This is a genomic window from Lawsonibacter sp. LCP25S3_E2 (assembly GCF_052117285.1).
Classification (GTDB): Bacteria; Bacillota; Clostridia; order Oscillospirales; family Oscillospiraceae; genus Lawsonibacter.
Genome location: NZ_JBQKJL010000009.1, coordinates 1 through 115343 on the forward strand (window position 1 = coordinate 1; position 115343 = coordinate 115343).

Sequence of the window (115343 nt, forward strand, 5' to 3'; positions counted from 1 at the left end):
GGCTTTCGGCGGCATAGCCCTTAGTTCTTCGAGCGTAAGGCCGAGCTCCTTAAATCGTTTCATGATGAGCGTGACGGTACTGGAGCCAATACCGTACCGCTTCTGGGTAGTCACGGGAGGCGGTGGTGATGCCGTACTGCGCTTCGATCTCCTCCACTGCGTTGAGCAGAGGCTCATAGTCGGCATACCTGCTGCTTCCCCAAAAGTCCTCTTGGTTTGGCAGCCCATGGAGGATGCCTTCCCGATACATCTTGACCATGCCTGCGGCGCCATAGTGCAGATCCATGCGGTATTCATAGTACTCGCCGGAGGATTTTCGATATGGGCTGTCCAGGGAGACGGGAACACACTCATAGTAGTCGTAGCAGATTCCCTTTACACGGGGGAGCAGCCCGTGGGAAAACTCGTAAGGCTCACAAATGGCCGCGGGGTCAAAATCCAGCGCCTTTGTGGAGAAAAAGGTGAGAGATTTTGGATAGCGGTCCATCATTTCGGCGAAGACGGCCTGGATATCAGCGATGCTGTCAACCACAAATCCATAGGTGCGATCGCCGCGCTCTCCGGTCCAAATGCCGCTGGATGGAATGTAGTGGATGGCTGCGCCGCCCTCATAGGGCTCTACGATCACCTGACCGATGGTAACTTGCCCTTCCGGCTGCAGGCCCGATGGGCTGGCGTCATCCTTGTCCTGGTCCTGAGAAATGGGGGGCTGACCGGAATTTGATTGCAGATTCTGAAGCTGGCACAGGACCACCGCCGCCTGTGCCCGTGTCATGTTCTGCCATCCGGAAAACCTTCCGGCCGCGTCTACCCCGCTCATCACCCCCGCATGATAGACCTGCTTCACGCTGGACTGAAAGGCCTCGGGAATCATGTTATAATCTGGAATTTTGCTCGCTGTCCCCTGAGTGTCATCTGTGGCAAGCTGGAGGTCTTCCATCGTCTGGGCCAGGATAAACGCCATCTCATAGCGGTTGAGGGCATCAAACATTTTATAGTTTAGGTTAGCGTTCGGATTGGATAACAGGTGATGCCGGTTTGCCACCGTTTGATAGGGATGATACCAGGCTCCCCCGGCGGAGCCCGCCTGAATTTCAGTCGGGTAGAGCATTTGGGTGACCATGGTGATAAATTCGGCCCCGGTCACCGGCTGCTCAGGGTGGAATTTATGGTTTTCATCCCCGCTGACCCACCCGTTCTGGGCGGCAGTCTGAATATATTCCACAGCCCAATGGGAGGAAGGGACATCTTGGAAGGGGGTGTTGATGGCCGAGACGGGAACGCTGATTCCCAGACAGATGGAAGCGGCCAATGTCAGAGCCGTAATCATTCGTTTCATAGGATTCTACTCTCCTTTTACAAAAATAGTTTATGGATTCCTGTGCTTGGATTGCTTATGCTTAGGTGCATGCAGCCAACGGCTTTTGTTTCCGCTTATAAAAAGCTGTGCCAAGGCAGGCGGCTTGTATCCACGGTGTCATACTGATCCATCATCTGGGTCAGCAGTGCGACCTTTGCTTGGAGCCCCGAGGCGCCCCCCTGGATCATCTGGCCGACCGCGTCCGTCTGGTGCCAGAGGTAGGCCCAGGTCTCCGCCCAGTCCTCCGGCTGACCGCCCATTGCGTAGCCGGACACATAATCGTCAATCCCCTGTGTACAATTCTCCCAGGCCTGACAGGTCGTATTCCATCCCCGGCGGATCGCCATAGCACTCATCACCATATGGCCCGCTTCATGGCTGTAATACTGGCTGTCTCCCGCACCGGTGTAAAATATCTGGTCCACCTTCTGGGCATCGTTGGAGCTGTCATAGACAAATGCGCCATAACAAGCGATTCCTTCAAAGGTATACGGACACAGGATAATTTCGGTCCCATGTCCTTTTTTGCTGGTCACCACATCCTTCAAAAATCCTTCGGGATAACGATCATAGGCGGCCTTCATTTTTTTCAGCTCGGTGAGTACATACTGAAAGTAATCTCGATTTTTGGGGATGGCATCAAGGTCAGCGTAGGACAACAGTCCGGAATCTTTTTGCGTCCATTCGGGCAGATAGAAAATCTGGATCCCGATCTCCTTCTCCAGTGCTCTGCAATAGTCATAGGCCACATCCTCGGCATAGCGCTCCCGAAGCTGGCCGGTGAAGTCCGTCTGGGCAGCTGGGGTTTCCGACTGGTTTTTGTGCTCCTGAACCACCTGGTTCCAGTCGTACGTGACCCAATGTTCCGGGTGCAGGATGCTGCGCACCATGGTACAGGCCTCAGCACGGGTGCATTGCCCTTCGGGATTGAAGTCGCCCTGCTCATTGATCCCCGTCAAGACGCCGCTGCTGTACATCCAGAGGATCATGGGTTCCATGGGGTGGCCCGCCACGGCGCTGTCATAGTCCCCGATGAGCAGCGCTGCCTCCTCCATGGCATCCAGCGGCTGTTCCTGGCTGCTGCCATAGAACTTGACCAGAATTCCAGCCACTTCTGCGCGGGTCGCCGGCTGGTTCCATGTCTCCTGGTCCAGTCCAAAGATGTAAATGCCCCGCAGCGCCGCGTCCCGGATCACCTGGTTGCCCCAGAAGCCGGGATTGAGCGCATTGATCTCCTCCAGCGCGGCCTCCGGGTCGTAGTCCATCTCAATGGCCGCTTCAGGGAAGGCCTGCAGGGCAATGGCCGTCAGCTCCACCCGGCTGATAGGGCGGTTGGGCTGAAAACTGCCGTCGGGGAAACCGCCGATCATGTCCTGGCCTACCATCTCCGTCACCATGTCATAGTACCAGTCTCCGGGTTTGACGTCGGTAAAGGTTTGTCCCGCTGCCTGGACTGTGGGCATCAGGGTGACGGCAAGCACTGCTGCACAGATGGTGGATATAATCCGCTTGTTAAAATCGTTTCGTTTCATGGTGTAACCTCCTTAGCAAGACATAAGATAATCTGTTTATGATGTGGGTGGACTGGCTTCTTCCACGCTTCTGATGCTATAGAAACAGAAGCCCCCCATTTGGTTTTATCAATTTAAAAAAATTTTCAGCATCCGCTATGGGAAGAATTGACAAAACAGGACCGTGGCAGTACCCTGTATATAACCATTTTGCCGAAAGCGTGGATGTTGCAGCGCTGATGACAAAAGAAAGACGGTGTGAAGGAGAATGGAAAAGATCGATGTAGCCAGCTTGATCCCCCGCTGTCTGGAGGGAGACGGGCAGGCCCAGGAGGCCCTGGTGCTGGCGGTACAAAACCGGGTGTATTATCACTGCAAAAAGATGCTCAAGCATGAAGACAATGCCCTGGATGCCACCCAGGAGGTTTTGATTTCCATGCTGAGTAAGCTGGATACGCTGAAGGAACCGGCGGCCTTTTGGGGATGGCTGAGTGCCATGACCGCAAACCAGTGCCGGAATGCGCTGGTCCGTGGCTCACGGGAGGTGCAGTTCCCCCAGGACGAGGAGGGAAACAGCCTGATCGATTCCTATGAGACGCTGGATGATCAGGTCGTTCCGGACAAGGCCCTGGACAGTGAAGAGAGCCGCCGTATGATTGTGGAGCTGGTGGATGCCCTGCCTGAGGCCCAGCGCCAGTGCGTGTTGATGTATTACTACGATGAGATGGGCGTTAAGGAAATTGCCGCCGCTCTGGAGACTTCCGAGGGCACGGTAAAAAGCCGGCTCAACTATGCACGCAAGGCCATCAAAACGGGGGTGGACCGCTACGCCGCCCAGGGGATCAAGCTCTATGGGCTGGCTCCGCTGCCCTTCCTGGCATACATTCTCAAGCAGGATGCCCTGCTTGGCGGCCTGACGGCGGCGCAAAGCGGTGCCTGTGTTCAGGCTGCTTTGGCGGGGAGTTCCTCTGCACTTGCTGCCGCAGGGACAGCGGGGGCTGCGCAAAGCGCTGCTGCAGGGGCGGCGGGGGCCGTGGAGAGCACCGCCGCTGCGGGTGGGGCAGGCGCAGGGGCCTCCGCCTCTGCGGGAAATGTTCTGACCGCGGTGTTGGCGCACAAGGGGGTCGCCGCCGCCGTGGCCGGCGTGGTGCTGACCGGCGCCATTGGTGGTACCGTCCTGCTCAACCGCCCGGAACCAGCTCCCGTGGACCCGGTTCCCCCACCGGCAGTGGAGGTCGTGGAACCGGTGATCGAAGAGGAACCCGAAGTGGAGCCGGAGCCCCAACCCCAGCCGGAGCCCGAACCGGAACCGGAGCCCGAACCGGAACCGGAGCCCCAGCCGGAGCCCGAACCGGAACCGGAGCCCCAGCCGGAGCCCGAACCCGAACCGGAGCCGGAACCAGAACCGGAGCCCGAACCCACAGGTCCCTCTCAGCTCAAGCTGGCCTACGATTCCATCACCGGCGGTTATGGCACGGTGCGGGCTGGCCTCATTACCGTCTACGCCGGAAAGACACCCTTTGACAGCATTACCTATTCCTCCACCGATCCGTCAGTGGCCTATGTAGGGGAGGGGGAAGTGATCTATTTGCTGCGTCCGGGACAGGCGGAGATCATCATCACATTCCCCCAGGACGGAAACTATCAGGTTCATATTCCTGTAACCGTAGAGGATCACTTCCAATGGGACTATGCGTCTCCCAGCTCGCCCATGACCTTGACGGCGGGGCAGACCCGCTCGAACACCGTGTCTCCCTATGCGCTTTACAGTGGAACCACGCTGGATTCTGTGACCTGGACCAGCAGCGATCCCTCCGTTGCACAGGTGAAAGAGACCACCGAGATACCGTCTGCGCTTGTTGCTGCGGTTGCTCCCGGCACCGCCACCATCACCGGCACCGTCCACTTTACCATCACAGGCATCGGTTATGAGACCAGTGACACCCTCTCCTTTGAGGTCATCGTGGAGCCGGAATAAAACCCGGTATTCCGAGGGATGTTCTCTTTTGCCCCCCGCTTCGGCGGGGGGCGTTTTTGCGCGGATACAGCCTTGGCCGCCGGCAGGGGCACCTTCTTCATCGGGGAGGGCTGCCCGGAATGGGGGCGTTTGGAGGCGGCACAGAAAAGAGGTGTTCTGCCTTCAGCCGGTTCAGGAGAAACTGGATCTGAGACCGGCTGAGGGTGGTTTTGGCCGCGTCGCTCTCCAGACTGTCGTGGATCAGGCGATACCAGGTCCCGGAGGGCTTGCGTGGTGTGAAAGAATCCAGATGAACCGTTTCGTTTGTCCGGAACATAGCGATGCAGCTTATCCTGCGTTTATGTGCGGGATTGTTCTTGCAGTGCTTCCGCTCCAGTTCGAAGGACCGTGTGGAAGCGGCGATTCAGGAAAATGGGGAGGGTGATGGGGAATATGGGGAGGATCCATACGATCCAGGAAGAACTGTCCCCGTTGTAAATGCGCCCTAAGATCACAGCAATGACACTGAATACAGTCAGGCAAGCGATGCTGTACAGGCCCATGTGCTCTCCGGTATATTGAAAAATCGTCTTCTTCTGTACATGTGTGCCTTTGAGACGCACAGCGAGGAGTCCGAAGGAAGGAAAATACCACAAAAAGCAGATCAGCGCCCACATTTGCAGTACCTCAAATAGCATACTCCATGCAAAGGTGGCCAGATTTTCGGCCAGTATGAATCCCAAAATAAACGTTGAGACAGATAACACGACAGATGATATTTTCTGCATGGTTTCCAGTTTGGTCCGACCCGATAAGCTTTTGACGGCCTTTTCACCTACAAGATACCCAAACAAAAATGACAGCTTCATAACATGATCTCCCTTCTAAACTAAAAACGTTTGTACTTTGCCGCTGCTGTGGGGGAATAGGTCTGTGGCGGCGCAAATTGTGAAGTACAGTCAGGATGGAAAAGGACTCATTTTCCATCCACATAGAACAAGACAAGGAAAGGAGCCGTTTGGTTTTATAAAATATAAAAATTTTTTTGAAAGCATAGAAATGATGAAGCGAGACACACAGATCAAAAGAAAACAAGCCGCTGAAATCATATGATTTCAGCGGCTTTCCTGGTGTAAGAATGAAAGCTGTTAACCCGGTAGTGATTCGTTCTGCAAAGCAGAAAAGAGCAAAACGAAAGAAGTTACAAGTCAATCCTGACCCCACAGATGGAAATGGCAATCAGACTTTCTACATCCAGTGGCGTGTCCGGGCGGCGCACCAGGCGGATCCAGCCGTCCTCGGTGGGGTCGGTGCCGCCGCTGCACCCGCTGCCGGATGTACCGTCCATCATGGGAATGGCTGCTCCGTCTTTGGTATAGAGAGTGACTTCCTGGTATTCCGTACAGCTGTACCAGCCGTCCGGCGCGGTTTTGGGTACCCAATCGTGGTGGCCCTTGAGGGCGTCGCTCTCGATCTGCACATAGACGGTGAGAGGAGAGAGGACTACTTGAGTAATTGTAGCGTCCACATCCAGGGTGTGCACAGGCAGATTGGGTTCCAGGCGGATGATGTGGTCAGAATAGTTCATCGTAGTGCGGAAGGTCCAGTTTTCCTCACAGTCATAAGCCCGCTCCCACTGCTCCTCCGTTTCATTCCAAACGGTATTGTGGTAAAGCTTGCCCAGCGAAAGCTCCATGAGCTGCCCGTTTAATGGCTGATTACCGCTGTTGTAGTAAAGATTGGTGGTAAAAATGAAGCTGACCTGGTTGTCGGTGGGATCTTCGTCCTCCACCTGCATATAGCCTCCCGCGCCTGCCGCATCCAGTTCGGGAAAGCGGGGGGAGAACCAGTCCTCAAAAAGATAACCTCTCTCGTTGTCCAGCATAGTGCCTTCCGGCGCGGTGAGGGTCACGCCCACATAAACGGTATAATCGTCCGCCGCGCAGTCGGTGAGGGTCATGGTCCAGCCGTTTTTGGTGATAGACTCTCCCAGTTCCACGGCGCTTTGCTGATATCCAATGCTGTTGCCAAAGTAGCTGCGCACCACCGGAGACGCTACCACCGCCGCCCCTGCCGAGATCATCAAAACCGCTGCCACAGCGGCGGCGATCAGCGTGACCCGGTTCCACCGGCGGGGACTGCGGGAGGCCTGCGGGACCTGTTTGGCTTTCAGAGCATGGATCAAGGCCGCTTTGCTCTCCTTCGTCAGGCGGATTTGCTCCAGTTCGTTTCGGTATTGCTCATACTTCATAGCAAGTTCCCTCCAGTTGCTCCCGTAATTTGATTTTTGCCCTGGCCAGATGAGTGCTGACCAGCCCAGGACTGCGGCCCAGAAGCTGGGCAATTTCCTGTACCGCATAGCCTTCGTAGTACCGCAGGTAAATTACCTGGCGGTATTTGGCAGGCAGGCGGCGGATCTGCTCCAGCAGGGAGCCGTCTTCCGGTTCGGGGGCCTCAACGGCCAGATGAAGCCCCTCCTCCAGTGGAGCCCGGTGGCGAAACCAGGCGCTCTTTTTCCAATTTTTGCATTGATTGATGGCCAGCCGTACGACCCAGGCCCGTTCCTGCCCCTGGTCTTGAAATGTACGTTCATCCGTCAGCAGCTTCAGCAATACGTCCTGGCAGATGTCCATCGCGTCATCCATATTTCCCAGCCAACTGTACCCCAGGCGAAGGATCATATCGCTATATTGTTCCACCAGGTATTCCGCCCGTTGGTCTTCCATGGCGCTTCCCCCTTTCACCTATATAACAACACAGCGCGGGCAAATCTGTCAAAATGTCCGAGAAAAAATGAGCGGGGGATAAGGGCTGAGCTTATCCTGAAAAAGTGGGGAGAAGGCAACAAAAAACGCCTGCCGGGCTCTGCTGTGGGCAGAAAACACGGCAGGCATTCTTCAAAATGAAAAAACGAGGCAAAGGGCAGGGGTTCCCGTCACCCAATGGCTGGTCCCGCGCGCCCAGCCGGATTTTTGAAGTGGACAAAGCCGGGGGAACTCTAGTCAAAAAGGCCGCCCGTATTCCTTCCATTAAACATAAAATTCTTCCATTGTATCCAGGCACAGACATCCCAAACAGCCGCCAAATCCACAGCCGCAGTCGATGGCGATCTGGCTTCCCCAGCGGAGGATCGTGTCCGCTGGAGGCTCTCCCAGCTGGTGGCGCAGGGAGCGGGTGGGGGTGTGGCCGTAGACCAGATATTGGTCCAGGTCATACAGCTGGTTTCGTTCCGGGCGGCAGAAGAGAAAATCCTCCAGGTCATAGTCCTCCAGATCCTTCTCCGGGGAAAAATGGTCCAGTCCAGCGTGGACCAAGAGGAAGGAGCGGCCGCCCGCCTCCACCTGGGCGTAAAGCTCCATCTCCTTGATGTACTCCAAAATTTCCTCCCGCTCTTCCCGAGACAATGCGCACACGGCCAAAAAGGTAGGCGTTCCCCCGTTGTTCATCCACCCCTGAAGGGCCCCCAGCTGGGCTGCCCCCAGAGCGGCCAGACTCTCCTCGGTGATATCGTCCAGCAGCCACCCCAGACAGGCGGCGGCAACAAATTCGTGGTTGCCTAAAATGGGGAGCACATTGGGACGGACCATCATATCCCGCAGGATTTTGATTCCATCCGGCCCCCGGTCAATCACATCGCCCAGGATATACAGGGTGTCCCGGTCTCGAAGTGAAATTTTTTCCAGCAGAGAGCGGTATTTGGTGTAGTCCCCATGTAGGTCAGATGCACAGTAAATCATGTTGTACCCCTCAAAATTAGATGTGTTATCATTATAGCATAAAAAGATGAAATGTAAGATTCTATTTTATGGGCAATTTGCTTGTCGATTTGCTGGATAGGCCGCTATAATCATAATAATATCGGAAAAGCACAAATCAGCAGAATGCACACAGGCCGTTGGAGCCCGAGGATCCCAGCGGCTTTTTGGTTTCCCCCGGCAGGCCAAACCGGCGCGGAGAATGTTTGGGCAGGAGGACAAGGATCATGGCAAATCTGGAGGGTGTGCGGGAATACAACCGTATCCGCCGCTATTTGGAATACATTTACCTTTACGGCTTTTTCAGCCGGGAGGACTTTGCCCAGGCCAACATAGGCAGCGTCAAGGATTATGATTACGGTGTCAAACTGATCCGTTCCATCTTTCCGGAGGCGGAGGGAGCCGCCCTCTGGAAGGACGGACGAAAATACCTCCGGGTACAGCGGGAATATGCCCTTAGTGGAAAAAACCGGATGGCCGACTCCTATCTTCTGTATTCCATGGATGTGGAGAATGAACTTCCCACACTGCTGGGAATTTTCTCCTGCCTGGCAGAGGGAAAGAAGACCGTGGATGATACCTGCCGGGATACTGCCATTCACACACAGGTGACGAGCTCCCTCAACTACCATACCGTGCGGCGTTGGCTGCAGGATCTGGTGGAGTACGGTTACGGAGAGAAAAAAGGCCGCTACTATCAATTGCGGGATAATCCTCTGAAGGCGCTTTCGGAGGATGAGGTGTGGCAGCTTTATTGGTACACGCTGTTTGCCTCGGGAATCACGTACCCCAGGGTAGCAGGGTCGTTTTTGCTGCGCACTTTGGAGCGGGAGCTTCTCCGCCGCGGCCAGCAGCCTATGGAGGAGTCTCCGTTTTTGCTGCGCCACAGTGTAAACCGGAATGTTTTTGACGAGGATCTGCTGTGCCGCCTGATGGAGGCGATGGAACAGCACCGGCCGGTAAGGCTGCTGCGGGAAACGGATTCCCTTCTGGTGCAGCCGGCCGCCCTCCGGGTGGACAGCCGGCTGGGCCGGTGGTATCTGCTGGCCAAGGGAGCGGCCCCGCTGCTGATACGGGTGAGCACCATTCGGGATATCAAGCTGGAAAAACCCCTGTCTCCCGCAGAATGGGAGGCGGGTGTGGAAGCGTGCCGGACCGCCTTTGCCCACAGCGGGGTTTCCGGTTTTCTGTCCCCTGACGGACCGGCCACCATCCGGGCACACCTTCGCGTTGCGCAGTCTCCCGGCATGGGAGCCCAATTTCTGCGGGAACTTCGGGCAGGTGCGGTGCAATCCGGAGAAGATGGGGAGGAATACCAGGCTGACATGAATGATCCCATGGAGCTGATTCCCTTTCTGCGCTCCTATTCCCCCTGGCTTTCCCTGGAAGACGGAGGACACGGCCTGAAGGAAGCCATACAACGGGACTTGCGAAACATGCGGGAAAGCCTGATGGAGGACAAAATGCCGTGAAACTTTTTCATAAGTACCAAAGCCGCGCCGTTCAATTTGCCTTAACGGTGCTGGCCCAGATGGAACAGCAGGGCAGCCTTTCTAGGCCGGAGCTGGATGCCTTTGCCCGGAAGCTGGGGCTGGACTATGCTGATCAAGTCATCAAGCCCCTTGTACAGGCGGGAATTCTGGAACAGTCCGATGGAAATTGGCATCTGAGCCGGGAGGTTTGCCCCTTTGCCCTGGCACCCAGCCAGGCTGAGCTGGACTACCTGCAATACATGCTCACCCTGCCCCAGGCAGAGCTGTTTCTCCAGCCGGAGACCCGGCAGAAGCTGTCTCAGGCAGGCGGGAACTGCGCCGCCCTGACAGCCATCCAGCGCTATGCGCCCCAGGGGGAGCCGCTTCCCCAGTTTCCGGGGCGGGAGGGCATGCAGCGTCTGCTCCAAGCCATTCGGGAGGGGCGGCTGGTCCGCTACCACTACCGTACACGGGACCGGGAGACCTACCAGGAGAGTGTCATGTACCCCTGGAAGCTGGAATACAGCGCCTATGACCAGCGGTGGTGGATCATTCTCTATCACCCCCAGGAACAGCGTACCATCAAGGCACGGCTGGACAACCTGCGGGATGTGGAGCTGCTGGGTCCGGCCGGGATTTCTGAAGAGGAGATCCAGCGGGCCATGGAGCGCCTGTTGGAGCCGGAACCCGTGGTGCTTCAGGTACGAAAAACCAAAGGGGCCCTGGAGCGGTGCTTTCTGGTGTTTGAGAACCAGTTGTTTCTGGATACACAGCAGCTCTCACCAGATGCGTTCCGCCTTTCCTTTCAGTTTTACCGCTTCGACCGGGGCGAGATTTTGCGCCGGCTGCTCTATTTAGGCCCGGCCGTGGAGCTGCTTGCCCCCCAGTCTCTGCGTGCAGAGCTTCTGGAGTTGGTGGAACAGGCGCTGGCCAACTAGCATTTCTATTGTTTTTAAAAAAATGAGTGAGCCGGTTTTGGTATCATTGGTTTAGACCGAGAGAGATGGGAGGATCATTCCATGCAAGTGCAAGACATGGCAGTCCAGGACCAGAACATCTGCTGGGATTCCAAGATGAAAGCGGATGCCATGGGGTATACATGGGAGATTGCGCAGAAGGTCCGCAAATACTTGTCCCATGCCATTGAATATGCCAACAACAGCAAAAATGAGCCGCCGGAGCTGTTTTGGAAATACTTATTTTGTCCCCAGGTGAAATATGGCGCAGGCTCCATTATGAACCCGGCGGAAGGCGATCCGGACAAGTGTCCGCCAAACCCCTACCGGGCATTGGATGTCCAGGCCCTTTGTAAGTTTTTGTGCTACGGAGATAAGCGCCAGCTTCCGGCCGGGGTGAAAGATGACAGCCAAAATTATTATCAGACCTTCCGCATTATGGACCTTCAGGATAAGAAGGCCTACCAGAACGTCATCAGCAAAGCCATCACCATTCGCAATAAAAGGCATGGCCATGTGACAGATCAGCGGGAAGAGAATTTGACCCGGAAGGATCTGGACCACGTGATCAACATCTATCAGCAGGTCACAAAGCCCCTGGAGCGCTCTAAGCTTCCCTGGCGTCCGGAAAATCTGGAGGATGTGGCTGCCTACTGGAGAAACCTGGAACTGGAAGTCCAGCGGCGGTTTGGAGCTGCCCCCCTTTCGCTGGAAGAGGTCGGCCAGGAGCTTTTTGAAACGGAGCAACTGACGCCAAACGAGTGGGAGGAACTAAACCACATTGCCAAACTGTTAAACCTGGAGATACAAAACGGGAAAATCTATAAGCAGCCCAACCCGGCAGAGCTGCTGGGCACTATGCGTCTGCTCCGACAGGGGAAAAACAACAGTGAGATTACGCCCGAGACGGTACAGACCATCAAGGAACAGCTGCGGCAGGAGATGCAGGCCAAGGAAGCGATGATCCACCAAGTGGAGGAGCAGGAGGCAAAGCTGACCGCCCCGCTGTGGAGTTCTATCCCGGAATCCAGCGCCCGGATTCTGCGCCAGGCTGGAACTCTGCTCCACGGTTCGGAAAAGCTTTGGCAGCTGCTGCTGGACAGCTTCCAGCTTATTGTGGACGAATCCCTGTTTCTGGCCCCGGAGGGCCGGGACCTGCTGGTAAAGCTCCAGCCCGTTTTGGCCGCCCGGCATGCCACCCTTCCGGTGGATGCATCGGTGGTGGGAACTCTCTTTCGGCAGCTGCGCTCCTCGGTGCCCTACACCGCCCTGGAGCTGGCTGAAATGGAGCCGGATAGCCGGGAAGGGATGCAGCAGCTGCGCCAGGAGCTGCACCAAGAGGCCAAAACCGCCATTAAAGTCCTGCACCATCTCCGGACGCGCCATTGTCTGGAAGTGGTGGCCAGTCCCACCGACAGCCGGAATTCCTATGAGAACATTGCCTGGTTGGCCCGGCAATTCCCCAAAACACGCTTTTTGGTGCTGACACTGGACCGGCAGCTGGCAGAGGAACTTTCTCAAGTCAAGGGCCGCAACGCGGTGGCGGCCAAGCCCGGATTGGATGGGACTCTCTTCCTCTTCCGCGCCACCCGGTCCACCTACCAGGACATGCTCCATCCCCAGCCCGAAGCGCAGCCCGCCTCCGGCCCGGCCGGACAGCCGGAGGCTGCCGCTGCCCCTGGAGCAGGGGAAACCGTCCGTCCGGACACCGTCCTGCCCCTTCACAAGCTTCCCGTCCAGGGGGAAATGGTTGTGGCAGAGGCTGCGGATGGGATGACTCAAAATTTGCGCCTGGGGAAATTCCTCAACCGGGGAGGGGAGGGGTCCATTTACCTCACCAGCCAGGAGGACCAGGTGGCAAAGATCTATCTGCCCAAGCATCTGACCCAGCAGCGCCTGGATAAATTAAAGCATATGGTGGCTGCTGACCCCAAAATCAGCGGCCTGTGCTGGCCCAACGCCCTTTTGTATAACAGCCTGGGCGAATGGATCGGCTTCCTCATGCCAAAGGCGGAGGGGAAGGAGCTGGCCACCACAGTGTTTACCCCCGGCCGGGGCTGCTGCAACATCAAAGCCATGGGATGGGACCGCCGGCATTTGGTAACCGTGGCCGGCAACATCGCCGCACTCTTTGCCGAAATGCACAAGCAAGGGATTCTGATGGGCGACGTCAACCCCAGAAACTTTATGGTACAGCCCAACTGCATGGTATACTTTGTGGACTGTGACAGCTATCAGTTTGACGACTTTTCCTGCCCGGTGTTCTCTCCTCTGTTTCTCCCCCCGGAGATCCATGAGCGGATGCGCGCCACCCCAGGCGGAGGTTCTTCCAGCTTCATCCGCACACGGGAAAATGAGCTCTATTCCATTGCGGTGCTCCTCTTTGAGGTGATGTTCCTGGGGAAGGCCCCTTACGAGAGCCGGAACACCAACAATGACGATGTGATCCAGGCCATCATGGACGGCAATTTCCCCTATCCCTATAAGGGAAACGATGAGGAAGAGGCGGAGAATACACGTTCTGCCATGTTGGCCCCGGTGGGCCGCTGGCGGAACATCTGGAGCCACATGCCCTATTTTGTAAAGACTGGCTTCTATAATGCCTTCACCAAGAAAAACCGCCTGTCCGCCGCCGGCTGGGCCCAGACCATGTGGGACTACCGGGACCTGATTGAACAGGGCAAGACCAGCAACGAACTGCTGCCTACCACCTACAAGGTTCTGGTCAATCAGGACGGCTCCGAGGCGACCAAAATGGTAAACCTGACCTGTGAGCAGTGCGGAGCCACCTTCAACCAGGCGGAGGAGGTCATTCGCCGCCGCCAAAAATATGGGGAAAAGATGCTTTGCGATACCTGCCGCAATCAGCGACGCAACTTTGAACGGCGGGCCTGGACCGTCACATGCGACCACTGCCGGAGAGAATTCCAGAGCAATGTGGCCGCATGGATGGACCATGAGAGCACCGGCAAGCCCCTTTACTGTCCTGAGTGCATCAACGCGAGGGTGAAATGTTCCAGGTGCCATCAGGAATATGTGGAAAACCGTGAGAAGGTCAACCGGCTTTTGGAGAAGGGGCAGCCGCTGCTCTGCCCCAGCTGCTTCCAGAGGGTCTTTGTCCAGGTGACCTGCTCAGAATGTGGAACCATTTACCGGGACCGTGTGGATTCGGTGGAACATATGAGGCGGATGGGCCGCCCCCTTTTGTGTCCGAAATGCCGCAGCCTAAGGCGGCCCTGAGAAAACCGATCGGGACGGCGGCACTGGCCCTGGGTAGAAGGCCGTGCCGCTGCCGGAAGGCAAAGGAGGAATCAATGTCATGGCACAGAGAATTGAAAAAAGTCGTTATCCGGAAAAAACCCCTGAACTGTACCGGTTGGAAGAAGAGGAACTGGCCGACAACGGAAGCCGGCGGGCCCCCATCATCGTGTGTGTGGACTGTTCCTTCTCCATGCGCCAGGAGCACCGCCTGGAACGGGTGGTTGAGGGCCTGGAGAGCTTCTGCCGGGATATGAACCGGGACCCCCTTGCACGGGATTCGGTGGAGCTGTGCCTGATCAGCTTTGGCGGAAACCATGCCTGTGTGGAGTGTGATTTTTCCACCCCGGACCGCATTGTCCTGCCCCAGCTGATCGCAGACGGCGAAACTCCGCTGGCCGATGCGGTGAATCTGGCCCTGGAAAACCTGGAGCTGCGCAAGCAGCGCTATGAAGAAAACGGGATCTCCTTTTACCGGCCCTGGCTGATCATCATCGGGGACGGTGATGAGACCAGCTCCTCCAAACAACTGGAGGCGGCGGCGCAGAAATTGAAACAGGAGCATGAAAACAAACGCCTGAACATCCTGTGCATCATGGTGGGAAATGAAGAAAAGGTGCGCCGGGAGAGCGGATCCCTGCTCCGCCTGTCCCCGGACCGGACGGTGCAGTATCTGCGGGACCTGAAATTTCAGGAATTTTTTGGTTGGCTGAGCCGGAGCATTCAAAAGACCAGTCAATCCATGAGCGGGGAAGAGGTCTACTACGAGCCTACGGGAGACTGGGCGGAAATTTTAAGCCGGGGAGGCTGATACCCATGGAGTATAAAGTGAGCTGGGCGGCAGCCGCCGGACGGCACCACAGACAGGAAAACGTCCCCTGTCAGGACCATGTGACGGTCCTGCGGGGGGATGGGATCATCTGCTGCGCCCTGGCGGATGGAGCGGGCAGCCGGAACAACAGCCATTTGGGAGCGCGGTGTGTTACAAAGACGGTGGCGCACCAGATGACGCAGCACTTTGAGACCTTGTGGGAGCTGGACGATACAGCGCTTGCAGCAGAAGTGATTTCCGGCTGTGTGGAGGCACTGGGCCGGTTGGAGCCCCCCATCTATGAATTGGCCAGCACGCTGCTGTTCTGTGCCGCACACCGGGATGGCCGGTTTTTGGCCGGCCACCTGGGCGATGGTGTCATGGTGCTGGAACAGAGCCATACCCTGTCGGTGTTCAGCCCGCCGGAAAATGGGGAGTACCAAAACGAGACTTATTTTATCACCGGACCGGATGCGCAGCAGCACCTACGGCTGAGACGGGGCACCTGGATGGAGCCGGGCACCCTGCTGTTGATGAGTGACGGCACGGCGGACAGCCTGTACCGCTATGCGGACAGGACGCCCGCTCCGGCCTGCCAGACGCTGGCGGGCTGGCTCCGGGACGGTGAGGAATCCGTCATCAGCCAGGCGATCCAGGACAATCTGGAGGGGACCTTTGCCCGCCGGACCAGTGACGACATGAGCCTGGTCGTCCTCAATTGGCAGGACGACGGTGACGGGTGGGAACATACAGCAGCCGGCAGGGATGAGGCGGAGCCTCTCCGGCGGGAAGGAGGAGAAACCGATGGAAGAGAATCTGATGAGCCGCTTTGAAGAATGGATGGAATCTGATCAGAATGACCCGGAAGTACAGTATCAGATCGGCCTGTGCTATCAGCGGGGGGAAGGCGTGGAGCAAAACGGGACAGAGGCGGAGAAATGGCTGCGCCGGGCCGCGGGGCAGGGACACCCGGCTGCCATGGCGCTGTTTGCCGCCCCGGACGTGCAGACCGATTTGCAGGCCATCACCGAGGATAATCTTCCCGACTGGTGCCTGCGCGCGGAGGAAGGGGATCCCGAGGGGCAGTACCAGGTGGCATGTTATATCCTGGAGCATCCAGGCTGGGGCAGCCGTCCGGAGGCCATTCATTATTTGACGCTGGCGGCGAAATGGGCCGGAGATGGCAGGGCCTGTTTGAAACTGGCGCAGCTGCGCCTGGAGGAGGGAAATCATAACAAGGCCGTTCCCATGCTGCGCAATGCGGCAGACTGCGGAGAGTCCAAAGCCCTGGAGCTGCTGGCTGAGTGCTATGCCAGGGGTCTGGGGCTGGAGCAGGATCCTCAGGAAGCGGAACGCCTGCTGATACAGTGGGCGGAACAGGGAGATGGGGAGACCAAGCTGGCTCTGGCCAGGCGGTATAAGCTGGGGAAGGATGTTCCCAAAAACATGGGAAAAGCCCTTAGCTGGCTGAAGCGGGCCCAGCTGGCGGGAATGGAGGATGCCGACCGCAAGTTCTACGCCGAAGAACGGGTCCAGGAGCTGGTTTCGGGCCTGCTTGGCCACAACCAGGACGCTTTTTCTGCGGATTTGGTCCATGCGGAGCAGGGCGATGCAGAGGCGCAAAACCGAATCGGCGTCTATTACTACACCGGGAGAAATGTGGAGCAGGATTATGTCAAAGCGGTAGAATGGTTTCAGAAGGCGGCGGACCAGGGATCGGCCCATGCCCAAAAGAACCTGGGTAATTGCTATCGGAATGGTCTGGGGGTCGGCCAGGACGATGCGCTGGCGGCCGCCTGCTACCAAAAGGCTGCGGAACAAGGAATGATGGAGGCGCAGGCCCTCTTAGGTGATTGTTATTACGATGGCCAAGGTGTAAACCGGGACTATGCCCTGGCTGCATTTTGGTACCAGAAGGCAGCAGAACAGGGACACGCAGGGTCACAGGTCATGCTGGGCGGGCTGTATTACTACGGCTTGGGGGTAGAGACAGACGATGACAAGGCCTTTGCCCTGTTCCAAAAGGCGGCGGAACAGGGGGAGGTGAGGGCCCACTACAGTTTGGGCCTGTGTTATCAATCCGGCCGAGGTGTTATGCAGGATGATCTTCAGGCGGCGGTCCATTACCGGAAAGCGGCCGAGGGGAACAACCCGCCTGGACAATACAGCCTGGGATTGTGCTATGGAAACGGCTGGGGTGTGGAACATGACAATGAGCAGGCAGTGTTCTGGATCCGAAAGGCTGCCGAACAGGGCCTTACCAATGCCCAGTGTGTGTTGGGAAACTGTTACCGGGATGGCACCGGGGTGGAACAAGACCGGGAAAGCGCATTGTTCTGGTACCGGAAAGCGGCAAGCCAAGGCAATGAGCGTGCACGGGAGCATTTGGCTGAGTTAGGGGAACGGTAGGACGGCGGACCCGGCTGAGCGTTCAGGCGGAGCTTCCGGCCTGCAGAACCTGGCAGGACCAAAAGGCGGGAGGGCTTCTCCCGCCTTTTGATTTGGACCGGCAAAGATATGGTGCAGAACCCTTCCTTTCTACAGTAAATGAAAAAACAAAACCGAGCCAGACCTTATACTGTAGTTGTAACAAACGAAGCGAGTTTAGAAATAAGGAGGATTTCACCATGAAACATACGACAAGACGAGTTTTGCCCGGCACGATGGCCCTGCTGTTGATCTGCAGCCTGGCGGCGGCTCCCGCACAGGCTGCCGGCAAACTGGATGCGTTTGGCCGCAGCTACGAGCGGATACCGGGAGGCACCTACTATGCGGAAAAGACACAGGACCACGTATACACCAGCCGGATTTCCACCTATCCATGTGACAGCGCGGCGGACGGCAAGCATGACTTGAAGTTCTCAGATACCAAGCCCACCTGTACGCAAGAGGGGTTTCAGGGATATGTCTGCCAGCTGTGTATGGAGACGGAAATTATGGAGGCACCCCCTGCCTTTGGCCATGACTACCAGGGGGAGGTCACCCTTCCCTCTACCCAGGAGCAGGAGGGGGAAATGACCTTTACCTGCTTGCGCTGCCATGACACCTACACCGAAGCCATCCCCAAGCAGCCGCCCGCGGCGGAGGAAACCCCGGAGCCTGACAAAGAGGACCAGGCCCTCACCGGAAATGAGCCCTCGGGGGAGTGCATCGATTCCTTCGGCCGCAGCTATGCCCGTGTGGTGGGCGGAACCTACTACGCCGAACAGACCGCAAAAAATATCCTGACCGGCCGGATTCAATCCTATAACTGCCCGGAAAATCCCGGCGGGAAGCACCACCTGACGTACCACAAGGAAACTCCAACTTGTGAGGAAGGCGACTCCAACTACTATGTATGCACCCTGTGCGGAGAAAAGGAGATCCAACGGGATTTCCCCGCGCTGGGACATGAGTATACCGATCAGATTACCCGTCCTGCCACGCCCACCCAAGCCGGAGAGCGCACCTTCACCTGCACCCGCTGTGGGGATACTTATACACAGAGCATCCCTAAGCTGGATGCCGTCCAGGAGCACCCGGTGGAGCGGGACCCCAGCGCCCAGGCGGCAAAGACGGATAACCTGGGGGACAGTGCCTATTACGCCTACCATGCCAACACGGTGAAATCCTATTTGTATGCCCGTTCCGATGGCGGCTACACCCGAGTGGAGGCGCTGGACCACTCGGTGGCGGTGGAGGTATATGACCAGGACTTTCGTCTGATGACGGCGGACACCGTGCCCATGGAGCTGCCCTTGTTCGGCGGGTTCTATGCCGGCGTGAGCTACAACTTCCTGGTATTCGGCCAGTCCAATCCGTCCGAGCAGGACAGCACAGAGGTGATCCGGGTCGTCAAATACGACAAGGACTGGAACCGTTTGGATCAGGCCAGCCTGCGGGGCTGCAATACGAGTATCCCCTTTGACGCCGGGTCCCTGCGGTGCACGGAGTACAATGGCATGTTATACGTCCAGACCTGCCACGAGATGTATACCAGTTCCGATGGCCTCAACCACCAGGCCAACCTGACCTTCAGTCTGCGGCAGTCGGATATGACCGTGACCGATTCCCAATTCCAGGTATCCAACATCAGTGCCGGCTATGTGAGCCACTCCTTTAACCAGTTTATTCTGGTGGACCAGCAGGGCCGAATCGTGACCTTGAACCACGGGGATGCCATCCCGCGGGGTGCCATGCTGATCCGGTATGATTTGCCTGCCGGGAACGATACCTTCGTCAATTGGCGGGTAAAAAACGAAAAGGTCATGAGTTTCACCGCCAGCAGCACCAACTACAACTATACCGGGGCCAGCCTGGGCGGACTGGCAGATTCCGGTTCCAACTACCTGACGGTTATGAGTACGGTTCCTCAGACCGGCTATGTGGAGGACCACAGCGTGCGCAATGTGGTGGTGACCGTCACGGATCAAGAACGCTTCTCCGGTACACAGACTCATCCAATAACCGATTATGTCCAAGGCGGAAGCCAGTCAGCCGGTACGCCCTTTTTGGTCAAACTCTCAGACCGCCGTTTCCTGATCCTGTGGGATATTCTGGAGACGGACTCCTATGGGTTTGCCCGGCCCGGCAGCCAAATCGGCTATGCCTTTATTGATGGGGACGGCCAACAGATTGGATCGGTCCAAACCGCCGAAGGTTCCCTGTCGGACTGCCAGCCCATTCTGGCCGGTTCCCGTGTGGTGTGGTATACCACCCATAACTCTGCCCCGGTGTTCTTCGCCCTGGATGTGGATTCCGGCACCTTGTTCCAGTCCGGTTCTCTGTCCGGCATCGGGTCCGGTACCGAGTCTGGCACACAGTCTGGCACACAGTCCGGCACGCAGTCTGGCACACAGTCCGGCACGCAGTCTGGCACACAGTCCGGCACGCAGTCTGGCACACAGTCCGGCACGCAATCTGGCTCTCAGTCCGGTACGCAGTCCGGGTCCCAGACAAATTCCGGTTCCAGCCATTTTTGGGACGTAACGCCCGGCTTTTGGGGGGCGCCCTACATTGAAAAAGTATCCCAGGCCGGCCTGATGACGGGCACCGGAAGAAACACCTTTGATCCCGAGGGCCAGTTGACCTTGGCTCAGGTGATGGTTCTGGCCTATCAGATCCACAGTCAGGAGCACAACGGGACCCTGCCTCAGACGGGCGATGGTTTGTGGTATGCACCGTATTACCAGTACTGCTTAGACAACGGACTGCTGCCTGCAGGGAAGTACGAGCTGGACCAACTGGAGGATATCGCCACGCGTTTTCAGATGGTGGAGATCCTGGACCAGGCCGTTCCCGCCTCCCGCCTGGCGCCGGAGCGGGAGGTTCCGGACGGAGCCATCCCCGACCTGAAGGAAGGGGAGCGTTATGGCAGCGTGGTCTACCGGTGGTACCGGGCGGGCCTGGTGACAGGAGATACGACCGGTTCGTTCCACGGCGCATCTGGAATCACCCGTGCAGAGACTGCGGTGATCCTCTGCCAAATCAACGGCTTGATTTGAGTTCCGTGGCCGGAGCCTCCGGCGGAGAACAGCAGGTTTGGCCACAAGGCAGGCCACGGCCCTCCGGCCGGAGGGGCTTCTCTGGCGGCTGACAGTTTTGCCGTTCCACCCCCGTTCTTTGAGTTCCCGGTGGCGCTGTGCATTTTGACAGGAGACTTATACACTTTGCATGGAACAAAACGGATAAGCAGGTGGCCTGACCGTCAATCTGCTTGACGGCCGGCTACTGAACTGGCTATAATCAAAGCTGTAAAGGGGGACTGGACCTGTGTACGGCTGTATAGAGCCGGCAGGTCCCGGTGGATCGATGGACAAACACCGCCACAACAGGTATGGAATGTTTTGAGAACGCCGCTGCGGACGGCAAAGCACCTGTGTGACAGGAGATAGGAGACAGAAAAGATGGAAGAGAATCTGGTAGAGCGTTTTGAGGAGCTGCTGGAATCGGATCAGAACGACCCGGAAATTCAGTATCAAATTTTTCTGTGTTACCAACGGGGAGAGGGGGTCGAGCAAAACGGTGCCGAGGCGGAAAAATGGCTGCGCCGGGCGGCGGCTCAGGGCCATCCCGAGGCGGTCAGACTGCTGGACGATACCGGTTCTGCCGCCCATGGCCCCGTGGGGGAACTTACTCCGGATACATTGCCCGACTGGTGTTTGGCCGCGGAGGAGGGAGATCCTGAGGCACAGTATCAGGTGGGATGCTATTTCCTGAAGGACCCTGGTTCCAAAGAAGAAGGAATGCATTACCTGGAGATGTCGGCGGAGCAGGGAAAGGATGAGGCCTGCCTTACCTTGGCACAGCTCTTTTTGGAACAGGGCCAGAATGAACGTGCCGTTCAGCTGCTGCGCAACGCGGCGGACTGCGGATTGCCAAAGGCTTCCTTCCTTCTGGGCCGCTGTTACATAGAGGGTACCGGCGTAAAAAAGGACTTTGCCGCTGCGGAAAAGTATCTGGCCCAGGGAGCAGAAACCGGCGGTGGCGAGACCATGGTAGAAATTGCGGCCCGGTATTCCACAGGAATTGGGGTTCCCTACCTGCCGGTGAAAGGCCTGAGCTGGCTGAAGCGGGCCGAGAATGTGGGATTTCCCAATGCCCGCGCTCTTTATGACCAGCGCTGTGCCCAACTGAAGCAGGAGGCCGAGGAACAGCGAAAAGTGGAAGAGGCCCGCCGTGCAGAAGAAGAACGCCGTGCGGAAGAGGCCAGACGGGCAGAGGCTGCCCGGCGCGCGGAAGAAATCAGAAAGGCGGAGGAGGCCAAACGGGCTCAGATGCAAAGGGAGATGGCCCAGGTCACCGTTCAGGGACGAAACCTGTTTGCCCTTGGAGTGATTGCTTGCTTGTACTGGATGCTCAAGCAGATGGACACAAAGTTTTTGGGCCATCTGTTGAGCAAAGTCGTTGATTTGTTCACCCGTGTTCCGGGGGTTGGAATGCTGGTATCCATTGCTTCCCTCCTTTTGTTTTTCCTTTTTTTTGTTTCCATCACGCTGCTTTGTTTCGGAATGCAAAAAATGCAGCAAGCCCAGTGTGAATGGTGGTTTGGGTTCTCCCGGAGCAAAGCGTTTCAATTTGGATTGCTTTTCTTCTGCGGCGCGAATATCATGCAATATGTGAGCGATGATTCTGGCCTGCTGGTAGGTATCCTGGCCATGGCGGTACAGATTCTCATTCTGTTTGTGGTAAATCTATGGATCATGGGAAAATTGGGCGTTGATTGGGGAAAACTATTTTCTAACATAAAAAACCTGTAAGCCGACCCGGATAAAATTTGAAAGCAGCATGGACACCAAAGCAGGTGTCCATGCTGCTTTTCTATATCAAATCGGACGGGAAGCGTCCTTTCTACAGTTAATGAAAAACGATTGCCGCCCCCGGTGCTATACTGACAGCATAAACCAATCCAGCTTCCTGGAACGATTTGGAATATAAGGAGGAAATGAATATGAACGGAACTTTTCAGCGCTGGTATTACGGGGAAGACGGCACCAATCCCCTGTTTCGCTTACGTAAAATGCATAAAATTTGTTTTGCGGTGCTGCTGCTCTCGATTTTGTTTGCCTTTGTGGGCCCTCAATATGATACCCCTTCTCTTCAGGCGTATAGCCCGGCCCTGTACTTTACGTGGTTTTTCTGCATGGGTCTGTGTACAAAACTGCTGGGGCCGCACTGGGACATTGTGATCCACATGAACCGGGGGATCAATGCTCTGATCGTGTTCGCCGTTTCCCTGGTTCTTGCAATTTTCACCGCGTGGCTGGTTCTGCCCCTCTATTTATTGCTCTTTGCGGCAGATCTCCGCTACAAGTTCAAGGTGGGGAAAACCAATCCCCAATTGCTGGAGGAGCCAAAGCCAACGTATCAAGATTTGAGCAAGTGAGGGAAAGACGGGATGGTCCCCTGCCGCATTCCGCCCTACGGTCTTCGGTGGGGACGATGATCGATAAGTGTTGCCGCTGGTGTATGACAGCACTTGCCTTCCCATTGGCTAGGCGAAGCAAAAGAAAAGCGGCTATCTTGTCCGATAGCCGCTTTGTGATTGAAATGGTCCGGAGAACGTTAGAAGACAAAGTCCCCTGCTAACTCTTGAGCCAGCTGCAGCAGACGATTGCTCTTGACCAACGCTTCCATTGCTTCGATCCGCTCATACATCAAATCATCATTTTCCATAAAGGTAACCGTACGGCGTGCCTCATCGTACAGCTTCTGCGTAATGGGAGACATGGCGCGGGTCCGGAATTCCAGTGCCTGCAGAGCGGTCATCATCGTCAGGGAGATGAGATGTTCCAGTTTTCTGACTGCCGTGCGCAGCTTGCGGGCTGCGGTTTCGTCCCGGTAAAGCGGGCTCTCCTGGCCTGCGCTGACCGCGCCGTTAAAGGCGCCGGCCGGATTGGCAAGCAGCAGGATATCCCCCAGAAGACCCAGTGTAGAATATTGGACCAGCATAAATCCGTTATTGAGACCGGGGTTTTTGACCAGAAACGCAGGCAGTCCGCTGAGGGTAGGTGTCACCATACGCTCCATATGTACCTCAAACAGCTTGGCCAGGTTCATTACTCCCAGACACAGGCTGTCACAATATGCTTCGATCATGGTGGCATCCCAGTTGGAACCCATGAGTGCTGTGCCGTCGGGAAGAAATATGGGGTTATCAAATACGGCGTAGAATTCTTCCATCATTGCCTGGTAGGCCTGCTCCCCCATACGCTTTGCCACGCCTTGCACATGCGGAATGATTCGAATACTGCTGCTGTCCTGAATATGACTCTTTCGCGCGTCTGCTACAATTTCACTGTTTTTCAGCAGCTTGAGCAGATATTCCGCGGACGCGATCTGTTCTTTGTGCCCCTTCCCGGCCATGAGCCGAGGATCAAAATGTTTATCGGTGCTTTGAAGTGCTTCACAGACCAGGGCTGCGCACAAATCTCCATGGCGTACCGCCATCACATAGTCATATATGGCTAACATTGCCGTTCCCACAGAGCCGCTGGCGTTGGTCAGCGAAGCCAAGCCTTCCCGGAAACTGATCTGAATGGGAGCGATGTTGTGTTCTGCCAGAACTTCCGCGGCAGGGCGGGCCTCACCCTTGTCGATGATACGCCCTTCGCCAAAAAGTGTGATTGCCATATAGGGCTGGCAGGTCAGCTGCCCTACCGTACCTTCTGCGGGGACATAGGGGTAAATCCCCTCGTTGAGAAACAGCCGTGCTTGCTCCACGATCTCAAAGCGCGTGGCAGAATATCCCTTCCCAATATTTGTGATCAGCAGTAAAAGCATGGCGCGGACTTCTTCTTCCTCCAATAATCGCCCAACCGAACAGCCGTGGCTGCGGATAATGTTCTCCTGAAGACGAACCATGTCATGCTCGCTGATGCGGTACCGGACATTGTCTCCAAAACCGGTGTTGACACCGTAAATCCCGACGCCGTCAGAGATACGCTCCTCTAAAATCCTGCGACTGTTTCGCACACGCTGGCAGTACGCATCCGAAAAGCGGACCTTTGCATGGTAACGGGCAACTGCAACAAATTCTTCCAGTGAAATGCGGCAATCGTCCACCAGGACCTCACGGATTAACTGTGCATCCCCTTTGATCAGCATAGTATGAGTACCTCTTTTCCAGTGAAATAGTTGACAAATAGAGAGCGGTCAGCTCGCGGCCGTATCCTTGTGGCGGTTGGCCGTGGCCAGCGAGACGATCACCAGCACAATGGCCGAAACAACACCGCTGAACAGCTCGCCGGGGATGCCGCCCATATTGACAATTCCGGTGAGGGACAAAACCACAAACATCGCACCGAACAGCAGGCCTGCAATGGCGCCCTCTTTCGTTGTCTTTTTCCAGAATACACCAAATACAATGGGGGCGAACACGCCGCCGGTGTAAATGTAGTAAGAGTAGAAGCAGGCATCCAGAATGCTGGGGATCATCAAGGAGATTACCACTGCCGCAACACCAGCAACAACCGTAAAGATACGGGAGACCCACAGCAGTTTTTTGTCGTTGGGATCTGCATCCTTTGCAATATAGCACATCCAGAAGTCATTCATAAAATGAGAGGAGGCTGCGCTCAGCAGAGAATCTGCCGTGGAAAGAATCGCGGACAAAGCGGCGGCCATGATGATGCCAACGCCCCAGGAAGGCAGAGTAGCCATGGCCAAGGTGGCGAAAGCAGAAGCGGTGGTACCGTTGGCCGCCAGCTCCGGAAAGTCGATACGGGCCATCAAACCGAGGGTTACAGGCATCATGGAAATGACCATCACCAGAGCGCCGGAAGCCAGAGAAGCCTTAACGGCGGTCTTGTCGTCTTTACAAGCAAACAGCCGCTGGTAGATATCCTGGCCAATAATGACATACATAATGCCGGGCAGGATCATCCAGGCCAAGGTCGTTGCCTTGGAGCCGTTCATAAATACGTTGAACCCCTCGGGCAGGGTAGAGGCCATTTCCGCAAGCGAGGCATTGATTCCATCAAAACCGCCGTGGTTGCCTAAGGCGGTGAAGAAGATCCAAATCACGCCAATGATAACAAGAATAATTTGGAAACAGTCGGTCATGGTGACGGCCATCAGGCCGCCCATGGCGGTCAGGGCAATAATAACGGCCATGGCCAGCAAGGTGCAGAACATGGTGTTGGTAAAGCCCAGCGCGTTCATGATTCCTACCACAGCGGAAACCTGGCCGCCCAAAATACCGATCAGGGCGATCATAGACAGGAAGGAAGCCGCGGTGCGCAGGAATTTGCTGTTGAAGCGCCACTCCAAGTACTCAGTCACCGTCCCGTAATTGGAAAAATTGGCCATTTTGTGCACTAAAAGTGCCGCCAGGAATAATCCGATGCCCTGGGTCCCGCCGTAGACATACATCATGGGTCCTGACTCATAGGCGTACTGGGCGGTGCCGGTCAGCAGTCCGCCGCCAAACAAAGAGGCCGTGATCGTCAGTGTTGCGGCCACTACGCCCAGACTTCGACCTGCCAGGAGGAAGTCAGTTACATTTTGGTTCTTCTTGGTGCAATACACGCCGATTCCAAACAGAATGCACATGTAGATTGCCAGAACCAGGTAAATCGATGTCATAAACTTCTCCACCTTTCAAACACGTTTTCAATCTTTTGAGAGAGAACGGGCGGCTGTGCCATCCTCGCCTCCGCAATGGCATCGGCAGGAAGATGGTTTTGTTGACAAATTCTCTCTTCTTGCGCCTTAGTATAGAGAAGTTCCGTCAGTTCTGCGTCATCTAGTGTGATGAACCGCCAAATTGCCAGAAGCCGCGAAGGATTTCATCGTTTCCTTGTGCCAGGGCCTCCAGCATCTCCTGTTCAAAACGGCCGGCCTTCCCTGCCAGCAGTGTCTGACTATAGGACAGATACTCGGCGTAGGGGCGGTTGAGAAATTCGCTGACTGCCGGGTGGGACTCGGAAATTTGGTCGCAGCGCCGCCGTATGATCGCTTTGCACATCCACACGATCCCCTGTTCATAGGGGGATTGCAGCGCATCTGCAAATCGCTTTGCCTGCTGCAGAAGGCGGCATACTTCTGCATCCTTGCCCTCGGAAAACGCATAGAGCGCCGTGTAGGAGTAGGCGATGGTGCGATGTCCGCCCGGTTCCTGAATATAGGAGGAATGCTTCTCCGCCTGCTCCAGCAAAGTTCTGGCACATTGGTACTTTTTGGCGGCAAAGGCAGCATGAGCACAGTTGGTATAAAAAACCGATACCCACGAAAAGACACCAAACTGTTCCAGCTCCCGGATTGCACACTGATAGCATTCCATGGCCTGCTCGTAATGTCCCTCTTTGCGGTATGCCTCACCGATATAGTTGTAGGCGTAGGAGGACTGCAGCGTCAGATCCAATCCCCTGGAAAAAGCGCTGCGGAGAAGTTCAAGAGAATGCTTCAGCTCGATGCGGCTTTCCTCGTAGCTTCCTTCCATGAAAAGCAAGTACCCGTAATAGCGCCGGTTGATCGCGTAGCGGGTGGGATTTTTTCCTCTGGTCAGATCCAACGCGGAAGACAGATGTGCGCGGAAAATGGCGGTGTTATAGGTTTGAATTCCATAGTACATCATCTGCTCGTGTGCAAGCTCCTGCAGTACCGGGTCCACGGCCGGTTTGGCCAATATGGTTTGGAGGGCTTCCACCCCTGCTTCGTAAAACCCTTTGAAGACACAAAAGCAGGCCTTTGCGTACAAAATATCGTTCTCCATCTGGTCAAGCTCGGGATCCGATGAGACGGCCTTTAGCTCAGCAAGCTTTTTTTCCACCTTCTGAAAATGTTTCATTGCCTGCGTGTCTGTGTTGGGCATTGGATCATCTGCGGAATCCGAGCATGATACCAGCGCATAGTGATAATAGGTATATGCCCCCAGAAACTTGATCTGATACCGCAGGGCGTTGCGCTTATCGCCTCCCTGCTGGTAGTGATAGATGATCTGAGACGTTAAGCCGGGCACCTGCATGGAGGTGAAGTGGGTCAGCGCGGTGGCGATATTCAGATGGATGATTCTCCGGCTGAGCGGGTGAATTTGTGCGTAGACCAGATCCCGAAATTCGGGCTGTGCAAAGACCAACGATAACTGGCCGCCATCCTGAAGCTCCGCCAGAATAGACCGCCTGCAAAGCTCCTGGCAGATATAAAGCAGGTCCAGCGGCGCCTTGTTGCTGATGTGTTCCAAAACTTCATAGGGCGCGGCATCCGGAAACATGGCGACCAGGTTCAGCACCTGCTGTCCCTCTGCACTGAGACCAGAAAGACGGTAGGACACAATATCGTTCATGTTGCTGGGCATAATGGAGGGACAACCTTGCTCCAGCAAACTGTTGATCAGTTGAGTCAATAAAAATACATTTCCCTGCGTGTCCTGATAAATTCGCTCTTTCAGGTCGGATGAAAAGGTTCTGGCTTCTGATTGCTCCATAAACTGCATGGTTTCTTCCCGCGTGAAGGGCTGCAGGGTATATCTCTGCAGCAAATGGTCCTCCTGAGCTGAGTCAAGAAAGGCAGTCACATTTTTATCGGCAGGCTGGCGGCAGGTGGCTGCAACCAATACCCGCGATGGGGATATTTTGTGCAAGGTCTGGTCTAATAAATTGAGGCTGGCCCGATCCATCCACTGAATGTCTTCAAATACCAGCAACAACGGAGCGCAAGCGGAGCTTGCCGCTAAAATGGATACAATGCTGTCATATTCCAGGTCGACCCCGAAGGGGTATTTTATGTTTGTGCTGTCCACTGCAGAGGCTGGTGCCAGCACCGGAAAGAGGGTAGCAGCCAGCGGTAAGGTTTGTTCCGGTACGGAAATTTTCTTGCTGGCGATCAGGTTTGAAATGGAGAGCATAATGGCCTGCCAGGGATAAAGCGGGTCATCTTTCTTTGATTTATAGCAGGAAGCGGTGATGGTGACCCAAGGTTCTCTGACCGCGTGATTGAGCAAATGATTCAGCAGGTGTGTTTTCCCAACACCCGCCTCACCCTGCAGGACCATGGAAAAACTTTTTTTGGTGTTGAAACATTTTGAAAGGTGCTCAAATAGCGCTTGACGGCCGATCAGGAGTTCCTCCACCTGGTCATCTTTGGCGCAGGCGCAGTCGTTCCACTCGGACATAATGGTGCGATAGAGCGCGGATGTTTCTTTCAGCGGTGAAATTCCAAGGTAATCGGCCAGCGCTCCATGGAGCCGTCGGTAAACCAGTGCGGCTTTATTGAAGTTCCGCTGTGTGCGGTACAGGCTCATCAGAGCGGCTGCGGCGGATTCAGAGAGAGGCTCTTCCTTTAAATACAGGTTCCAGTATTGTTCTGCGGACTCCATCTGCTGTTCCGCCTGGGCGGTTTTTGCCATCTGTTCCAGCCGCTGTAAATATTGATCGCGCAGAAAACTGCGCATTTCTAGGACCCATTCTTCATAGGCGGCCCCGTCGTCCAATGTGAAGCCATCTAGAAAATCTCCGCCGTAGTGGTCAATTCCAGTTCCTGCTTGAAACAGTGCGACATCACAAATTAAATGGATCTCAGGGTTGAACTTTAAGTTGCTGCGGCCGTGGGGAACGATTAGTTTAAAGGTAAACTGCTTTCCCAGATAATAGAGAATGTCCCGAAGATGACGGTGAGCCAGCTCGGAATTTTCTTCCGGCCAAATCAAGGCGGCCAATTCTTCTCTGGCAGCATTTTGCTTTACAATGACATAGTAAAGAACTGCGGCTGCCCGCTTAAGGCGGATTGGTATTTCTTCTCCGTTGCATTCGATGCGCGGAGCTTGCAGCAAATATGCCCTTACCGTAAACGTAGCTTCCATAGGAAAGGCCCCCTTTTTGGATGGCATTTGTCCATATTATAGCAGTTACCGTTATTATATGACCGTTGCGTCACCTGTGCATCACTTTTCTGTCGATTGCTGACTCCGGACGATGGTAAAAATCGAAAAAAGACGAGCCGTGCCCTGCTGTTGACAAGACTTTGGCATTTAAGCACAAAAAATTAAAAGGATTTATGTATATTCTGCACTGCTTTTGGGCCCTGAGTCAAGCTCAGTTCAAACATCAAGAAACGACATAAGGCGCCTTTCCGTTACACAAGGATGATTGACATGGATCAAAGCTCTGGCTACAATAGCAAAAGAAAGAATGCGAGGGAGGGTGCCGTATGACCTCTGGTGAGAAAACGGTCTTATTGCTGAAGTTACTCGGTCAGGTTCCCTATGTTCACAGTGTTACTGAGCTGGGAGAAAAAATCGGCTGTACGAAAAGTGGGACGTGTAAACTTTTAGCTGCCCTGGTCAAATGTGGGTTGGCCGCTCAAACGGTAGACCGAAAATATACCTTGGGACCGGTAGTATATATTTTGGGAAAAACCTATGAGGATCATATCGGGTTGTCCAAAATGGTGAAACCATATCTGGCGCGCCTGCGGGACCTCACTGGGGAGAATGCCTCCTTCAGTATGCTGATTGACGGAAAAGCAAATTTGGTCTATCGGGAGGAGAGCCTCCAGGCCGTCCGGGTGGCGGGCAATGTGGGACAGGAGCGTCCCCTGTACGCCGGGGCCAACGGAAAGGTTTTGGGCGCATTCCAGGGGGATGAGGTGATCCGCCGGCGCCTGATGGAGGAACCCATTACGCCGCTGACCGAGCGCACGATCATTTCTCCAGATGAACTCTTGGAGGAGTACGCCAAAATTCGCGCACAGGGATATGCGATCAGCGATGGGGAGCTGAGCATTGAGACCATTGGCATCGGCGCTCCCATTCGGGATGAGTCCGGAACGGTTTGGGCGGCTATTTCCATCGGCGCGCCCAGGGCGCGGGTAGATCAGGCCAAACTGGAACGCTACATTTTTCTGGTGAAAGAAATAGCAAAGGAAATGTCCAAAGATCTGAGCAGTGGTGCGATCGGAAATTCTCTTTAATATATGGGAAACACACCCCCACCTAATTTCCTGATAGGAAACAGTGTGGGGGATTTTATTAAAAACTTCCCGTTATAAATGTTTAATATATACGAAATTTTTTATCCTTTGTTGTATATATTGAATATTTTTTGACGATGTGATATCCTTTGATTAGAAAATAGGTTTCCTATTTAGAAATATTGCAAAAAGGAGCATGGCTTATGGATATCACACAGGTAGAAAAAGCAAATGAGGAAATCGCCGCGCTACGCGCCCAGCGGGACAAAGACTATGTGGAGTACGAGGCGGCTGGACGCATCTGGGGCCTGGTCCCACGGGAGCGAATCACCCGGATCAAGTTCCCCCGTGTCAGCAAAGACATCATTGATGGGTACCTGTCCATGGAAGACATGAGCACAACTGTCTCCGATGTTCTGGACGGCTATGGAATTGACGGGGCCATCCCCACCTCATACCTGAAGCCGGTGATTCCGGGCAGCAAGATCTGCGGCCCGGCTGTGACGATCCGGAACATTCCGGTGCGCAAGACTCCCACACAAGGAGCCCACGACCACGATTTCATTGCCATGTCCACCAGAGACATCTACTACCTTGGTGAGCCGGGTGATGTACTGGTGTCCGATTTTGGCGGGAATTTAGAAGTATCCAACATGGGTGGACAGAGCTGCACCGTGGGCAAGAGCTGCGGCTTTGCCGGAAACATTGTCAACGGCTGCTGCCGGGATGTATCCTCCATCCGGGAAATGGGTTATCCTGTATTTAGCTGTGGGACGACCCAGATCACAGGCAAGTTCCGCATGGAGTGCATCGAAATGAACGGCCCCGTCACCCTGTGCGGTAAATTGGTCATGCCCGGTGACTTGATGGTGGCGGATGACTCCGGCGTATGTATTGTCCCCTATGAACTGGCGGAGCCGGTGCTGGAGGAGTGCTTGAAGATCGCTGCCTCCGAGGAGCGGATGCGCCAGCTGATTGAGACCAAAGCACCCATTTCTGAGCTGCGTCCCCTGTTCCGGGCGCGGTACAAATAAGACGATCTGTTGACTTTACCGGAAGCGAAAGGGAGTTTTTGATATGATGGATCCAAAAGTTGCTGCCGAGTATGAGGAATATAAGGCGGCGGGACGTATCTGGGGCGTGATCGACAAGGAAAATATCAAAATGATTAAGTTCCCCCGCGTGCCAAAGGAAATTATCGATGGGTTTAAAGCACTGGAGGACGATCTGACGGGAACGGTCAGCGACATTCTGGACGCTTTGGGCTACAATAAGGTGATACCTGCTTCTGTGCTGAAGCCCATTGAACCGGGCCATTTAATTGTGGGTACTGCCGTGACGCTGCGCAGTATCCCCATTGAAAAGACCACAACCAAGGGCCTGATGGACCACGACTTCATCAAGATGGCCTCACGGGAAGTCAATTACCTGGCAGAACCTGGCGATGTGCTGGTGGGGGATGCAGGCGGCATGACAGATATGAGCAGCATGGGAGGACAGTCCTTCGTCTCGGCCAAGATCCGGGGGCTGGAGGGAGTCGTAATTGATGGCGCCGTCCGTGATGTGGGTGAAATCCGGAAGTATCAGATGCCTACCTGGTGCCGGGGCGTTACCCCGAAAACCGGCAAGTGCCGCATCGAAGCCATTGAGATCAATGGCCCTGTGGTGCTGGCGGGCATTCAGATTAATCCCGGCGATTTGATCATCGCCGATGACTCCGGAATTTGTGCCGTTCCCCCTCAGCATGCTGCCTATGTGCTGAAAAAGTGTCAAGAAATTCTTCCGGACGAGGAAGTAATGCGGGAATTGATTGAGCGGGATGCGCCCATCGCGGAAATCAAAAAACTCTTCCGGAAGCGCTACACCGATGACGCACCCAGTACGGAAAAAGCTTGAGCGGTTTTAGGAGGGATTTCATTATGAAAAAGTTTATTTCTTCTGCACTGTCTGCTGCGCTGATTTTTTCTTTGGCTGCTTGCTCCGCCGGCGGCGGGTCCGATGCAACTTCGAGCAGCGGAACTTCCAGCACCAGCGCTGGAGCCGGTACCAGTGCCAGTGCATCCGGCACAGCTGCCCAGGTGGAGTTCCCTGACATCATTACGGTCACGGTCCCCTTTAACGCGGGCAGTAATACAGATATCCAGATGCGCTTTATCCAACCCTATCTGGAGAAGCACCTGGGTGCTACCTTAGTCATCAATAACGCTGGCGGTGCTTCTGGCGTGATTGGCACCACGGATTTTATCTCCCAAGCAGCGGATGGCAGCAACATTCTGTTCAGCCTGCCTACTCCTACGGTTTACCGTCCCGCCAGCGGGGAGACGACCTATACCGTGGACGATCTGGTGCCCGTCTCTCGGATCACAGCCGACCCGTTCTATCTGGCGGTTTCCGGTGAGAATGACCAGTTCCCTGACGGGCAGTCCGTTCTGACCTACATTCAGGAGAACCCCGGCCAGTTCACTTATGCCAATGCCGGCAACGGAGGCATTGCCCATGTAGCCTTTGCCTCCTTCTTGGACAGCGAGGGTCTGGATGCCCTCAGCGTTCCCTTCACCGGCGGTACGGCTGACTGCTATACGGCGGTGATGGGCGGCCATGTGATGTCCTATTCTGTGAGTGAGTCTGAGTTGACTGGCCGGTCTGATATTCGTCCGGTGATCAATCTGGGCACCAAGTCCACCACGCCTGGCTTCGAGGATGTGCCGACCCTGGCAGAACTGGGCTATGAGGGCTACGAGACCAATGCGTTTGCCGGCTTCTATTACATGAAGGGTGTGGACGAGGCCTATGTGGAAGCCTTTGACGCAGCGGTCAAAGCTACCCTGGAGGACGAAGAGTTCCTGGCTGCTGCTGCAGAGTCCAACTTCATGCACAGATACGCGGGCCATGAGGAGTTTGCCGAGCAGGTGAAGAATGCTGCAGAACTGGCAGTTCCCATTCTGGAGGCACTTCAGTAAAACCATCACGGTGCTGGACCGGCTGTGTCCTGTTTGGGGGCGGTCCGGTCCAGTTTTATTTTAAATCTTTGAGGTGAAACCTTTGAATAAACGAAATTTTATCACCGGGATTGTGGTGCTGGCCTTCTTCGCGCTGTTTTACGTCTATAGCGGTCAACTCCAGCCGGCAGCAGCCCTTTGGCCGCGGATCATCTGCATGGCCGGAATGGTTTTGTCTGCTGCAAATATTGTGATCTCCGGCGTAAAGTGGAAGCAGGAACAGAGCCAGACGGCGGTTTTTCCTCTAAACCCAGGGCAAATCAAGCGCGGTCTGATGCTTACTGCACTCACTGCAATTTGGATTTTCCTTCTCTCGCGGGTGGGATTTCTGGTTTCCTCTATGGTCTTTACCGCCATCATTATCTTGATCTTTGAGCCGGTCAAGGATAAAAAACATTATATTCGGGATATTGTGGTGACCGTTATTTTCTCTGTGCTCCTGTTCGCCATGTTCTCCCTTCTTGGTATCCGTTTTCCCAGAGGAATTCTGATTTAAAGGAGGCACCCTATGACTGAGATTTTAGGCTATATTGCCACCGCTTTTTCACCAGGAAACCTGGTTTTTGCTCTGGTTGGCACGATTTTGGGCATTATTGTGGGCGCCCTTCCGGGCTTTACCCCCACAATGGGCATCGCGGTTCTGATCCCGGTGACTTACACCATTTCCCCAACCAGTGCCTTGGTATTTTTGGGTGCTATCTATTGCGGCTCAATGTTTGGCGGATCGATTTCCGCGATTCTGATCAACACGCCGGGCACCAGTGCCGCCGCCGCCACCGCTATGGACGGATATGCGATGACGCTGAAGGGAAAAGCTCACGAGGCCTTGGTGGAGTCTGCCATGTCATCCTTCTGGGGCGGAATTGTCAGTGTTATTGCCCTGCTGTTTCTGGCCCCTCCGCTGGCCCGGTTTGCGTTCCAGTTCGGCCCACAGGAGCGGTTTATGATGGCCCTTTTTGGGCTGACCATCATTGCTTCTCTGACCGCTAAGAGCGTGATCAAGGGTTTGATGATGGGGTGCGTTGGCCTTGTGCTGGCCTGCATTGGCATTGACCCAGTCCAGGGGAGTGTCCGCTTTACCTTCGGCAGCACCTTCCTCATGGGCGGGATTCAGATGATCCCCGTGGTCATCGGCCTGTTCAGCATGTCTCAGGTATTTACCTCCCTGAAGGATCCTGTGGAGGTGGCCAGCAAGGAGTCGCTGGTCCAGTACAAGAGCAGTAAGATGACGCTGAAAGACATTTTTAAATACCCCAAGATCTACTGGTGGTCTTCTGTTATCGGCCTGATTGTGGGGATTATCCCCGGAACCGGCGGTGACGTGGCGTCCTATGTCGCCCACAACACCGGCCACATGTTTACCAAAGATCCGGATTATGGAAATGGTTCCAGAGAGGGGGTCGCCTGGTGTGAGGCGGCCAACAACGCAGTCACAGGCGGAACGTTGATTCCCACCTTGACCTTGGGAGTGCCTGGCAACGCCACCACAGCTGTGCTCCTGTCTGCCCTGACGATACAGGGATTGACCCCCGGTTATGGCCTGTTTACAACGGAGAAAGAGATTACGTATCCTTTTATCTGTGCGCTGTTTATCGCAAATGTGATGATGGCGGCTATTGGTATCTTGGGCGCTAAATATTTTGCTCGGGTGACCCTGGCGCCCAAAAACATCCTAAACGCCTTCGTGTTGTTCCTGAGTGTGATCGGGACCTATGCCATCCGAGGCAGCGTGTCAGATGTTTTCCTCATGCTGGTATTCGGCGTCATCGGCTACCTTCTGAAGCTGTACAAGTACAATGTGGTTCCCATCGTACTGGGCCTGATTCTGGGGCCCATTGCCGAGGCGGGTTTGTCTCAGGCTCTGCTGTTGAATGGAAATTCTATGGTTGCAGTGTTCGCTTCCATGACCACTCGGCCCATCTGTATCGTGCTGTTCTTGTGCATGGTCATATCGGTGAGCTACCCGTATATCTCACAGTACCGGAACAAGAAAAAAGGCTGAATACCATCGTGTGAATACCGCCCAGCACCGTTTTCCTCCTGACAGAGGTGTTTCTGCCGGCGATGGAATTTTGCAAACCGTAACTGTACTTGTTTGGAAATTCCCCTCATGATAAAAGACTTGGATCGGTCCAAGGGCAAGCAATACCGTAGTGGTGATCCACTACGGTATTGCTTTTACCCTGCTGATAAGATACGGCAAGATATGGCCAAACGCCAAAGGGGAAAGAAAGCCGCTGAAATCAGAGATTTCAGCGGCTTGTTGGTTACGGGACGAAAAGTCAACCCCGAAACGAGCGGTTATGAGCTGCAGTTTGAGGGGGAAACAAAGTATCATTTTAGCGGGAATGGTTGTTCATGTTGCTTGCGGTTCCGTACCCCGGATCAGGTCAATAAAGCCGGCGATAGAAGGTGAAATCCATTTGTTTTTATGACAGAATATCTGGCTGTAATAAATCTGCTGTGGAATATCGGCATCTATGCGCACTAACTTCCCTGTGGAAAAATATTTGTAAACGGAGTATTCCGGGAGAAAAGCAAGGCCATTATTTTTCCGTAAATACTCTGCAATAAAGGTCGTACTGTCTACCACGATGGAGTGGTGGACAGACAGCTGCTGATCGTATGCCAGCTGTTTCAAGCGGCCATAGCATATGCCGGATAATTCTGTGACAATTAAAGGATAAGAGAGAATTTCCCGTAAAGATACCTTGTTCCGCTGGGCGAGGGGATGGCTGGGAGTGGCGCAAAATACAATGCTTGCCTTTTTTTGATAGGAGCAATAAAGCTCCGTATCGTCCCCCCGGTCTGTGGACACATAGGCAAGATCCAGTTGATTTTGCTTCAGCAGGGCCAGCAGCTCGGCAGACTGCCCCATTTTCAACTGAATGTCTACATTGGGGTACTTGGCCTGATAAAGAGGCAGGATGTCAATTACCTTTCCGAACAGCAAAGATTCCAGAGCGCCCACACGGACGACCCCCTCTACCTGTGAGGGGTTCTTGCCGAGCGTGCTGGCTTGTTGGGTCAAATTCCAGATTTGGTTGGCATAGGGAAGAAAGGACTTGCCGACTTCGGTTAAAAATACGTGCTTGCCGATGCGGTCGAAAAGTGGGGCGCCCAATTCCCGCTCCAACTGCTGGATCTGCATGGTGACGGTAGACTGTACATAATTCAATGCATTTCCGGCGGCAGTAAAGCTGCCCAGATCCACAATTTTCAGAAAGGTTTGTATATTTCTTACTTCCATATCAATACCCATCAATAATTATGATGTTTTCGATTATTTTAATTCGTTTTACAAATGAATTATAGCACAGTATACTCAAAATGCAAGGCGAATCCCATCGAATATAGACATATTTTACAAGAGGAGTGATCAATATGAAGGATATGAGTTATTTGAAGGATATGCCCATCGCTGTTTTAGGCGGTGGTGCGGTTGGCAAGACCTGCGCTGCGGATATGAAGTTGGCTGGCCGTGAGGTTCGTCTCTATGATACCATGCCCTTTGCAGCCACTTCTCTGAAGGATGTGGACAAGACCGGCATTTTGCTGGACGGTGTACAGCGCAACAAGTATTGCTTCGAGCGCTCCGGCCGCGCTTTCTTTGATCTGGTCACCACAGACATGGAAGCGGCCGTCAAGGGGGCCGGCCTCATCGTAGTGGCCTGCGGCTCCTGGGGGCACGAGCCCATGTTCCGCGCCTTGATTCCCCATCTGGAGGACGGTCAGGTCATTCATATCTTTGCCGACAACTTCGGCTGCCTATTGCTGCGCCGCCTGATGCGGGAAATGGGGTGTGACAAGAAGATCATTGTAGGCGGCTGGTCCTCCGCTCCCTACGGCACCCGCATTGAGAGCATCGGCAAGTTCCAGTTCCCCCACGTCAGCGCCAAATACCGGGCCATTACCCTGCGGGGTGCGGCTTTGCCCATGACGGACACAGAGGACTTTATCGCGTCTTCCAAGTACCTGCCCTGTATGGACGCAGTGACCAACGGTGACGGTCCCTCTGTGGCAAACACCGTTCTGGACGTGGACTTTGCTAATGTCAACCCCGTTATCCATGTGCCGGCCACCATCCTGGGTGTGTCCACCATGGAAAACTGGGGCGTGATCTTCTGCGGACACGACAAGACTACCTACTCCATGTATTCCCACGGCCTGTGCCCCTCCATTTGCGAGGTCCAGTACCAGTTCTACAACGAGGAGATCGCTCTGGCCGAGGCCATTGGTGTGGGCTGTCCCTCCTACAAATATGAGATGTTCTTCTCCCGGCGCAGTGTGCTGACCCAGGAGTACATGGGCTTGGATGAAAACGGCAACGACAACGTGGTATTCCCCCTGGACCAGCCTTCCAACGAGGGCAATACCGGCCCCAACAGTATTCATCACCGCTACCTGACGGAGGATGTGCCCATCGGCTGCAAGGTCTATCATGATTTGGGCGTGGCTTACGGGGTGCCCACTCCGATCATCGACTCCATGATCGTTTTGGCTGGCGCCATGCACAAGAAGAGCTTCTTTGAGACCAGCCGTTATAACCTGGCTTACCTGGGCATTGACAACATGTCCAAAGAGCAGCTGCTGGCTTATTTGAATAAAGGGGAGTGCTGAGACCGCCGGTTCCGGCAATGCCGCGTCGATGGCAAACAAGTTTCTAAAAAGCTGACATGTATCATCAATGAGGAAGAGAGGAGACGTATATGGTTATACGCTTGGATATTATACAGACATTGGCAGTTGCTGTAATCGTCCTGTTCGTTGGTGGCTTTGTAAAAAAGTATGTCAAGATTCTGGAGAAGCTTTGTATTCCCGACCCCGTGGTAGGCGGCCTGCTGTTTTCCCTGTTTACTTTGATCGGCCATAGCTCAGGGCTGATGATGTTTGAACTGGATACCACGCTGCAGAATGTGTTTATGACCGTTTTCTTCACGGCGGTAGGCTTTAGCTGTGACGTTCGGGTTTTGTTCAAATACGGGGAACGTGCCCTGCGCTTTACGGTCCTGCTGACGCTGCTGGTCATCTTCCAAAATGCGATCGGACTGGGACTTGCGAAGGTGTTTGATATCCATTACCTGCTGGGCCTTTGTACCGGCTCGGCGTCCATGACCGGCGGCCATGGTACGGCAGGCTCATTTGCCCCTATGTTTGAGAGCCTCTATGGATGTAACGGAGCGCTGCTGGTAGGCATGGCAGCTGCCACATTTGGCCTTGTTTCCGGCGGCCTGGTCGGCGGCCCCGTGGGCAACTTCCTGGTGCGCAGACATGGCCTGGCGGAGGGTGCCGCCAAGCGCCGGGAAGATCCTACCCAGGCTGCTGCGCATGAGCAGGACCTGCCGCTGAATGCAAGAAACATGATGCTGGGTGCAAAGCAGATCATCATCTGCATGGGCATCGGCACCCTGATCTATTTGGCGCTGAAGCTGGTGGGGATTACCTTCCCTTCCTATGTGGGCGGTATGGTGATGGGCGTTGTCCTGCGTAATATCAGTGTATATACTAAGAAATTTGAAACTCCTCTTCCTGAAATAGACTGCATTGGTAATATCAGCCTCTCCATGTTTGTTTCCATGGCCCTCATGTCACTAAAACTGTGGGAGCTGAAATCCCTTGCTCTGCCCATGGTGGTAACGCTGACCGCGCAAGTCATATTTATTGTATTCTTTATGATCTTTGTCGGCTATTATATTTTGGGCAAAGATTATGATGCGGCGGTTATGGTCACTGGCTTCTGCGGTTTTGGGCTGGGTGCTATGCCAAACGGCGTTTCAAATATGCAGGCATTTACCAAGAAATGGGGCCCCTCTCCCACAGCCTTCTTTGTAGTTCCGGGGGTCGGATCTGTCATCATCGATGTGGTGAATGCGCTGATTCTGACTATGCTGATGAATATTTTTGGCCCAATGTAAATCCTTCTTTTCTGCAAAACATGGCTTTCATTGGAAGCCATCCGCAAGGAGCGCAATAAAATTCAAACAGTACTCTGCACTGCGGCAACGGGTGCGGAGTACTGTTTTGTTTGCTGCCGATGCAGCGGTTTGATTCCTTGCTTCTGCCCTTGTTCCCCGTCAATAAACCAATGAGATTATGCTGAATATTTGCGGGTTTTGTGATATAATAAACCCCACAGAAGCATTTTGACCGGCGAAGGAGTTCCTAAGGGTCCTGGAAACCTTCTGGGTGAGACCAGAGAAGACGCATCAGGAAGCGGGTTTAGAAGATGCGTGCAGGAGGCTGGGACAGGAGAGATGGCGGATCTCAAGAAAGCAGGTCGGTTGTATGGGGGGATAAATGTGACCAAAAAATTGAAATCGGAGTGGTGCAGGAGACCGTCTACCAATAAGAGCAATGTTATGCGACTCATTATATTGGAAGGGCCCATCAGCCGGGCTGCCATTGCGAAGCGAATTGGGTTGAGCATTCCCTCTGTTATGACGATCACAGAGAACTTGATCGGCCGTGGATTGGTCCAGACGGTGGGAAAAGGGAAGAGCAGCGGGGGAAAACCGCCGGAACTGCTGAGTGTTGTCCCGGACAGCGAATATTACATGGGTGTGGACATCGGACGAAGTGCCATTCGACTGGTGATTTTAAACTTAGCACAGAAGGTAATTTTTGGGACAAGAATTGAAACGGGTGCGGTACAGCCGGAAGAGGCATTCGTAAACCGACTGTGCACCTTGATCCAAAGCAGCTTGGCAGAGGCGGAGCTGGATGTCAACCGCTTAGCGGGGGTAGGCGTGGCAATGCCTGGCCTGATCGAGGGAGAGACGGGACATGTACTGTTTTCCCCTGACTTCGGCTGGAGTGATATCCCACTTCAAAACTGGCTGCAGCGGAAACTTCCTTATCCGGTCGTTGTGGAAAACGCAAACCGGGCGCTGGCCCTTGCGGAGGGAAAATGGAAGGGCGCAGGCGCCTGTTTGGGCGATGGAACAGGGAGCGGCAGCCGTACCGTGCTGTGTGTGAATATGGGCCACGGAATTGGCGCGGCGCTTTTGCAAGACGACCTGTTGTACTTGGGCAGCAGCGGCACAAGCGGCGAGATTGGCCACATTACCGTTTGTAAAGACGGGCCGCTGTGTGCCTGTGGAAATTCCGGCTGCCTGGAGGCCGTGGCATCGGGCGAGGCTATTGCGCTGCAGGGGCGGGATGCGGTAGCCAGCGGTCTTCCGACTTTGATGAGCGAGCTTTGCGGCGGGGCCAGAGAAAAGATCGATGCAAAGCTGGTGTTTGATGCGGCGAAGCAGGGGGATTTGGCGGCACTTTCTATTGTAGATCGGGCGACCGATTATATTGGAATTGCACTTGCCATGGCGATCAATATATTGGACCCGGATTCCATCGTCCTGTGCGGCGGCTTGACAAAAAACGGCCCCATCTTTTTCGACAAGGTTTGTGAGAGCACAAAAAAGCGCAGAATGAGGCAGGCGGGGCGCCATGTGGATATTTGTCTTGGAAAATTGGGGGACTACGGAACCGCCGTTGGAGCGGCCCATGTGATTTCCTATAATGGATGGCGCATACCGAAATTGGAGCATTACTACTGAGCGAAATAGAAACTAAACTCATTTAACGGAAAAGCGAAGCGGAGCAGATTCTTCTGCTCCGCTTCGCTTTTTTAACTCTCTTTTCCTTCTTTTGTGAATGAGCACAAGAAATAGAGAGTGTAAATGTCATAATAACCAAAAATCAAGAATACTATTGACAATACTTCGACCAATCGATACAATGAAACCATAAAGTAAGTTAAGTTAACTTAGTAAGTTACGGCAAACGATGCCATCACCGAACGGAAAACTGAGCTTAATAAGCAAATGTGTATGCTCTAAAACGGTCGCGTGGCGGAAAAGGAGAGGTTATGTGAGGGTTGATAAGCATATAGTGGCCTCGATGAACCGTCAGCTTGTGTTAGAGACGATTTGGGAAAAAGGCCCCATCAGTAAAGCGGAGATTACCCGTCTCACTGCACTGAGCCTGCCCACGGTCATTAAGATCATGGAGGAGCTGGTCAGACGCGGTGTAATTGCTTCCTGTGGAAAGACAGAGGGGAGCGCGGGGAAACGGGCGGAGCAATATGTCTTTGCGGGAGACGCATTTTATAGCATTGGGATCGATATGACGCCCACCAACTTAAAAGTAGTGGTCATAGACCTGAATGGCCGGGTTTTGGGCTGTGGGAAAAAAACCTTTGACCAGATTCCCGATGTGGACAGCGTCTTGAACGATACACAGGCGCTGGTGCTAAGCGCGTTGGCGGACAGCGCAGTGGCCAAAGAAGCCATCCTGGACGTGGGGGTTGCGGTGCCGGGGATTCTGGATACCGAAAAGGGCATGGTATTGTTTTCTCCCAATTTGCGCTGGGAGAATGTGGATTTGCTCACGCCGCTGAGAGAGCGGCTATTTGCAGCCACCGGAATCCGATGGGAGCTGCAAATGGAAAACTCCAATCGAACCATGGCCCTGGGGGAGCAGTACTACGGTTCGGGCGTAGGCTCGGATTATTTTATTTGCATCAACTTAGGCTATGGAATTGGGGCCGCTGCCATGGAGCACGGGGAACTGTACAAGGGAATTTCCGGAACGGCGGGAGAGCTTGGACACATTACCGTGGAAAAAGATGGCCCTCTTTGTACCTGTGGGAATAACGGCTGTCTGGAGGCCCTGGCATCCGGAAGGGCCATTGCACAGCAGGCAAGAAATTTAATCTCCAGTGGAGTCAAAACCAGCATTTTGGAGCTCACAGGAGGAGATTCGGCAAAAATAGAGGCAAAAACCGTGTTTGAGGCAGCGGAGAAACAGGATATGGCTGCCGTTGACCTGGTCAGAAAAGCCGGAGAGTATATCGGGATCGGGATTGCCAGCTATATCAACCTATTGGATCCTGAAATCATTGTGCTGGGCGGCGGAATGTCCAATGAAGAACTGCTCATCGAGCAGATCGAAAAGGTTGTAAAGGTGCGCAGAATGCGCTTTGCAGGGCGCAAGGTTCAGGTGCGTGTGTCGGAATTGGGAGAATATGCCACGGCAATTGGGGCTGCGGCAATCCAGTTGAAGCGGCTGCTCAGACATGGGGGGCGGCTGCATGCAAACGGTGAGGAGGAGGCTGTATGAGCGAGTATTTGCTTGAGGCCAGGGGCATTACCAAGCTGTTTCCTGGAACCAGGGCGCTGGATCAGGTGCAGCTGCAGGTAAAGCCGGGGGAAGTACATGCCCTGTGCGGCGAAAATGGCGCTGGCAAGTCTACCTTGATGAACATCATCGGCGGCGTATTTCCACCCACAGAAGGCGAAATTATTTTTGACGGAAAAAAGATCGCTCCGCGAAACCCAAAAGAGGCCCAGGATTTGGGAATTGGCTTTGTCCATCAGGAGCTGAGCCTCTGCCCCCACTTGACGGCGGCGGAAAACATTTTTATTGGCAGGCTGCCCCGGAAAGGGAGCATGATCGATTTTAAGCGGCTGTGGGAGGAAGCGGACCGGGTGCTCGGACAGTTTAACGCCAACTTTGCAAGCACCGCGGTGGTCAGTGACCTTACGGTTTCTGAGCGGCAGATCATTGAAATTGCCAAGTCTGTGTCGTTGAATTGTAAGCTGCTCATTCTGGATGAGCCGACATCTTCACTAACGGAAAAAGAGACCACGCGCCTTTTCCAGGTGATCCGGGAATTAAAGGAAAAGGGCATCAGTATTCTTTACATCTCCCACCGCATGGCTGAGATCTTTGAGGTGTGTGACCGGGTGACGGTGTTTAAAGACGGGACCTATGTGACCACGATGGAGACCTCGGAATGTACTGCGGACGATATTATAAAGTCCATGGTGGGGCGCGAGCTGGGAAACATGTATCCGCCCAAATCCAGCCATATCGACCAGGACGATATCATTTTGAAGGTGGAACACCTCACCGGAGAAATCTTTAAAAACGTCAGCTTCACCTTGCGGCGCGGCGAGATCCTGGGGTTTGCCGGCCTGGTTGGAGCGGGACGAAGCGAAGTGATGCGCGGACTGTGCGCCATTGATCCCACCAGCGGCGGCCAGGTGTTTTTGGAAGGCAGCGCATGCTCCTTCCACCACTACCGGGATGCCGTAAATGCGGGCATTTGTTACCTCACGGAGGACCGGAAGAACCAGGGACTGTTCCTGGGCATGAGCATCAAGAACAATATGTCAAGTGCCAATCTAAAGGGAGTCTCCCACGGGATTTGGCTGGATGACGGCATGGAAAAGAGCCTGGCCTATCAGTACGTAGAACAGCTGGCCATCAAGCTTCCCGGCATCGAATATCCCATCAGCAGTTTGTCAGGCGGCAATCAGCAGAAATGTCTGGTTGGGAAATGGCTGTCCCTGCATCCAAAGGTCATCATTATGGATGAGCCCACCCGAGGCATTGATGTAGGCGCGAAACGGGAAATCCACAATCTGCTGCGGAATCTGGCCGAAAGCGGTATGGGTGTCATTGTGGTATCCAGCGAATTGCCGGAGGTCATTGGCGTGTCTGACCGCATTGCGGTCATGCACGAAGGTGATCTGGCGGGGATGTTGGAAGGGGAAGACATCACGGAGGAAAACATCATGAAGCTTGCCTCTGGCGAGCAGCTTGGAGTAAAGGAGTTGCGGGAATGAAAACGAAACAGGAAAAGAGTCGGGCAAATCCCGGTATCCTGCGCAGGTTGTTTGCCCAGCGGGAAATGAGCGTATTCCTTATCATCCTTTTGGTTGTGGCAATTGCCGTTGTGGTGAATCCGAAGTTTATGCAGCTCTCCAACATCAAGAGTATCGCCATCAGTGTGGCGGCGGATGGCCTGCTCTCCATCGGTCTGACGCTGGCACTGATCTTAGGCGGGATCGAATTGAGCGTAGGCGGCGTGGCGGCTATGACCTGCGTGATTGCAGGCGATCTGGCGTTAAAGGGCGTGAACATCTGGCTCGCTTGTCTGGCTGCCATCGTGGCAGGCGGCCTGTGTGGACTCTTCAACGGCGTGATGGTCAGTAAAGTGGGGCTGCCTCCCTTTATTGTGACCCTGTCCATGATGAACCTGTCACGGGGCGTTGCCTTTATCATCACCACGGGCTCCCCCTTGTCTGTTTCCGGAACGCTGCCCGATTCCTTCCGGTTCCTGGCCACCGGCAGCGTTTTGGGGATCCCCATGCTGTTTTTCATCTTCTTTGTAGTTACGGTGATCTTCTATATCCTGATGAAGAAATCCAACGCCTGCCGCAATATTTATTACGTAGGAAGCAACGAAAATGCTGCAAAGCTGTCCGGCATCAATGTGGATAAGGTAAAGATCTGGGTCTATGTTGTCATTGCGCTGCTGTCCAGCCTGGTGGGCATTTTGTCGCTGGCCCGGTTCAACGTGGCCACACCGGAACTGTCCCGCGGCGCTGAGACCACCGCAATTTCCGCGGCCGTGATCGGCGGCACCTCCATGACTGGCGGCGTGGGCGGTATCATCGGCACCTTCCTGGGTATTTTCCTGCTGAAAATTGTGGATTCCGCACTGGTTATGATGGACATCTCCGTTTACTGGCAGGACTTTGTCCAGGGCGCGATCCTGGTGATTGCGGTTACCATCGACTACATGAGCCACAGAAACAGCGGGAATAGCTTCTTACATCGTGTGGTGGGAATCAAACGCCCCATTCGGTCGTAAGGTTGGTTCAGGACCCTGTGCGTTTTAGGGTAAAACGCAAGTATATATGAAATTAGAAGGAGGAAACAAAAATGAAAAAGGCGATCTCTTTGGCTCTGGCATTGGCAATGACCCTGTCTCTGATTGGCTGCAGCAGCGGCACCGAATCTTCCGGCGGCGGCAGCAGCACCAGCCAAGCACCCACCACGGATAGCGCTGCATTTGTGGGAAATGAAAGTGACGAGTATTATATGGTAAGCTTCCTGTCTGGCATTGACTATTGGAAGCACTGCTTTGAGGGCATGGAGGATGCCGGCAAGGCGCTGGGCGTTACCACTAAGTATACCGGCCAGACGGATGCCGATGTGGCTGGCCAGGTGGCCGTTCTGGAGCAGGTGATTGCAAAGAACCCCAAGGGCATTACCGTCACCTGTGTAAACTCCACCGCTCTGGCCGACACCATCAATGCTGCCCGAGAGCAGGGAATCTCTGTGGTGACCTTCGACTCTGACTCTCCCACCTCCAACCGCGCTTCCTATCTGTCCACCGGTAACGAAGAGGCCGGCCGGATCGCTGCTGAGTATCTGGTCCCCCTGTGCGGAAGCGAAGGCAAGATCGCAGTGCTCTATACCGTTGGCGCAGAAAACAGTGAGAGCCGCGTCATCGGGTTTGAGAACTGGTGCAAGGAAAACGCCCCTGGTATTGAGCTGGTAAAGGTCAACGACGCAGGTGACACCACGGCTGCTACCGATAACATGGCCGCCGCTCTGCAGGCCAATGACGATCTGGTCGGCCTGTTCTGCGTGGACGGCATCGCCGGTACCGCCGGCCCCACCGCTGTAGCTGAGTCCGGTAAGGATCTGCACGTGCTGGCCTTTGACGTGGATACCACCGTCCTGGATAAGGTCAAGAGCGGTGAGATCGACGCCACCGTCGCTCAGGGCATGTACAACATGGGCTATTGGAGCATGATGTTCATGTACGTAGAGGCCAACGGCCTGTCTCAGAAGGCTCTGCCCGGTTATGTGGATACCGGTGTTACCATCGTCACCAAAGAGAACGTTGACGAGTATTATCCCGCCGCGTAATTCCCATTGATGAAACCGTAGGATTTTAACGCCGGCGCCCACGGGGCAGGGCATAGCCCCTGTTTCCCGTGGGCGCCGTATTTGTGTGAAGCAAGTGCTGATCCATAATTCGACTAGAGGAGTGAAAGACGATGAAAGCATTTTCTTACTATGCCCCCACTGAAATCGCATTTGGCGCCGGCCGTGTGAAAGAGGTCGGTGAAATCACCGCACGCTACGGCAAAAAGGCGATGCTGGTAACCGTTCCCGAATTTCCCGCGGTAGCAGAGCTTTATGCCACGGTAAAGAAGAGCCTGACGGATGCGGGCGTTGCGTGGGTACATTATGACGGCGTGATCCCCAACCCCACCACAGATCTGGTGACAAAGGGCGCGGACATTGCCAAGGCGGAGCATGTGGACGTCATGATTGGCCTGGGCGGCGGTTCTTCCATGGATACGGCCAAGGCCATCGCCGTGGAGGCCACCCATCCCGGTACGGCCTGGGACTATAATTGCCACACCGACGGCCCCACCGAAAAGACGCTGCCCATCATTGCGATCAGCACCACCGCTGGTACCGGCAGTCAGACCACGCCCTGCGCGGTGATCACCAAGACCAGCGACAAGGACAAGAGCGCCATTTGGCATAAAAATATTTTCCCGAAGGTGGCAATCGTTGACCCAGAGGTCACACTGTCTCTGCCCAAGAGCGTCACGGCGCAAACGGGTTTTGATGCCTTCTGCCACAATTTTGAGGCATACCTTTCGGTCAACACCAATCCTTTGGTGGAGTGTATGGCGCTGGATGCCATCCGGATCGTGGCCGAGTACCTGCCCAAGGTTTTGGAAGACGGCTCGGATCTGGAGGCCCGCAGCAAAATGGCCTGGGCTGACACGCTGGGCGGCCTGACCAACGCTTCGGCCGGTGTGACACTTCCCCATGGCCTGGGCATGCAGATTGGCGGCCACTGTCCCCATGTGACCCACGGGCAGGCGCTGGCGGTGTTCTACCCCGCTTTTACCCGGTACACTTATGCCGCAGCTGAGCAGAAATTTGCCGCGGTAGGACGTATTTTTGATCCGGCGCTGGAACAGGAAAGCGACGCTGTGGCAGCAGAAAAGAGCTGTGAAGCCATTGACAATTTCCTGAAAAAGATCGGGCTGTGGATCAGCCTGAAGGACTTGAATGTGACCAAGGAAGACATTCGGGAGATTGCCGACTGCGGCCAGGTGCTGGGCGACTATGCCAACAACCCCAGAGTTGCCACCATCCCTGAGATGTATGACCTGCTGATGAGCTGTTACGAGCGGACTTGAGGAGGTGCCACAGCATGACGGAAACTGGGATCTTAAATCGAGAGCTTGCCGCTGAGCTGTCAAAAATGGGACATACCGACCGGCTGCTGATTGCAGATGCGGGTTTGGCCATTCCCAATACCACACGGGTGATCGACCTCTCTTTAGCGCCAAATGTTCCCACTGCGGTGGACGTTTTAAAGGTGATCCTGGAGCATTTCAGTGTAGAAGGAATCATTCTCAGCCAGGCGACCTTGGATGTGAGCCCCAGCCGGGAAAAGGAATTTAAAGCGTGCTTTGCCGAGGACTTGCCATGTGAGGTAGTAAGCCATGCCCATTTCCGGGATGACCTGACAAAGGAAGTAAAATTTGCCATTCGGACGGGAGATTTTACGGCCAACAGCAATATCATTTTGATCAGTGCGGGCGGCCCGCGTTGGTACTGCGAGCGATAAGGAGGGAGTCATTTATGCTACAGCAGGTGATGACAGCGCCTGGAGTAATCGAATTTCGTGAAATCCCAAAGCCGGAGCTTCAGCCTGGTCAGGTGCTGGTACAAATTATGCGCATTGGCGTATGCGGCTCTGACATCCATGTGTACCACGGCAAGCATCCCTTTACAAAGTATCCTGTGACCCAGGGCCATGAGGTATCCGGCCGTATTGTCCAGCTGGGTGAGGGAGTGACGGGTTTTTCTGTGGGGCAGAAGGTGACCATTGAACCCCAGGTGGTTTGCGGCAAGTGCTATCCCTGCAGACACGGGAAATATAACCTGTGTGAAGAGCTAAAGGTGATGGGATTTCAGACCACCGGAACGGCCAGCGAATACTTTGCAGTGGACGCCGAGAAGGTAACTCCTCTGCCCGAATCCATGAGCTTTGACGAAGGGGCCATGATTGAACCTCTGGCGGTCACCGTGCATGCGGCCCGCCGGTTTACGGAGCTGGAAGGGGCAAAGGTGGCAATTTTGGGCTGTGGTCCCATTGGAATTCTGCTGGCCCAAAGCTGTAAAGCGCTGGGAGCCAGTCAGGTGCTGATTACGGATATTTCCGATATGCGTCTGGAGTTGGCCCGGCGCTGCGGCGTGGATTATACCGTCAATACACGGGAGCGCAACTTTGGCGAGGCCATGGTGGAGTGCTTTGGCCCGGATAAGGCGGATGTCATTTACGACTGTGCCGGAAATGACATTACCATGGGGCAGGCCATCCAATATGCGCGAAAGGGCAGCAAGCTGGTACTGGTGGCGGTATACGCAGGGATGGCTACGGTAGACCTGGCGGTGCTGAATGACCATGAGCTGGATTTGGATACCACCATGATGTACCGGCATGAGGACTATGTGACGGCCATCCGCTTGGTGGAAGAAGGGAAAATTCAGCTCAAACCGCTGATGAGCAAACATTTTGCCTTCCGTGATTATCTGAAAGCCTATGAGTATATTGATGCCAACCGGGAAAGCACCATGAAAGTGCTCATTGATGTAACAGACGAAAAAGAAGAATGATCCCCAGGCGAAAGACAAGGTTTTGTTCCAATCAGAAGGACAGCCTGGGCCGGATTTCATGAGGTGGAACTATGTATGATGTAGTAGCCCTGGGGGAGAGTCTCATTGACTTTACTCCTTCCGGTCGAAATGAGCTGGGGATGCCCCTTTTCAGTCAGAATCCAGGGGGAGCGCCGGCCAATGTGCTGGCGATGCATGCAAAATTAGGGGGACGAACCGCGTTTATCGGAAAAGTCGGACAGGATGACTTTGGACTGTTTTTACAATGTAGTATGGAACAGGCCGGCATCGATTGCTCTGGCCTGCAGAAGGACGCTCATGTTCCCACAACGCTGGCATTCGTCCATCTGGACGAAAAAGGGGACCGCTCCTTTACCTTTTACAGAGATCCAGGTGCAGATTTGATGCTGCGCCAGGAAGAAGTGCCGGAGGCGCTGTTAACCTGCTGCCGAATGTTCCATTTCGGTTCCGTCTCGCTCACCGGGGAACCCTGCCGCAGTACCACCATCTGGGCAGCCCAGCAGGCCAGAAAAGCGGGCGCCTTGATCAGTTATGACCCCAATTATCGGCCTTTCTTATGGGAGCGGGAGGAGACGGCCAAAACGGTGATTTTGGACGCCCTGCCCCTGGTGGATCTGTTGAAGGTCAGTGAAGAAGAGATGGTATTGCTTACCGGAAAGACAGACCTGGAGCAGGGAGCTGCGCAATTGCTGGCCATGGGGCCTGCGGCCGTATTTGTGACCCGTGGGGAAGCGGGTGTATATTTCCAGACTCCAGCCGGTTCAGGCCGTGTGGCGGCATTTGATGTCCGGGCAGTGGATACAACGGGAGCAGGTGATGCTTTCCTGGGGGCACTGCTGGCACAGATCCAGGGCCGAGGCAGAGAAGCGCTGAGCGCGATGACCCTTTCTCAGTGGCAGCTGGCTGCCCGTATTGCCAATGCGGCCGGTGGATTGACCACGACCTCAAAGGGGGCCATTCCAGCCATGCCAAGCGCGGAGGAACTGAGGGAATACGTCCAGAGAGGAACGCTCCGGTGACAAAGGTTTGCTGCGCGCTGCAGGGAAGCAAGAGAGACTACCTATGAAAAACAAAGGCGTTTGATATTCCCAAAGGGATGTCAAACGCCTTTGCCTCACATGATCGGGCCACGAAAGAAGTGCGGTCTCTGAAAGGATAAAAACGGGGGAAATGTTTTCCTGCCTCTTGCCTTTTAGGGGCTGGAAATGCTATGATATAAAACAAGATGTATGTTGCTGACAGTTCCGAATCTCCGCCATAATGGAATGTTGGGGCAGGGGCCGCCAGTGTATTGGGAGGTCAACACGTTCATGCAACTCGAGCTGATCAAAAACTGTGTAGGCAGCCGCTGTATGATTCTATCCAAGGACAACCAGCTTTTGTTTTTCGGGGAGGTTGCCTACTGCGACCTGGTAAATAAGACCATTCGCGTTGATGGAGACAGCCAGGCCGCCCGGCAGTTTGTCCGGCCAATGGATTGGGTCAAGCTGAGTATCCGACAGGGCAGCCAAGATCCCCACTTTATTCTGGTGGAGGGAGAAGTGGATCAGGTCATCAACCGATACTTTGTTCTCAAACCCAAGCTGGTCATTGAAAAAAGCGAGGAACGGGAGTATTTTCGGCAGCCGGTGATGAGAAAGGTAGAGATCACCGCAGTCAACGGTGAGGAGGCGGACAAACCGGGCGTGATTGTAGATGTCAGCGTCACGGGCGTGGGACTGCAGAGCAATGAAGTCTATGAAATCGGCGACTGTCTGCGGCTGAGTGGACAGAAGCTGCGGGAGGGAGGGCCGGCCCATGACCTGGAGTTTGTGGTCGTTCGGCAGCAGGCCCTGGAAACCGGCCCTTACCGCCACTTCTACGGCTGCAAATACGAACATCTCTCCACAGAAGCACAAGACAAACTGTGCTGCGATATTTTTGCGCTTCAGGCCGTTCGGCTTCGTTCGGTCAGGGAGAAGTAGCCTGGTTTGGCGTACGATACAACATAAAAACGCACCGCATTGGTTTGGGCAGAGCGGCCCAAACCAATGCGGTGCTTTTCTTATCATCAGAGGAAAAAGCGTCACCCCAGCCAGGAAGAGGAGAGACAACTGGACAGCTCCTCCCGGGCGGACTGAGCGGCCTGGTACATGTCCGAAGAGATAAACCGGCCCACGTCAGAGGCCAAAGACCGCAGCATCCGGTCCATCCGGTCGGGATACCCCAAAAAGTAGTTCATATAGCCCATGCAGCGGATGGCGGTTCGGGTCAGCTGGGCGCTGAGCGGGAGCGGGTTGGGAGCCTGCTCGGTGGGGTAGCCGGTGCCGTCAAAGTTTTTGTGGTGCCAGTAGGCGATCTCTGCGGCATAGCGGGACAGGGGATGGCTGCTGGAGGGACCGGTAGTAAACAAGGCATGGCCCAGTTCGATGTGGCGCCGGTATAGCTGCTGCCCCGTGCCTCCCTGTTCTGGCCCCTGCTCCAGAACAGCGTCCGGCACGCCCAGCAAGCCCACATCACAGTAGACGGCAGCCCGGCCGATCAGCTGTACATCCTCCGGGGTCAGAGAGCAATTGGGATGATTCTTGCGGTAGCCATTGGCCAAAGCAGCAGTGATTTGCCCCAGAGCGTGGTACTTGGCCAGGGAGAAGTGGGGACGGGCCTGGATGAAGAGCTCCAGCAGGCGGTCCCAGTGGTCGGCCAGCAGGAGGGTGTTGTCATCCTGAGAAGCCTGGGGAGTATCGTCCGGCTGGTTGAGGGGGCAGTCCAGAATGGTGGAGCCGGCGGGCCATGCGGCTTGTACCGCAGCGCACACACGCTCCTGGACGGTGACGGGGTCCACCGGTTTGGCCAGAAAATCGGTCGCCCCGGTGCGCACCGACTTTAAAACCTGTTCTTCATGGGCATCGGAGGTAATCAGAATGACAGGAACATCCCAAGTATTCTCCGCAGTTTGAAGCTGCTGGAGCACAGAAAAGCCGGCTCCCCGCTTGCCCAGACACAGGTCCAGCAGCACGGCGCAGATGCGCTCCGGGTTGCGGTGGATATAGGCCAGGGCAGGGCGGGATTCCTCAAAGCACTCCACCTGAAACAGGGAGCGGAAGATTTCCCGCAAAATGGCCAGGTCCAGGGGGGAGTCGTCAATTACCAGTAAAGTATCGCGGATCATGGGCGTCCTCCTTTGTCTGACGGAAGGTCAGCGGAAATAAAAGACAGCGCCGCAGCCCGGTTAGGGCTCCGGCGTTTGGGACTTGGGGGGAGGTGTGGGCTGAACCGGTGTACACTCAGAAAGTGCAGATTCCAGCTCAGCGACCAAAAGGGCGGGGGCGGTGTCGGCGGCGTCCTGATTGGCTGTGACAGCCTTCTGCAGTTCGCTGCGCAGTACCAGGACCTCTTTTGGGGCAGAGATGCCGATGTTCACCTGTCCGCCCGCTTCGATGGAGAGAATGGTGATGCTGATGTGATCCCCGATGATCAGGGACTCCCCTTCTTTCCGGCTGAGAACCAGCACTTAGCCCACCCCCCTGTTGGAAAACTCGTCTAGGCGGTGGCGCATGTGGTAATCCTGGGTATCCAGAATCACTTGACAGGCCCGGTGCAGGTCGGGGTTAACGACTACCGGACAGCGCAGGTTGACCGTGCTCTCTCCCACGGGCTCCCGTGCCACGCACATCACATAGTAGCACAGCTCACAGCTGGAAGATACCCCCATGAGCTTAAGTTCCTCTGGGGAAAGTTCCGGGGCATAGTCCGGCTTTAGAGAAAAGGGGTTCATCAAAATAAATGCGGGGGAGGGGGAGGCCACGCTCTGCAAACAAAGCATGTTTCCATGGCTGCCGGAAAAGGGGAGCAGCAGGAAGCGTTTCTCCCCCTCGAAGCCAAACAGACCATTGGGGAATTCCAACACGTCCTGGGGATCGTAGGTAATACGCCCAAAGTATTTTGTATCTAGCTGCAAAGCGGTTCCTCCTCTGGCTTAGGCTTCAACATCTACCGGCTCATAGTTCGGATCGGAAGAAAGGGGCACGTACAGGGGCCCGCCTACATATTTAATGATGACATCAGGGCGCTGGGTCATGGTAAACTCAATGTCGCCGGGGACAAAGGTGAAGTTCATTTGCTCCATACGCCAGTCGAAGTTGAGCTTATCCATCTGATACTGGATGCTCAACTCGCCCCCGTCCCAGCTGATATCGGGGCCGGTGGAGGGGAGAAAATCAATGTTCAGGTTGGCAGGATTGCCCAGGTTTTGCTGCTTGGCAAGCTGGGGGATGACATCCTGATTGATCTTGGCTTCCATCATCATACGGCCTTCCCGAGCCAGTACACCAGTGGCCTGATAGGCCCCCTCGATTCCGTATTGAGCCTGCTGGCGAATGGCCGTGGCAGTGGTGGGAATCACAGAGTTGCGGGCTTCAAAGGTATCCAGATTGACCTTGATGGGTTGGCTGCGGATATTCAGGCCGCCCTTGTCCCGTGAGATCTCAACCTGGGCGGTACCTCTGGCATACTCCAAGTGGGCTCGGGTCACCTTCATCTGGATCTCAATGGGGACGGTTTTGATTTCAATAAGAGGATACATGACGCTGAATACTCCTTTCTCGCGCGGACGCGGATTTTAATATGGAAACGCTCACTTCAGGTAGTCCATCAAAGACTGGGGCACGATGTTGGCCCCTACCTGAATGGCGGCGTTATAGCTGGTCTGCATGGAAACTAAGTTGAGAATAGCTTCCACCTGATCAATTTTCTCGATGCTGTTCAGTTCGGTGTTCAGGGAATAGAAGGTGCTCTCCAGCTGGGACTGGTTCGTCTGCAAATACTTAGCATCGGTTTCCAGCTGGACGTGCTGATTGCTCAGCGCATCCTGGGCAGTAGTGAACTTATCCACCAAGCGCTTGGCATCCTCCAAGTCGCCGGCGCTGCCCCAAGAGCCATTCCCAGAGCCCTCCTGGTCGTAGCCTTTAAAGACCTCAGCGGCACGGAGCATGATGGAGATGATGTTCTTAGGGTCGCCGTTCTCATCCAATCCGGCGCCGCCAATGAACTCAAGACCGGAGATGGCGGCATCAAAGGCGGTGGAGCTAATCACGTTGCCGTCTTTCACCTCAAAGCCGATACCAATGTCCACATACTGGTGCTCGGAACCGCTGGAGAACAGGGCCAGAGCCTGGCCGTTGGTCATGTCGCTTCCATCGGCATTCTTGATCGTGTTGCCGTTGGCATCATGATAGATCTCTTTGGTGTAATAATCGGAGTTTGGATCGTCATCCACCCGCACATTGCGGTAGGTGAGGTAGTGCTTATCCCCCACGGTCTCAATGGCAAAGGGCGGATTCTTGGTGTCGGCGCCGTTGAAGATATAGTTGCCGTCATACTTGGCGTTCAGGTTCTGCACCATGGCCTCGGCACCGGATAGGATCACATCGCCCTGGGTATTCAAAGTGCTCCAGTTAGGCTGATTCAAGCCCTCCAGCAGAGGGGTCTTGGCCAGATCCGAGGTCAGCTCGTTGATCATATCATCGGCCATATCCCAGGCGGTGGAAAATTTGTTGTACACCGTCTTATTGTTTGCCGCCTGCGTATTGGTGGCATTGAGGGAGCTGTGGATCTGAAAAGCACGGGTAGCAGCGGCGGGATCGGCGGAGTAGCTATCAAATTTCCGGCCAGTGGTCATGGCGTTCATGGCCTGATAGAGCTGGTTGGACGATTTCAGAAGATTCTTCTGATAAGTATACAGGGTGGAATTGGTGGTTACGCGCAACATAGTTTATTCACCTCGAAATTCAAAGCGCAAGTTACATCATGGAGTTGATCAGAGAGTCCAGTGCCTCCTCCAGCGTGGTCATCAGCCGGCAGGCGGCGGCGTAGGCCTTTTGGTAGGTCATCAGGTTGGCGGCCTCATCGTTCAGGTCCACACCGGTGACGCCCTCCCGATCCACATACAGGTCGCCTATGGTTACAGCATAGTTATTGAGGATCGCGTCAGTACTCATCTGATCTTCGCCCAAGGTGGACTGGATCTTCAGCAGCATCTCTTCAAAGGTGCCGTTGAAGGCGTCTCCCTCCGCATCACCCTGCACATGGCTGGGTTCAAAATCAATTTTCTTGTCAAACAGGGCAAGAAACTCCGACAAGCGGGAGGTATCGCCGCTGGGGGCATTGGGGTCAGCGGAGGTTTGAATGGAGACTTTTTGGTTGGCCCAGGAATAAGACACGGAAATATTGCTTGCAGTAATGCCGGCAGCATCATCCGTGTTGCTGCCTGTGCTGAACAGATTGCCGGCGCCCTTAACCAGATTTCCGTCCGCATCAAGGACGTTGTTGAGCGTGTTCATCGCCGTGGCAAACTCATAGGCCAGGGAGTCCAACGCCTTTTGATAGTAGGGAATGCCCCGGATGGTGGCGGCGTCCTTATTCTTATCAATGTCAGCCTGGGAGGCATATTGCCCCTCACCGGTGAGAATGTCCCGGATGGACTGGAGGGAGCCATACAGGTCGCCTTCCGCTAGCCCCATTCCATTGTTCGGAATATTGGGATCTTCGTTGCCTTTGTCATCCACCAGGTCGGAAATAGAAATTTGATATCCATTGGCTGCATCTCCGGCGCTGACTGTGGTAGCGTACAGCCCATCCACCAGAACGTGGTCTTTGTGCCCGATACCGCTGGCCAGAGTAATGGTGAGCTTTTCTACCTGGGTATTGGCGCCTACGTTCTCCATGGAGTATGTCACGTCAATGTCCATATATTGGCTGAGCTCATCCAGAAGCAGATTGCGCTGGTCCCGCAGCTCCAGAGCCGGGTCGCCCCGCAGATCGGCATCCCGGATGGACAGGTTCAAGTCCCGAATCTGAGTAAGCTTGTCGTTGATCTCATCCACTTGCTGGTTCAGCTTCTTCTCATAAGTGCCCTGCAGTTTCGTAAGCTTGTCGGCATAGGAATTGAACAGGGTGGCCAGTGGCTGGGCGGAGGAGCGGATCAGATCATTATAAGTGCTGGAACCGCCGCTGGCAATGGCCTGGCTGATGAGGTCACGGATGTCATTGAGCTGGCTGAGGATCACACCGTCATCCTGCTCCAGGTCGCCTTTGCCCACTTCGTCCAAAATGTCGGCCAGAGAATTGAGACCCTTCAGTTTAGAGTTGGCGGAGCCTAAGTCGGAGGAGGCCTTCCGATAGGAGATGTCCAGCCCAGGGTCCCGGAGCTGGGTAATGCCAGCCACCACAGAGCCCTGGCCTATGCGTGTGTTGTAGGTGGAGGAATAGCGGTCCACCGACGAGGGGATCAGGCTGACCTGATTGAGTCTCTGGCGGGTGTAGCCCTCGGTGTTGATATTTGTAATGTTATTGCCAGTCACATCCAAGCCCTTTTGGGCGGAATAGATGCCCAGACGGACGGTAGTGAACGAACCAAAAGTACCCATTGCTGTGCTCCTCTCAAACTCGGAAGTCGGTCTGCGATTTCTGGGAGGCGGGGGCCTCCGGGGTCTGCTGCCGCCGGTCCAGCTCCTGCTGGATGTGGCGCAGATTGGACTCCATCAGGGTGCGGGCCGCCTGCTGAGCGCTGGAAAGCACCTGGTAGCTGCGCAGCACCTGCTCACTTAGCTCAGCCGCCTGTCCCCGGTCCTGGGGGGAACAGTGGGCGGGCAGCTCCCGCAGGGAAACCTGCTCCAGACCCAGCTGACGCAGAAGCTCCGTGCGCTTACGCTCCCGGCCCCGCAAGTCCAGGGTAGCCACCTGCTCCCGTTTCATGCACGCATCCAGCGTCTCTAAATCGCCTGCCTGGACGGCCTGGATCTTCTCCTGTTCCAGAGCGGTCAGGGAGTCCAAAGCCTGACGCAGCTGCGACAAAAAGGAAAAATACGCTTGCATATCCATAAATCAAGTTTCCTCCCTCAGCAGCAGCATCCGGGCGGCGATCTCCCGAGAGGAGGGCTGGTACGCTCCGCTAGCCACTTGCTGGCGCAGCCGCTCCACATCCTGGGTGGTCACCTGGGCGCGAATCTCCTGGGACAGCCGTCCCACCGTTTCCTTCACACGGCGGACGGTCTCGTCCAGGTGGGAAGAAAACTGGATCTGATCGTACCGCTGCTCCACGGAGACAGGGGTGGAGAGGTCGGATTTTCGGTTGTAAAGGGAGGCACTGCTGATGGGGCTGCTCCCGCCGGGATAGATCCGTAACATATCAATTCCTCCTTCTCGCGTTCCGTTGCAAAGTTCAGCCGCGAGGGCCCAGCGCGAAAACGTCTTTTACTTTATATATCGGCTCATATGGCTGAAAAATAAGGGCCAGATGAAAAAATGCGGGGAAATTCCCCAAAGAAATTTTATTCTCTCTTATTTTTCCTCAGGTTTGGACGATATAAAGAAGGGAGAAAAATATCCTCCAAGATCAAACACAAAACGGAGAGCATCAGTCCCTCGCAGCAAAGAAAGGAGCGTTATCCCTATGCGCTATGAAGTAACACAGGATCTGGTCACTGGAAATGCCTTGATCGACTCGGAACACCGCCAGCTGTTTGCCGCGGTCAACGATCTGATGGATGCCTGCTCTCAGGGCAAGGGGCGGGATCAGATTCAGAAGACTGTGAAGTTTTTAAGTGACTATGTGGTCAAGCACTTTGGCGATGAAGAGAATCTGCAGGTGAAGAACAAGTACCCCGGCTATCAGGCCCACAAGACATTCCATGACGGCTACCGCCGCCAGCTGGCAGACAAGTCCCAGCAGCTGCTGGTCGATGGCCCCAGCATCAAGGCTCTGGGGGATCTCAATCAGGTGATCGGGGTGCTGGTCTCCCACATCCGCACCGAGGATAAGCGTCTGGCCCGCTACATCAAAGAGCAGAGCGGAACATAAGAACGATAAAAACAGCGGCAGAAGCCACGGGATAGTGGTTTCTGCCGCTGTTTTGTTTAATCCCGGAAGGAAGTGAAGTCGTCGCGCAGTGTGAAGCGGGCCACCAGCTCTTTCAAAAGCTGGGACTGGCCGGACAGCTCTTCGCTGGCGGCTGCGGACTCCTCCGCGGTGGCAGAGTTGGTCTGCACCACGCTGGAAATCTGGTCGGTACCCTCGGAGACCTGACGGATAGAGTCGGTCTCGGAGACGATATTTTCGGCCACCTGGTTCATAAGGCCGACGGCCTCCTTGACAAAGAGGACGGTCTCGTCCAGAGCCTGGCTCACCTCGTCGGTAAGGACATTGCCCCGCTCCACATTGTTCATGGAGTGTTCAATCATTTCCTTGGTCTGCTTGGCCGCCTGGTCGGACTTGGAGGCCAGGCTGCGTACCTCATCAGCCACCACGGCAAAGCCCTTGCCGGCGCTGCCGGCACGGGCCGCCTCCACGGCGGCGTTCAGAGCCAGGATATTGGTCTGGAAGGCAATGTTTTCAATGGCCGCGATGATCTGGCTGATCTCCTGATGGCCTTGGAAGATGTCGGACATGGCCTGCTTCAGCTCGCCCATCTTGTCGTTGCAGGCTGCCACTTGGGCTCCCGCCTGATTGGCCTTATCCTGGGACTGCTGGGCTGCCTTTGTGTTTTCGGCGGCCATTGTGTTGATCTCGTTAATGGTGGCCGCCAGCTCCTGGACAGAACTGGCCTGCTCAGTGGCGCCCTGTGCCAGTGCCTGGGCGCCGGAGGAGACCTGTTCAGCGCCGGAGGAGACCTGCTCGGCGGCGGTGTTGATCTGAGACATGGTATCGCTCAGACCGCGCTCCAGATCCTGAAGGGTAGACAATACTGCACTCATGTCACCCACATAGAGCGCTTGATTTTTGGAGCGGACGTTCAGATTGCCCTGGGAGATCTCCCCCAGCTGGTAGCCCATGTCTTCAATGATACCCTGAAGGACTTGGACGATTTGGCTGGTGGCATCCGTGAGCAGGCCAATCTCATCCTTGCGGTTGAACTCCGGCACAGGAGAGGTGAGGTCGCCCTCCTGCAGCAGCTGCAGGCGGTGGGCGCACTCCCGGATGGGCTTGCCCAAGCCGTTGGCGATCCGAATGGAGATCAATACAGCCAGAATCACCACTGCAGCCACCAGCACCGCGATGATCACGATGTTGCGGTAGGTGCTGCCCATAAAGTCAGAGACAGGAGCTGTGACGCCCAGGCTCCAGCCGTCGGTGCCGGAGACAGGGGCGAAGGCCAGGTACTTGGACGTACCATCGATTTGGTAGGAGCCAAAGCCGCTCTCGCCCGCACGCATCTTAGTGTGCATGGCGGCCAGGTCCTTCAGGCTGGAATCGCTTTGGGCCTCCTGCTCAATATTCTGGTTGCAGATGGTTTCCATAGTGGTGTCGGCGATGGTGTTTCCATCCTTATCCAGCATGTAGGCACCGCCATTGTCGCTGATCTTGATGGCGGACATAATGTCATTCAGGAATTCCTCGTCCGGGACAAAGTAGACCACGCCTGCGATCTGACCACCCTGAATTCCGTTTTGCCACAGCGGAGCGGCTACCATGATAGACAGTTCTCCGGTGATCTTGTTGATAGTAGGCGTCGAGATCCAGGTTTCGCCCTGGATAGCATGCTGAAAGTACTCCCGGTCCGAGTAGTTGTTACCGTCAAACAGGCTTACACCATTAGTGGACAGTACATTGCCCCGTACCATGCCATAGAAAGATACCCAGGAATCCAGCAAAGCCTGCTTCTCTTCCACAGAGACCGTGGCATCGCTGAGCTTAGGAACCATGCCGAGAGCCTCCACCGCGTTTTCGTAAGAACGCAGCTGGTAGGTGACACGCTGGGCCGTCTCAGAGGCGGTGGCGGCCATAGTTTGCTCCAAAATGCTTTGGCTGCTGGAATAACTGGCGAAGATTCCCACGCCGCCGCAGACCAGTGCGGCAATGCCAGATAGAGCCAAAAAGCAGATCAGGAGTTTTTGACGAATGCTTTTCATAATGATACTTCTCCTCCCCTATTGCTCCCCATTGCTTACGGCGAGTATAGTAATATCCATAATGGATATCGACAAGATCAGACAAAAAGTTAAAGGGAAAAATGCAAAATGTATAAAAAAAGCGGAAGGGGCTGGCCCCTCCCGCTTGCTCCGGAGAGCGTACAGAATGGAAAAAGGTGGGAAACGGCCGGAAGACCGGCCGTTTCATTTTATGATATAGGGGAGGCTTCTCCGGTGGCCCGGTCCAGCGTGTACACCTGCAGAGCAGGGACTGTAAGCAGATAGCTGCCCTGGTACTGGTGGTCGGCGGCTGCATAGACGTTCAGCAGCAGGCAGGGCTGGTCATCCAAAAAGACGGTACCTTCCTGAGGGTAGACCAAGTACTCGGACATAGAACTGCCGGCCAATCCCAGCTGGGAGGGGGACATGGCCTCCAGGAGGGCTGCGGCATCATCCAGTGTGATGGATTGATCTTCCATGGACGGGGGCATAGCGTCCGCGTCGGCCAGGGAGGGGGTGACGGAACAGGAGGTCTCCTCCCACTGGATGGTCAGCAAAAACAACTGTTCGCTGTCCTCAAGTTCCCTGGCGGCCAAAGCCTGGCCGGAGGAGGCGGTAAAGTCTGGGGCGGCGCTGGTTTCTGAGTCGGAAGCAATGGTGCACTTCTGATCCGATTTCAGGGCCTGGGTGTACTCTTTGGCGATCTCACCGCCGTTCGAAAGGCCGGAATAAACGTAGGTGAGCGTGTCGCCTTCACCAGTCTTCTCCTCAAACTGCACATTTTCCAGGGAAACCAGCGCGGTAAGGGAGGGAATGGTCTCCTCCTCTAAAGTATACTCCTGCGGCGGTTCTTTGGAGCCGCCGCAAGAGGAGAGCAGCAGCACAGCCAGAAGGGGTGCTGCCGCCTTGATCAGTTGCTTCACGGATTGTTCACCTCGTCCTCATAGCCAATGCTGACCTGATCCCCGGCCTGAAGCACCTGCTGGAACAGGCATTCCCCACCGTTGAGCCGCAGGGTCACCGGCCGTTGGAGATGCTGAAAATCAATATCGGTGCGTTCCAGAAGATCCATCACATAATAGGGAGCGCCGTCCGGCTTGGCGGGCAGGATGATGGGCTTTCCGTTGAGAAAGACCGGCATGGCGGCTGCCCGCTGGGGCGGAGGGGCTGGCACCGCCGGAGCAGCTGGGGCCGGGACCGGGGGAGCAGGGGGCTCGTCGCCCTGGACCACCACCACAAAGGCCCCGGAGGGCACCTCCTGGTCTGGGTCGGGACGAACGCCGTTGACTAAAATAGCTGCAGCGTCCAGGCGCTTGGCCAACTGGGCGGCGGTGAGACGGCAGTCCGCCCCAGCCTGAGCGGGGACAAAATCTACCACGTCGCCGGCATGGACCAGAGCAGAGGGCTGGGCCTCCTGGCCGTTGATATGCAGCTGGGCTGGTTTGGCAGGCTGACCGTGGTAAATGGTCCGGCGGCCGTCCACCTGAAGAACCAGGGGCTTTCCCGTTTTGCCCAGCAGGTCAAAGTAGGAATACCCGTTCATCATCAGCAGATCCATGGCGGACAAATCGCCGCTGCGGAAGAGCTTGGCCCGAGTGCCGTTAAGAGTGACCTGGCAGCTGTCGTTGATGAGCCCCAGGCCAGACGACACGGCAATGCCCAGGGGGGTGGTGAGCTCCGGGTCCTCCAGGGAGAGGACATCAGAGAAAGCGGAAGTCTTAAAGTGGCCGCCTGCTACCGACACCCGTCTGGGGTCCATACCCAGGGCGTCGGCTACCTTTTCCCGCAGGCCGGCCAGCTTGCTGCCGCCGCCAGCCAGAAACAGGGCAGAGGGGGCGGCACCGTTCAGGTTGACCACCTGATGGGCGATCTCCTTGGCCAGCAGCTGGGCGGCAGGTTCCAGAGCAGACTGGGCTTGCTGACAGGTACAGGTCTGCTCCTGTCCTAAAATGTCGGTAAAGGCCAGGGTATCCGTTTCGCCCAGCTGGGATTTCATCCGCTCCGCGGTGGCGTAGTCCACCAGGTATTCCTTCATAAGGGCCTCAGTGATCTCGTCTCCGGCCACCGTGGCCATGGTGTAACCCACCACGCTGCCTTCCCGGCACACGGCAATATCCGAAGTGCCAGCCCCAATGTCCACCAGACACAGGTTTAAAAGGCGCAGATCGGCGGGAATGGCGGCGTTCAGAGCGGCAATGGGCTCCAAAGTGAGACTGGCTACCTCCAGCCCTGCCTGACGCATCACGGCGTACAGGCTGTCTACCACGCCGCTGGGCAGGAAGGTAGCCACCAACTGGGCCTCCAGCCGGCGGCCGGTGTGGCCCAGAAGGGTGGCCAGGGGGTAGCCGTCCAGCGTGTACTGGGTGGCAGTGTAGCCCACCAGCAGAAGCTGCTGGCCGGAGTCGCCCTCCTCCCGGATGGCCTGCTCAGCCTCAGCCACTGCGGCAGCCTCCAGCTGGGCAATCAGGGCCTCGGTAATGGGCTCGGGGGCAGACAGCTCCCGCAGGGCGTGACCCTGCTCCGTGCGCAGAGCCCGCCCGGCGGCGGCAACATAGGCCCGTTCCAGTTTACAGCCGGCCTGCTGTTCCAGACGGGCGGTAACCGTGTGTACTGCGGCGGCCACCTGGGCGATGTCTTCAATCTGACCGTCCATCATGGCACGGTGGGTATGGAGAAGCTTTTCCATCGCCAGAACCTGAACCTTGTCCTCCACTGTTTTGGCCAGCAGCCCGATAACGCTCCGGGTTCCAATGTCCAGTGCGTAGATCAGGTCCTGGCTTTGTACGGTTGGGGGCCGTGTGGTATCTGACATCAGATCGCCAACTCCTTTCCTGAACGACGGGCGCTCTGCCCGAACTTAATACTTGCTGAAACGATTTTCATCCGCCGAGGTGCTCATTGCGGGGATAGAAGCGGCAGAGTCGGTATGGTCGGGCTCGTAGGAGAAGTTAGAGGCTCCCTTCAGACGGAACCGCTGGACCATCTGCTTCATCATGACAGCCTGAGAGGACAGCTCCTCACTGGCGGCAGCGGACTCCTCGCTGGTGGCGGAGTTGGTCTGCACCACGCTGGAGATCTGGTCCACGCCAACCGTCAGCTGCTCAATGGCTTCGGCCTCGGAGATGGTGTTCTCGGCCAGCTTATCCATGTACTCGATGGCCACGCCGGCATACTCCACCGTCTTCTTCATGTTGGCATCCACATCTTCGGCCAGCTCGCCGCCGTGCTCCACCGCGGCCAGGGAGGACTCGATGAGCTTTTTGGTCTGCTTGGCCGCGTGGTCAGACTTGGAGGCCAGGTTGCGCACTTCGTCGGCCACAACAGCAAAGCCCTTGCCGGCGCTGCCCGCACGGGCGGCCTCTACGGCGGCGTTGAGGGCCAGGATGTTGGTCTGGAAGGCGATATTCTCGATGGTCTCGATGATCTTGCCGATGTCCTTCTGCCCGGACAGGATCTCGCCCATGGCCTTGCGCATCTCCTGCATGCGGTCGTTGCTGATGCGCACCTGCTCCGCGGCCTGGTCGGCCCGCTCCTTAGCGGTCTGGGCAGTCTTGCGGTTTTCCTGGGCAGAGTTGTCCAGGTCGTTAATGGTGGCGGACAGCTCCTCCACGGCGCTGGCCTGCTCGGTAGAGCCCTGGGCCAGGGCCTGGGAGCCGGTAGACACCTGGTCGGCGCCGGCAGCCACCTGATCGGCGGCCTGCAGGATGCTGCCCATGGTGTCATTCAGCTGCTCCAGCAGATACTCAATGTTCTCCTTGATGGGGGAGAGCTCACCGGGGTAGTCCTGGCTGACAGAGCAGGACAGATCGCCGTCGGCCAGATGCTTGGTCACAGAAACAATGTCCTCGATGGCATTGTGCAGCACCTGCTGGGAGGTACGCACGGCGTTGCAGATGCCGCCGATCTCATCCTTGGCTTCATAGTCCAGAGCATAGGACAGGTTGCCCTGGCTGAAGGCCACCACAGCTTCCTCGGTCTTGCGCAGAGGAACCACGATGGAACGTACCACATACATGTTCAGGGACAGGCCCACAACAAAGCTGATTACCACGATGACGATCAGAATCACGATGTCACGGGTGGTACGGCTTTGCAGCGCACCAATCTGCTGGAGGCTCAAATCGTCCAGCTGGGCGATCAGGGTCTCACCGGTGGAAACCGCCTGATTGAGCTTGGGAGAGCACTGGTTCTGGATCAGCTGATTGGCCTGGGCGGAGTCGCCGGTCTGAAGGGCCTGGGAGATGTCTGCAAAAACAGACTCCCAATCCTGGATCTCCTGGATATACTGGTTGGACAGGCTGTTGAGGTCAGTGCCCAGATCGTGCGACTGGATATCCTTCATGGTGTTATCCAGCGCTGTGACGGAAGACTCGATCTGGTCCATGGTGGAAGCGCTGTAACCGAACAGGGCCATGTCACGCAGCTGGCGGGCAATAGAGTTGACCAGGATTTCACTCTCCTGCACGGAGCTGGTCACATCCACCTGACTGTCCAGGATATCATCGTAGCTGTTGCGGGTGCTGCTGATCGTCCGAATAGAAAGGACGATCAACAACAGGGACAGCAGCAGCGTGATGCCCACGGAAATCAACATTTTGGTTCCGACTCGTTTGTTTCTCATTGTGTGGTTCCTCCCGATTGCTATCATTTTTTGTTGCTATAATAAAATCCTGACTGAAGATTCAGACGGGATGCTGTGGAACAAAGACTTAGACCACGTCGCCGTAGCGGCCCTTTTGTACGTCACCCAGAATGGCTCCGTCCACCAGGGTAATGACACGGCGGCGCATAAGGTTCACAAATTTTTTCGCATGGGACGCCATGATGACAGTGACACCATGGTGATTGAGTTCTGATAAGAACAAGAACATATCCCAGGCAGTGTCCTCATCCAGATTGGCCGTGAGCTCATCCAGCACTAAAATGTCCGGATTGTTGATGATGGCCCGAGCCAGCTCTACCCGGCGGCACTCTCCCATGGACAGCTCCACAGGATAGCGGTCGGCGGCATTGCCCATGCCCACCATGTTCAGTGCCTTCTGCACCCGCTTATCGGGAGCCATCTGGATCCGGTCCCGCCCCAACAGAGCGACAGTGGACAGGTTTTCCTGAATGGTCCGCTTCCGGATGAGGGAAGGGAACTGGGGGACATAACCAAAACGCAGGCGTCGGTTTTGGCGCTGGCGCTGGGACAGGCGGTTGACATTGACACCATCCAAACAGACCTTTCCCTGAGAGGGCTGGGTCTCGTAGGCGATGAGCTGCAGCAGGGTGCTCTTTCCCGCGCCGCTGCTGCCGGTAATAAAAACGAACTCCCCCTGCTCAATGGTGAGATCCACCGAGCGGATAGCGTGTACTACCCGCTGATCGGCAGTTTGGGTGTAGTCCTTACCGGCCCCTTCCAAACAAATCAGTGCCATAGATTGATTGCTCCTTGTATACAAACACGAAAAAATTTGCTATAATCACGTTCACGACACAAAAAGGTGGCATGAGAAGGTTGAGTGGGGGAAAAAGGCCAAAAAAGAAATACAGGTATGTGCTGGGGGTGTTCCTGCTGGCCCTGGTGTGTGTGGCCGGAGTGGAGCTGGCCGTGTGCCGGGTTATGGAACCGGCCCTATTTCAGCGCATCACCCAGCCGGTTGTTCAGCTGGCCCACGGGGTGTGGGCGCGGGGACAGGACCTGGCCCGGCAGGTGCAAAGCGCCGCGGAGAGCCGCCGGCAGCAGGAGCAGCAACAGCAGGCTGCCCTGGTCAGCCAGGAGATCCAGGAACCCCAGGAGGACCTGGAAAGTCTGGTCCAGGACCCGGAAATCACCCAATTTTCCTCCCGCCTGGGGCAGGAGGTGCTCACTGGCGGAGTGGTGGAGCTGGCCTACTTCAATCAGAGTGAGGAGCCCTGGGCCAGCTCGGCCTTCGGCCCGGATCGGATGGAGGGCTTTGGCTGCGGCCCCACCGCCATGTCCATGGTGGTCTCCACCCTGAGCGGCCAGGTGGTGGACCCGGCTGCGATGGCACAGCTTGCGGCCCAGCAGGGCTACTGTGCTCCGGGCAGCGGTTCCTATCTGTCCATAGTGGAGGGAATGGCCCAGCACTTCGGGCTGACCGCTCAGTCCTGCGGTGAGATTTCCCCAGAGGAACTGTGCCAGAGGTTGGCCACAGGCCAGGTGATGGTGGCCCTGATGGGACCAGGGCACTTTACCACGGGGGGGCACTTTATCGTGCTCCGGGGGGCGACCCTCACCGGACAGGTGCTGGTAGCCGACCCCAATAGCCGGGAACGCAGCCTGGCCCTGTGGGAGCCTCAGCTTATTTTGGATGAACTGTCCGCCAGCCGCACGGACGGCGCACCCCTTTGGTGCTTTGATGCCCTGGGCGGCGGATGAAACGGGGAGTGCCCCCTGTCGATGTTAAGACGGCAGGGGGCGTTTTTTTGCGCTATTTCCGTTTCTTGCTGTAAAAGGAATGGGAACCGCCCAGGCGACTGCTGACCGCCTGATCTGCCTGGCGAACCCGCTCCAGAACCGTCCGGTTGCGCTGGGCCTGCTTGAGCAGGGCCTGTGCGGCGGGGGTAGGGGCCTGGCCGGAAAAAAGACCGGAATTGAGCTGGGTGAGCAGTTTGGCATCCTCCGGCGAAAGCTGTGCGCACTGCCGGTTGAGCATGGCCTGGTAGCTGGTGAGCCGCTGAATTTCCTCCAAGCGCATGGAGAGGAACATCCGCACCGAAACCTGGTCCTGACGGCTCACCGCCTGAGACAGCTCATCGGTGAGCTCGATCACCTCGTTAAGGGAGGTGTACATCTTGCGCTGGATTGCGGTGGAGGCGGCGTAATCCTGATCCCTGATCATGGTGGCCTCCTTATCGGGTCGAGGTGTTTTTGTCAGCGGTGCGGAAACTCTCCCGCAGCTCGCTGACCATGCGCTTGACCCGCTCCAGTTCGGTTTTGTTCCGGCCGCTTTTTACCCGGCTGAGTTCATAGCAGAAGAACTCATACAGGCGGGTGAGCTGCTGGCTGATCTCGTATTGCCGGTCCAGTGTGTCGTCCAGGTAGTGGATAATCTGAACGGCGCGGTCTACCGCCGACTCAAAGGTGGGATAGTCCTCTTTCGCCAGAGCCAGCTCCGCCTGGGTCAGACGCTTGACCAGCTCATCATAGACCAGCAGCAGCAGCTCGCCGGAGGTCATCGTGTTGATAGAATCCTCCCGATAGTGCTGGTAACCTCGCATATCCATAAAAGGTGCGTTCCTTTCCGTTCCAGACGTTAGCCGCCCATGAGGCCGGCCAGAGCCGAACTCTGGGAGTTCATCTGGTTCATCAGCAGCTCCAGCTGAGTGAATTTGTTGGTGTAGTAGTCCACTTGATTGGACATCTTCTCCTGCCACTTGGAGATCTCCTTCTCCACATCATTCATCTGGTTGAGAATGGTGTTGTCCAGAGCGGCGGTGGGAGAGTACTTGGAGCCGGCCTTCTCGATGAGAATACCCTTGGGGTCGCCGGTGGTGGCGGCGTAGCGGTCGGTGATGGATTTCAGAGTGGTCATCAGGCCATCGGTGGCTGCACCGTCCTCCTTGGACTTGGTGAAAGCCTCCTGCACCTTGTCCGGGTCGCTCTCCAGAGCCTCCCGGAAGGCCTTCTCATCAAAGGTGAGGGTGGTCAGGCCGTCGGAGTAGGAGGTGCTGATGCCAATGGAGCGAAGGGTAGCTCCATCCGCTCCGCTGGCAGAGATGGCGCTGCGCAGGTTGTTATACAGAGAGGACAGGTCCCTGTCCATGAAGAGGATGCCGGTTTTGGCTTTCTCTTCATAGTTCTCAATGGCCGACTCACTCATGTCCTCCATGTCCTCGTCGGTGAGGGGAGCATAGGAAGAACCGTCAGATTTCTGCAGGGGCATGTCGGAGTAGGCGCTCTTGACCTCTTTGATGATGGTGTTCAGGTCCTCCACCATCTTTTTTACCGCGTCCACAATGGTGTCCGCATCGGTTTTGCTGGTAAAGGAAACGGTGTCGACCGGGGTTTCCGTCTGCGTGTCGTCAGCGCCGGTTTCCTTGTTCACCATAGTTTTTCCATCCTGGCCCAAGGTGGCTTTTTCGTTAAAGGTACCGCTGACGGTGACCTTCATGCCGTCCAGGTCCACGGTGTTGGAGGAGCGGACCAACTCCATGTTCTGCCCATTGATGGTGACGTTGATCAGCGCGTCCTTGCCGGCCTCGTAGGAGCCGGTCTTGTCGCTGGTGGCAGGTTTTTGGTTGTTGGGGTCTTCCGCCTCCTGCACAGTGGCGCCGAAGAGAACAGCGCCCAAACCGCCGGTTTTAATATCCACCCGGCCGGCAGAGCCGGTGTCCTTGGCAGTGAACACAAACTCACCGGAGGTCTTGGAGTAGGTTACGTTCACCCCGACCTCAGTATTGTTGTTGATGCCATTGATAATGGTGTTCATCTCGGTGTCCCGTGTATAGGAACCGATTTTCACATCGTTGATGATGAGGTCATAGCTGTACAGCACCTTGCCGTCCTTGCCCAGACGTTCGTTGTTGGCATTGACCGCGTTGCCGTCCGCATCGACGTAGCCGATGATTTTACCGTCCTCATCCTTCTGCTCGATGGCCTTGTCGCCGCTGCCTTTGACAATGGTGCCATTTTCCCAATTGAAACCCTTCCCCAGGTTCAGCTCACCCAAGGTTTTGTTGGTGTCCAGATAGCTGGTCAGCCCAGAGCCGATGCCCAGCACATCCCCCACATCAGAGGTGGAAGCGGTCACGGAGAAGGTGGAGTTTTTCACAGACGGGTCCATGGTGAAGGAAATGCCGTCTTTATCAAAGGTGGCACTGACCTTGTTCACTACGTTGTCGCCATTCTTTACTGTACCAAAGGCGTTCTTCAGTTCCTCATTGAGGGTGGCTTCAAAGTCAGAAACCTTGGAAATGTCCTTGAACTTATCCAGGCTGATGGTCTTGCTCTTGCCGTCCATGGAGACCGTAAGGGTCTGACCGGCAAGAAATTCGCCCAGAGAGATATCGCTGGTTGCACCCTCAGAAAGCTTCAGGGAGACCTCACTTTTTCCATCGCCCAGATCGCCTACCAACTCGCCCAGATCGCCCGTGGCACCGGTGATGCTCACCTTGTTGCCCGCATTTTTCTTGTCAGAGACAGAGATGGAGATATTGCCGTTGCCATCATCCTTGACTTCCACGCCAATGTACTTGTCCGCGGTGCCGGAGCTGCCGCTGGTGGAGATCTGCTGCTCGCTGAGCTTTTCCGTAATGGCTTTCTCAAGCGCATCGGTGCTGAACTTGCCGTTCTCGTCCGTAAAAAGCTCCCGCTGGCCCAGATCAATGGAGACGGTCTTGGTGCCGTAGGTGAAGCTCATGGAACCGGCCAGATTACTTACGGTTACCGTGTCGTCATCGTTGACCTTCATGGAGCCGCCGGTGATGGTTGTGACACCATTCTCAGTAGACACACTGCCGTTGAGATCATCGGCGGAGACGCTGTATCGGGCAGCGGTGGCCAGCTGGCGCACTGCGTTCAGTATCACCGAGCTGCTGGTCTTGCCGGAGGCAGTGACCAGATTGGCATAGGTGCCGTTGGTAGTGGTTTTTACGGCGTTGTTGAAGAAGTTAGAGCTCAGTAAGTTAGTATTGGAATAGATATAGGAGGAGTAGTTCCGGTCAAACTCCACCAGTTTGTCGGAGAGACTTTGGATGGCCTCCTGCTGCCACTGAAGCTTGGTGTTTTTTTGCTGGAGGGACTGAATCTTTTGCTGATAGCTCTGCACCACGCCGGAGATCAATTCTTCCGTGTCCATACCGCTTGCCAAACCGGAAATGATGTTATAGGTGCGGTTTCCGTAAACACTGGAGGAAGAGCTGGAACTGGACAGGCTACTTATGGATGCCATAATTTCACACTCCCTTTCTATCAGAATTGAGCGTAAGAGAAGAAACGTTCCGTAAACATGTGCCCCGCAGGCGTCTTGTTGACAAAAAATAGCCTTTTGAGTACAATGGCCAGGAAGGTATCCGCATGTTCTCTCATCATTATATATCGTCCGCTGCGGCAAAAGATTAAGTGCTCTTTCCTGCTTTTTCTAATTCTTTATATGAATTTTATGGAAATATACAGGGAAAGCGCTCCGCCGGACCGATAGAAACGGAGGATCTCTATGTCAGCATTTATGATCGCCGTCACCAATCAAAAGGGCGGCGTGGGCAAGACGACCACGTCGGCGGCTCTGCTGGCCAGCCTGCACAACCGGGGTGCACGGGTGCTGGGGGTAGATCTGGACCCCCAGGGCAGCCTGGGATTCAGCCTGGGGCTGGATATTGAGCGCTGTGCCACCATTTACGATGTGTTTCGGGGGGAACTGGAGCCCCAGGCGGCCATTTCCCATACCGAGACCTGCGACCTGCTGCCCTCCAATATTCTGCTGGCGGGAGCGGAGCTGGAGTTTAACCGCCCCGGCCGAGAGTTCATGCTGAAAACAGCTCTGTCCAAGGTGGAACAGGACTATGACTTTATCATTGTCGATACCCCGCCCGCTTTGAATCTGCTCACCGTCAATGCCTATGTGGCGGTGGACAAGCTGATTATTCCCATGGCGCCCGAGGTGCTCAGCCTGTTGGGAGTCTCTCAGATCAAGGAGACCATCCACAGCGTGCAGGAGTATTACAACTCCCGCCTGCAGGTGTTGGGGATCCTGCTCAACCGGTATAACGCCCGCTTCAACCTGAACCGGGAGGTGTTGGAGCTGGCGGCCCAGATTGCCCAGCAGCTGGACACGGTGGTCTTTGATGCCAAGGTCCGGGGCAGCGTGTCGGTGGCAGAGGCCCCCGCCCACGGCCTGAGCGTGGTAGACTATGCTCCGACTTCTAAGCCGGCCAGGGATTTTGAGCAGCTGTGTGACCAAGTGGCGGGGCCCCGTTTCCCACGTGCTGAGAGAGGAGGACGGGGCTGATGGCATCCAGGAAGAACAGCCGCACCAGTAAGACGGACCATGTGCTCAGTCTGCTCTCCGGCGGCGGCCAGGAGGAGACCCACACCCCGGCCGCCCAGCCAGAGCCCCAAGAGGCTGATTCCGCGCCCAAGGCTGCTCAGCCTGCCCCTCAGGCGGAGGAGAAGCCTCAGGATACACAGCAGGCTCCTCAGACGCCGCCGAAGAAGCGCAAAAACACCAACAGCCGAAAAAAGCCTGCCCAGACGGAGCCAACTACGGACGAGCCCATTATTGCACCGCTGCCGGCACGGCGGGAGGGGGAGCGGTTGGCTGCCCCCATTCTACAGGTGGCCCGCATCAACAACGAGGCCCTGTCTGAGACTATCCGGGACGCCCTGTCCCAGGCCCTGGAGGAGGAATTGGCTCAGCCGGAGCCAGAACCCCAGCCCGAGACCATCCTGGCCCCCATCCCGAAGAAGGAGGAGCCCGAGCCGGAACCCGCCCCTGCCCCGGAACCTGCCTCTACCTCCGGCGGAGGAAAGATGAGCCAGGAGGAGATTGAGCAGCTGCTGCGGAATATGGCAGCGCCCGAGCCGGAGCCGGAACCCAAGCCGGACCTGGAACCTGCCCCTGCCCCAGAACCTGCCCCCACCTCCAGCGGAGGAAAGATGAGCCAGGAGGAGATTGAGCAGCTGCTGCGGAGCATGGCAGCGCCCGAGCCGGAGCCGGAACCTGCCCCTGCCCCAGAACCTGCCGCCACCTCCGGCGGAGGAAAGATGAGCCAGGAGGAGATTGAGCAGCTGCTGCGGAACATGGCAGCACCTAAGGCGGAACCCGAGCCCGAGCCGGAGCCCGCCCCTGCCCCGGAACCTGCCGCCACCTCCGGCGGAGGAAAGATGAGCCAGGAGGAGATTGAGCAGCTGCTGCGGAACATGGCAGCCCCCAACGAGGAACCGGAACCCGAGCCAGAACCGGAGCCTTCCCCTGCTCCGGAGCCTGAGCCGGAACCCATCTCCGAACCGGAGGCGCCCTTCGCCCCCCGGCAGACCCGGCTTCCTGACGGGGCGGTATGTATGAATGTGATGGAGATTTTGGTGGACGAGCGGCTGGAGCGGTATGTCAAAATGTTTGGCTTGTGTGACTGTCCCCGCTGCCTGGCAGATGCACGGGCCCTGGCCCTCACCAAGCTGCCCCCCAAGTATGTGGTGCTGGCGGACATGGCCGCCACCCCTATGCTCAGCCTGTACCGGGCCAAGTTCGAGTCCCAGGTGATTGCCCAGGTGATCCAGGCCTGCAAGACCGTGATGGAGTCCCCACGGCATACCGGAACGAACGAATAACGAAGCAAACCTCCTTTCCCCACCTGCCTTAATCGACAGGTGGGGAAAATTTTTTTAAAAAATTTATTCTGGGGCTTAATTTTCCGGAAAAGTGGCCGAAAAGACCAGTGAAGGGATTTGAGGCCGCGGCCTTGCTCCCTTAACCAGTGTTTCGATGCCCCGGAAGGCCTGCGGGTGCGGACGGACACACAGCAAGGGCAAGAAGGAACTTGCCCCAGCCAAATTTTCAAGGAGGAATTTTTTATGCGTATTCAGCACAACATCATGGCTATGAACGCCTACCGCAACTATTCCAACAACACCAGCGCTCTGTCCAAGAACCTGGAGAAGCTGTCTTCCGGCTACAAGATCAACCGCGCCGGCGACGACGCTGCTGGCCTGGCCATCAGCGAGAAGATGCGTGCCCAGATCACCGGCCTGGAGACCGCTCAGAAGAACGCCAAGGACGGTATCTCCCTGGTGCAGACCGCTGAGGGCGCCCTGACCGAGGTCCACGACATGCTCAACCGTATGGCGGAGCTGGCCGACCAGTCCGCCAACGGCACCTATGACGACCAGACCGACCGTGACAACCTGCAGAAGGAGTTTACCGAGCTGACCAAGGAGATCGACCGTATCGCCGACAGCTCCAACTTCAACGGCATCAACCTGCTGGACGGCTCCATGGAGAGCGGCGCTACTGTGGATCTGGGCAGCAAGATTTCCGGTACCATTGGCGGCAAGGCCATTACTGCCGGCACCACCATTAACCTGAAGTCTGGCTGGGCTAAGGGCGACAGCGTTACCATTAACGGCAAGACTTATACCTATGTGACCCAGAATGCTTCCGCTACCGTCGGCACCTTCACCGGCTTTGATAGTCTGAAGAAGGCCGTGTCGGCCCTCGATAAGGATGTCACTATTGGAGGCACTTCTGCAAAGGCTACCTTTACCAAGACGGGCGAGAGCCTGACCCTGCAGATCGGCGACACCAGCGACAAGTACAACCAGCTTGATGTTGACATCAAGGATATGCACGCTAAGAAGCTGGGCCTGGATAAGATCAAGATCAGCGACCAGAAGAGCGCTCAGGACGCTGTGGATGTGATCAAGAAGGCCATCAACGATGTGTCCTCTGTCCGTGGTACTCTGGGCGCCACCCAGAACCGTCTGGACCACACCATCAACAACCTGTCCGTCATGACCGAGAACATTCAGGACGCTGAGTCCACCATCCGCGACACCGACGTGGCCGACGAGATGATGGCCTACACCAAGAACAACATCCTGGTGCAGTCCGCTCAGGCCATGCTGGCTCAGGCCAACCAGGTGCCCCAGGGCGTGCTGCAGCTGCTGCAGTAAGACGATTTGCCGCATAGCGGAGAAAGCTGCTTGCATGCACAGGCAGCCTGAATCGTTAACATGCGAAGCACGGAATGGGCGAACGCCCAGCGGTGCTCTGCCAGGTGGAAACCGAGGGGCCGGTTCTTCGGAACCGGCCCCTTTTTAAATCAAAAACGGCCGCCAGATATCTTCGCCCCGCTGTGATCGGGAGGGCCGGGATATGTGCCGGCTACTTAATTCAGGGAAAAGGTGTGTTTGAATGATGGAAAGACCGTTGCTTTCAATCGGCATGATTGTCAAAAATGAGATCCGCTGCATTGAGAAATGTCTCCAGGCCCTCCAGCCCCTGCGGGATGCGGTGCCCTGCCAGCTGGTGATTGCCGACACCGGCTCTACCGACGGTACCCGAGAGGTGGCCGAGCGGTACGCTGACGTTTGCTTTGACTTTCCATGGACGGGAGATTTTTCCCAGGCCCGGAACGCGGTGATGGACCGCTGCACGGGCAAGTGGTATCTGACGGTGGACGCGGATGAGTATCTGGTTCCGGACCTGAGGGAGATCAAAGAGTTCCTGTGGGCGAAGCGCCCCAAAAATTTGCTGATGGCCTTTGTCATTCAGCGCAACTACCGGGATGTGGACATGGAAGGGCGGTACAGTGACTTTCCTGCCCCGCGCATGCTGTGGATGGACAGTGGCCTGCGTTACGAGGGTTCCATCCACGAGAGCTGGATGTTGCCGGCCAATGCGGATACAAAAATTTTAGGCAAGACCATTCTCGATCACGACGGGTATGCGTTTCAGAAGCCGGAGCAGGCAAAACAGAAGGCGGAACGGAATATGAAGCTCCTCCGGGCGGAACTGGAGAAGGACCCGGGGAACCTGCGGCGGCTGAATCAGTGCGTGGAGTCTGCGGTTTGCTTTCCTCAGGAGTGCATGGGCTATCTCCAGCGGGCCATGGACGGCTTTATGGCCCAGCCAGAGTTGGTCATGGCACCTTTTGGTCAGCCTCTGTGCCGGACGGCGCTGCAGACGGCTCTGATGGACCGTCTGCCCCAGGCCCGCGCCTGGCTGGCCTGGACCGAGGAGCACATGGCCCGGAGCGCCTATTTCCAGGTGGATGTGGCCTTTTGCGCGGCGCTATACTTTCGAAATGAGAGAGAGTATGAGACCGCGCTGAGTTGGGCGGACCGCTACCTTAAGGACCAGGAGAAGTGGAGCCGGCAGCGGCTTACCTTGCTGCGGGAAACCAGCGCATCTTCCCTTAATCTCTTTGGGGAGGAGGATCGGCGGCGCATTCTGTGTGTCAAGGCGGAATGCCTGGGCCAGCTGGGCCGGGAGGAGGAGGCCCTAGAGCTGCTTCTGCCCCTGGAGGCGAAGGAACTGGATCTGGCCGCCTCCCTGACCTACCTGGAGGCCATGGACTGCCTGCGGGACAATCCCCAGGCCCAGGCGCGGATGGCCCAGGTGCTGCCCCCCATCCTTACCGCACCGGAGGAAGAGGACAATAAGGCGGAAAAGCGCCGCCGGGAGAAGCGGAACAACTGGCTGTTGATGCTCAACGACCGGTTTCGGGAAAAGCCGGAAGAGGGAGAGGAGGCCGAACACTGGCTGGAGGGCCGGTGGCACCTCTTCCGGGAGGTTCCCTGCGAGCTGGGTTGGGCCGCCCGGCTCATGGACGCCGACGCAGAGGAGGGACAGGCCCTGGTGGAGCAGATGGAGGAGTGGGATATGGTGCCCGCCCGAGCCATCTGCCGGGCGGTGGAGCTGATGATCCCTCTGCCGGACTCCTTCTACCGCCGTAAGGGAGAGAGCAACCGGGACACCGCCGCCGCCCTGGCAGACCCCAAGAAACCGGAGTTTATTGACACACTGCTGGACTGGATGGATTACTGTGACTTTACTGTCTCCATGTCCCGGTTCCAGTTCCAGTTTGACTTGACCATGGCGGCCCTGCGGGCGGAGGATTGGCGCGATGACAAACGTGCCCATCGGCTGTGTAAGCTGTTTCTCGATTTAGCGGCAGACTATCTGCCCAACTATTACAGTTCCGCCTTGCTGGAGAGCGAGGAGGACTGGAACGCCCTGCCTGGCATGCACCAGTATGCGCTGCAGCTGCTGAAGGGGAAGACGGCCTGGGAGAGCGGAGATGAGTTGGGCTGGGTCCGTGCCCTGCGTCAGGCGCTGAAGGCTGCCCCGGCCATGAAGAAGATGGTGGATTTTCTGCGTCAGAATCCGCCCAAGTCGGCTGCGCAGATCCAGCTGGAGGAGCTGGCACGGAAGGTGCAAACCGTCCTAGCCCAGTATGCCCCGGACGATCCGGCGGTGCTTGCCCTGAAACAGAGTGATGCTTACCGGAAGGTAGCCCATCTGCTGGAGTGAGCGGAGAAACAGGCTGGACGGAAGAAAGCCTGCCCGCTCCCATATAAACCGGAAGGAGGACTTCACTATGGATATGGTCAGCGTTGTTGTGCTATCCGATGGTGACGAACACAAGCTGGCGCTTACGCTGGACAGCCTGCTGTGCCAGAACTATAAGCAGACAGAAATTATTGTGGTGGAACGTCTGGGCCCCTCCAACGTCCCCGCCTGTCCCATGGGAGCGTGTGAGCAGCTGCAGTACCTTGCCCTGCCGGCGGGGTGGAGCAGGGGGGCGTGCCTCAACGCGGCCGCCCGGCTGATTCGGGGGGAGTATGTGGTTTTCCTCCGGGCCGGGGCCGTGGTGTATCCCACCTGGCTGTCCGTGGCTGTGCGTACCCTGGGGGGTTCGTTTAAGCCCGGCTGGTGTTACACCAGGGCAGGAATCCGGGGAAGAGAGGGGTGCTTGCCGCCCAAGGACTGGCCCGACTTTAAGACAGAGGGAGAGATTTTCCTCGACCTAATAACAGAGTGGGGAGTTTCCCTTCAGTCCGTGGTGATGACACGGGAACAGCTGCGCCGCTTGGGAACCTTTGACGAGGATTTGACTGACATGGTGGAGGAGGAATTTCTCCTGCGCCTGGCGCTGAATACGCCTGCCAAGTACAGCCACACAAAAATGGTGGAAATCGAGCCGCCTCAGCTTCATACACCCCAGGCGCTGGTGTCCCGCTGCTACTTTATGAGCGAGTTTTTAGCGCCCCTGGAGCAGTCGGGAGTGGGAGATGAGGTGCTGGAGCGGCTTTTAGGGGATATCGATGACGCCGATGCCTGGGAAGCGACGGAAGGTTATCTGTCCATTTTAGCGGAACACCCCATGTACCAGCGCTGTATAGCCGACTATCAGGCCCAAAAATATCCCCAGCGGGAGATCGTGACGGCAGAGACACCAGATGTCTCCGGAGTGGTGGACTGCGTGGGCTGTGGCAGCTGCCAGGGGAAGTGCCCCACCGGTGCGATCTCCATGGAACTGAATGAGGAGGGCTTTTTGTATCCCAAGGTGGACAATAGCCTTTGTACTCGGTGCGGCCTGTGTCTGAAGGTGTGCCCCACTCAGCGGGAGCTGCCCTCTGTCCCCGTACCCACTGCCTGCTATGCGCTGCAGGCGGCAGACGACGTGCGCATGAAAGCGTCTTCCGGCGGGGTGTTTCCGCTGCTGGCCCAGGTGATTCTGGAGGACGGGGGCTATGTGGCCGGCGCGGTGTTTGATCCAAACTTTGAAGTCCATCATATTGTCAGCAACCGCCCTGAGGACATCCGGGCTATGCAGACGTCCAAGTATGTGCAAAGCCGTACTGCGGAGGTCTATCCCAAAGTGGAGCAGCTTCTGCAGGAAGGAAAGGTTGTGCTGTTTACCGGTACTGCCTGCCAGGTGGCGGGCCTGTCTGCCTTTTTGGGAAGAGAGTATGACAACCTGTATACGATGGACGTAGTCTGCCACGGGGTTCCGTCTCCCGGTGTATTTGCCCATTATTTGGAAGAGTTTAGACAGCGGGGCGGACCGATTACCGAAGTGAATTTCCGTAAAAAGGAACTGTTTGGATGGAAGGCAAGTTTGTACATCCAAACGGAATCTGGACAGACCAACCTGACAGGACAGAGCGATTGGTATATGGTTTGTTTCCAGTCAGATTGGATTTTGCGGGAAAGCTGCTATCATTGCCAGTTTAAGGGGATGAAATACAGCGATTTAACTGTGGCTGACTTTTGGGGTATTCAGGCGTTGAATCCCGCGTTTGAAGATGGAAAGGGTTCCTCTTATCTGACCGCCAATACGGAAAAGGGGAAACGCCTGTACCGTAGAATCGAAGGTTATCTGAAAAAAACAAGAGAATTTGGGCGGGAGAGTAAGGAAGTACTCTGTGCTGCAAATCCCTCCATCCGAACCAGCGTCGCAAAGCCCAAATTTCGCGATCTCTTTTTCAAAGCGTGGCGGGAAAACCCTGCCGTTTTGTCCGATGTATTGGTACGTGCCTATCGGATGCTGCATTTTGATATTGGCCTTGTTTTGTTCTGGGGACCGAATCACGGAAATGCACTGACCAATTATGCGCTTTATAAAACGCTGGCAAAAAACCATTCAGTTCTCGCCATAGACAATGCGGTAACTTCTCCGCCTGGGCGGTTCCTTGCGTTTGCAAAAGAGAACTATGTATGCAGCTCGGATTATTTCCCTGCCAATGCTCCGAAGATTATTGAGCAGTGCTGCAGTACGTTGGTAGTCGGCTCGGACCAGGTGTGGAATCGCCGCTTCTTCCAGGAAGGATTGAAATATTTCCAGCTGGATTTCGCGGGAGATGGGATTCGTAAAATTGCTTACGGAGCTTCCTTTGGGGCCAGAGAGTTTATTCCCCCGGCAGAGGAATATGCGCCGTTCTACAAACGCTTCGAAAAAATTGGGGTACGGGAACGCTTTGGTGTGGACGTTTGTAAAAAGCAATATGGTGTGGATGCGGACTTCGTATTGGACCCTGTGTTCCTGCTGGACGTGAAAGAATACGAGGAACTGGCCGAGCGTTCGAAGCGCGAAGAAAAAGAGCCGTTTATTTTTTCCTATATTTTCTTCCCGAATGAACAGTTTATGGAGTTTCGCAAAGAAATCCAAAAGCGCCTGGGCGGCATAAAGATCATCAGTGCGACGCAGGCGAACTGGGAGACAAGAGATGACCTGCGCCATGCCTTTGAGTTTGAAAACATGCGGAAAAATATTACTGTGGAAGATTGGCTGTATTATATTAAACATGCGGAATTTATCATTACGGATTCCTTCCATGCCACTTGTTTTTCTATGTTTTTCAAGAAAAAATTTGCGGCGATCCCCCATGCTGTGTCAGACCGGTTTACGACTTTAAGTAAATTAGGAGATGCTGGCAACCATATTAGCACACAACTCACCGAAGCATTTTTGACAGAATGTTTAAAGCCGTTGGATTATGATAAAATTCGCGAAGAGTTGAAGCTGGAGCGGGAACGTTCCCGCAAATGGCTGGAGGATGCGCTGAGTTAAACTGGTATGCAACGGGGCAAAAAAAGATTCCTGTTTCACTTTTGAAACAGGAATCTTTTTTTATTTTCCGGTTTTTAAATGCTGCATGAGCACAGCAGCAATATTCTCGCAGGAGGCCTGGATCATCACGGCCCCAATATCCTGGGCCACGCCGGGCATGCCATAGACTACCGAGGAGTCCTTGTCCTGGCCAATGGTGTAGGCCCCGGCTTTGCGCATTTCCAGCAGACCGCTGGCGCCGTCCCGGCCCATGCCAGTCATAATGATGCCTACCATGTGGCATTTGATCTGAGAGGCCATGGAGGTAAATAAGGCATCCACCGAGGGGCGGTGGCCGCTGACCTTATCGCCGGGCTGACAGGCCAACGTGTACCGGGAGCCCATACGCACCACCCGAGCCTGGAGGTCGGCAGGGGCAATGAGTGCCAGACCCCGGCGGATCTCGTCGCCGTTTTTGGCCTCCCGCACTTCCATGGCGCACAGCTTGTTGAGCCGCTCGGCGTACATGCCGGTAAAGCCTTTGGGCATGTGCTGAACAATGACCATGCCGGGGATGTCGGCAGGCAGGCGCTTGAGGACCTCCAATGTGGCCTCAGTGCCGCCGGTGGAAGCGCCCAGACCGATGATGGTGCGATCCAGATCAACCACACCGCTGCCCCGGCCCAGAGCAGCGGCGGGGGCCACTGGGGCAGACTGTTTGGCGGCAGCGCGGCCGCAGGATGGAACTTTGGCACGGGAGGCCACCACGATCTTCTGAGACAGTGCCCGGAGAAAAGCCTCCCGGCTTTCGACTCCGTCGGGTTTGCGTACAAAGTCTACCGCTCCGGCGGCCAGGGCATCAAAAACCCGCAGGTTCAAGCTGGAGACCAGAATGACCGGCAGGGGACGGCCCGGCAGCAGCTGCTTGAGAAAGTCAATGCCGTTGGTGCCCGGCATTTCCACATCCAAGGTCATCACATCCGGATTGAGCCGGGCAATCTTGGCTTGAGCATCCAGAGCGTTGATCGCATAGCCTACCACTTCGATATTGGGATAGGCGGAAAGACCTTTTATAAGAAACGTCCGGGCTACCGCGGAATCGTCCACAACCAGCACTCGGATTTTTTGCTGAGAGGGTATCATACGGGGGTCTGCTCCTTCCTAAGAGCGGGCAGGCGCGCTGTTCTTGCGATAGACAGCAGGGGCGACCATTTGAAACAGTGGGGTGTGCCCCAGAGATTCTGAATGGCTGATGAACAGGTAAGCGTTGGGATTCATGGCGTTGTAAAAACGCTGCACCAACGCGTCCCGCGTGCTCTGATCAAAATATATCATCACGTTGCGGCAGAAAATCACATCAAATTTCAGCCGGAACTGGATGGGATTCATCAGGTTAAAGGTGCGGAAGATCACATTGTTCCGAATAACCGGAGCCACAGTGTAGTCGCCCGGATGAGTCTTGCTGGGGACGAAGTAGCGCCTGAGCCACTCGTTGGGCATGTCTGCCGGGGGCTGATAGACCCCGGCCTTGGCCTTGGCCATGGCCTGCTGGGAAATGTCGGTGGCCAGAATACGGGTGTCCCACTGGCTGGCCTGAGGGCCGAAGTACTCCTTGAGATAGATGGACAGAGTATAGGGCTCCTCCCCGCTGGAGCAGCCGGCACTCCAGATAGAAAGAACCTTATCCCGACTGTGGCGCTTTTCCAACTCCGGCAAAATGGTGTTCTGGAAGAAGGTAAAGTGATCCTTTTCCCGCAGAAAATAGGTGTAGTTGGTGGTCAGCTTGTTGAGCACCAGCTCCAGGTCCTGGGGATCCTTGCTGGTGAACAGGTGGTCCAAAAAGGACCGGAAATCCTTGTACCCCTTGGCTTTTAGGGAGTGGGAGAGGCGGCTGGTAATCAGCTGACGCTTTTTGCTCAGGTCGATGCCGTAGTTTTTGTGGATGAATTGGACCAGCTGCTGAAAATCTGCATCCGAGATGGCCAGATCGTGAAATATCATATCCATGGATGTTTGCCTCCCTTAGGAGTGCTCCATCAGGTGGGCGCAGTCAAAGGCCAGCATGGTCTGGCCGTCCTCCAGAGAGCACATGCCGCACACCAGCTCGTTGGAACTCTGAGGGGGAACGGGCAGCAGGGTGGACACATCAATATCCACCATTTTTTGCACCTGATCCACCAGAATGCCCACCTGGGTGTCATCGGAGCGCAGAATCATCATGCAGTCACTTTCGCAGTCCCCGTGATTGAGCAGGTGGCGAATGTCCACAATGGGAATGATCTGGCCGCGCAGATTGATGATTCCCCGAATATAGCTGGGGACCAGGGGCAGCTTGGTGATGGTATGGCCGGTAATGATCTCGGCCACCGACTCTGCCGGGACGCCGAAAAGCAGATCCCCAGACGTAAACAACAGGTATTTTTCTGTCAAAGACGTGACCGCTCCGTTCTCCAGCTGGTCAGGCTGGTCGGCAAGGAGCAAAACTTCCTTTTGATTCATCTTCTATCCTCTCCTTTACAGGGCGTAGGTGCACAGATTGGACACGTCCAGAATGATGCTGATGTTGCCGTCGCCCAGAATGGTGCAGCCTGAGATGCCACTGGACTTGATATTAAAGCGGTTGAGGTAGGAGGGAAGGGGTTTGACCACTACCTGCTGTTCGCCCAGCAGTTCATCCACAAACAGACAGTAGGAGTGCTCGCCCGCATCCAACCAGATGAGGATACCGTCCTCAATACGGGTGGCGCCGGAGTCCATCTGATAGAGGTCCTTCATGCGGATGACAGGGTAGAAGTTACCCATGCACTTAAACATCTCGCCTCCTGCGGCGTCCCGAATGAGGTCGCTGTCGGAGATTTTAAAGGACTGGCGGATGTTGTGGATGGGAATGGTGAAGATGGAGCCGCCCACCGAGACCTCCATGCCGTCCATGATGGCCATGGTCAGGGGGATCTTCAGGGTGGTGGTCATGCCCTTGCCGGGCTCGCTGGTAATGAAGACGGTGCCGCCGACCTCCTCCACGTTCCGCTTTACCACGTCCATGCCCACACCGCGGCCGGAGTACTCGGTGACCTCGGTGTTGGTGGAAAAGCCGGGGGCCATGAGGAAATTGAGAATGTCCTTGTGGGAATACTCCACATCGGGCTGGGCCAGGCCGTTTCGGATGGCCTTGTTGAGCACCCCGTCGTAGTTGACACCCTGGCCGTCATCCTTAATTTCAATAATGACTTCGCTGCCGGTGTGCCGGGCGGAGAGAATGATCGTGCCCACAGGGTCCTTGCCCGCGTCAATGCGCTGCTGGGCAGTCTCCTCAATGCCATGGTCCATAGAGTTGCGCACAATGTGCATGATAGGATCGCCGATGCTGTCCACGATGGTCTTGTCCACCTCGGTGTCCTCACCCTCCAGTACCAGACGGGCCTGCTTGCCCAGCTTTTTGCACATGTCCCGGACGATCCGGTTCATCTTCTGGAAAGTGCCGGAGACAGGCACCATGCGCAGGGACATGGACACGTCCTGCAGCTCATCGGTGAGCTTGCGCAGCTGCCGGGCAGACTTGGTGAAGGCATCCAGCTTAAGCCCCTTGAGCTCGGGGGAGGCGGTGACCATAGACTCGGTGATGACGATCTCGCCCACCACTGCAGCCAGGTGATCCAGCTTGTCAAGGTTGACGCTGATCAGGCTCTCCTTGTGATGGTGGGTCCCCTCTGCCTTCTGGGGGGCAGCCGTTTGGGGGGCGCTGGCGGCAGACACCTTGGCAGGTGTGCTCTGAGGCGCCGGGGCTTTCTCCGCTGCCGGAGCCGCTTCCACGGCGGCCGGGGCGGGAGCGGGCTCCGCTGCCGGCTGAGGCTCCGAAGCGGGCTGGTCAATGGCCTGGTAGGAGCGCACCGAGCCAGAGGCGGTGACGGCATGGACGGCGGCATCCCGGTCGGCCTGGTTGCGGAAGAAGAGCAGGAAGCCCGATTCCACGATCTGGTCGGCGGTGGCGGGATCGGAATCTACGCCCTGGGGCTCATAGGTGAAATCTCCCTCGGCAAACAGGTCTTTTACCGAGGAGACCAGCATGTAGGCCCGCAGGTTCTCCATGCCGCAGCCCTCGTCGAAGAAGATCTGAAGCACATAGGGGAATCCGGCCCTGGTGACGATGGAAGGGTTTGCAGCGTCCGGGGCAGGAGCAGCGGCTTCTGCGGCGGAAGTCTGCTGGGGCTGGGCCTGGCCGCCGGAGTGAATTTGGTCGATTAATCTATTAACTTTTTGCAGCAGAGTGTCGATATCTTCAGTAAGGGGCTGCCCATTTTCAATGTGTTCCAGCTCCTGACGGAAAAAGTCAATGGTCTGAAACAGAAGATCGAACAGCTCGGGCCGAAGTTCTTCCGGGACTACGTCCATGGTTTTATCCCGGATAATGGCAAACAGATCCTCCGCCCGATGGGCAATGGTCATCAGGGAGTTATACTCCATCATGGCGGAAGAACCCTTGACCGTGTGCATGATTCGGAAGATGGTGTTGATGTCCTCCTGAGAAAAACTGTCCTGCTGTTCCGAAGCCAGCACAATGCTGTCCAGCTGTTCAAGCAGGGTATTGGTCTCGTACAAAAAGGCATCTAAAATACTATCGCTGCCGGCGCTCATAAGCGGCACGCTCCTTCCTTGGCGTTGGACTTCATATCTGTTTATCGACTGAAATACCCTAAAAATTAAGAGCTATTCTGAAATTATCCTGGGATGCGGGGGGATTTGCCCGGTCCCTTCGCTCAGTAAGCAAGAGGTGGAGCATATATGGCAGATCTTTTGGGCGCGACCAACCGCGTCCCCGGCTATGACAGTGCCAACAGTAACCGTACCCCACTGACTCCTTCGCGGGCTGGTGAGACTCAGGTCCAGAATGTGCCCGACCCCACCCGTGTGGGCCGGGCGGACAGCCGAACCGACCAGCAGGGATCCAACGACGCCCTGCAGTCGGACGTATTACGTTACGATTCGAATTTACAGACCTTCCTGGAGCAGCTGCGGCAGACCCCGGAGCTTACCCAAGCCCTGGCCAAGACCATCCTCATCATGCGGGGGATGATCGTTACCCCCGGCCTGCAGGCGGGGGTGGCCCAGGAGATGTCACAGCTTTTGCGGATGCTGCGGCTGGATGAGGAAGGTTTTCAGAAGATGTTTATGGAGCAGGTCCAGGGAGGCAACCGCTTCTCCGGGGCGCTGTTCTCCCTGCTGAGACAGGCCTACGGGCAGCTCAGCAGCGACCAGGCCAAACAGGCGGTTTTGGAGTTTGCCCGGCGGTATATCGACTTTTCCGCCACGGGCCACATTGGGAAAAATCTGCTCAGCCTGCTCAAACAGATGCCCGACTACCTGCCTCAGAGCTGGCGGGGCCAGCTGGAGCAGATGACCGCCCAGCTGGAGAATGGTCTGCAGGCGGGGACCAGGGGAGAAAATCTGGCCCTGCTTCAGCAGCAGATCATCCCCTATTTGGGCCGGTATGTGGAGCGGGCCCACGATTTGGGCCCCCTGCGGGCCCTGTTGAACCTGCTTGTGCTGAACACTGCCCGGTACGAAAACGGAGCCCAGGAGCCGCTGCTGATGGCGTTTCGTCAAATGCAGGGGTACAGTGAGATGCTGGCCGGCCTCAACAAGCTGGACGACAGCGCCATCCTGAAGCTGCTGCAGGACAATCAGTTCACCAGAGCTTCGGACAGCTCCTTTGCCAATGAACTGGCCCGCGCTGCCGCCCAGGCCCTGAAGGGGGTTTACGGCAGCGATGCCAAAGAGTCCTTTGCAGAGATCGTACGTTCCCTGCTGGTGCATGAGAGCGTGTATATGCCTCTTAACCACATGCTTTTCCCGGTGGAGTGGGACGGCAAGATGATGTACTCCGAGCTGTGGGTAGACCCGGACGCGGAGGAGGAGCCCAGCAAGGAGAACCCCTCAGGGGACAAGGTGCAGTTTTTGTTCAAGCTGGATCTGGAGTCTTTGGGCTTTTTGGAGATTACCCTGGCGGCCCGGCAGGACCAGGTGGAGCTGCATATCTACGGGCCGGACGCGGTGTCGGTGAACAGCGCCTCCATCGCACGGGATATGGGAACCATTTTGGAGCGGCATCAGCTCAAAGGCAAGAACATCCAGGTGACCAAGCTGGAGAATCCTCTGGCACTCACCGAGGTGTTCCCAAATCTGTTTGAAGGGAAGCGGGGCGTCAATGTCAAAGTCTGATTCTCAGCGGGCGGCAGCCCTGCAATACCGTCCGGAGGACGGAGCTCCTATCATCGTGGCATCCGGTATGGGCCATCTGGCTGAGAAGATCGTAGAGGTGGCCGAGGACAGTGGGGTGCCCGTCTACGAGGATTCCTCCCTGGCTACCGTCCTCACCCAGATGGAGCTGGGGCGGGAGATCCCGGAGGAGCTGTACCACGCGGTGGTAGATATTTACCTCTACTTTTTAAATTTCGATCCCAAGGATCCGGAAAAATTTCGCCGGGACCGGCAGGCCCTGGAGCAAAAGCCGGAGCCATAATCCAGGGGAGGAGAGCATATGGCCTATAAGTATTTGATCCTGGACAGCCGGGGAAACGCCGTAGCCCACGGCGTCTCGGACTACGACCCTAAGGAGGCCAAGTGGCGGATGGTCGTTGATGACGGCGACCTTGAGGAGGTGGCCAAGCACACCAATCTCCGCCTGGTGGGCAACTCCGATGCGGTGCCAGCCCTGGAAGCGCGGATTGTCCAGCGGGAGGGCAATGTGATCGTGCTGGAGCCTCTGCGCCGGCTGGAGCAGTCTCTGCGGAGAAACCTGCGCATTCCGGTGCGCTTTGTCAGCTACCTCTATCCCAGGTCGGGAAGCTGGAAGGGGCGGGTCCCCATCATCAGCAAGGACCTGAGCTGCGGCGGTCTGGCATTCTACTGCCCACGGGCGCTGGAAATCGGGGAGGCGGTGCAGACAGTCATTCCTGTAACCTCCCAGCCTCTGCTGCTGGATATGGAGATCCTGCGCTGCTACTCCAAGCCAGGGGAGGACTATTTGTATGCAGGCCGGTTTTCTTCTTTGCTGCGGGAGGCGGAGAGCATGGTGCGCGAGGCGGTGTTTAGCCTGCAGATCAAAGGAAATCAGGCCTGATACCGGACCATGCAATCGGTTTAAAATTTGCTTTTGAAAGGACGAAAGAAACATGACAGGGTGGATGAAACGGATGAAGCGGCTGGCGGGCCGGATAGGTACCGCTTTGCTGGCCGTAATCCTGATCGTGGAGACGACTGCGGTGGCCAATGCCGCCTCCTACATGCAGCCCTACCTGAACAAGGTCGTGGAGTGGGGCATCATGCGGGGAGACCTGGAAGGCAACCTGAATGAAGACACCAATATAAGCCGGGCGGAGTTTTCCACGATGGTCAACCGGGCGTTCGGCTATGAAAAGACCGGCCCCACCCCCTTCCGGGATGTGCCGGAGAACGCCTGGTATGCGGAGGATGTGGGGATCGCCTACAACGTAGGCTATATTGCCGGAACCTCCGCCACCACCTTCTCCCCCGATGAAAACGTCACACGGGAACAGGCCTCGCTGATTCTGGCCCGGATCCTGATGCTCCAGCCCCAGGTGGGTGAGAACACCATGTTCACCGACAGCCGCAGCATGGAGAACTGGAGCCGGGGCTATATTGCCTCTGTGGCCCAGCAGGGCCTGATCACCGGCTATCCCGATGGCCGGTTTGGCCCCAAGGACAACCTGACCCGCGGCCAGGCGGCCATTATCCTGACCAATGCCCTGGGTACCCCCCTCATGGAGGCGGGGGACTACGCACTGGGCAGCGTGTGGGGCAATGTGACCATCACCCAGTCCGGCACCACCTTGCGCAACACCGTCGTCGGCGGCGACCTGTACATCACCGAGGGTGTGGACCTGGGGCACGTGACCTTGGAAAACGTGACCGTGCTGGGCCGGATCGTGGTGTGCGGCGGCGGTACCAGTGAGGACGGCGAGGATAGCATTATCCTGCGCAACGTTACTGCGCCCGAGCTGCTGGTGGACAATTTGGATAATCATCTCCTGTCCTTGAAGGTGGAGGGCGACGGCAAGATCGACCAGGCCTATGTCCGCACCAGCGCCTATCTGGCGGATAACACAGCGGACGGCTGCGGCATTGCCAAGATCACCATGGACGGGGAAAGAAACGAGGCCCTCACCCTGTCCGGCAACGTGAAGGAGGTCATCAACAAGGCGCCCAGCACCACGGTGTCTCTGGCCAGCGGCCAGGCGGATACCATCACGGTGGATGAAAGCGCGGTGGATTCCACCCTGAACATCGCCGCGGGCAGCCGGGTGGACAACGTGAACCTGGATACCGGCACGGATGTGATCGGTGGGGGTGACATCGGCAAGCTCACCGTCAATTCCGATGGCAGCACTGTGACCATGCTCCCCGACCAGATCGTCATCCGGCCAGGCAACACCGCCAACATCAACGGCGAAACGATGGACAGTGCGGCGGCGGCGGAATCCTCTGCGGACCCACGTCTGTATGCCGGCTATCCCAAGATGAAGGATCTGGCCCCCACCAGCGGTACCGCTGTGTTCAGCGCCAACAAGAAGGGGACTGTGTACTGGGCCCTGACCGCGGTGACCGACGGGTCGGTGACGGCGGATGAACTGGTCAATCCCTCCGGGTATAACCCCAAGGTGATCAAGAGCGGTACGGTCTCCCTCACCGGTTCCGGCAAGGAGGGTACCTCCAAAATCAGCGGCCTGACCTCCGACGGCTCCTACTATCTGTCTGCGGTATTTGTAGACGCACGGGACAGCCGCAGCCCCCTGAAGGTCATCTCCTTCACCACTCCGGACAACACCAAGCCGGACTTTGCCTCCGGATATCCCTATCTCTCCAGAATCACCAAGAATTCTGCCCAGGTGACCACCATGGCCACCAAGAGCTGCCGCCTGTACTGGGCGGTGCTGCCCAAGGGAGCCAGTGCCCCCACGGCCAGCGACTTTAAGGCCAACTCGATCAGCGGCAACCTGGGCTTTGGCAGCACGGATGTGATCAAGAATACTGCATACAGCTTTGATGTGAACAATGTACCTCTGGAGGAGCTGGAGAGCTACGACCTGTACCTGTGGCTGGTCGACGTGGATAACGGCCAAAGCTCTGCGGTGAAGAAGCTGAGCTTTACCACCGTGGACGGCACGCCCCCGGTGTTCAATACCGAGCCCACCATCAACAAGGTGGATAAAACCTCGGTAGGCCTGTACGCCAACCTGAATGAGGCCGGCACCCTGTACTGGGTGGTGGTGGAACACGGGACCACATATCCCAAGCCCCTGGCGGGCCAGAGCGGCGAGGTGGATTGGACCAGTGACACCGCCAAACTGCAGGTATCGGCCGGTATGAACGCCCTGAAGAGCGGAAAGGTCAGCATGACCGAAGGAAAGGACGTAAACTTTAACGTCAGCGGCCTGGAGACCGAAAAGTCCTATGACCTCTATTATGTGGCGCAGGACAAGGCGGGCAACTACACCGCCTCCATCGGCATGATTGAGATCCACACGCTGGACTCCAACGCCCCCACGGTGACCCAGGAGTTTACCAAGTACAACGGAACCGACACTACCCGGCCCCTGCCGGACAGTGATGTGCGCCTGGTGTTCAGCGAATCGGTGCAGACCAATGACACCTACACTCCGCTGGTAGACCTCTATAAGGACGTGACCGATGCGGCGAACACAGGTGCGGCAGAGGATAACGCCCGCCAGAAGATGGCCGCGGCCCTGAGCAAGGCGATCTACCTCTATCAGGTGTCTTCCGACGGCCAGGAGAATAAGCTGGAGGGTTATACCGGCAGCGATAAAAACACCGATGACTGGACCATCGACTACCGCTATGCGGTAATCACCATCGAGGAGGGCAAGACCGTTGTTACCTTCCCCAGTGGAGAGGGCATCAATCTCAAGAGCGGCGCAAGCTACTATTTCGAGATCCAGGCGGACTCCATTGCGGATACCTCCAGTGCGGTGAATGTGATGGGGCGCGAGAGACTGGACAAATTTACTACGGTATTTGCGATAGTAAATTTGACGGCAAGAAATGAAAATACCATTGAAACGTATGTGGATCAGGCGGGCACGGAACATGACTTGGATGCAGAAGATGCGATCCCGGTTGATCTGAGCTGGCGGCTGAGCCCGGTGTCTACCGATAAGGTGGATGACTCCATTGACTGGGATATGCTGATCTGGTCGGATACCAGTGTTACGCTGCAGCTGTTCTATCGGGAGATTGGCAGCTCTGCCACCACTTGGAAGCTGCTGGGCGAGCGGGAGATCCCCGTACCCGATGACACAAACGGTTATTTGGGAGTCAGTCTGACCCGTCATTTCCTGCAAAACACCAACAACCCAGACTTTGACCAGCTCAATATTTTGAAGGAAGGCACAAACTATGAATATGCCATCTCCTTCACCAAGGTGGCCGGCCTGTCTGACCGGAGTACCTGGAGCCAGCGCCTGAACATGAAGGTCAATGTGGTGGCCGGCAGCAACAACGACCTGAGCTTCCTCTCCGGTGAAGTGACCGAGGACAATTGGGACGAGGCGCTGAAAACCGGTGTGACCAACATTGGACAGCCTGCCGATTTCTCCATGCGCAAGCAGTTTACGGACAATGTGGCCCCCACCTTTGCGGGGGAATATCCCAAGCTGGACGCGGGTGATTCGGCGGTGAACATGTCCTTGATGCTGGACCGGCCAGGTACGGTGTACTATGTGGTGGCTCCGTTGGGATATGTGGGCACTACCGATAACCAGGATAATATTTATAACAATACGGAGACAGGAATTGACAATTGGGAAAATCTTCCTGACAGCGGCTTGAAGGATGATATTAACAATCCCGACAACCCAAATCCGGTTATCTTGACGCAGCCGGACTATTTGAATATTGTCAATGCCGGCAGCAACTACCGCAACGAGAAAATCAAATATGGCTCGGTAGCCTGCGGCTCCAGCGTTGAGACGAAGTTGGTAGAGGGCCTGGATAAGCAGACCCGGTACATTGCCTACTTTGTCCTGCAAGGAACTTCTCAGACCTATTCCCGTGTCCTGGCATACCGCTTTGAGACAACCGATGTGGCCAAGCCCAAGCTTACCTTGACGGATTTCAGCCCCTCGGTGAATTTTAAGACAGATTCCTCTGCGGATGTAAATTATGCTCTGGTGGCCAGCAACGAGATTCCCGGCAGCCTGGAAAGTGACTTTGGACTCGTCGTGGATCCAGCCAAAAAGACGGAGTGGGAGGACTATGAAGATACTCTGTCCACTACCACGGATACTTCCGTTCTTTGGGCACTGTTGACCACATATAAAACTGGCTATACAGTGTTCGATGAGTTCGCTGGAGAAGGGATCCGCAATACGGTAGATGAGTTTGTCAGAGGTGTAACTTCCATGGGAGTGGATGTTGCGACCCGTGGTTCTACCGCATTGACCCAGGCAAACAGCTACAGTAAGGAACAGAACTTTACCGCAAATATGCGGGGCGCGACATATTACTATTGCCTGGCTACTGCTGTGAGCCCCTTGGGCTCGGAGCTGTCCTTTGCGGCTGTGGCTGGTATCCACATTCGGGATTCGGAACCGCCCAAGCTGCTGCAAGTCAATACTGCGGCTTCTCCGGATGCCGGCGGCAAAACTTACAGCGGTACGGTGACCTTTGTCTTTGACGAGCCGGTCTATCAGCTGGTTACACAGAATGGCGTGGATCAAGAGCCCAAGGAAGTTTGGCAGTACATAGGTACGCCTGATGACGATGCGGTTCTGCTCCTTGAAATTATTGGTACCAGTGCAGGAAAGAACAGCTTCTACTATACCAATTACAACAAAAATCCAGCGAGTACTTTGACGCTGGGATTCAATGGGATTCCCTTGGGAACCACCATCGTGCTGTTTGACAGCAGCTTTATCTGCGATGCCAACAGTAACAGTACCAGAGAGCGGCTGAGCTTTGTGCTGCAGGAAGGTAGTATTGGAGTGGTGCAAGGCGGCGTGTCCTTTGTCCAGCAGAAGTGACCAGCCCGCTGGGAGCGGAAAGCAATTTGTATACCCCAAAGGGGCGGGCAGAACCTGCCCGCCCCCTTATTTATGACCACCCAAAGGAGGAATTTGGGATGAAACATACCATGGGCAGCCGTCTGCTGTCCCTTCTACTTACCTTAGCCATGCTGATTGGCCTGGCCCCCGCTGCTCTGGCCGCAGAGGATGCGGGTGGATCGGAACCTGCCTATACACTGACCGGAGTATCCATTACCCCTCCCAATGTAACCATGAAAGAGGGGGAGACACAGTCTCTGACGGCTCTGGTAACAATCTCCGGGAAAGAATACAGCACGACGGAAGATTTGCCCGAAGGATGCTCGCTCCAGGTGAAATGGTCTGTGCCCAATGACCGTACCAGTGAAGTCCGTCTGACCCAGGACAGCTCCAACGCACTTTCCTGTTCCATGAAAGCGCTGAAGACGGCGGAGACTACGGAGACAGACCCTCTCACGGTGGAGGTTTCTGTGACACTGAATGGAGAAGGAATTCCGCAAACCGCTGCTTGTGAGGTAAAAATAAATCCAGCGGAGCAAAACGGGCTGACTTTGTATCCCACTGAACTGGAATTGCCTCCTATGGGGTCTGCAATGCTCAATGCCACCGTCACTCCTGCCACTGCCAGTCAGACCGTGGAGTGGGCCAGCCGGAATGAAACCATTGCCACGGTGACTCCCGGTGTGTCCACGACTACCGCCACGGTGACGGCCGGAAATCATGCCGGGGAGACCACGATTACCGCCACTGCCAACGGGATCCAGAAAACTTGTATCGTTCAGGTTCTGGGCATTGTCCTGCAAGAAGATAATATCACCCTCAGGGTAGGGGAAAACTATACGTTAAGATATAAGATTTATGGCGATTCCCTGAAAGACAACGTTACCTGGACGTCTGACGATGAAACTGTGGTTCAGGTGAACCAGGGCTATCTCTATCCGGTGGGTGTGGGCGAAGCCACTGTCACCGCGAAAATCAATGGCACTACGTATACAGACTCGGTTGAAATCACGGTGGAAAAGGCTACTGCCGATGTGATCCGCACCTCGGCTGCCACTGGTTCTCCGCTCTCGTTTGACGCATTGATCTCTAAACTGAATACCCAGAGCATCAATGTGCTGAAAAAATCCCTCAACTATGTCAGTGCCCTGTCCGTGCCCACCAAGCAGGGCACCCTCTACTATAACTATGTCTCCGAGGGGAACACCGGCGATGGCGTGGCTTCCAGCGGAAATTACTATGTCAACCCCGGAAACGGGCAGAACGGCCTGCGCAATATTACCTTCGTCCCAAAGCCCGACTTTGAGGGGACTGCCGTAATCTCCTATACCGGCTACGCCTCGGGCTCTGAGTTCTTCCAGGGCACCATTGAGGTTACCGTGGACGCCCCCGATGACGTAACCTATTCCTCCGGCAACGGAAATGTGGTGCAGTTTGACGCCTCCGATTTTGCTCTGGCCTGCCGCCAGCAGACCGGCAACGATCTCAGCTACGTCACCTTCTCTCTCCCGGACGCCAGCAAGGGGACCCTTTACGAAAACTACCTCTCGGAAAGCTACCTCGGCAACCCGGTGGCGGTAAACACCAAGTATAAGTATAGCGGAACTCCCAACCTGGGAGACGTATACTTCCTCCCCACGGCCGGAACCTCCGGCACAGTCACCATTCCCTATACTGGGTATAGCGTCAACGGTTCCTCCTTCCGGGGCCGGGTGTCCATCCAGGTCAAGGCGGCCACTGCTACCGGGGATGTCACTTACACCGTGGGACAGGGCGGCCGGGTCACCTTCGATGACAGAGATTTTAACGACCTGTCCCGCAGCCTCACCGGCTACAGCCTGGACCGGGTGTGCTTTACCCTGCCCCCCACCTCCCAGGGAAAGCTGTACTATAACTACACCTCCAGCAGCGGCTCTTTGGTGTCTGAGGAAAAGGACTACTACCGTGCCTCGTCTCCTTATCTGGATAAGATCACCTTTGTGGCTGACGCGGACTATGCCGGTACCGTCTCCATCCCCTTCACTGCCTGGGATATCCGGGACAACCGCTTTTCCGGCCAGGTGGGAATCTCTGTCACTACCCAGAGCAGCGGAAACGTGAAATATTCCATGGTACAGGGAAAGACGGTTACCTTCGATGACCGAGACTTTAATGACCTGTCTCTGGACCTTACCGGCGGCAGCTTAAGCTATGTGCGCTTTCACCAGCCCTCCTCGTCCCAGGGAACGCTGTATTACAAGTATACCTCCTCCGGCAGCTACGACAGCAAGGTTTCCGAGAACCGCAGCTACTACCGCTCCTCCAGCCCCCGGCTGGACGATGTGACCTTTGTGGGGAACAGCTCCTTTACCGGAACGGCCACCGTGGACTTCACCGGCTGGAGCACCACAGGAGAGAGCTTTGAGGGCAGCGTGACCATCTCCGTCACGCCTGCCCCCCAGGTGGGCACAATCACCTACACCACCGCCTACAACCCGGTGACCTTCCGGGCGTCAGACTTTGTCTCCGTTTGCGATCAGCGGGGCGGGGGAAGCCTGACTTCGGTACAGTTTACCGGGGCAGACCGGGTGTACGGCGGGCACCTTTACTACCGCTATAGCGGGATTCACTCCGCCAGCAGTCAGGTGCGTTCCACCGCCCTGTACTACCCCTCCTCCACCCCCAACCTGTCTGAGATCTCCTTCGTGCCCTGGGTAGGGTTCCAGGGGACGGTCTCTGTGAGCTATACGGCCACGAATTCCAAGGGGGAGACCTATCAGGGGACAGTGCGGATTCAGGTCACTCCCAGCACCATCTCCCGCTACTTCTATGACATGGGCAGTGATAGCTGGGCCGTGGCAGCGGTGGACTTCCTCTATGAGAATGGCGTGGTCAGCGGGACCGGGTCCGGGACCTACTCCCCACAGGCAGCAATCACACGGGGCAGCTTTTTGGCGATGCTGGATCAGGCATTCTCTTTCCCCAGCGCGGGTGGATATAGCTTCCCGGATGTACCGGCCAATGCCTACTACGCCGATGCGGTCCAGAAGGCCTATGCGCTGGGGATTGCATCGGGCTATCCTGATGGTACGTTCCGTCCCGATGAGGCGATCACCCGAGAGGGGGCGGCGGTCATGCTCTATCAGGCTATGGTAACCAGCGGCTGGAGTATTGGCGCCCAGGATGAGAGTGCCTTGTATAGTTATTCCGACTGGCAGAGCGTGGCCTCCTACGCCAGGGGCCCCATGTCCGTGCTGGTGAAAAACGGAGTGTTCTCGGGCGATGAGAAAAATCAGCTCACGCCCAAGCAGAGCATGTCCCGTGCGGAAATGGCGGTGGTACTGGCCCGAGCTGTGACCCTATAAAAGTATATGGCAAAGAAACCAGAGCAAAGGCTCTGGTTTCTTTTTGGACATCAGCAGAGCTTGCGGTAAAAATTATTTTTGCACAGGGGATGGCGCAGGTTAATTTTCAAACGGTTTGGTCGATATATATAATAAATAGAGGACTTCGTCGTTTTAAACCGGGTATTCGCACGAATTTGTACTTGGTTGCAGCACAAGCAGCTTTGGCGGGAAGAGAGAGCCTGCGGTGACGCGGGAGTTTGGTTTGCCAGGTATCAAAAGCTGTTTTTAAAGGGGTTTGTAACTGTGGCAGTAAAGGAGGCGAGCGGCAGATGAAGGAACAGGAGTATCATTCTTCTGCCGGTAACTTCACACGGGAGGAGAAAGAAGCCAAGGGTCCAGATGCGGAATGTGAAATCGTATTCGCTCCGGAGCATGTATTGTGTCAGCTGTGGGCTATTTGGACGGGCCAGGATGCGCGGGGACAGAGCCTGCGGCTGAGCCTGGCACCGGAGGAGCCGGACCATCCGTTTCCGGTGAGCGACCCGGCCAGAGAGGCCAAGCGAATCCAAGTGCTTCTGACCCGTATTGCAAAAATACGGGTGAGCCAGCTGGCGGCCCGTGCAGATGCGGATGAAATGGCAATTGTGATTCCCGCTTTGAATGAGATGATGGCGTGGCTGTTTTTGCTTCCTCCCGTCGGGCGGGGAACTCAGCTCAGCGCCTCTCAGCTCCATCAGGCGCTGCTTCGGCGGGGTGTGACCTATGGAATCAATTGGAATGCCATCTGCAGTATATCGGATTGTCCCCACCGCTATTTTTATCTCTTTCCCATTGCCTTTGGGAGGACGCCCATACCGGGCCGGGATGGGGAAATCCTGGACCGCTATCCGCGGGTGCTGGAGGAGACGGTTCCGGTAAATGAACTGGGCCAGGCTGACTATGAGACCTTAAATCTGGTGCAGGAGATCCATCAGGGGGACATCATCTGTGAGATTGTTGCTCCCACGGCTGGCATATCCGGCCACACGGTAATGGGAAAGAGCGTACCCGCTCCCCGAGGCAAGCGGGCTGAGGTACCTCAGGGGCGCAATACCTGTTTATCGGAAGATGGGGCCTATCTGCTGGCGGAGCGGGACGGACACCTGTGTTTCTCCGGCCAAAGCTTTCAGGTGCGTCCAGTACTGGACTTGTACGAGACCAGCGAGAGCTGTGAACGAAACATCAAGTTTTTGGGTGACGTTCATATCCACGGCGATCTGTGCAGCGGGGCAACTGTCTGTGCCATCGGCAATGTGCAGATCGACGGCGCGGTAGAGATATGTACCGTGGAAGCGGGAGAAAATATCATCGTCTCCAGCGGAGTGCAGGGGCAGGGACGGGCTGTGCTGCGGGCACAGAAGAGCATTTATGCCAAATATTTGGAGAACTGCAATGTGTATGCCCAGAAGAGCGTCCAGGCCGACTGCATTATCAACTGTGGCGTATACAGCAATGGGGACGTGCGGGTGCGCACCGGACGGGGGATTATTATTGGAGGAACCATCCGGGCGGCTCGGGAGGTGTCCGCCGCCACTGTAGGTTCCAAGGCAGAGCGTGCCACCCTGATTATGCTGGGAGGACAGCCCTGCGAGGAGGCAGAGCGGGCACAGATTCTGGAGCAGATCCAGGACATGGAAGAAGAGATGGAAAAGCTGTCGCGTCAAGGAACATCGGATGCCTGTGAGCAGCAAAAGTCCAAGCTGCGTTTGAGCCAGTGTGTGGCCAAGATGAAGCTGGAGAAGATCGACAAGGACCTGGAGGAGCAGGCCGAGGCCTGCATCGCCTGTGATCAGCGGCAGATGTGCTGCGACACCGCCTACCCCGGTACCACAGTTTCCATGGACCATAAGTCCTACCGGGTGGAAAAGGAGGAGCACAGCTGTGTGATCCGGTTTTCCAACGGTTTTTTGGAAAGACAGTAGCATGGGGAGAGAAGAGGGTGCATACTTTGAAAGAGTTTGTTCACCAAGAGCTGAAAGACGTTTTGAATCGTTCCATTCAGGATACCACCAGCCGTTTTGCGGGGATCCAGCTGGTTGAGCAGAACGCGGAGCTTTCCGATGATATTTGCACAGTTCATACCATTTTGGAAGGCAACCGCCGCGCGGCCCTGCTTTTGTGTGCGGATACCGCCCTGCTGAAGCGGCTGGCCCAGAATATTCTGCACACGCCCCAGGTTACCTCCCAGGATGTGGAGGATGTAGCCAAGGAGTATTTAAATATTATCTGCGACCAGGTGGTTGCCGGACTGTTTCAGATTGCCCGCATCACATCCCGGTTCCAGATCCCCAACTTCCGCACAGGGCTCTACCTGCCGGAGGAAAAGGCCGACGGCCAGTGTGTGCTGAACTATGATAGCGGTGAGCATGGAAAAATCCGTCTGATCTGCATGGGGCCCTTCATTCCGGAACGGTCCCAGTCAGCATGAGAGTGTTTCAGATAAGTTAAAAAACCCAGCGTCACGCTGTGGCTCAGCCGGGCAGGATCCGGCACACCAATCAGAATGGAAGTTTAGAAAAGGAGCGAACGATATGGCAAAGAAAATCATGGTGGTCGACGACTCCAGAATTGCGCAGCTTCAGCTGCAGAAGATTTTGGCCGGGACAGAGTATGAGGTGGTCGCCTGTTGTCAAAGTGGGGAGGAGGCTATCAAGAAGTATGACCAGATCCAGCCTGATCTGGTGACGATGGATATTGTGATGCCGGGGATAGACGGGCTGGACACTGCCCGGCTGTTACTGAAAGACCATCCTTCTGCCCGTGTGCTGATCGTCTCTTCCCTGGCCTATGACGACACCATCAACGAGGCGAGCAAGATTGGCGCCAAGGGATTTGTGTACAAGCCTTTTGACCACGACCAGATTCTTGCGGCTGTGACGAAGGCCTTTGAGGACGCTCCTTCTACCAATTGTTAACACAAAACCGGAGCAGAGGTGGTCTGCCCGGCTGTTAATTTTAAATCATGATTGGCCGGTGGCTTTAGCTGCCGGCCAATTTTCTATGTGCAGTCTGTTTGGAAGGAAGAACATATATCCGAAGTCCCATTGTCAGGGAACAAATAGGAATAAAAGGAAGACGTACGCTTCTGGTGAAGAAATCAGAAAAGATGGAGACTGAGAAAATTTTGCACGGACATAAATAAGGTGCACAAAATGGATGGGTAATTTAAAAGGAAACGAACAATTTAGATAAAAATTTCCAGTAAACTGGTAAAACACCATTCCTTTCTCATACAACAGAACGTACAAAGTGCAAAAGAAACCATGCCAAAAACAACAATAAATGGTAAAAGAGGAAACCATTACAAGCAAAATTTATATAATATGACAAAACTACAAAATGTTCGACAAAAATATATTTCTTTTTTGATTTATAATTGCGTACTTGAAAAAATAGTATGACTGTATTACAATGAATAATGTTCGTAATAATCTAGCTTATCGGGAGAAACTTAACAGAATCTAAAACAGTATCAAATGTTTTGTTGAAGTCATATGCAGGGAAATTTTAAATTTCAAGGCTTGATACAGGGAGGCTGAGAAAAATGGATTTTCTATCAAGCAACACGGCGCTGATGCTGCAAAAGTCAATCGATTTTTTGTGGACGAAACAGAGCTGTCTTTTAGACAACATTGCCAATGCAGAAACCCCAGGGTACCAACCCAAATACGCTACATTTGAGGAGTCATTGCATCAAGCCATCCAGGCGGCATCCGGGCAGAGCGGTTCGGCGGAGAAGATCCGAAGCGCCATTGAGGACACACCGGTACAGGTGCACCAGGCACAGGAGAGTACCCGATTGGATGGAAACGGTGTAAACGTTACCGAGCAGATGGTAGAGCTGGTACGAAACGGCTACCAGATGCAGTATGTAATGGACGCCATCAGCAGTGACTTCTCTTTATTGCGCACGGCCATTCGGGGGTAAGGAGGCATAGATAATGGCATTTTTAAGCTCCATGAACGTGGTTGGCTCCGGTTTGACCGCCCAGCAGCTGCGTTTGGATGTGATTTCGGAAAATATCACCAATCAGAATACCACCCGCACCGAAGGAGGTGACGGACCCTACCGCCGGAAGGTTGTAGTTCTGCAGTCCCAGGACCGTATGACCCCCTTCCAGCAGGCCCTGGCGCAAGCCAGAGGAGAGATCGTGTCCAACCAGGGCGGCGTACAGGTGGCCGAGATTGCTGAGGACCCCTCTGACTTTAAGCTGGTCTACGACCCCACGAATCCCGACGCCAATGCTGACGGCTACGTGGAGATGCCCAATGTGGATCTGGTCAAGGAGATTGCCGATGCGATGTCCGCTTCCCAGGCCTATTCCGCTGATGTTACGGCCTTCAATGTGCTCAAGCAGGTGACGGCCAAGGGCCTGGAAATCGGAAAGTAAGCAGGCAAGTGTGTATAGCCGGAGCGGCCTTTTATATATAAAATAAGCAAGGTATCCGGCAGGAAAGGGAGAACAAACCATGGCAAATATTCAGACGATCGCTCAGATCCAGCCGATTTCGTCCGCTGTTTCATCGACGGCGGCAAGCATGGGCGCAGGCAGTTCGGAGCCTTCCATGTTTTCGCAGGTCTTTCAGTCGATGATTGATAATGTAAAGCAGACCGACGCAACCAAAAACGAGAAATACTACGCCTTGGTCACCGGCCAGCTGGACAATCCGGCTGAGGCTACCATTGCGGCCACCCAGGCGTCGGTGGCCACCGAATTGCTGGTTCAGATGCGGGATCGGGCTTTGGATGCTTACAGTGAGTTAATGCGGATCAGCTTGTAAAGAAGGAAAGATATCTGATCCGAGGGAGTTAATATGGGCGAGAAAGCAAAGAAGATCGCCGCTGCAGCCAAGCAGCGGTGGAAATCCACCTCCCGGAAGATAAAGACCCTTTTGGGAGCTGGTGTTGTGACGGTTGTGGTTGTCCTGGCCATCCTGTTTGCGGTGGTGAGCAACCAGCCTTATGCCACGTTGTTTAGCGGTCTGAGTCAGACGGATATGTCTGCCATTCTGGCTTACCTGTCTGACAATGGGATCACACAATATAAGGTAGAGGACGACACCATTCTGGTGCCGGAGAGCCAGGAGGCCGCCTTAAAGGCCCAGGTGCTCCAGGCGGGTTATCCCTCCTCAGGCTATAGCTATGATACATATTTCGATCATGTGGGGAGCCTGACCACCGAGTCAGAGCGTAACCAGGTGACTCTCTATGCCCTGCAGGACCGTATGCAGGCAGTCATCTGCAACTTTGACGGGGTGAAGGATGCGGCGGTATTCCTGACACCGGGAGAGGACCACACCTATGTGCTGGACAGCAGCAACAAGGTGGAGGCTACTGCTACGGTAACCGTGACTATGGAGGATGGAAAGACGCTCACCGACAATCAGGTGAAGGCCATCCGTAATCTGGTCAGCAACGGCCTTGCGGGGCTGAATGTGGAAAATGTATCCATTGAAGATACCTACGGCAACCCTTACACTGTGGCAGATGGCTTTGATGACCTGCAGGACACCTCTGAACTGAAGCTGAAGCTGGAAGAACAGTGGAACAACAACATCCGTACACGGGTCATGCAGACCCTGCTTCCCCTTTACGGAGAAGGCAATGTCCAGGTCGGCGTGAACACCGTGGTAGATGTGGACCGTACTTATACCGATTCCACCAACTACACCCAGGAAGAAAATGCTGAGGGAAATGATGACAGCATCATTGGCTCTCAGATCTGGGAGAACCAGGTGATACGGGGCGAAGATAACGCCACCGGCGGCGTGGCGGGAACGCAGTCCAATGCCGACCTGAACACCTATGTTACCGAGCAGATGCAGCCCGACGGTACGGAACAGGTACTCTCCAGCTCTGGGCAGAACGACTATCTGGTAGATACGCAGAAGCAGCAGGTGGAGCGGACTGCCGGTTATATCCGGGACGTGATGGTCTCAGTGACCATCAACGAGAAAGTGGCCGGAAGTACCAATACCGCCGACCTATATGACCATGTGGGCCGGGCCGCGGGGATCTCCCAGGCCGATCAGGCGGAAAAGATCTCCATTCTGGTGGCCCCCTTCTATCAGCCCACAGAGGATAACGCGCCCATTGCTGCAGCGGGAGACCTGCCTGGCTGGGCAGTCTATGCCGCCATTGGCGGCGGGGTCCTGTTCCTGGTGCTGATGGCAGTGATCCTGATCGTCCATCGCATCCGCGCGAAGAAGCGCCGCAAGCTGGCACAAGAGGAAGCCATGGCCACCGGTGCGCTGCAGGCGGCGCCGGTTGTTGAGGCCAAGCCCGATATTATGGAGATGCAGACGGAAAAGAGCCTGGAGCTGCGGCAGGATGTGCGTAAGTTTGCAGAAGAAAATCCGGAGATCGCGGCTCAGATGGTGAAGAATTGGCTGCGGGAAGGGGAAGGTGCAAAATGAGTGAAATGACAGCGCCTCCGGCTCAGGGAACAGCCACCCCGTTTAAACCAGCATCCACCCCACTGAAAAATGAACTGACCCGCCAGCAGAAGGCAGCTGCGGTGATCATTTCCCTGGGAACCGAAAAGGCTTCCCAGCTCTACCAGTACATGGAACCGGAGGATGTGGAGCAGATCACCCTGGAGGTCGCCAAGCTGGGCTATGTGGATGCGGCCACTACCGAGGATGTACTTAATGAGTACTACCAGATGTGCATGACCAACAAGGCTGTGACCGAGGGCGGACTGGAGTATGCCAGGGCCGTCTTGGAGCGTGCCTTCGGAAGTCAGACGGCAAGCATGCTGCTGGACAAGGTAACCAAGTCCCTGAAGAACCGGGAGTTCTCCTTCCTGAACAAGGCGGATGAGAAATCCCTGTACGCAGCCCTGCAGCATGAGCGGCCCCAGACCATCGCCCTGGTGCTGTCCTATGTGGACCCGGAGAAGTCGGCGGCCGTCATTGACGAGCTTGACCCGGAGCGCCAGGTGAAAGTAGTGGAGAACATCGCCAACATGGAGAGTGCCTCTCCTGCGGCGGTAAAGACCATTGAGGCAGAGATGGAGAAGCGCTTCTCCAGCATCATGACCACCAACAACGTGAAGGTAGGCGGCGTGGACTTCGTGGCCGACGTGATGAACAATCTGGACCGGGCCAGCGAGAAGAGCATCTTCGACCGCCTGTCCACGCACAACTCCGAGCTGGCCGACGAGATCCGCAAGCGGATGTTCGTCTTCGAAGATATCGTCACCATGGACGACCGCTCTGTACAGCGCTTCCTGCGGGACTGCGATCCCAAGGATCTGGTTCTGGCCCTCAAGGGTGCCAACAGCGAGGTGGCCAACAAGATCTTCACCAACGTCTCCGCCCGTATGGCCCAGAGCATCCGGGACGACCTGGAGGTCACGGTCAACGTGCGGATCCGGGACGTGGAGGCCGCTCAGCAGCGTATTGTGGGCGTGATCCGCGACCTGGAGGAGAAGAACGAGCTGATCATCCTCAAGGGTGGAAAGGACGATATCATTGCCTAATATTTTTAAGCATTTTCTTCGCCCCCAGGTGGAGCAGTTCCAGTTCCCCCAGGTGGACGATATTGTAGTAGAGCCGGAGCCGCCTCCCCAGCCGGAGCCGGAAGCGCCCGAGGAGAAGGTGCCCGAACCGGTCCAGGAAGCGGAGGAGCAGCCCGGCCCCGACCCCGGACAGGGGGCGGCGGCCATGTTCTCCTACGCCCGGATTCAGGCCGAGGCCATCATGGCCCAGGCCAAGCGGGAGGGCGAGCAGCTGCTGGAGCAGTACCGCCAGCAGGGCGAAGAGCAGGCCCAGCGCCTGCGGGAGGAGGCACAGGAGGAGGGGTACCGCCAGGGGTACGCCGACGGGATGGCCAAGGCCCAGGCCGAAGGCCAGGTCAAGCTGGAAGAGCAGCGGCAGCAGCAGGCAGAAGAGCTTAAGAAATTCCTGGATCAGGCCACACAGGCCAAAGAGGACCTGATGTCCCAGACCCAGGACGAGCTGCGGGACCTGAGTATCGCGGTAGCGGAAAAAGTGATCCACATCAGCCTTAAAAGCAGCCGCGAGGTCATTTTGCGCATGGTGCAGATGGCCACCGAGCGTCTGCGGCGGCGGGAGTGGGTGCGCATCTATATCGGGGGCTGTGACACACGGGAACTGGCCCAGATCGCCCCGGAACTCACTGCCTCTCTGGCGGGACTGTCCGATCATATCAAGCTGATCCCCATGGCTGATGACGAGTCGGGCACTTGCATTATCGAGATGCCCGATGAGATTATCGACGCCAGCGCCTCCACCCAGCTTGATAATTTGAAGGATATTCTGCGAGGCGGATAAGAGGAGACAGGCCTTGTTTGAAGAGATGATACAGCGTGTGCAGTCGGCCCAGACCGTCAGCTACACGGGAAAAATCGAAAATATTGTGGGCATGTCCATTGAGGCCTCCGGCGGCCGGGCCGCCGTAGGTGACATCTGCCGGATCTACAACGGGGAGTCAGGCGGCCAGGTGATGGCTGAGGTAGTTGGCTTCAAAAATGACCGCATTCTGCTCATGCCCTACTCAGACATGAGCGGCATTTCGGCGGGGAACTTTGTGCGCAATACCGGCCGGCGGCTGAGTCTCAATATGGGCCCCTTTCTTAAGGGGCGGGTCATCAACGCCCTGGGACAGCCCATTGACGGCAAGGGCCCCTTCCGCGGCGGCACCTCCTTCTGTGTAGACGGAGCCAACTACATCAATCCCATGGCCCGTCCCCCCATTCGGGAGCGGCTGGAGTTCGGCGTCAAAGCCATCGACGGCATGCTCACTGTGGGTAAGGGGCAGAGAATCGGAATCTTTGCCGGTTCTGGCGTGGGGAAAAGTACTCTGATGGGCATGATCGCCAAGCACGTGAAGGCGGACATCAACGTGATCGCTCTGGTGGGCGAACGTGGCCGCGAGGTGCTGGAATTCATGGAGAAGGACTTGGGGCCGGAAGGCATGAGCCGTTCGGTGCTGGTAGTGGCAACATCAGACCAGCCTGCCATGCTGCGGAAACGCTGCCCATCGGTGGCCACGGGCGTGGCGGAGTACTTCCGGGACCAGGGGTACGATGTGCTGTTGATGATGGACTCCCTCACCCGATTTGCCATGGCCCAGCGTGAGATTGGCCTGGCGGTAGGAGAGCCCCCGGTGGCTCGGGGCTACACCCCTTCCATTTATGCCGAGCTGCCCAAGCTGCTGGAGCGCAGCGGAAATTTCCAGAAGGGTTCCATCACCGGAGTGTACACCGTGCTTGTGGAGGGCGACGATACCAACGAGCCCATTGCCGACACCGTGCGTGGTATCCTGGACGGACATATTGTTTTGTCCCGCCGCCTGGCCAACAGCAACCACTTCCCCGCCATTGACGTGGGGGCGAGCATCTCCCGCCTTATGACCGATATCGTCTCCCCGGAGCACCGCCAGATGGCGGCCCGGATTCGGGATGTGATGGGTGTGTATGAGAAGAACCTGGACCTGGTGTCGATTGGTGCATATAAGGCGGGGACCAACCCTAAGCTGGACTACGCCCTGAGCAAAATCGACGGCATCCAGCAGTTTTTGATGCAGGGGACCCAGGAGGGGTTCTCCTATGAGGAGGACCTGGACATGATGCGGAAATTACTGTGAGGTGAGCTCCCATGAAGAAGTTTCAGTTCGGCCTGGACAGCGTGCTGGGCTACCGCCAGCAGGTACTGGAGGGGCGGCAGAACGAATATGCCCGAACCCTTCAGAAAGTGGCCCAGCAGCAGGACCGGGTGGATGACGCCAAGGCCCGCTACCAGGAGCTGAACCGCCGCTTCCGGGAAGAGGCAGCCCAGGGAATCGCGGTCTCCGATGCACTGGGGTTTGAAATGGGCCTGCGGGTGCTGGAGATGGAGATCACCCGAGAGACCAACCGCCTGCAGGAGCTGCAGGCCGAAGCAGAGCAGCAGCGTGCCAAGGTGCTCCAGGCCCATCAGGATGCCGCCATTTTGGAGCGCCTGAAGGAGAAGCAGAAGGACGCCTACCAGAAAGAGCTGCAAAAGCAGGACGAGCGTTTCATTGATGAATTGGTCTCCGCCGTACGTGCCGAGCGGAGTTGAAGAAAATTACCCCATTGAAAGGAGGTGAGAACGATGAACATGACAGACATGCTGCTGCAGATGACATTGCAGAGTGTATGGCAGATGTCCCAGACGACCCAGGGAGCCGGTCAGACAGCCAACACCCAGGACCACCAGGGCGGTACATCCTTCCAGGACTTGCTGGAACAGCGCCGGGAAGATACGACCCAGGCCGGGAAGGAGGACACCAACCTGAAAGATCCCCAGGGTGACCAGAATGTGGGGACCTCCGAAAAGCCCGACAAGGATTCCCCAAACGCCAACCTGGAGGTGGTGGCCGCTGCGGCCGCGCCCGCGGTGTACAGCGATCTGATGGCTGTCCAGGCCAACTTCGTGGAGGCAGTCGGCTCGGCAGAGTCCCCTGTGGCCCAGGTGGTAACGATTGAGGCGGCCGTGGCTGACACACAGACGGTTCTGACTGCCCAGTCCCAGGTTCAGGCCGGGACCGTACTGCCTCAGGTCCAGCGGGAGACTGCTCAGCCCCAGCAGACCGTCCAGCCCGAGACCACATCTGATGTGCAGGCCGCCCCGGTTTCTGTCCTGCAAAGCAGTGAGACGGTATCCCAAAGCGCCGACACCCAGAGCACAGCCCAGGAGAATCTGAGTCAGGACATGACCCAGTCCGCTGCGGCCCAGACCGGAAGCGACGAGGGCAAGGACGTGACGGTGGAGAGTTTCCAAACTCCCCTGTTCCAGAATGTGGAGGCCACTCCGGTGCGGGTAGGCGAGGGGGAGAGCGTAGATATGACTGCCCCCGCCCAGGAGGTGGAGAAGTCCCTGAGCAACATCCTGAAGGGTGCGTTGGATCAGGGAGATCAACATGTGGAGATCAAGCTTAATCCGGCCAATCTGGGTACCGTAACCGCGGAATTTACCCGTACGCCGGAGGGAGTACTCCATGTGGTGCTCCACGCCGAGACCGAGCAGACTGCCCGGCTGCTCAGCGACCATGCCTCTACCCTGGGCCTGATCCTGCAGGACAATACCCACAGTGAGGTGCGGGTGCAGGTGGCCCAGCCCCAGGAGAACCAGTCCGCCTGGCAGCACCCCGATCAGGATGGCGGCCAGCAACAGCAGCAATCCCATCAACAGCAGCAGCGCAACACACCCCGCCAGGAGGCGGAGAACTTCCTCCATCAGCTCCGGCTTGGACTGCTGGAGATGGAGACAGACGCCGTGTAAACGGTGAAGAAGCAGAGGTGAAATAGCATGACAAGCAGCGATTTTATGCCGATTTCTCTGGATACACTCCAGAAAAACAACACCTATTCCGTCAATCAGAGCAGGAGCACGCTGACCCCCGAAGAAATTGAGAAGTTAGGGTTTACGGTAGCTGAGGACGATGACGCCTTTGGTTTGAACTTTGAGGACTTTCTTCAGCTCATGGTCCGGCAATTGCAAAACCAGACCATCGACAACACGGCAGATACCTCTGATATGCTCAATCAAATGGTGCAGATGTCCACGGTACAGATGCTGACAAAGGTTCAGACCAGCCTGGAAGAGATTACTGCCGCCAATACTCTGACCTATGCCGCCTCTCTGGTGGGAAAGACGGTCACAGTAGGCTCCTATGATGAGGAGGGCAATCTCCAGGAGATCGTGGGCGAGGTCACTGGTACCGGTACCTATGAGGGTGTCCCCGTTATCTTTGTCAACGATGAGATGTATCCTCTGAACAGTATTATGGCCGTTGGTACGCTGCCTGAGGAACCCGAGGAGGGTGGAGAAGGCGAAAGCGGCGACGGTGACAGTGACGGCGAAAACAACCAGACCCCAAACGTATAAGCCGCTGAACGGCAGATAAAGGAGGTGTTCCCGTGGTCGGACCGATCTATCGTGTGGGTGGATCCGGCGGACTTGGGCAGACAGAACCCCGCACTCGCCAAACAACCCAAAGCAGTGACAGCTTTGACTCTGTCCTGCAGCAGCAGATGGCGTGTACCCAAACCCGTCAGGTGGCCTTTTCCAAGCACGCGCTGAGCCGTGCGGAGGAACGGGGCATTGAAGTCACTCCCACGCTGCTGGAACGACTGGGTGATTCCGTTGAGCGGGCGCAGGCCAAAGGAGCTACCAATATTCTGGCACTAGACCAGACCTTGGCGGCCTTTATCGTCAACGTCCCCAACAACCGGGTCATTACCGCAATGTCCCAGTCGGAGATGAAGGAAAATATTTTTACGAACATTGACGGCGCCGTGTTCCTGTAAGATTACAGAGGGCAGGACCGAAAGGGGGCTCTGGGGACCGTGTGAATGACGGTTTCCCGGCGGCGCACAAATTTCGGAAGAAGGAGCAAGAACAATATGTCTATGTCAGGCGCTATGAGCGCGGCAATTTCTGGTTTGAAAACACATATGCAGGCCCTGAACGTGGTGGGTAACAACATCGCCAACGTTAACACCTATGGCTACAAGACCCAGCGCTTTACCTTCAAGGATAGCATTTATAGCACCCTGAGCGCTGGTTCTGAGGGCACCCTCACCACCGGCAGCACCAATCCCCGGCAGACCGGCTATGGCTGTACGGTGGGCACCATCGATCTGGACATGAGCAGCGGTGACCTGGTGGCTACTGGCCGGGACCTGGACTGCACCATCGGCGGTGATGGATTCTTCCTGGTGGGTCCGAAGGACATTGATGTCAACAGCGCGGATGCGGTGAAAAAATTGACCCTGACCCGCGTGGGTGACTTTGAGTTCCGGGACGGCTATCTCACCGACGGACAGGGCAATGTGGTCTATGGCTTTGTGAATAGTACAGGCACAGACACTCCGGGGATGCTTGACCCCAATAATGAAGGAAAGATCAGCACCGATCTGGTGCCGATTCGTCTGCCCATGAGAGATAAGGGCAATGGCCTTGCCCCTGATGATCCTGGCTATGTTGCCGCGGGTGGAACGACATATCCCGGCATCGCGGATACGGGAAAGAATGTGGATCCGGAAGATGCCGATGATGCCAATGTGGACGGCTACATTAACTATACCAACATGAAGATCGATGAAAACGGCAAAATTACCTGTACCAATTCCGACACCAAGGAAGTCGTAGTAGTAGGCTATATCGCCTTGGGCACGGTGGAAAATCCCAACGGCGTGCTCCACACGGACGGCCCCTACTATTCGGCCGGTGATGCTGCAGGCAGCATTACCGTCAGCACCCCCAACAGCGCGGTGACCGGCTCCCTGAGAAACGGAAATATTTTCTTGGAAGATGGTACCACGGTCGATCCCGCTTCCCAACTGCTGGGCGGCAGCACCGTGGGCATCATGACCTCCTTCCTGGAGGGTTCCAGCACTGACTTGGCCACCGAATTCACCAACATGATCCTCTACCAGCGGGGCTATCAGGCCAACACCCGGATTGTCACCGTTACCGATACCATGCTGGAAGAGCTGGTCAACATGAAGCGCTGATAGCTGATAAGTAAGATCCACCGGATTGAGCACACTCCGCCGCCTGGGGCATCCGCTCCAGGCGGCGGCAGACGAGAAAAGAGGGCGAGTTTTGTGATCGAATTGCAGAAAATGAACAAGGAGCGGTTCCTGCTCAACCACAACCAGATTGAGTGCATCGAGCTGATCCCAGAGTGTAAGGTCGTGATGATGAACCACGACTACTATCTGGTGCGGGACACCGTGGAGGAGATCATCCAAAAAATCGCGGACTATAACGCGAAGGTTCAGGATATCCACCGGGAAATTTCTGTGATCGACCGGCGCTGACCTTGCGCTTTTCCGTACATCGGCGGGATATAAACAGAAGGGATCGACGTTATGAATGTAGTGTATTTGATCGGCATTGTGCTGGCTGTATTCTTTACTCTGTTCGGCATTGCCTTTGACGCGGGCGGAACTCCACCCATTGACTTTGATAAGCTGGGCAACTTTGTGGATGTCTCCAGTATCCTCATTGTGGTGGGCGGTACCCTGGCCGTGGTGATCGCCTGCTACCCCAAGCTGGCCAAGTCTTTTCCCGCGCACATCAAAATCATGCTGCGGGCGAAAGCCTTTGACCCCACCACCTATGTGGAGCAGCTGGTGGAGCTGGCGCAGATCGCCCGGAAAAACGGCCTTCTGGCCCTGGAGGAGAAGGCCAACGAACAGACCGATCCCTTCTTCAAGCAGGCCATTATGCTCATTGTAGATGCCAATGACCCGGATCGGGTCCGGAGCATCCTGGAAAACGACATTGAACAGACCTCCGCCCGCCACCAAGAGGTGGTGGCCATGTATGAACGGGGCTCCAACGCCGCCCCCGCCTTCGGTATGATCGGTACCCTGATCGGTCTGATCAACATGCTGAAAGGGCTGGACGGTGCGGACATGGACGCCCTGGGCCCCAACATGTCGGTGGCTCTGGTTACCACCTTTTACGGTTCCTTCCTGGCCCACGTGATCTTCAACCCCATTGCCGCCAACCTTACTGCACGGGATGAGGAAGAGATCCTCTGCCGGCAGATCGTGGTGGAGGGGATCATGGCCATCCAGTCGGGCGAGAACCCCAAGTTTCTGCGGGAGCGGCTGCTCACCTTCATGAAGCAGAACCAGCGCGGTGAAGAGGGAGAGGGCGGCGGCGCCCCCAAGGAAAAGAAGGGCCGCAGAAAAGGGAAATAATCTCCCGGTGTCATAGGGGAGAGGAGGTTTGGATATGCGAAAAAAACGCGGCGGAGGCGGCGGCGCCAACTGGATGGATACATATGGCGATATGGTGACGCTGCTGCTGTGCTTTTTTGTCATGCTCTATTCCATGTCCACCATGGATAAGGAGAAATGGATCGCCCTGGTGGAGTCCTTTAATCCCGACGCGGTGACCGAACAAAACCCCGGCGGCCATGAGATCAGCAATGTGACCCAGGAGCAGGTGGACGCGGATATTGAGAAGCTCTATCAGGCCATGAGGGAATATGTGGAGTCGGAGAACCTGGCCGCGGAAATCTCGATCACCAAAGGCAGCGGCTATGTCTTTGTGTCCTTTGACAACACAGTCTTTTTCGATGGTGACAGCTACACCCTGCGGGACGACGGCAAGGAAGTGCTGGATCATGTGGCCACTGCCATTGCGCAAGTCAGCGAATCCATCGATGAGATTCGTGTGCTGGGACACACCGCCCAGGAGGTACCCGACTCCCCCAACGATCCTGCCGTGGACCGCTTCCTTGCCACCAACCGGGCGGCAGTGGTAACGGTCTATCTTCAGGAAAAGGACATCATCGATCCTTCCCGCCTGGTCAGTGTGGGTTACGGCCAGTGGCGCCCCGTGGCGGAAAACGACGACGCGGCGGGCCGTGCGCAGAACCGGCGGGTGGAGCTGCTGGTGACGGGTCTGGATGTGGAGAACGATATGGGGGACGACATCGCCCAGTACTACACCATGCGTTCCGGGCAGGACGGAACCTCAGCCGAGACGGAGGAAAACGCCGGAACCTCCGGGAAGCAGGCTCAAACGCAAACCGGTTCCAGCCAGGAGGGATAGCATGGCGGAAGTATTATCACAAAGCCAGATCGACGCACTGCTCAACGCAGCACGCAGCGGCGAGATGGATCTGAACCGTTCCGACCAGGATGCGGAAAAGAAATACAGAAAATATGACTTTTACAGTCCGAGAAAGTTTACCAAAGACCGGCTGAAAATGATCAGCGGTATCTTTGAAAACTACACCCGGATTATCAACTCCAGACTCAACGGTCTGCTGCACACCACCAGCGACATTTCGGTGGAGTCGGTAGAGGAGCAGCGCTACTATGAGTTTTCCAACGCCCTTTCCGACGGCGATGTGCTGACCTTAGCGGATGTGGACGTGGAGGGGGTGCGGGAAAGTGAGGATACCCCGGTTTTGATCCATCTCAGCACCGGCCTGGTGCTGAATATGATGGACCGCCTGATGGGCGGCGAGGGGGATGACTCGGCCAAGATCCCGGCTGGATACAGCTTTACCCCCCTGGAGCTTAAGCTTTATGAGAGCATCGTCAAGGATCTGATCTCCATTCTGGGGGGCAGCTGGGAGAACTACATCGACCTGAACTTTTCCGTCCGGCGGGTAGAATCCAACCCAACCCTGGTGCAGCTGATCGGACTGGACGAAACCGTGGTCATCATCGGTATCAGCATCAAATTCCCCAACGCCTCCGGGCGGATGAACATCTGCCTGCCCGGCATGATGCTGACCAACATCTTTACCAAGATCTCTGCCATGAATCAGGTGGGACGGGGAACCGGGGAGAACAACTCCCAGGAGATTATGGATATCCTGCGGGATTCTCAGCTGGAGGTCACAGCGGAGCTGGGCCGCACTCAGCTCACGTTGCGGGATATTTACAGCTTAAATGTGGGAGACGTGATCGATTTGGGACACCCGACCAAAGAGCCGGTGAATTTGTTCATCGGCGGACAGCCCTGGTTCAGCGGTAAGCTGGGCACGCAGAACGGCAGCATGGCCGTGAAGATCTGGGAGACCTGTCACGTCCAGTCAAGAGAGGAGGAGTGAGGAACATGGCTCAGAATATCTTTAATTCGATGGAGCTGGATGCCATCGGCGAAATTATGAATATCAGCCTGGGGTCCTCGGCTACCGCAGTATCCAACATGCTGGACCACCGGGTGGATATCACCACTCCCTCGGTGAGTGTGGTCGCGGTGGAGGACTTCAGCATCGGTGATCTGGAGCCGGCCATCGGCATTGAGATCAAATATGTCTCCGGCCTGGAGGGCAGCAACATCATGCTGCTGCGCAAGCGGGATGTGAAGGTGATTGTTGACATCCTGATGGGCAGCGAGACCCCGGATGATGAGTTTGAACTCAACGATCTTACCATCAGCGCTGTGTGTGAGGTAATGAACCAGATGATGGGGGCAGCCTCCACAGCCCTGTCCGACTTCCTGGGTCACCCGGTGAACATCTCCACCCCCTCGTCCTTTGCCTTGGACGATGTGGAGCAGTTTAAACAGGAACACATCAACTCCGAGGACGGCCCCCTGGTTGTGGTTCGCTTTATGCTGAGCATTGAAGATATGCTCAAAAGCGAGTTTGTCAACGTGATGCCAGTCCACCTGGCACGGGAACTGCTGGCCGGTTTCGAGATGAACTTCGGCAGCGTCTCTTCGGATGAGCCGGCTCAGCCTGAGCCCAAGCCGGCGCCTCAGCCCGAGCCTCAGCCGGCTGCTCAGCCGGTGGCCGGCAGCTCTGACGGCTATAACGGCGGGGTCATGAGCCAGGAGGAGATCGAGCAGATGCTCAACGGACTGATCAATCAGCCCGCTGCGCAGCCTGAGCAGCCAGCGGCGCCTCAGCAGTCTGCACAGCCCATGCAGCCCCCTGTACAGCCCATGCAGCCCCCTGTACAGCCCATGCAGCCCCCTGCACAACCCATGCAGCCCATGCAGGCACCCCAGTATGGGTGGGCCCAACAGCCTATGCAGCAGCCCATGCAGCCCGGCTGGGGGATGCAGGAACCCAAACGAATCAATGCCAACCCCATTCAGCTCCCGGTCCTGGATGCGGAGGAGCGACTGGGCAAAGAGCAGGCGGACAACCTCGAGCTTATTATGTCCGTCCCGCTGGAGATTTCGGTGGAAATTGGCCGGACCCGGCGGAAGGTGGAGGATATTCTTTCCTTCTCCAAGGGATCTCTGGTGGTGCTGGATAAGCTGGCCGGAGATCAGGTCGACCTGTTTGTCAACGGCCTTTGTGTGGCGCGGGGCGACGTGGTGGTCATTGATGACAACTTCGGCGTACGCATCACAGAGGTCCTCAAGCAAAGCGAGCTGTTAAAGCAGCAGCCCTGACCCGGCCGGTGCAAAGATCCGGTACGGGAAAAATAAAAGAAAAGGATGAATATCATGGCTAAGATTCTGATTGTAGACGATGCAGCATTTATGCGAAAAGTGATCCGTGACACCCTCACCAAAGAGGGCTATACCGACATCCATGAGGCTGTGGACGGTCAGGACGCAGTGGAAAAGTATTTTGAGCTCAAGCCCGACCTGGTGCTCATGGACATCACCATGCCTAACATGGACGGCCTGGAAGCCCTGAAGGCCATCCGTGCCAAGGACGGCAATGCTAATGTGGTCATGTGCTCTGCCATGGGCCAGGAGGCCATGGTGGTGGAGGCCGTGCAGGCCGGCATCAAAGACTTTATCGTCAAGCCCTTTAAGAGCGACCGTCTGCTTAAGACAGTCAGTTCCATTGTGGGCGCACCCTAACCTGAGATGAAGGAACTGGGGCCCTTACTCTGGGCGCTCTTTGTTACCTGCCTGATCCTGGCACTGGCCTACTGGTTTACCCGGTATGTGGTAGGGAGCATGGCGGGGGGCAGACTGGGCCGGGGCAGGTACATCACCGTACTGGAGCAGATCCCCGTTGGCAAGGACCAGCGCCTGCTGCTGGTGAAGGTAGGGGAGCGGCTGTATCTGTATGGAGCCGCCCCCGGCGGGTTCACCAACCTGGGGGAGGTCCCTCAGGAGCTGCTGGATGACGAAGAAAGCACACCGGGCAGCAAATCCAATGCAGCCATATCGGAAAACTTTGCCCAGGCCCTGCGCCGGGTACTGGAGCAGCGAAAGAGATAGGAGGCGCGAACTTGGACGCACTGATCAATGTAAACGGAGAGAATGTCCAGACCCTCCAAATTCTCTTTATGACCACCATGGTGACCCTGCTGCCCTCCATGGTGGTGATGATGACCTCTTTTACGCGGTACATCATCTCCTTTTCCTTTCTGCGTTCCGCCATGGGACTGCAGCAGAATCCTCCCAATATGGTGTTGGTGGGCATAGCCCTGTTTCTGACCCTGTTTACCATGTCCCCGGTGGTCAGCGAGATCCAGACTACGGCCTATGAGCCGTACGTGGATCAGCAAATCACCCAGGACGAGTTTTTTGAGCGAGCCAAGATTCCCCTTAAGGAGTTTATGGCCAAGAATACGGAGCGGAGCGCCATGAGCCTGTTCTGTGATATGGCGGGGGTCCAGACACCGGAGGACACGCAAAACGCCCAGGACCTGCCCCTGCACATCCTGGTTCCCTCCTTTATGACTACGGAGCTCAAACGGGCATTTCTCATCGGCTTTTATCTCTACATCCCCTTCCTGCTCATTGATGTGGTGGTATCCTCGGCCCTGATGTCCATGGGCATGATCATGCTGCCGCCGTCTATGATCTCCATGCCCTTCAAGCTGCTGCTGTTTATCTCCCTGGATGGGTGGCAGCTGCTGTTTTCCACCCTGGTGCGTGGATTCAATTAGATGTGATACATAGGGGGTTACGATATGGAGCCGGTGGATATTCTCCGGGAAGGCGTGGGGGTAGCGCTGAAAATCGGCGCGCCCATGCTGCTGCTGAGTATGGTGGTGGGCATTCTGGTGGCCATCTTTCAGGCGGTGACCCAGATCCACGAACAATCCCTGTCCTTTATCCTCAAGCTCATTGTGGTTGTGGCGATTCTGCTGGTGGGCGGAGGCTGGATGCTGGAGGTCCTGCAGGACTACACCCGCTATCTGTTTTCCCTGATGTGAGGACGGGACGATGGATTGGTCAGAACTGTACCTATTTACGCTGATTTTTATGCGGGTGACCGGCTTTGTGCTGCTCAACCCCATTTTGGGCAGAAACAGCCTGCCCAACCTGGCCAAGGCTGGGATCATCATGGTATTTTCCGCCTTTGTAATGAGTATGGCGGTGGATGCTCCCCCAGTGCCAGAGTCCATTGTAGAATTTGCCCTTCGGCTTCTATTGGAGCTGGGGGTGGGCTTTGTGATGGGCTTTGTGATGCAGCTGTTCTTTATGATTATTCAGGTGGGCGGCGAAGTCATTGACGCTCAGATGGGCCTGACCATGGCCCAGGTCTACGACGCCAGCAGCCAGATCAACATGACGGTGACGGCCTCGCTGCTCAACGTGCTGTTTGTTCTGAACTTTTTTGCAGAGAATGGACACTACACCATGCTGCGCATCTTTCTCACCTCTCAGCAGGTGGTCCCCTTTGGCCAGGCTGGCTTTGGGCAGGCGGTGGCCTCAGGGGTAGTGGAACTATTTCTCTCCTGCATGGTGCTGGCCATTAAGCTGGCCTTCCCCATCCTGGCCGCCGAATTGTTGGGTGAGCTGGGCATGGGTATTCTGATGAAGGCCATTCCCCAAATCAACGCATTTGTCATCAACATCGAGCTGAAAGTGATTATTGGCTTGGTGCTGTTGTTCCTGTTTTTGAACCCCATCAGTGAGTTTTTGCTGGGGGCAGAGTCGGAGATGCTGGACAGCATGAGCCGGATGCTGCAGATCATCGCCGCGCCGGGATAGTCCACGGGAGGTGACGCGGCATGGCGGACGGACAGAAAACCGAAAAGGCAACCCCGAAACGACGGCGGGACGAACGGAAGAAGGGCAACATCTTCTTCAGCAACGACGCGGTATCGGTGGTTGTACTCCTGGTGGGGCTGGCGGTGTTTTTTCTCACTGCGGTGGGGTCCGCCTCCGCTATTGAGGAATTTTTCCGCCTGTGCTTTTCTCTGACCTTGACCCAGACAGGCACTCCTACGGCGGGGGACCTCAGCCAGCTGCTGGCCCAGCTGCTGTGGGCCTTTGTCCGGGCGGTGGGCCCTTTGATGGTCGCCACAGCGGTGGCGGGGGTGGCAGCCACCTTCTTTCAGACCCGGATGCTGGTGTCTGGGGAGTCCCTGCGGCCCAAATTCAGCCGGATTAACCCCATTCAGGGCTTTATGCGGCTGTTCTCTCTGCGCAGCGTCATCGAGGCCATGAAGGGCCTTTTGAAGATCATTATCCTGCTCTACATCATTTATCATTTTTTGGCCGGAATCGTCGATGTATTTACCAAGTACTTCTTCACCGACCTGACCGCGGCCTGTTCTCACCTGCTGGACATGGCCTTCCAGATGTCTATGCAGATCGCTGTGGCCTATGTGGTGCTGG

The 115343-nt window shown here is 56.0% G+C and carries 98 protein-coding genes (1 of these 98 running past the window's edge); 67 read left to right on the forward strand and 31 right to left on the reverse strand.

The window, feature by feature from the left end; all coding sequences use genetic code 11:
- Window positions 1–49: 49 nt before the first annotated feature.
- Together ACTQ3R_RS09340 and ACTQ3R_RS09345 are read right to left on the reverse strand one after the other, a co-directional pair.
- Complete coding sequence (locus ACTQ3R_RS09340; RefSeq protein WP_441778859.1) at window positions 50–1339, reverse strand: S-layer homology domain-containing protein; 1290 nt, start codon at window positions 1337–1339, stop codon at window positions 50–52.
- Window positions 1340–1434: 95 nt separating this feature from the next.
- A complete protein-coding gene (locus ACTQ3R_RS09345; protein ID WP_441778860.1) occupies window positions 1435–2892 on the reverse strand; it encodes an S-layer homology domain-containing protein in 1458 nt (485 codons plus the stop codon).
- A gap of 247 nt (window positions 2893–3139) precedes the next feature.
- On the opposite strand from ACTQ3R_RS09345, the gene ACTQ3R_RS09350 reads away from it, so the two are divergent.
- On the forward strand, window positions 3140–4849 hold the full coding sequence (locus ACTQ3R_RS09350) for a sigma-70 family RNA polymerase sigma factor (protein ID WP_441778861.1): 1710 nt from the start codon (window positions 3140–3142) through the stop codon (window positions 4847–4849).
- Window positions 4850–4946: 97 nt separating this feature from the next.
- Here ACTQ3R_RS09350 and ACTQ3R_RS09355 read toward each other — a convergent pair whose 3' ends face one another.
- Together ACTQ3R_RS09355 and ACTQ3R_RS09360 are read right to left on the reverse strand one after the other, a co-directional pair.
- On the reverse strand, window positions 4947–5165 hold the full coding sequence (locus ACTQ3R_RS09355) for a hypothetical protein (protein ID WP_441778862.1): 219 nt from the start codon (window positions 5163–5165) through the stop codon (window positions 4947–4949).
- A 22-nt stretch (window positions 5166–5187) separates the two neighbouring features.
- Complete coding sequence (locus ACTQ3R_RS09360) at window positions 5188–5697, reverse strand: hypothetical protein (RefSeq protein WP_441778863.1); 510 nt, start codon at window positions 5695–5697, stop codon at window positions 5188–5190.
- A gap of 64 nt (window positions 5698–5761) precedes the next feature.
- On the opposite strand from ACTQ3R_RS09360, the gene ACTQ3R_RS09365 reads away from it, so the two are divergent.
- The gene (locus ACTQ3R_RS09365) at window positions 5762–5941 is read left to right on the forward strand and encodes a hypothetical protein (protein WP_441792695.1); all 180 of its coding nucleotides are present in this window, start codon (window positions 5762–5764) and stop codon (window positions 5939–5941) included.
- 88 nt (window positions 5942–6029) lie between these two features.
- Here ACTQ3R_RS09365 and ACTQ3R_RS09370 read toward each other — a convergent pair whose 3' ends face one another.
- The 3 genes from ACTQ3R_RS09370 to ACTQ3R_RS09380 form a co-directional block, all read right to left on the reverse strand.
- Window positions 6030–7079 carry a DUF4179 domain-containing protein gene (locus tag ACTQ3R_RS09370; protein WP_441778865.1) on the reverse strand — a complete coding sequence of 350 codons (1050 nt, stop codon included), beginning with the start codon at window positions 7077–7079 and terminating at the stop codon, window positions 6030–6032.
- On the reverse strand, window positions 7069–7554 hold the full coding sequence (locus ACTQ3R_RS09375; protein ID WP_441778866.1) for an RNA polymerase sigma factor: 486 nt from the start codon (window positions 7552–7554) through the stop codon (window positions 7069–7071). Before ACTQ3R_RS09375 ends, ACTQ3R_RS09370 begins: the two co-directional genes overlap by 11 nt.
- Before the next feature lie 303 nt (window positions 7555–7857).
- Window positions 7858–8565 carry a metallophosphoesterase gene (locus ACTQ3R_RS09380; RefSeq protein WP_441778867.1) on the reverse strand — a complete coding sequence of 236 codons (708 nt, stop codon included), beginning with the start codon at window positions 8563–8565 and terminating at the stop codon, window positions 7858–7860.
- A 245-nt stretch (window positions 8566–8810) separates the two neighbouring features.
- On the opposite strand from ACTQ3R_RS09380, the gene ACTQ3R_RS09385 reads away from it, so the two are divergent.
- The 9 genes from ACTQ3R_RS09385 to ACTQ3R_RS09425 all read left to right on the forward strand — a co-directional run bounded on the left by ACTQ3R_RS09385 (window position 8811) and on the right by ACTQ3R_RS09425 (window position 22944).
- Window positions 8811–10055 carry a hypothetical protein gene (locus ACTQ3R_RS09385; protein WP_441778868.1) on the forward strand — a complete coding sequence of 415 codons (1245 nt, stop codon included), beginning with the start codon at window positions 8811–8813 and terminating at the stop codon, window positions 10053–10055.
- Window positions 10052–10993: a WYL domain-containing protein gene (locus tag ACTQ3R_RS09390; protein ID WP_441778869.1), complete on the forward strand. Its 942-nt coding sequence runs from the start codon at window positions 10052–10054 to the stop codon at window positions 10991–10993. Before ACTQ3R_RS09385 ends, ACTQ3R_RS09390 begins: the two co-directional genes overlap by 4 nt.
- An 81-nt stretch (window positions 10994–11074) precedes the next feature.
- Window positions 11075–14251: a hypothetical protein gene (locus ACTQ3R_RS09395; RefSeq protein WP_441778870.1), complete on the forward strand. Its 3177-nt coding sequence runs from the start codon at window positions 11075–11077 to the stop codon at window positions 14249–14251.
- Window positions 14252–14330: 79 nt separating this feature from the next.
- Window positions 14331–15080: a vWA domain-containing protein gene (locus tag ACTQ3R_RS09400; RefSeq protein WP_441778871.1), complete on the forward strand. Its 750-nt coding sequence runs from the start codon at window positions 14331–14333 to the stop codon at window positions 15078–15080.
- Window positions 15081–15085: 5 nt separating this feature from the next.
- Window positions 15086–15913, forward strand: a complete 828-nt coding sequence (locus tag ACTQ3R_RS09405) for a PP2C family serine/threonine-protein phosphatase (protein WP_441778872.1) — start codon at window positions 15086–15088, stop codon at window positions 15911–15913.
- Window positions 15885–17489 (forward strand): SEL1-like repeat protein, encoded by a 1605-nt coding sequence (locus ACTQ3R_RS09410; RefSeq protein ID WP_441778873.1) that lies wholly within the window; start codon window positions 15885–15887, stop codon window positions 17487–17489. The genes ACTQ3R_RS09405 and ACTQ3R_RS09410 overlap by 29 nt, the downstream gene beginning before the upstream one ends.
- A gap of 218 nt (window positions 17490–17707) precedes the next feature.
- Entirely contained in the window at window positions 17708–20563 is a 2856-nt protein-coding gene (locus tag ACTQ3R_RS09415; protein ID WP_441778874.1) for an S-layer homology domain-containing protein, read from the forward strand.
- 402 nt (window positions 20564–20965) lie between these two features.
- Window positions 20966–22318: a tetratricopeptide repeat protein gene (locus ACTQ3R_RS09420; protein WP_441778875.1), complete on the forward strand. Its 1353-nt coding sequence runs from the start codon at window positions 20966–20968 to the stop codon at window positions 22316–22318.
- Between the two features lie 191 nt (window positions 22319–22509).
- Complete coding sequence (locus tag ACTQ3R_RS09425; RefSeq protein ID WP_441778876.1) at window positions 22510–22944, forward strand: hypothetical protein; 435 nt, start codon at window positions 22510–22512, stop codon at window positions 22942–22944.
- 179 nt (window positions 22945–23123) lie between these two features.
- Here the strand turns inward: ACTQ3R_RS09425 and ACTQ3R_RS09430 are convergent, their stop codons facing one another.
- From ACTQ3R_RS09430 to ACTQ3R_RS09440, 3 genes are all read right to left on the reverse strand, one after another.
- Window positions 23124–24665: an HAL/PAL/TAL family ammonia-lyase gene (locus tag ACTQ3R_RS09430; protein ID WP_441778877.1), complete on the reverse strand. Its 1542-nt coding sequence runs from the start codon at window positions 24663–24665 to the stop codon at window positions 23124–23126.
- A gap of 48 nt (window positions 24666–24713) precedes the next feature.
- The gene (locus tag ACTQ3R_RS09435; RefSeq protein ID WP_441778878.1) at window positions 24714–26144 is read right to left on the reverse strand and encodes a sodium:solute symporter family protein; all 1431 of its coding nucleotides are present in this window, start codon (window positions 26142–26144) and stop codon (window positions 24714–24716) included.
- A 160-nt stretch (window positions 26145–26304) separates the two neighbouring features.
- Window positions 26305–29358: an AAA family ATPase gene (locus ACTQ3R_RS09440; protein ID WP_441778879.1), complete on the reverse strand. Its 3054-nt coding sequence runs from the start codon at window positions 29356–29358 to the stop codon at window positions 26305–26307.
- Window positions 29359–29705: 347 nt separating this feature from the next.
- Here ACTQ3R_RS09440 and ACTQ3R_RS09445 point away from each other — a divergent pair, with 347 nt between their 5' ends.
- From ACTQ3R_RS09445 to ACTQ3R_RS09470, 6 genes are all read left to right on the forward strand, one after another.
- On the forward strand, window positions 29706–30467 hold the full coding sequence (locus ACTQ3R_RS09445) for an IclR family transcriptional regulator (RefSeq protein WP_441778880.1): 762 nt from the start codon (window positions 29706–29708) through the stop codon (window positions 30465–30467).
- A gap of 203 nt (window positions 30468–30670) precedes the next feature.
- Window positions 30671–31501 carry an RraA family protein gene (locus ACTQ3R_RS09450; protein WP_441778881.1) on the forward strand — a complete coding sequence of 277 codons (831 nt, stop codon included), beginning with the start codon at window positions 30671–30673 and terminating at the stop codon, window positions 31499–31501.
- 43 nt (window positions 31502–31544) lie between these two features.
- The gene (locus ACTQ3R_RS09455) at window positions 31545–32363 is read left to right on the forward strand and encodes an RraA family protein (protein WP_441778882.1); all 819 of its coding nucleotides are present in this window, start codon (window positions 31545–31547) and stop codon (window positions 32361–32363) included.
- Window positions 32364–32386: 23 nt separating this feature from the next.
- Window positions 32387–33427 carry a tripartite tricarboxylate transporter substrate binding protein gene (locus ACTQ3R_RS09460; protein WP_441778883.1) on the forward strand — a complete coding sequence of 347 codons (1041 nt, stop codon included), beginning with the start codon at window positions 32387–32389 and terminating at the stop codon, window positions 33425–33427.
- An 82-nt stretch (window positions 33428–33509) separates the two neighbouring features.
- Window positions 33510–33962, forward strand: coding sequence for a tripartite tricarboxylate transporter TctB family protein (locus ACTQ3R_RS09465; RefSeq protein ID WP_441778884.1), 453 nt, complete (start codon window positions 33510–33512; stop codon window positions 33960–33962).
- Between the two features lie 12 nt (window positions 33963–33974).
- Complete coding sequence (locus ACTQ3R_RS09470; protein ID WP_441778885.1) at window positions 33975–35468, forward strand: tripartite tricarboxylate transporter permease; 1494 nt, start codon at window positions 33975–33977, stop codon at window positions 35466–35468.
- 354 nt (window positions 35469–35822) lie between these two features.
- On the opposite strand, the gene ACTQ3R_RS09475 is transcribed toward ACTQ3R_RS09470, so the two are convergent.
- Window positions 35823–36716, reverse strand: a complete 894-nt coding sequence (locus ACTQ3R_RS09475) for a LysR family transcriptional regulator (protein WP_441778886.1) — start codon at window positions 36714–36716, stop codon at window positions 35823–35825.
- Window positions 36717–36850: 134 nt separating this feature from the next.
- Between ACTQ3R_RS09475 and ACTQ3R_RS09480 the strand changes: the two genes are divergently transcribed.
- The 12 genes from ACTQ3R_RS09480 (at window position 36851) to ACTQ3R_RS09535 (ending at window position 50964) form a co-directional block, all read left to right on the forward strand.
- The gene (locus tag ACTQ3R_RS09480) at window positions 36851–38086 is read left to right on the forward strand and encodes an NAD/NADP octopine/nopaline dehydrogenase family protein (protein ID WP_441778887.1); all 1236 of its coding nucleotides are present in this window, start codon (window positions 36851–36853) and stop codon (window positions 38084–38086) included.
- A gap of 89 nt (window positions 38087–38175) precedes the next feature.
- Window positions 38176–39381 carry a sodium/glutamate symporter gene (gene gltS, locus ACTQ3R_RS09485; RefSeq protein ID WP_441778888.1) on the forward strand — a complete coding sequence of 402 codons (1206 nt, stop codon included), beginning with the start codon at window positions 38176–38178 and terminating at the stop codon, window positions 39379–39381.
- Between the two features lie 444 nt (window positions 39382–39825).
- Window positions 39826–41022, forward strand: a complete 1197-nt coding sequence (locus ACTQ3R_RS09490; RefSeq protein WP_441778889.1) for an ROK family transcriptional regulator — start codon at window positions 39826–39828, stop codon at window positions 41020–41022.
- A gap of 313 nt (window positions 41023–41335) precedes the next feature.
- Entirely contained in the window at window positions 41336–42586 is a 1251-nt protein-coding gene (locus ACTQ3R_RS09495; RefSeq protein ID WP_441778890.1) for an ROK family transcriptional regulator, read from the forward strand.
- Window positions 42583–44097, forward strand: a complete 1515-nt coding sequence (locus ACTQ3R_RS09500) for a sugar ABC transporter ATP-binding protein (RefSeq protein ID WP_441778891.1) — start codon at window positions 42583–42585, stop codon at window positions 44095–44097. Before ACTQ3R_RS09495 ends, ACTQ3R_RS09500 begins: the two co-directional genes overlap by 4 nt.
- Window positions 44094–45128: an ABC transporter permease gene (locus tag ACTQ3R_RS09505; RefSeq protein ID WP_441778892.1), complete on the forward strand. Its 1035-nt coding sequence runs from the start codon at window positions 44094–44096 to the stop codon at window positions 45126–45128. The genes ACTQ3R_RS09500 and ACTQ3R_RS09505 overlap by 4 nt, the downstream gene beginning before the upstream one ends.
- Before the next feature lie 71 nt (window positions 45129–45199).
- Window positions 45200–46195 carry a substrate-binding domain-containing protein gene (locus ACTQ3R_RS09510; protein WP_441778893.1) on the forward strand — a complete coding sequence of 332 codons (996 nt, stop codon included), beginning with the start codon at window positions 45200–45202 and terminating at the stop codon, window positions 46193–46195.
- 131 nt (window positions 46196–46326) lie between these two features.
- Complete coding sequence (locus tag ACTQ3R_RS09515) at window positions 46327–47493, forward strand: iron-containing alcohol dehydrogenase (RefSeq protein WP_441778894.1); 1167 nt, start codon at window positions 46327–46329, stop codon at window positions 47491–47493.
- Between the two features lie 14 nt (window positions 47494–47507).
- Entirely contained in the window at window positions 47508–47927 is a 420-nt protein-coding gene (rbsD, locus tag ACTQ3R_RS09520) for a D-ribose pyranase (protein WP_441778895.1), read from the forward strand.
- Between the two features lie 14 nt (window positions 47928–47941).
- A complete protein-coding gene (locus ACTQ3R_RS09525; protein ID WP_441778896.1) occupies window positions 47942–48979 on the forward strand; it encodes a zinc-dependent alcohol dehydrogenase in 1038 nt (345 codons plus the stop codon).
- A 71-nt stretch (window positions 48980–49050) separates the two neighbouring features.
- Window positions 49051–50019 carry a carbohydrate kinase family protein gene (locus tag ACTQ3R_RS09530; RefSeq protein ID WP_441778897.1) on the forward strand — a complete coding sequence of 323 codons (969 nt, stop codon included), beginning with the start codon at window positions 49051–49053 and terminating at the stop codon, window positions 50017–50019.
- Window positions 50020–50310: 291 nt separating this feature from the next.
- The gene (locus ACTQ3R_RS09535) at window positions 50311–50964 is read left to right on the forward strand and encodes a PilZ domain-containing protein (protein WP_441778898.1); all 654 of its coding nucleotides are present in this window, start codon (window positions 50311–50313) and stop codon (window positions 50962–50964) included.
- A 101-nt stretch (window positions 50965–51065) separates the two neighbouring features.
- On the opposite strand, the gene ACTQ3R_RS09540 is transcribed toward ACTQ3R_RS09535, so the two are convergent.
- The 8 genes from ACTQ3R_RS09540 to ACTQ3R_RS09575 are packed head-to-tail and all read right to left on the reverse strand — an operon-like array spanning window position 51066 to window position 57163.
- Window positions 51066–52148 carry a response regulator gene (locus ACTQ3R_RS09540; RefSeq protein ID WP_441778899.1) on the reverse strand — a complete coding sequence of 361 codons (1083 nt, stop codon included), beginning with the start codon at window positions 52146–52148 and terminating at the stop codon, window positions 51066–51068.
- 60 nt (window positions 52149–52208) lie between these two features.
- Complete coding sequence (locus ACTQ3R_RS09545) at window positions 52209–52490, reverse strand: carbon storage regulator (RefSeq protein ID WP_441778900.1); 282 nt, start codon at window positions 52488–52490, stop codon at window positions 52209–52211.
- Window positions 52491–52937, reverse strand: coding sequence for a flagellar assembly protein FliW (fliW, locus tag ACTQ3R_RS09550; protein WP_441778901.1), 447 nt, complete (start codon window positions 52935–52937; stop codon window positions 52491–52493).
- Between the two features lie 18 nt (window positions 52938–52955).
- Complete coding sequence (locus ACTQ3R_RS09555; RefSeq protein ID WP_441778902.1) at window positions 52956–53561, reverse strand: DUF6470 family protein; 606 nt, start codon at window positions 53559–53561, stop codon at window positions 52956–52958.
- Window positions 53562–53612: 51 nt separating this feature from the next.
- A complete protein-coding gene (locus ACTQ3R_RS09560; RefSeq protein WP_441778903.1) occupies window positions 53613–54746 on the reverse strand; it encodes a flagellin in 1134 nt (377 codons plus the stop codon).
- 31 nt (window positions 54747–54777) lie between these two features.
- Window positions 54778–56403, reverse strand: coding sequence for a flagellar hook-associated protein FlgK (flgK, locus tag ACTQ3R_RS09565; protein ID WP_441778904.1), 1626 nt, complete (start codon window positions 56401–56403; stop codon window positions 54778–54780).
- Between the two features lie 13 nt (window positions 56404–56416).
- Window positions 56417–56857: a flagellar export chaperone FlgN gene (gene flgN, locus ACTQ3R_RS09570; protein ID WP_441778905.1), complete on the reverse strand. Its 441-nt coding sequence runs from the start codon at window positions 56855–56857 to the stop codon at window positions 56417–56419.
- 3 nt (window positions 56858–56860) lie between these two features.
- Window positions 56861–57163 carry a flagellar biosynthesis anti-sigma factor FlgM gene (locus ACTQ3R_RS09575; RefSeq protein ID WP_441778906.1) on the reverse strand — a complete coding sequence of 101 codons (303 nt, stop codon included), beginning with the start codon at window positions 57161–57163 and terminating at the stop codon, window positions 56861–56863.
- Window positions 57164–57428: 265 nt separating this feature from the next.
- On the opposite strand from ACTQ3R_RS09575, the gene ACTQ3R_RS09580 reads away from it, so the two are divergent.
- Window positions 57429–57836: a bacteriohemerythrin gene (locus ACTQ3R_RS09580; protein WP_441778907.1), complete on the forward strand. Its 408-nt coding sequence runs from the start codon at window positions 57429–57431 to the stop codon at window positions 57834–57836.
- Between the two features lie 56 nt (window positions 57837–57892).
- Here the strand turns inward: ACTQ3R_RS09580 and ACTQ3R_RS09585 are convergent, their stop codons facing one another.
- The 5 genes from ACTQ3R_RS09585 to ACTQ3R_RS09605 form a co-directional block, all read right to left on the reverse strand.
- A complete protein-coding gene (locus tag ACTQ3R_RS09585) occupies window positions 57893–59884 on the reverse strand; it encodes a methyl-accepting chemotaxis protein (protein ID WP_441778908.1) in 1992 nt (663 codons plus the stop codon).
- Window positions 59885–60093: 209 nt separating this feature from the next.
- Entirely contained in the window at window positions 60094–60807 is a 714-nt protein-coding gene (locus ACTQ3R_RS09590; RefSeq protein ID WP_441778909.1) for a hypothetical protein, read from the reverse strand.
- Window positions 60804–62696 (reverse strand): cell division protein FtsA, encoded by a 1893-nt coding sequence (locus ACTQ3R_RS09595; protein ID WP_441778910.1) that lies wholly within the window; start codon window positions 62694–62696, stop codon window positions 60804–60806. Before ACTQ3R_RS09595 ends, ACTQ3R_RS09590 begins: the two co-directional genes overlap by 4 nt.
- Before the next feature lie 45 nt (window positions 62697–62741).
- Window positions 62742–64505: a methyl-accepting chemotaxis protein gene (locus tag ACTQ3R_RS09600; RefSeq protein WP_441778911.1), complete on the reverse strand. Its 1764-nt coding sequence runs from the start codon at window positions 64503–64505 to the stop codon at window positions 62742–62744.
- Between the two features lie 88 nt (window positions 64506–64593).
- Window positions 64594–65304 carry a cell division ATP-binding protein FtsE gene (locus tag ACTQ3R_RS09605; protein ID WP_441778912.1) on the reverse strand — a complete coding sequence of 237 codons (711 nt, stop codon included), beginning with the start codon at window positions 65302–65304 and terminating at the stop codon, window positions 64594–64596.
- A gap of 71 nt (window positions 65305–65375) precedes the next feature.
- On the opposite strand from ACTQ3R_RS09605, the gene ACTQ3R_RS09610 reads away from it, so the two are divergent.
- Window positions 65376–66269 carry a C39 family peptidase gene (locus tag ACTQ3R_RS09610; RefSeq protein WP_441792696.1) on the forward strand — a complete coding sequence of 298 codons (894 nt, stop codon included), beginning with the start codon at window positions 65376–65378 and terminating at the stop codon, window positions 66267–66269.
- Between the two features lie 52 nt (window positions 66270–66321).
- Here the strand turns inward: ACTQ3R_RS09610 and ACTQ3R_RS09615 are convergent, their stop codons facing one another.
- Genes ACTQ3R_RS09615 through fliD form a run of 3 tightly spaced genes read right to left on the reverse strand, consistent with a single transcriptional unit; the run spans window position 66322 to window position 69783 of the window.
- Window positions 66322–66732, reverse strand: a complete 411-nt coding sequence (locus ACTQ3R_RS09615; RefSeq protein ID WP_441778914.1) for a hypothetical protein — start codon at window positions 66730–66732, stop codon at window positions 66322–66324.
- 10 nt (window positions 66733–66742) lie between these two features.
- A complete protein-coding gene (locus ACTQ3R_RS09620) occupies window positions 66743–67117 on the reverse strand; it encodes a flagellar export chaperone FliS (RefSeq protein ID WP_441778915.1) in 375 nt (124 codons plus the stop codon).
- A 29-nt stretch (window positions 67118–67146) separates the two neighbouring features.
- The gene (gene fliD / locus ACTQ3R_RS09625; RefSeq protein WP_441778916.1) at window positions 67147–69783 is read right to left on the reverse strand and encodes a flagellar filament capping protein FliD; all 2637 of its coding nucleotides are present in this window, start codon (window positions 69781–69783) and stop codon (window positions 67147–67149) included.
- Window positions 69784–70047: 264 nt separating this feature from the next.
- Here fliD and ACTQ3R_RS09630 point away from each other — a divergent pair, with 264 nt between their 5' ends.
- The 5 genes from ACTQ3R_RS09630 (at window position 70048) to ACTQ3R_RS09650 (ending at window position 78904) form a co-directional block, all read left to right on the forward strand.
- Window positions 70048–70839, forward strand: a complete 792-nt coding sequence (locus ACTQ3R_RS09630; RefSeq protein WP_441778917.1) for a ParA family protein — start codon at window positions 70048–70050, stop codon at window positions 70837–70839.
- On the forward strand, window positions 70839–72158 hold the full coding sequence (locus ACTQ3R_RS09635) for a late competence development ComFB family protein (protein WP_441778918.1): 1320 nt from the start codon (window positions 70839–70841) through the stop codon (window positions 72156–72158). Before ACTQ3R_RS09630 ends, ACTQ3R_RS09635 begins: the two co-directional genes overlap by 1 nt.
- A 243-nt stretch (window positions 72159–72401) precedes the next feature.
- On the forward strand, window positions 72402–73499 hold the full coding sequence (locus ACTQ3R_RS09640; RefSeq protein ID WP_441778919.1) for a flagellin N-terminal helical domain-containing protein: 1098 nt from the start codon (window positions 72402–72404) through the stop codon (window positions 73497–73499).
- Between the two features lie 241 nt (window positions 73500–73740).
- Window positions 73741–75861, forward strand: a complete 2121-nt coding sequence (locus ACTQ3R_RS09645; protein ID WP_441778920.1) for a glycosyltransferase — start codon at window positions 73741–73743, stop codon at window positions 75859–75861.
- A 67-nt stretch (window positions 75862–75928) separates the two neighbouring features.
- Window positions 75929–78904 (forward strand): polysaccharide pyruvyl transferase family protein, encoded by a 2976-nt coding sequence (locus tag ACTQ3R_RS09650; protein ID WP_441778921.1) that lies wholly within the window; start codon window positions 75929–75931, stop codon window positions 78902–78904.
- 60 nt (window positions 78905–78964) lie between these two features.
- Here ACTQ3R_RS09650 and ACTQ3R_RS09655 read toward each other — a convergent pair whose 3' ends face one another.
- Genes ACTQ3R_RS09655 through ACTQ3R_RS09670 form a run of 4 tightly spaced genes read right to left on the reverse strand, consistent with a single transcriptional unit; the run spans window position 78965 to window position 83515 of the window.
- The gene (locus tag ACTQ3R_RS09655; protein WP_441778922.1) at window positions 78965–80026 is read right to left on the reverse strand and encodes a protein-glutamate methylesterase/protein-glutamine glutaminase; all 1062 of its coding nucleotides are present in this window, start codon (window positions 80024–80026) and stop codon (window positions 78965–78967) included.
- Between the two features lie 18 nt (window positions 80027–80044).
- Window positions 80045–80890 carry a CheR family methyltransferase gene (locus tag ACTQ3R_RS09660; protein ID WP_441778923.1) on the reverse strand — a complete coding sequence of 282 codons (846 nt, stop codon included), beginning with the start codon at window positions 80888–80890 and terminating at the stop codon, window positions 80045–80047.
- 15 nt (window positions 80891–80905) lie between these two features.
- A complete protein-coding gene (locus ACTQ3R_RS09665) occupies window positions 80906–81382 on the reverse strand; it encodes a chemotaxis protein CheW (RefSeq protein ID WP_441778924.1) in 477 nt (158 codons plus the stop codon).
- 15 nt (window positions 81383–81397) lie between these two features.
- A complete protein-coding gene (locus tag ACTQ3R_RS09670) occupies window positions 81398–83515 on the reverse strand; it encodes a chemotaxis protein CheW (RefSeq protein ID WP_441778925.1) in 2118 nt (705 codons plus the stop codon).
- Between the two features lie 147 nt (window positions 83516–83662).
- Between ACTQ3R_RS09670 and ACTQ3R_RS09675 the strand changes: the two genes are divergently transcribed.
- The 31 genes from ACTQ3R_RS09675 to flhB all read left to right on the forward strand — a co-directional run.
- Entirely contained in the window at window positions 83663–85099 is a 1437-nt protein-coding gene (locus tag ACTQ3R_RS09675; RefSeq protein WP_441778926.1) for a hypothetical protein, read from the forward strand.
- Window positions 85086–85400 carry an EscU/YscU/HrcU family type III secretion system export apparatus switch protein gene (locus tag ACTQ3R_RS09680; RefSeq protein WP_441778927.1) on the forward strand — a complete coding sequence of 105 codons (315 nt, stop codon included), beginning with the start codon at window positions 85086–85088 and terminating at the stop codon, window positions 85398–85400. The genes ACTQ3R_RS09675 and ACTQ3R_RS09680 overlap by 14 nt, the downstream gene beginning before the upstream one ends.
- 18 nt (window positions 85401–85418) lie before the next feature.
- Window positions 85419–86000 (forward strand): PilZ domain-containing protein, encoded by a 582-nt coding sequence (locus ACTQ3R_RS09685; protein ID WP_441778928.1) that lies wholly within the window; start codon window positions 85419–85421, stop codon window positions 85998–86000.
- A gap of 52 nt (window positions 86001–86052) precedes the next feature.
- Window positions 86053–90939, forward strand: a complete 4887-nt coding sequence (locus tag ACTQ3R_RS09690; RefSeq protein ID WP_441778929.1) for an S-layer homology domain-containing protein — start codon at window positions 86053–86055, stop codon at window positions 90937–90939.
- A gap of 98 nt (window positions 90940–91037) precedes the next feature.
- Entirely contained in the window at window positions 91038–94304 is a 3267-nt protein-coding gene (locus ACTQ3R_RS09695; RefSeq protein WP_441778930.1) for an S-layer homology domain-containing protein, read from the forward strand.
- Between the two features lie 311 nt (window positions 94305–94615).
- Window positions 94616–96247, forward strand: coding sequence for a DUF342 domain-containing protein (locus tag ACTQ3R_RS09700; RefSeq protein ID WP_441778931.1), 1632 nt, complete (start codon window positions 94616–94618; stop codon window positions 96245–96247).
- 26 nt (window positions 96248–96273) lie between these two features.
- Window positions 96274–96753: a chemotaxis protein CheX gene (locus ACTQ3R_RS09705; RefSeq protein ID WP_441778932.1), complete on the forward strand. Its 480-nt coding sequence runs from the start codon at window positions 96274–96276 to the stop codon at window positions 96751–96753.
- Window positions 96754–96856: 103 nt separating this feature from the next.
- On the forward strand, window positions 96857–97240 hold the full coding sequence (locus ACTQ3R_RS09710; RefSeq protein WP_441778933.1) for a response regulator: 384 nt from the start codon (window positions 96857–96859) through the stop codon (window positions 97238–97240).
- Between the two features lie 629 nt (window positions 97241–97869).
- Window positions 97870–98253 (forward strand): flagellar basal body rod protein FlgB, encoded by a 384-nt coding sequence (gene flgB, locus ACTQ3R_RS09715; RefSeq protein WP_441778934.1) that lies wholly within the window; start codon window positions 97870–97872, stop codon window positions 98251–98253.
- 13 nt (window positions 98254–98266) lie between these two features.
- A complete protein-coding gene (flgC, locus tag ACTQ3R_RS09720; RefSeq protein WP_441778935.1) occupies window positions 98267–98716 on the forward strand; it encodes a flagellar basal body rod protein FlgC in 450 nt (149 codons plus the stop codon).
- A 79-nt stretch (window positions 98717–98795) separates the two neighbouring features.
- Complete coding sequence (locus tag ACTQ3R_RS09725; protein ID WP_441778936.1) at window positions 98796–99107, forward strand: flagellar hook-basal body complex protein FliE; 312 nt, start codon at window positions 98796–98798, stop codon at window positions 99105–99107.
- Between the two features lie 33 nt (window positions 99108–99140).
- Window positions 99141–100742: a flagellar basal-body MS-ring/collar protein FliF gene (gene fliF / locus ACTQ3R_RS09730; RefSeq protein WP_441778937.1), complete on the forward strand. Its 1602-nt coding sequence runs from the start codon at window positions 99141–99143 to the stop codon at window positions 100740–100742.
- A 5-nt stretch (window positions 100743–100747) separates the two neighbouring features.
- Window positions 100748–101809 carry a flagellar motor switch protein FliG gene (gene fliG / locus ACTQ3R_RS09735; protein WP_441778975.1) on the forward strand — a complete coding sequence of 354 codons (1062 nt, stop codon included), beginning with the start codon at window positions 100748–100750 and terminating at the stop codon, window positions 101807–101809.
- Entirely contained in the window at window positions 101802–102623 is an 822-nt protein-coding gene (locus ACTQ3R_RS09740) for a FliH/SctL family protein (RefSeq protein ID WP_441778938.1), read from the forward strand. Before fliG ends, ACTQ3R_RS09740 begins: the two co-directional genes overlap by 8 nt.
- Window positions 102624–102636: 13 nt before the next feature.
- Window positions 102637–103938: a FliI/YscN family ATPase gene (locus ACTQ3R_RS09745; RefSeq protein WP_441778939.1), complete on the forward strand. Its 1302-nt coding sequence runs from the start codon at window positions 102637–102639 to the stop codon at window positions 103936–103938.
- Between the two features lie 11 nt (window positions 103939–103949).
- On the forward strand, window positions 103950–104393 hold the full coding sequence (gene fliJ, locus ACTQ3R_RS09750) for a flagellar export protein FliJ (protein ID WP_441778940.1): 444 nt from the start codon (window positions 103950–103952) through the stop codon (window positions 104391–104393).
- A gap of 33 nt (window positions 104394–104426) precedes the next feature.
- Window positions 104427–105596, forward strand: coding sequence for a flagellar hook-length control protein FliK (locus ACTQ3R_RS09755; protein WP_441778941.1), 1170 nt, complete (start codon window positions 104427–104429; stop codon window positions 105594–105596).
- Window positions 105597–105623: 27 nt separating this feature from the next.
- Window positions 105624–106202, forward strand: coding sequence for a flagellar hook assembly protein FlgD (locus tag ACTQ3R_RS09760; RefSeq protein ID WP_441778942.1), 579 nt, complete (start codon window positions 105624–105626; stop codon window positions 106200–106202).
- Between the two features lie 32 nt (window positions 106203–106234).
- On the forward strand, window positions 106235–106624 hold the full coding sequence (locus tag ACTQ3R_RS09765; protein ID WP_441778943.1) for a TIGR02530 family flagellar biosynthesis protein: 390 nt from the start codon (window positions 106235–106237) through the stop codon (window positions 106622–106624).
- A gap of 96 nt (window positions 106625–106720) precedes the next feature.
- Entirely contained in the window at window positions 106721–107833 is a 1113-nt protein-coding gene (locus ACTQ3R_RS09770; protein ID WP_441778944.1) for a flagellar hook-basal body complex protein, read from the forward strand.
- Window positions 107834–107926: 93 nt separating this feature from the next.
- Complete coding sequence (locus ACTQ3R_RS09775) at window positions 107927–108142, forward strand: flagellar FlbD family protein (protein ID WP_441778945.1); 216 nt, start codon at window positions 107927–107929, stop codon at window positions 108140–108142.
- A 51-nt stretch (window positions 108143–108193) separates the two neighbouring features.
- Window positions 108194–109033: a motility protein A gene (locus ACTQ3R_RS09780; protein ID WP_441778946.1), complete on the forward strand. Its 840-nt coding sequence runs from the start codon at window positions 108194–108196 to the stop codon at window positions 109031–109033.
- Window positions 109034–109067: 34 nt separating this feature from the next.
- The gene (locus ACTQ3R_RS09785) at window positions 109068–109892 is read left to right on the forward strand and encodes an OmpA/MotB family protein (protein ID WP_441778947.1); all 825 of its coding nucleotides are present in this window, start codon (window positions 109068–109070) and stop codon (window positions 109890–109892) included.
- A 1-nt stretch (window position 109893) separates the two neighbouring features.
- Window positions 109894–110904, forward strand: a complete 1011-nt coding sequence (fliM, locus tag ACTQ3R_RS09790) for a flagellar motor switch protein FliM (RefSeq protein WP_441778948.1) — start codon at window positions 109894–109896, stop codon at window positions 110902–110904.
- Window positions 110905–110909: 5 nt separating this feature from the next.
- Complete coding sequence (fliN, locus tag ACTQ3R_RS09795; protein ID WP_441778949.1) at window positions 110910–112202, forward strand: flagellar motor switch protein FliN; 1293 nt, start codon at window positions 110910–110912, stop codon at window positions 112200–112202.
- A gap of 54 nt (window positions 112203–112256) precedes the next feature.
- Window positions 112257–112622 carry a response regulator gene (locus ACTQ3R_RS09800; RefSeq protein ID WP_441778950.1) on the forward strand — a complete coding sequence of 122 codons (366 nt, stop codon included), beginning with the start codon at window positions 112257–112259 and terminating at the stop codon, window positions 112620–112622.
- A gap of 6 nt (window positions 112623–112628) precedes the next feature.
- Complete coding sequence (locus tag ACTQ3R_RS09805) at window positions 112629–112988, forward strand: FliO/MopB family protein (RefSeq protein WP_441778951.1); 360 nt, start codon at window positions 112629–112631, stop codon at window positions 112986–112988.
- Window positions 112989–112999: 11 nt separating this feature from the next.
- Window positions 113000–113662: a flagellar type III secretion system pore protein FliP gene (gene fliP, locus ACTQ3R_RS09810; protein ID WP_441778952.1), complete on the forward strand. Its 663-nt coding sequence runs from the start codon at window positions 113000–113002 to the stop codon at window positions 113660–113662.
- 24 nt (window positions 113663–113686) lie between these two features.
- On the forward strand, window positions 113687–113932 hold the full coding sequence (locus ACTQ3R_RS09815) for a flagellar biosynthetic protein FliQ (protein ID WP_441778953.1): 246 nt from the start codon (window positions 113687–113689) through the stop codon (window positions 113930–113932).
- 10 nt (window positions 113933–113942) lie between these two features.
- On the forward strand, window positions 113943–114713 hold the full coding sequence (locus ACTQ3R_RS09820) for a flagellar biosynthetic protein FliR (protein ID WP_441778954.1): 771 nt from the start codon (window positions 113943–113945) through the stop codon (window positions 114711–114713).
- A 20-nt stretch (window positions 114714–114733) separates the two neighbouring features.
- On the forward strand, window positions 114734–115343 hold the 5' portion of the coding sequence (gene flhB, locus ACTQ3R_RS09825; protein ID WP_441778955.1) for a flagellar biosynthesis protein FlhB. Its footprint extends 455 nt past the window's final position; 610 of the gene's 1065 nt are visible here — the first part of the coding sequence; the start codon lies at window positions 114734–114736; its stop codon lies off the right edge, out of view.

Bases quoted from the DNA above. Each gene is read 5' to 3' on its own strand.
- ACTQ3R_RS09340 (WP_441778859.1), bottom strand. From the start codon at position 1,339: ATGAAACGAATGATTACGGCTCTGACATTGGCCGCTTCCATCTGTCTG.
- ACTQ3R_RS09345 (WP_441778860.1), bottom strand. From the start codon at position 2,892: ATGAAACGAAACGATTTTAACAAGCGGATTATATCCACCATCTGTGCA.
- ACTQ3R_RS09350 (WP_441778861.1), top strand. From the start codon at position 3,140: ATGGAAAAGATCGATGTAGCCAGCTTGATCCCCCGCTGTCTGGAGGGA.
- ACTQ3R_RS09355 (WP_441778862.1), bottom strand. From the start codon at position 5,165: ATGTTCCGGACAAACGAAACGGTTCATCTGGATTCTTTCACACCACGC.
- ACTQ3R_RS09360 (WP_441778863.1), bottom strand. From the start codon at position 5,697: ATGAAGCTGTCATTTTTGTTTGGGTATCTTGTAGGTGAAAAGGCCGTC.
- ACTQ3R_RS09370 (WP_441778865.1), bottom strand. From the start codon at position 7,079: ATGAAGTATGAGCAATACCGAAACGAACTGGAGCAAATCCGCCTGACG.
- ACTQ3R_RS09375 (WP_441778866.1), bottom strand. From the start codon at position 7,554: ATGGAAGACCAACGGGCGGAATACCTGGTGGAACAATATAGCGATATG.
- ACTQ3R_RS09380 (WP_441778867.1), bottom strand. From the start codon at position 8,565: ATGATTTACTGTGCATCTGACCTACATGGGGACTACACCAAATACCGC.
- ACTQ3R_RS09385 (WP_441778868.1), top strand. From the start codon at position 8,811: ATGGCAAATCTGGAGGGTGTGCGGGAATACAACCGTATCCGCCGCTAT.
- ACTQ3R_RS09395 (WP_441778870.1), top strand. From the start codon at position 11,075: ATGCAAGTGCAAGACATGGCAGTCCAGGACCAGAACATCTGCTGGGAT.
- ACTQ3R_RS09400 (WP_441778871.1), top strand. From the start codon at position 14,331: ATGGCACAGAGAATTGAAAAAAGTCGTTATCCGGAAAAAACCCCTGAA.
- ACTQ3R_RS09405 (WP_441778872.1), top strand. From the start codon at position 15,086: ATGGAGTATAAAGTGAGCTGGGCGGCAGCCGCCGGACGGCACCACAGA.
- ACTQ3R_RS09410 (WP_441778873.1), top strand. From the start codon at position 15,885: ATGGAAGAGAATCTGATGAGCCGCTTTGAAGAATGGATGGAATCTGAT.
- ACTQ3R_RS09415 (WP_441778874.1), top strand. From the start codon at position 17,708: ATGAAACATACGACAAGACGAGTTTTGCCCGGCACGATGGCCCTGCTG.
- ACTQ3R_RS09420 (WP_441778875.1), top strand. From the start codon at position 20,966: ATGGAAGAGAATCTGGTAGAGCGTTTTGAGGAGCTGCTGGAATCGGAT.
- ACTQ3R_RS09425 (WP_441778876.1), top strand. From the start codon at position 22,510: ATGAACGGAACTTTTCAGCGCTGGTATTACGGGGAAGACGGCACCAAT.
- ACTQ3R_RS09430 (WP_441778877.1), bottom strand. From the start codon at position 24,665: ATGCTGATCAAAGGGGATGCACAGTTAATCCGTGAGGTCCTGGTGGAC.
- ACTQ3R_RS09435 (WP_441778878.1), bottom strand. From the start codon at position 26,144: ATGACATCGATTTACCTGGTTCTGGCAATCTACATGTGCATTCTGTTT.
- ACTQ3R_RS09440 (WP_441778879.1), bottom strand. From the start codon at position 29,358: ATGGAAGCTACGTTTACGGTAAGGGCATATTTGCTGCAAGCTCCGCGC.
- ACTQ3R_RS09445 (WP_441778880.1), top strand. From the start codon at position 29,706: ATGACCTCTGGTGAGAAAACGGTCTTATTGCTGAAGTTACTCGGTCAG.
- ACTQ3R_RS09450 (WP_441778881.1), top strand. From the start codon at position 30,671: ATGGATATCACACAGGTAGAAAAAGCAAATGAGGAAATCGCCGCGCTA.
- ACTQ3R_RS09455 (WP_441778882.1), top strand. From the start codon at position 31,545: ATGATGGATCCAAAAGTTGCTGCCGAGTATGAGGAATATAAGGCGGCG.
- ACTQ3R_RS09460 (WP_441778883.1), top strand. From the start codon at position 32,387: ATGAAAAAGTTTATTTCTTCTGCACTGTCTGCTGCGCTGATTTTTTCT.
- ACTQ3R_RS09470 (WP_441778885.1), top strand. From the start codon at position 33,975: ATGACTGAGATTTTAGGCTATATTGCCACCGCTTTTTCACCAGGAAAC.
- ACTQ3R_RS09475 (WP_441778886.1), bottom strand. From the start codon at position 36,716: ATGGAAGTAAGAAATATACAAACCTTTCTGAAAATTGTGGATCTGGGC.
- ACTQ3R_RS09480 (WP_441778887.1), top strand. From the start codon at position 36,851: ATGAAGGATATGAGTTATTTGAAGGATATGCCCATCGCTGTTTTAGGC.
- gltS (WP_441778888.1), top strand. From the start codon at position 38,176: ATGGTTATACGCTTGGATATTATACAGACATTGGCAGTTGCTGTAATC.
- ACTQ3R_RS09490 (WP_441778889.1), top strand. From the start codon at position 39,826: ATGCGACTCATTATATTGGAAGGGCCCATCAGCCGGGCTGCCATTGCG.
- ACTQ3R_RS09500 (WP_441778891.1), top strand. From the start codon at position 42,583: ATGAGCGAGTATTTGCTTGAGGCCAGGGGCATTACCAAGCTGTTTCCT.
- ACTQ3R_RS09505 (WP_441778892.1), top strand. From the start codon at position 44,094: ATGAAAACGAAACAGGAAAAGAGTCGGGCAAATCCCGGTATCCTGCGC.
- ACTQ3R_RS09510 (WP_441778893.1), top strand. From the start codon at position 45,200: ATGAAAAAGGCGATCTCTTTGGCTCTGGCATTGGCAATGACCCTGTCT.
- ACTQ3R_RS09515 (WP_441778894.1), top strand. From the start codon at position 46,327: ATGAAAGCATTTTCTTACTATGCCCCCACTGAAATCGCATTTGGCGCC.
- rbsD (WP_441778895.1), top strand. From the start codon at position 47,508: ATGACGGAAACTGGGATCTTAAATCGAGAGCTTGCCGCTGAGCTGTCA.
- ACTQ3R_RS09525 (WP_441778896.1), top strand. From the start codon at position 47,942: ATGCTACAGCAGGTGATGACAGCGCCTGGAGTAATCGAATTTCGTGAA.
- ACTQ3R_RS09530 (WP_441778897.1), top strand. From the start codon at position 49,051: ATGTATGATGTAGTAGCCCTGGGGGAGAGTCTCATTGACTTTACTCCT.
- ACTQ3R_RS09535 (WP_441778898.1), top strand. From the start codon at position 50,311: ATGCAACTCGAGCTGATCAAAAACTGTGTAGGCAGCCGCTGTATGATT.
- ACTQ3R_RS09540 (WP_441778899.1), bottom strand. From the start codon at position 52,148: ATGATCCGCGATACTTTACTGGTAATTGACGACTCCCCCCTGGACCTG.
- ACTQ3R_RS09555 (WP_441778902.1), bottom strand. From the start codon at position 53,561: ATGTATCCTCTTATTGAAATCAAAACCGTCCCCATTGAGATCCAGATG.
- ACTQ3R_RS09560 (WP_441778903.1), bottom strand. From the start codon at position 54,746: ATGTTGCGCGTAACCACCAATTCCACCCTGTATACTTATCAGAAGAAT.
- flgK (WP_441778904.1), bottom strand. From the start codon at position 56,403: ATGGGTACTTTTGGTTCGTTCACTACCGTCCGTCTGGGCATCTATTCC.
- flgN (WP_441778905.1), bottom strand. From the start codon at position 56,857: ATGGATATGCAAGCGTATTTTTCCTTTTTGTCGCAGCTGCGTCAGGCT.
- ACTQ3R_RS09575 (WP_441778906.1), bottom strand. From the start codon at position 57,163: ATGTTACGGATCTATCCCGGCGGGAGCAGCCCCATCAGCAGTGCCTCC.
- ACTQ3R_RS09580 (WP_441778907.1), top strand. From the start codon at position 57,429: ATGCGCTATGAAGTAACACAGGATCTGGTCACTGGAAATGCCTTGATC.
- ACTQ3R_RS09585 (WP_441778908.1), bottom strand. From the start codon at position 59,884: ATGAAAAGCATTCGTCAAAAACTCCTGATCTGCTTTTTGGCTCTATCT.
- ACTQ3R_RS09595 (WP_441778910.1), bottom strand. From the start codon at position 62,696: ATGTCAGATACCACACGGCCCCCAACCGTACAAAGCCAGGACCTGATC.
- ACTQ3R_RS09600 (WP_441778911.1), bottom strand. From the start codon at position 64,505: ATGAGAAACAAACGAGTCGGAACCAAAATGTTGATTTCCGTGGGCATC.
- ACTQ3R_RS09605 (WP_441778912.1), bottom strand. From the start codon at position 65,304: ATGGCACTGATTTGTTTGGAAGGGGCCGGTAAGGACTACACCCAAACT.
- ACTQ3R_RS09610 (WP_441792696.1), top strand. From the start codon at position 65,376: ATGAGAAGGTTGAGTGGGGGAAAAAGGCCAAAAAAGAAATACAGGTAT.
- ACTQ3R_RS09615 (WP_441778914.1), bottom strand. From the start codon at position 66,732: ATGATCAGGGATCAGGATTACGCCGCCTCCACCGCAATCCAGCGCAAG.
- ACTQ3R_RS09620 (WP_441778915.1), bottom strand. From the start codon at position 67,117: ATGGATATGCGAGGTTACCAGCACTATCGGGAGGATTCTATCAACACG.
- fliD (WP_441778916.1), bottom strand. From the start codon at position 69,783: ATGGCATCCATAAGTAGCCTGTCCAGTTCCAGCTCTTCCTCCAGTGTT.
- ACTQ3R_RS09630 (WP_441778917.1), top strand. From the start codon at position 70,048: ATGTCAGCATTTATGATCGCCGTCACCAATCAAAAGGGCGGCGTGGGC.
- ACTQ3R_RS09635 (WP_441778918.1), top strand. From the start codon at position 70,839: ATGGCATCCAGGAAGAACAGCCGCACCAGTAAGACGGACCATGTGCTC.
- ACTQ3R_RS09640 (WP_441778919.1), top strand. From the start codon at position 72,402: ATGCGTATTCAGCACAACATCATGGCTATGAACGCCTACCGCAACTAT.
- ACTQ3R_RS09645 (WP_441778920.1), top strand. From the start codon at position 73,741: ATGATGGAAAGACCGTTGCTTTCAATCGGCATGATTGTCAAAAATGAG.
- ACTQ3R_RS09650 (WP_441778921.1), top strand. From the start codon at position 75,929: ATGGATATGGTCAGCGTTGTTGTGCTATCCGATGGTGACGAACACAAG.
- ACTQ3R_RS09655 (WP_441778922.1), bottom strand. From the start codon at position 80,026: ATGATACCCTCTCAGCAAAAAATCCGAGTGCTGGTTGTGGACGATTCC.
- ACTQ3R_RS09660 (WP_441778923.1), bottom strand. From the start codon at position 80,890: ATGGATATGATATTTCACGATCTGGCCATCTCGGATGCAGATTTTCAG.
- ACTQ3R_RS09665 (WP_441778924.1), bottom strand. From the start codon at position 81,382: ATGAATCAAAAGGAAGTTTTGCTCCTTGCCGACCAGCCTGACCAGCTG.
- ACTQ3R_RS09670 (WP_441778925.1), bottom strand. From the start codon at position 83,515: ATGAGCGCCGGCAGCGATAGTATTTTAGATGCCTTTTTGTACGAGACC.
- ACTQ3R_RS09675 (WP_441778926.1), top strand. From the start codon at position 83,663: ATGGCAGATCTTTTGGGCGCGACCAACCGCGTCCCCGGCTATGACAGT.
- ACTQ3R_RS09680 (WP_441778927.1), top strand. From the start codon at position 85,086: ATGTCAAAGTCTGATTCTCAGCGGGCGGCAGCCCTGCAATACCGTCCG.
- ACTQ3R_RS09685 (WP_441778928.1), top strand. From the start codon at position 85,419: ATGGCCTATAAGTATTTGATCCTGGACAGCCGGGGAAACGCCGTAGCC.
- ACTQ3R_RS09690 (WP_441778929.1), top strand. From the start codon at position 86,053: ATGACAGGGTGGATGAAACGGATGAAGCGGCTGGCGGGCCGGATAGGT.
- ACTQ3R_RS09695 (WP_441778930.1), top strand. From the start codon at position 91,038: ATGAAACATACCATGGGCAGCCGTCTGCTGTCCCTTCTACTTACCTTA.
- ACTQ3R_RS09700 (WP_441778931.1), top strand. From the start codon at position 94,616: ATGAAGGAACAGGAGTATCATTCTTCTGCCGGTAACTTCACACGGGAG.
- ACTQ3R_RS09710 (WP_441778933.1), top strand. From the start codon at position 96,857: ATGGCAAAGAAAATCATGGTGGTCGACGACTCCAGAATTGCGCAGCTT.
- flgB (WP_441778934.1), top strand. From the start codon at position 97,870: ATGGATTTTCTATCAAGCAACACGGCGCTGATGCTGCAAAAGTCAATC.
- flgC (WP_441778935.1), top strand. From the start codon at position 98,267: ATGGCATTTTTAAGCTCCATGAACGTGGTTGGCTCCGGTTTGACCGCC.
- ACTQ3R_RS09725 (WP_441778936.1), top strand. From the start codon at position 98,796: ATGGCAAATATTCAGACGATCGCTCAGATCCAGCCGATTTCGTCCGCT.
- fliF (WP_441778937.1), top strand. From the start codon at position 99,141: ATGGGCGAGAAAGCAAAGAAGATCGCCGCTGCAGCCAAGCAGCGGTGG.
- fliG (WP_441778975.1), top strand. From the start codon at position 100,748: ATGACAGCGCCTCCGGCTCAGGGAACAGCCACCCCGTTTAAACCAGCA.
- fliJ (WP_441778940.1), top strand. From the start codon at position 103,950: ATGAAGAAGTTTCAGTTCGGCCTGGACAGCGTGCTGGGCTACCGCCAG.
- ACTQ3R_RS09755 (WP_441778941.1), top strand. From the start codon at position 104,427: ATGAACATGACAGACATGCTGCTGCAGATGACATTGCAGAGTGTATGG.
- ACTQ3R_RS09760 (WP_441778942.1), top strand. From the start codon at position 105,624: ATGACAAGCAGCGATTTTATGCCGATTTCTCTGGATACACTCCAGAAA.
- ACTQ3R_RS09770 (WP_441778944.1), top strand. From the start codon at position 106,721: ATGTCTATGTCAGGCGCTATGAGCGCGGCAATTTCTGGTTTGAAAACA.
- ACTQ3R_RS09780 (WP_441778946.1), top strand. From the start codon at position 108,194: ATGAATGTAGTGTATTTGATCGGCATTGTGCTGGCTGTATTCTTTACT.
- ACTQ3R_RS09785 (WP_441778947.1), top strand. From the start codon at position 109,068: ATGCGAAAAAAACGCGGCGGAGGCGGCGGCGCCAACTGGATGGATACA.
- fliM (WP_441778948.1), top strand. From the start codon at position 109,894: ATGGCGGAAGTATTATCACAAAGCCAGATCGACGCACTGCTCAACGCA.
- fliN (WP_441778949.1), top strand. From the start codon at position 110,910: ATGGCTCAGAATATCTTTAATTCGATGGAGCTGGATGCCATCGGCGAA.
- ACTQ3R_RS09800 (WP_441778950.1), top strand. From the start codon at position 112,257: ATGGCTAAGATTCTGATTGTAGACGATGCAGCATTTATGCGAAAAGTG.
- ACTQ3R_RS09805 (WP_441778951.1), top strand. From the start codon at position 112,629: ATGAAGGAACTGGGGCCCTTACTCTGGGCGCTCTTTGTTACCTGCCTG.
- ACTQ3R_RS09815 (WP_441778953.1), top strand. From the start codon at position 113,687: ATGGAGCCGGTGGATATTCTCCGGGAAGGCGTGGGGGTAGCGCTGAAA.
- ACTQ3R_RS09820 (WP_441778954.1), top strand. From the start codon at position 113,943: ATGGATTGGTCAGAACTGTACCTATTTACGCTGATTTTTATGCGGGTG.